We start from the raw sequence: 115343 nt of genomic DNA, 5'->3' as shown, positions 1-115343 counted from the left end.
GCAAGTGCCGCGCAGACGTTCAATCAGCAGGTGGTCGCACAGGCGGTTGACGGTCTCGCCATCGACGCGCCGTTGTCGCAGGCCGTGACCCAGTTGTTCCCGGCGCCGGCGATGGCGGCACTAGACAATCTCAGCGGCGAACAGCACGCCAGCCTGCATTCGATGCTGGTCGACAACAGTCGTCACGTGCGCGACACCGCGTTGGCACGTGCGCGTGCGGGCGTCGGTACCTTTGCGCGCTCGATGGACGGTGAAAGCGAATCGGCGGCCTGGATCGACGTGCAGCGCAACGGTGGCACCCTGCGTTCGGATGGCAATGCGAGCGAGATGACCTACGACGGCAACTCGACGCTGCTCGGCTATGACTACCGCTTCGCCAACGGCTGGCGCGTGGGCGTGCTGGGTGGCGCGGGCAACAACGACCTGAACGTGGTTACGCGTGGCTCGAAGGGCAAGACCCAGGACCATTACCTCGGTGCCTACGTCGGGCAGGACTGGAACAACTTCGGCCTACGTCTCGGTGCGACCCAGGGCTGGCATGACGTCAGCAGCGCACGCAGCATCTCCCTGCCTGGCGTGCAGGATCGTCCGCGCGCCGACTACGACGCGACCAGCACGCAGGCGTTCGTCGAAGGCAGCTACGGCTTCGCAGCTGGTGCCTGGGGCTTCGAGCCCTACGCGCAGCTCGCGCAGGTACGCGTGGAAACCGACGGCTTCGCGGAGCGTGGTGGCGCCGCAGCATTGACCGTTGCTTCTTCGGAGCAGCGGATCAATCTGGCGACCGCGGGAATGCGCTTCAACATCGACCTGAAGGGCGCGCAGCAGAGCGAGAGCTGGTTGAGCCTGCGCGGTGGCGTGGGGCGTCGCCATGCCAGCGGCGATCTGACTTCGGTCTCGTCGGCCTCGTGGGACGGCGGCAGCGTGTTCACGGTGCACGGTACTCCGCTGGCGCAAGACTCGACGCTGGTCGAACTCGGACTGGGTGCGCGTACGAGCACCAATAGCCTGCTGGAGTTTGGTTACAGCGGCCAGCTCGCCGACGAGGTGCGCGACCACTCCGCCAACGTGCGGTTCTCTGTGAAGTTCTGACACGCGCCCCTGTAGCGTGTCATGGCAAGGGGGGCGGGTTTCCGCCCCCTTTTTTGTCTGCCCGCCTTGTAGAGCGGAGCTTGCTCCGCTGCTTTAGGGCAATGCGGAAGCACACGAAGATCGCAGCAGTTAGCGGCGACGCCGGTCTGGTCTGTAGCTGTTGATGTTGCTCGTCATCCCGGCGCGAGCCGGGATCCAGCTTGGCTTTGCAGTTCGTCCTTGGAGCCAGCAACGGCAACAGCAACGGCTGGATCCCGGCTTGCGCCGGAATGACGATCAAAAAAGGAAGACAACAAAAAAGCCGCGGTTTCCCGCGGCTTTCTCGTGACTCGAATGAATCAGGCGATCAGACCTGCATCGCCTTCGCCACTTCAGCGGCGTAGTCTTCGACGACCTTCTCGATACCTTCGCCGACCACCAGGCGCTGGAAGCCGACGACGTCCGCGCCGGCCGCCTTCACGGCCTGCTCGACGGTCTGGTCGGAGTTCAGCACGTACGGCTGGCCGTACAGAGTGACTTCGTTGACGATCTTGGCGATCTTGCCGCTGATGATCTTTTCCAGGATCTCGGCCGGCTTGGCCTTGTCCTTCTCGGACATCTTGGCCAGCTCGATTTCCTTTTCCTTCGCAACGAAGTCGGCCGGAACGTCGGCAGCCTTGTTGTACGGCGGGTTCATCGCAGCGACGTGCATCGCGATGCCACGGGCCAGTTCGGCGTCGCCGCCCTTGACCTCAACCAGCACACCGATCTTGCCGCCGTGCACGTAGGCTGCGACGTTGTTGGCGGTGTCGATCGTGACCATGCGGCGGATCTGGATGTTCTCGCCGAGCTTGGCGATGGCGGCGGCGCGGGTTTCCTCGACGGTTTCGCCGGAGGCCAACTTGACGGCCTTCAGCGCTTCGACATCGGCAGCGCCGGAAGCCAGGGCGGCCTGGGCGACGGCGTCGGTGAAGGCGACGAAGTTGCCGTCCTTAGCCACGAAATCGGTTTCGGAGTTGATTTCGACCAGCACGGCCTTGCCGCCGTTCTGGGCGACGGCGACGCGGCCTTCGGCTGCGACGCGGCTAGCCTTCTTGTCGGCCTTGGCGAGACCCGACTTGCGCAGCCATTCGGCCGATGCGTCGATGTCGCCGTTGTTCTCGGTGAGCGCCTTCTTGCACTCCATCATGCCGGCGCCGGTGCGCTCGCGCAGTTCCTTGACCAGGGAAGCGGTGATTTCTGCCATGGGGTTACCTCTCAATGTTTGAAGACGTCATCCCCGCGAAGGCGGGGACCCAGTGTCTTTGGGGCTGTAGGAGCAAAGCCCCTGGGTTCCCGCCTTCGCGGGAATGACGAGCAAAAGCAAATCGCAGCCGCGCAGCGTGGCGCGGCTGCATGACGCACGCATTACTCGGCCGCTTCGGCCTTCTTGCCAGCGTCCTTCTTGGCCGGAGCGCGGCCACGCGGAGCCTTGTCCTTCGCTTCGCCTTCGGCGGTTTCGACGAACTCTTCTTCGCGGACCGAAGCGGCCTGCGGAGCGGCAGCCTTGCCTTCCAGCACCGAGTCAGCGGCGGCGCGGGCGTACAGCTGCACGGCGCGGATGGCGTCGTCGTTGCCCGGGATGGCGTAGTCGACCAGTTCCGGATCGTAGTTGGTGTCGACGACCGCGATCACCGGGATGCCGAGCTTCTTGGCTTCCTTGATGGCGATGTCTTCGTGGCCGACGTCGATCACGAACAGGGCGTCGGGCAGGCGGTTCATTTCCTTGATGCCGCCGAGCGAGGCTTCCAGCTTCTCGCGCTCGCGGCGCAGGGTCAGGACTTCGTGCTTGACCAGCTTCTGGAAGGTGCCGTCGGTTTCAGCGGCTTCCAGTTCCTTCAGGCGGGCGACCGACTTCTTCACGGTGGCGAAGTTGGTCAGCGTGCCGCCCAGCCAGCGCTGGGTCATGAACGGCTGGCCGCAACGCTCGGCTTCTTCCTTGATCGAGTCGCGTGCCGAACGCTTGGTACCGACGAACAGGATGACGCCGCGCTTCTGCGCAACGCCCGAGATGAAGTTCATCGCGTCGTTGAACAGCGGAACGGTCTTCTCGAGGTTGATGATGTGGATCTTGCCGCGGGCACCGAAGATGTACGGACCCATCTTCGGGTTCCAGTAGCGGGTCTGGTGGCCGAAATGGACGCCGGCTTCCAGCATCTGGCGCATGGTGATCTGGGGCATTGCATGAACTCCGATAGGGAACCGGCCGCTTTGGAATAGGTGCGGCTTGCCACTGAAGGCTGGGTTCCGGGGTTGGGCCTCCCCGCTGCTCCGTGACCAGATCCCTGCGGTCCGAAGACCCCAAGGACACCCCGGCACGGGCTGTGGCAGCGGGTGTGTATTCGCCTGTGTCGCCGGCGTGGCGGCTTGCGGACGGACCGCACAGCCGCGGAATTATGCCGGGTCGGGCGGTTGCGGGCAACTTCGGGGCTGGAGGCGGCCGGAAGCCGGCGAATCACGCCTCGCGGGCGGGTCATGTCGCATCGTTCTGCGGATGACGGGGCCAGACCCGGCCCACTTCAGCGATAATTCCCCGATGCCAATCACCATCAAGACCCCGGACGAGATCGAGAAGATGCGCGTCGCCGGCCGCCTGGCCGCCGAAGTGCTGCAGGTCGTCGCCCCCCATGTGAAGCCCGGCGTGAGCACGGCCGAGCTCGACCGCATCTGCTACGACCATATCGTCAAGGTCCAGAACGCGATCCCGGCCAACGTCGGCTACAAGGGCTTCCCGGCGACCATCTGCACCTCGGTCAACAACGTCATCTGCCACGGCATCCCGGCCGAATCCAAGGTCCTCAAGGACGGCGACATCATCAATATCGATGTCACGGTCATCAAGGACGGCTGGCATGGCGACACCAGCCGCATGTATATCGCCGGCACGGCGTCGGTGATGGCCAAGCGCCTGGTCGACGTGACCCGCGAGGCGATGTTCCGCGGCATCCGCACGGTCAAGCCGGGCGCCACGCTCGGCGACATCGGCCAGGCGATCCAGCAGTACGCCGAAGGCGAGCGCTTCAGCGTGGTGCGCGAGTACTGCGGCCACGGCATCGGCAAGGTCTACCACGAGGATCCGCAGGTCCTGCATTACGGTCGTGCCGGTGAAGGCCTGGTGCTCAAGCCGGGCATGACCTTCACGATCGAGCCGATGATCAACGAGGGCCAGCGCCACACCAAGCTGCTGCCCGACGGCTGGACCGTCGTGACCAAGGACCGCAAGTTGTCCGCGCAGTGGGAGCACACGGTGGCCGTGACCGAAACCGGCGTCGAGATCCTGACCCGACTGCCCGGCGACGACAACGACTTGTGAGCACCCCGGCGACCGCCCACATTGATCCGGTCGCCGATGCGCAATGGGCCGCGGCGACGCGCAATGCGATCGCCGAAAACGACGCTGCGCTGGCTGCACGTTTCGACGACAACGGCGACATCGACCGCCTGGTCGCGGCGCGCGCCCAGCAGGTCGATGCCGTAGTGCGCGAGGCGTGGTCGCATTGCGTGCCTCAGAACGCGGCGCTGTCCCTGTTCGCGGTCGGTGGTTATGGCCGCGGCGAGCTCTTCCCGCAGTCGGACATCGACCTGCTGGTGTTCGGCGAAGTGGATGCGCAGGCCGCGCACGCCGAAGCGCTTGCCCATTTTTTCCGGCTGCTCTGGGATGCGGGCCTGCCCGTCGGCCACGCGGTGCGTTCCGCCGAGGAATGCACGCGCGCGGCGCTGGAAGACATCACCGTGCTCACCGCGTTGCTCGAAGCGCGCATGCTGGCCGCCGATCTCGATGCGGCTTCGCAGCTGGCCAATGCGGTCGCGCCGAACCTGATCTGGCCGCCCGGCGAATATTTCGCCGCGAAACGCGAGGAACAACGCACGCGCCATGCACGCTTTGGCGACACGGCCGACAACCTCGAACCGAACATCAAGGAAGGGCCCGGAGGCCTGCGCGACCTGCATACGTTGCGCTGGGTCGCGTTGCGGATCATCGGCACCTGGGACCCGGATTCGCTGATGGCGATCGGCCAGCTCGGCGCCGACGAATTTGCAACACTGGAGCGCGAACGTCGTGTGCTCGCGCGCCTACGGTTCGGCCTGCACCTGATTGCGGGCAAGCGCGAGGAACGCCTGCGTTTCGATTACCAGAAGCCGCTCGCGGCGCGACTGGGCCATGTCGACAACGCGGACAATCTTGCCGTCGAGCAGATGATGCAGGGCTTCTATCGTGCCGCCGCGCGTGTCCTGCGTATCGGCGACCGCCTGCTGCAGCGTTTCGAGGAACAGCTTGAAGGAGAGGGCGAGCCGCAATCACTCGACGAACTGTTCGAGCTGCGCCGCGGCTATCTCGCAGCGCGCGATGCGCAATGGCCGCGCGACATTGACGAGTTGTTCGCGCTGTTCGCCGCCTGGGCGGCCCATGACGAGATCCGCGGCCTGCACTCGCGCACTGCGCGCGCACTGGCCGAGGCGCTGGACCGCATTCCTGCCTTCTTCGAAGCGACGCCGGAATTGCGCCAGCGCTTCATGCGCCTGCTGCGCGGGCCCAAGCCCGTCGCCGTCGTGTCCCGGATGGCGCGCTTGGGCGTGCTTGGGCGCTGGATTCCTGCCTTCTTCAAGGTGTCAGGGCGCATGCAGTTCGACCTGTTCCATGTGTTCACGGTCGACCAGCACACGCTCGCCGTGCTCAAGAACATCGCCTCGTTCGCTTCCGGCGAACCCGACGAACGATTCGCGCTAGCACACCAGGTGTGGCCGCGACTGCGCAAGCCGGAAATGCTGCTGCTGGCGGGACTCTTCCATGACATCGCCAAGGGACGCGGCGGCGATCATTCCGAACTCGGCGCAGTCGATGCGCGCGAATTCTGCGAAGCCCATGAATTGTCCGAGGGCGACACCGCGCTAGTTGAATGGCTGGTGCGTCAGCACCTGCTGATGTCGGTGACGGCGCAGAAGCAGGACATCGCCGACCCCGAGGTGATCCATCGCTTCGCCACGCTCGTCGCGGACCGCGAACGCCTGGACAACCTGTATCTGCTGACCTGCGCCGACATTTCCGGCACCTCACCGAAGTTGTGGAACGCGTGGAAGGACCGGCTGATGGCGGATCTGTACACCGCCACGCGCCTGGCGCTACGTCGCGGGCTGGAGCATCCGGTCGCCGCGCACGAGCGGGCCGCGGAAACGCAGGCGGACGCACGTGCGACGCTCACCGCTTTCGGCAGCAGCGACGTGGAAGTCGATGCGTTGTTCGCGCGCATGCCGCAGATCGGTTTCGAACGCAGCCGTCCCGACCAGATCGCCTGGCAGGCGGCCTCGCTGCGCGAGGTCGCGATGGGCGAAAGCTGCGTACGTGCCCGGCCGGTAAGCGGTGATGCAGCGGCGTTTGAGGTGTTCGTACATTCGCCCGACCGCGACGGCCTGTTCGCCGCGATCGTGGCCACGCTCGACCGTCTCGGATTCGCCATTCAGCAGGCCCGCATTCTCGACGGCCCGCACAGCATGGTGTTCGACAGTTTCGAAGTCGTACCGACGGATCCGCGTCACAACCCCAGCGCCGAGGAAGTCGAGCAGCGCCTGTCGCAGGCGTTGTCCGGTTCGCTCGACTGCATCAAGCCGACCCGGCGCACGCAGCCGCGACATTTGCGGCACTTCCGCATCGCCGCGCAGATCGGCTTCGACAGTGTCGCCGGCGGCAATGCCGGGCGCACGATGTTGAGCCTGGTCTGTACCGACCGCCCTGGCTTGCTGGCCGACGTCGCGCAGGTGCTGCGCGGGCAGAAGCTGCGCGTGCACGACGCACGCATCGCCACGTTCGGCGAGCGTGCCGAAGACGTATTCCAGATCACCGACCAGCGCGACCAACCGCTGGACGAAACGCAACAGCAGGGACTGCGCGAAGCGCTGCGCGCCTGCCTCGATGGAGAAAAGCAATGACCGAGAAGAAGCCGGCCCGCAAGGTCGCAAAGAAGGCCGCGCCGAAGGGTCCGGGTATCGACGAACTGAAGTTCATGGTCGAAAGCGCGTTCGAGCGCCGCACGATGCTGACGATCGACGAGATCGACGGCTCCACGCGACCGACCGTCGAACGCGTGATCGAAGGCCTGGAGAAGGGCGAGTTCCGCGTCGCCGAGCCCGACGGCAAGGGCGGCTGGAAGGTCAACGAGTGGCTGAAGAAGGCGGTGCTGCTGTACTTCCGCGTCAACGAAATGCAGCTGGTCGAGGCGGAGCCTGCACCGTTCTGGGACAAGGTGCCGGCGCGTTTTGCCGGTTTCAGTGAGAGCGACTTCCGCAAGGTCGGTGCGCGCGTTGTGCCGGGCGCCATCGCACGCCGCGGTGCGCACATCGGCAAGGACGTGGTGCTGATGCCGAGCTTCGTCAACATCGGCGCCTATGTGGGCGAGGGCACTATGGTCGATACCTGGGCGACGGTCGGTTCGTGCGCGCAGGTCGGCAAGCACTGCCACCTCTCTGGTGGTGCAGGCATCGGTGGCGTGCTGGAGCCGCTGCAGGCCTCGCCGACGATCATCGAGGACCACTGCTTTATCGGTGCGCGTTCCGAAGTGGTTGAGGGCTTTGTTGTCGGTCATCACAGCGTGATCGGCATGGGTGTATTTCTCGGCCAGAGCACGCGCGTGTACAACCGCATGACTGGCGAGATTAGCTACGGCTCAGTGCCCCCGTATAGCGTGGTGGTGTCCGGACAGCTGCCGGCGAAGGATGGCTCGCACTCGTTGTACTGCGCCGTGATCGTGAAGCAGGTGGACGCGAAGACGATGTCCAAGACCTCGATCAACGAATTGCTGCGCGGCTTGGCCGAGTAATTTGTGCTCGTCATCCCGGCGAACGCCGGGATCCAGCTGTGATTTGATGGCGGCGGCTGGTGCAACGGCAAAGGCTGGATCCTGGCGTGCGCCGGGATGATGACGATGTAATTGAACGCAACCAGAACTGGAAATGACCACGACTCTCTACGGCCTCAACAACTGCGACACCTGCAAGAAGGCGCGCAAGTGGCTCGACCGCTTCGGCGTCGCACATACCTTCATCGACTACCGCGACAACCGGCAGGCGCCGGAAACGCTGGTGGAATGGAAGGACAAGCTCGGTGGCTGGGAAGCGGTGATCAACAAGTCGTCGACCACTTGGCGCACGCTGCCGGAGAATCGCAGGACCCCGGGTTCGGATGCGGAATGGAAACTGCTGCTGAAGGAATATCCACAACTGATCCGCCGTCCCGTGGTGATCACCGACGACGGTGTGATCACCCAGGGATTCAGCGACAACGGTTTCAAGAAGCGCTTCCCCAAGGCGACCGAATGAGCGCGACGCGCTGGATCGCGCTGCTGCTGGTGTCCGTCGCGAGCTTCTTCGTGGCCGGCATCGCCGTGATTCTCCTGCTACTGGCATTCGGGCAGTCGCTGCTCGGTTGGCACGACAACATCGGGCCGGAAGTCCGGTGGGGAATCATTGCTGGATTCTTTGCGGCCTTGAGCGTCGCCATCCATCTGCACGGTCGCTGGTCGGCGACCACCAGACCTGGGAATCAGTCGTGATGAATGAAGTAATCAATCTGACCAAAGAGCTGATCACCCGGCCGTCCATCACCACCGACGACGCCGGTTGCCAGCAGTTGATCGCCGAACGCCTAAGGCGTGCCGGCTTCCGTTGCGAACACCTGCGCTTCGGCGAAGTCGACAACCTGTGGGCCTGGCATGGCGAAGGCGCGCCGACCCTGGTGCTGCTGGGCCACACCGACGTGGTGCCGTCCGGACCGCGCGAGGCCTGGACCAGCGATCCGTTCGTGCCCGAAGTCCGCGACGGTCTGTTGTACGGCCGTGGCGCCGCCGACATGAAGGGTAGCGTCGCCGCATTCGTGATCGCGCTGGAACGTTTCGTCGCCCGGCACCCGCAGCACCTCGGTCGCGTGGCCGTGCTGCTCACCTCCGATGAGGAAGGCGATGCGATCGACGGCGTGCGCAAGGTTGCCGATCTGTTCCGCGAACGCGGCGAACGCATCGACTGGTGCGTTACCGGCGAGCCGTCGTCGACGGCGAAACTAGGCGACCTGTTGCGCGTGGGACGCCGCGGTACGCTCTCGGCGACGCTGACCGTGCGCGGCATCCAGGGGCATGTCGCGTATCCCGAGAAGGCACGCAATCCGATCCACCAGGCGATGCCGGCACTATCCGAACTTGCGGCGCGCCGTTGGGACAACGGCTTCGAGACGTTCCCGCCGACGAGCCTGCAGATCAGCAACATCAACGCTGGCACTGGCGCGAACAACGTCATTCCGGGTGAGCTGCGCGTGCTGTTCAACCTGCGCTACAACCCGAACTGGCGTGCGGCGCAGCTTGAGCAGGAATGCGAGGCGGTGCTGCGTGCGCATGGACTCGAATACGACGTGCATTGGCATCGTGGCGGCGAGCCGTTCTACACGCCGGAAGGTCCGCTGCGTGCGGCGGCGCGTGACGTGCTTGCGCAGTTCAGTGGTGGGGCACCTGAGGAAAGCACGGGCGGTGGTACTTCAGATGCGCGCTTCATCGCGCCGCTGGGGGCGCAATGCATCGAAATCGGGCCGGTGAATGCGAGCATTCACAAGGTTGACGAGCACGTGTCGGTGGCCGATCTGGAAGTATTGCCGGAGCTGTATCTGCAGCTGATTGAGAAGCTAATGGCGTAGGGCGGGTCTCGACCCGCCCGCTAACGGGCCTGCAGTGATCTGATCACTCAGTGGGCGGCAGCCCACGTATCCAACCGTCGTTATCAGCCGCGCGCGCGGCATTTGTCCTATTGAATGCCGGGCGTTAATGAGGGGCGGGCTGCATCTTCAACGTATAACGCGCCTCACCAGGCAAGAACGGCGTCGCTCGCCCCTGCACCCAGTCGTCATGCCCCGCACCCCAGAACGGCGAAAGCAGATGCCCGCTCTGGCCGCCCGGCATATGGATGATCCCGTCGGCCTCATGCCCCGGCGCAACGACCATCCGCTCTGACGCACCGAAATCCGGCGCCTGCACGCGCGGCATCGCGACGTCGCCGGCCAGTGGCTCGAACGGCATGCACAACGGACGACGCGCGAACTTGGGCAAGGCGCGGGCAAGCGGATGACAGATCCTCGCGGTGTTCTGTTCGCCCCACGTGCGCTCGTTCACCGGTCCTTGTTTCGCCAATTCGTCGCGAACTTCACCCGCGGCATCCTCCAGCAGCGCATCCCAGCTCGCGTAGCGCGGTGACAGAAGGTTGGCGGGGCGCTGCGTCACCAGCGGCCAGACAAAGCCTTCCTGTTGCTGCAATCCTGGCATCACGAAGTCCTTGCCCAGCGCCATCTGCGCTGGTGCGGTCAAACCGTCCAGCACGCGCTCGCTCACCGCGCGACGCCAGGCGCGGACGACGCGATAGCTCACCGAGTCGGTGCTCGCGTGCCCTTGCCAGGTCGCTGCCGCGGTGGCGAGCTCCGATAGGGCTGGGGTCTTCGACTGCGCGGCCCGATCGCGCAGCAGTTGCCACCACGGCTGCAGGAACAACGCGCGATCATCGAGCTGGATCGCCAGCAGGTCACGTTCGGTGAATTGCTTCCTGGCGAACAGGTCATCGCGAATCTGCTTTGCACGCGCCCCCAGCGTGCTGCCGCCATCGCCGGCCAGTTTGAGCACTTCATCGCCGACAACGCGATTGTTCGCCGTCCAGAGGCGGCCGTGCGTGGGAGTCAGCAACGGCGCACTCGATGTCGAAATGGGCCAGGGCGGGCAGGTCGAATCCGCACCGTTGAAAGCAATTGGTTGTGCGGCATCGCAGCCCGCGGCACGCACCGGAATCGGCCCGAGCCAGCGCCAACCGATGGCGCCGCTACTGTCCGCGATCAGCATGTTCTGGGTGGGGATGGCGACGTTGCGCGTGATCGCAACCGCATCCGCCAGCGTGCGCGCGTGTGCCAGCTCGACCAGGTTGAGGTTGAGCGAACCAGGCAGGTGCGCCACCCAGCGCAGCGACAGGGCATGGCCCTGCGCATCGTGAGCCATCACTGGTCCCCACGTGGTCTCCTCGACATCGAATTCGACCGGCTTCGCGCCGGCCACCGCAATGAGTTCGCGATGGTGCGTGGAGGGCACGCAACCTGCGGCGTTTCCGCTGCCGCATAACGTCTGCGTCGCCCAATCCAGTGTGTCCACATAGCTGTTGGTGAAGGCCCACGCCACATGCGTATTGCTGCCCACCACGGTGAAGGGCATGCCCGGGAGGGTGAAGCCGTTGAGATCGACACGGCCATCGGACGCCTGCGGGTCGGGATAGCGCAGGCGGGCGCGGAACCAGATGTTCGGCGCACGCAGGCCCAGGTGCATGTCGTCGGCGACTATGGCGCGGCCATCACGGGTGAGTTCGCCCGACACGGCGAAGTTGTTGCTGCCGATCACACGCGGCATCGGTTCGGAATCGCCTCGCCTGTCCGGATGCGGAAGCTTGCGCAGGTCGACTACCTCGGCGCCAGGCAACACCGCATCTCCGCGCGGCGCGCCGGTGAGCGATGCATCCCAGCGGCTGCCATCGTGCGCAAGCAGCGCGAACAGCGCCGGCGGCAGATGCGGGCGCATCTTCCACATCGCCAGTTCGCGCGCGTTTTCGCCATCCTGCAGGTCGAAATACATCGCATACGCCACGAGCGGCGAATCGCTGAGCTTCCACGACTTGGGCTGGGTGCGCAGCAGCAGGTACGGCCAGGGGCGGACCTTGAGATCGCGCAGACCGGCATTCACACCATCCACGTAGGCCTGCATGCCAGCGCGCTGCTTGCCTACGACCGTGTCGAGGTTGGCCTCGACCCGGGCGCGGAAGCGGTGGACGCGGTGTTCCTTGTCGAGGTCGATCGCAACGGGGCCGAACAGCTCCGCGAGTTCGCCCGCGGCGGTACGCCGCAGCAGATCCATCTCGAAGTAGCGTTCCTGGGCATGCACATAGCCCAGCGCACGCATGGCGTCGGTCTGGTTCGCGGCTTCGATGGTGACCACGCCGAGCCGGTCGCGTTGGACCGTCACGGGTGCCGACAGACCGGTCAGGGACAGATTGCCGTCCAGAGTGGGCAGGCTTCCACGCAGCAGCCACCACACCACCAGCAGCAGGACAACGAACATCAGCAACAGGGCTAGCAGCCCGCGCCGGATCCACTTCGCCATGGGATTCCCTCCTGATCCGAGCTTAGCTGAATCGAGGGCCTGTGCCGTTACATGAGAAACCGCTACTTGCAAGCGGCGCCCGACTCACGCAGGATCGAGCCATGACCTCCGTTTCGACCCCTGCCGACATGAGCGCCGCCCTCCGCGGCCGCATGGCCGTGGCAGCGCCGCAGTCGAACAACGCCTTCAATAACAATCGCAATAACGCCAGCCTCCCGCGGGCCGGCGATTAGTGCGCGTTAGATAGACCGCTCTCAATCGCTCACGAAGCCCGCGCCGCCAAGCGCGGGCTTCGTCGTTTTGGTCCTCTGAAATCCGAAAACCCAACCCAAGGAGTCTTCCCATGTGTTCCATCCTCGGCATCTTCGGCCTGCAGGCCGGTGACGACCTTCATCAACTGCGCCGACGCGCACTCGAACTCTCCCAGCGCCAGCGCCACCGCGGTCCGGACTGGAGCGGCGTGCACCTCGATGACGGCGCGATCCTGGTTCACGAGCGCCTGGCCATCGTCGATCCGGCCGGCGGCTCGCAACCATTGCGCTCGCCCGACGGAGAGCTGGTGCTCGCGGTCAACGGTGAGATCTACAACCACCGCGAGCTGGAGAAGCGCTTGGCGCATCCGTATGCATTCCAGACCGGCTCGGATTGCGAAGTCATCAACGCGCTGTATCGCGATGGCGACGATGTTGCGGGCTGGTTGAGCTCGCTCAACGGGATCTTCGCGTTCGCCTTGTGGGATCGCACGAAGCGGCGCTACCTGATCGCGCGCGACCCGATCGGCGTATGCCCGCTGTACTGGGGCCATGACGTCGACGGTCGCCTGTGCGTGGCTTCGGAGATGAAGGCGTTGGCTGATCTGTGTGCTGACGTCGCACAGTTTCCGCCGGGCCATTATTTCGACAGCGCGAGCGGCGAACTCGTGCGCTACTACGCGAAGCCGTGGCGCGATTACGACACCACGCAGAGCATCGAAGTCGCGAAGCAGGAGCTGCGCGAAGCCTTCGAGCGCGCCGTGCATCGCCAGCTGATGACCGATGTGCCGTACGGCGTGCTGTTGTCGGGTGGGCTGGATTCGTCGCTGGTTGCTGCGGTGGCGGCACGTTATGCGCGGCATCGCGTGGAAGAAGACGACCAGGCCGAAGCCTGGTGGCCGCGCCTGCACTCCTTCGCCATCGGTCTTGAAGGCTCGCCCGATCTGGCCGCTGCCGAGATCGCGGCAGCGGCGCTGGGCACGGTGCATCACGGCTTCACCTATACCTTCGAAGAAGGCCTGGATGCCCTGCCCGAAGTGATTCGACACATCGAGACGTACGACGTCACCACGATCCGCGCTTCCACGCCGATGTTCCTGCTCGCGCGCCGGATCAAGGCGATGGGCGTGAAGATGGTGTTGTCGGGCGAGGGCAGCGACGAGGTGTTCGGCGGTTACCTGTATTTCCACAAGGCGCCGGACGCGCGCGAGTTCCACGAAGAGACCATCCGCAAGCTCGATGCCTTGCACAACTACGACTGCCTGCGCGCCAACAAGTCGATGATGGCCTGGGGCGTCGAGCCGCGCGTGCCGTTCCTCGATGTCGAATTCCTCGACGTGGCGATGCGCATGGACGCCGCGCACAAGATGGCGCGGCCACGCAAGGACGGTGCGCGTTGCATCGAGAAGGCGATCCTGCGCGAGGCGTTCGAAGGCTATCTGCCCGAATCGATCCTATGGCGGCAGAAGGAACAGTTCAGCGATGGCGTCGGCTACGGTTGGATCGACGGCCTGAAGGCGCATGCGCAGGCGCAGGTCAGCGACCGCGTGTTCGCGGCCGCGGCGAGCCGCTTTCCGGTGAACCCGCCGCAGACCAAGGAGGCGTACCTGTACCGCCACATCTTCGAGCAGTTCTTCCCGGGCGCGGCTTGCGCGCAGACGGTGCCAGGAGGCAAGTCGATCGCCTGCTCGTCGCCCGCGGCAATCGCCTGGGATGCCGCATTCGAGCGCATGGCCGACCCCTCGGGAAGGGCAGTGGTGGGGGTGCATGAGGCGGCGTAGGATCGTATATCCCGGCCGGATTACTCCCCGGTCGGGTCAGGCCGGCGGACGGCCGTCCGCCGCTCCCTGACGCGTTGGATATCAATGGCATGGCCAGGTCTTTTCAGAGCACAGACGCGAGCGGAGAGTCCGTGACCTCCAGCGTGCGCGCGCTCGACGCGATCTCGATTCCGGCGCCACCGATACGGCCAGGCGAAATCGACGCGGTTGTGCTGCGCATGGCGGAAACGGTGTTCGGCTGCCGCCATGCGCGCCTGGTGTGGAATTCCGGCTTCACCCGCGAAGGGCTACCGCGACAACATCGTTGGCCGACCACGCCATTGCTTCAGGAAGAGGTCGCGCTCATCGCGGCTGCACTGGATCGGCGTGGCAGCGTTGCGAGCGATGACGTGCGCGATGGTTGGCTGCGGATCGCTATTGCGCTGGAACACTCCCAAGCGGTCTTTCTGGCCGAATGGCCGGAGACCTGCGCACTTCCTGGAGGAGCGCCCGCAGGACTCATCGACTTCCTGACCCTGCTCACCGCGCGCATGCGCGCCGAAACCGAACTGGTGTCCGCGCATAACGCTGCCGGACGCATGGAGAAGGCGGCACAGCTGCATAACGCGTTGTATTCGATCGCCGATCTCGCCAGCAGCGAACTCGATATGGAGGAGATGCTGCGGCGGACCCACGCAGTGGTCGCGGGTTTGATGTACGCGGAGAACTTCTTCATCGCCCTGTATGCGCCGGAGAGCGACGCGGTGCGCTTCGTCTACCTGTCCGACCAGCACGAACCCTATCCGCTGGAAGTCGGTAGCGACATTCCCGTGAAGGAAATGCAGAACAGTCTGACCATGGCGGTAATCCGCAGCGGTCAACCGGCGATGGGGCGTTCAACCCAGCTGCGCCAGCAGTTCGGCCTCGCGGAAGGGGCGTTCGGTCCCGAAAGCGCCGACTGGCTCGGCGTGCCGATGGTTTCCGAAGGCGTGGTTCGCGGCGTCGTAGTGGTGCAAAGCTACGATCGCGCCGACCGCTATCGCGACGACGATCGCGCCCTGCTCGGGTTCGTCGCCCAGCACATCCTCACGGCCTTGCAGCGCAAGCAGGCGCAGGAAGAACTCGAATCAAGAGTGGAGGACCGCACCCGCGAGCTGACCGCGGAAGTGGACGAACGTCAGCGCGGCGAGAAGCTGCAGGCCGCGTTGTACAGCATCGCGGACCTGGCCAGCAGCGAACTCGACATGAGCGAAATGCTGCGCCGCATCCATCTGGTCGTGGCCGAGTTGATGTACGCGCGCAACTTCATCATTGCCTTGTACAACGTCGATCGCGAAACCCTGCGCTTCATCTATCACGCCGATGAGAAGGATCCTGGCATCGTCGATCCGGAAGCGGAAATCCCGGAAAGCGTGATGCGCGATACCCTCACCATGGGCGTGATCCGCAGCGGCCGTACGGTGATGGGACGGCCCGCGCATGTGACGGGGCTGCTCGGCATTCCGGAAGGTGTCTTCTACGGCGCCGTCGCCGAGGACATGCTCGGCGTGCCGATGGTGACTGAGGGCAAGGTGCGCGGTGCCGTGCTGGTCCAGAGTTACGACGCAGCCGAACACTACGGCGAGGAAGATCGCGCTCTGCTGGCCTATGTCGCCCAGCACATCCTGACCGCGCTCGATCGCAAGCAGGCCCAGGCCGAACTCGAGAATCGCGTGGCGGATCGCACGCGTGAACTCGCCATGGTGGTGGGCGAGTTGCGCGACCAGATCAGTGAGCGCGAGCGCGCCGAGCAGCAGCTGGTGCACGAGACCATGCACGATTCGTTGACCGGTCTGCCGAACCGCACCTTCCTGTACAACGCGCTGGAGCGGGCGCTGGCGCGCATGCACCGCGGTCGCAATCACCGTTTCGCTGTGCTGTTCCTCGACCTCGACCGGTTCAAGGTGATCAACGACAGCGTCGGACACCTGGCCGGCGACGAGATGCTGAAACAGGCAGGCGCCCGGCTGGCGGCCTGCGTGCGGCCGTTCGATGTGGTGGCGCGCTTAGGCGGCGACGAATTCGCGGTGCTCCTGGAAGACGTCAACCTGCCGGAAGACGCCTGCCATGTCGCGCAGCGCGCGATCCAGTCGCTCGCCGAACCGATGCACATCGACGGCAAGGAGCTGTTCACCTCGGCCAGCATCGGCATCGCCTTGGGACATGCGCGCTACCAGCGTGCCGAGGAACTGTTGCGCGACGCCGACGTGGCGATGTATCGCGCGAAGGCGCACGGGCGCCAGCGCTTCGAGATTTTCGACGAGCGATTGCATCGCGAGGCGCTGCAGCTCCTGGAGCTGGAAAGCGATCTGCGTCGCGCCATCCAGCGCTACGAATTCGAGCCGCATTTTCAGCCGATCGTGCGCCTGTCCGATCGCCATGTCGTCGGCTACGAAGCGCTGCTGCGTTGGCGGCATCCGCGACGGGGGCTGGTCGCACCAGGTGAATTCTTGGGCGTGGCTGAGGAGAACGGCAGCGTCGAGCAGATTGACTGGCAGCTGTTCGAGCGGACCTGCCGCGAGATCGGCATGCTGGGCGCCGACAGCGGCTACATCACGCTCAACGTGTCGCCGCGCCATTTCCGTTCGCCGACGCTGGCGCGACAGATGCTGGAGCTGTTCGACATGCACCGGCTCGCCCACGACCGGGTCCGGGTGGAAGTTACCGAGGGCGCGCTGCTCGACAATCCGGAGCAGGTGCGAATCACGCTGCAAGCGCTGCGCGACGAAGGGGTGGTTGCGGCGCTGGACGATTTCGGAACCGGCTACTCTTCGTTGAGCTACCTGCATCGGTTCCCGCTGCAGACGATCAAGATCGATCGTTCGTTCGTCAGTGCCTTGCAGCGCGACGATCGCGCCGGAAGCACGCCGGTGGTGCGAGCCGTGCTGGCGATGGCACGCACATTGGGCATGGACGTGGTCGCCGAAGGCGTGGAGACCGACGAACAGCGCGAATGTCTGATGGAAATGGGCTGCGAACTGGGGCAGGGCTTCCTGTTCTCGCGCGCGAGGCCGGCGTCGGAGTGGGCCGCGCAACGGCGTAGTCATTAGGTGTCAAGCATCGAGCGTCGTGGTTGATGGCGCAGTGCCGCGTTCCCATGAGGCTTCCGGCGCCCGATAAGATGCGGCGTCCCAACCATAGCCTCCGCCATGACTGAAACCCGCCTGGGCCTGCGCGAGAACGCTGGACAGTTTTCGCTCCTCGTCCTGGTGAATGCATTCGTAGGCGCGATGGTCGGCCTGGAGCGATCCGTGCTGTCGCCGCTGGCGGAGCAGGAATTCCATCTGGTCGCGAAGACTGCGGTGCTGTCGTTCATCGTGGTCTTCGGCGTCACCAAGGCACTCACCAATTACCTGGCAGGCCGCTGGTCCGACCGCTTCGGACGCAAGCGCGTGCTCGTGGCGGGATGGCTGGTGGCGACACCGGTGCCGTTCCTGCTGATGTGGGCGCCGAGCTGGTCGTGGATCCTGTTTGCCAACGCATTGCTGGGTATTAGCCAGGGGCTGACCTGGTCGACCATGGTAATCATGAAGATCGATCTGGTCGGATCGCGGCGGCGCGGGCTGGCGATGGGGATCAACGAATTCTCCGGCTATGCGGCGGTCGCGGCGAGCGCGCTCCTTACCGGATTTCTCGCCATGCGTTACGGGCTGCGGCCGCAGCCGTTCTATGTGGGCGTCGTGTTCGTCGTCGCGGGATTGTTGCTGTCGCTGCTGTACGTGAAGGAGACGCAACACCATGTTGTCGTGGAAGCACGATTGCATGCAGCCTCCGCGCCAGCCCTGTCGCCATCGCAGGTCTTCTGGCGCACGACACTGCACGACCGCGACCTGTCCAGCGTCAGCCAGGCGGGGCTGGTCAACAACCTCAACGACGGCATGGCCTGGGGTTTGTTTCCGTTGTACTTCGCGGCGGCTGGCATGGATCTCCTGCGCATTGGTGTGTTGGCGGCGCTGTATCCGGCTTGTTGGGGGATCACGCAACTGTTCACGGGCGCGTGGTCGGATCGCGTCGGTCGCAAATGGCTGATCGCCGCCGGCATGTGGGTCCAGGCTGTCGGCATCGCGTGTATCGCGTCGATGGCGACGTTCACTGGCTTCGTGGTTGGTGCGGTGTTGCTCGGGATCGGTACGGCGATGGTCTATCCGACGTTGCTGGCGGCGATCGGCGACGTCGCGCATCCACAGTGGCGTGCTTCGGCGGTCGGCGTGTATCGGCTCTGGCGCGACCTGGGCTACGCCTTGGGCGCGTTGATTGCGGGCCTCGTCGCCGATCTGCTCGGGGTTGACGTTTCGATCTGGCTTATCGCCGCACTGACATTCGCTTCCGGCCTGGTGGTCGCGATGCGGATGCGCGAGACGCTGGCGGCACCGTCGCGATGACGCGACGGTAGTCGCTGCATCGGGTTTGGCAATGCAAATACGCTGCGGACGCTGCTGCGCAAGCGCCTCGGGCGGGGCGTGCGCGAGTTGCGCGGGCAGGGCGCGTAAGAGCGCTTGTTATCGGTGAATGAGCCGATATACGACCGTCTCCAGCGCGGTTACCCCTTCTTCGATGAAAGCCGGCTGCTGGGCGAGGATGTCGCGGCGCTCCAGCACGTCGATGTGCCAGTCGCGGTCGTAGAGTTCGCGCACTTCCGCCTCGGTGACGCTGAAAGGCGGTCCCTGCTTTTGGTGCGGCGGATATTCCAGCGTAATCAGCAGGCCGCGGCAGCCCGGCGGCAATAACGCGTACACCTCATCGACGTAACGTCGACGCAGGTCGGGCGGCAGCGCGACCAGCGCGGCGCGGTCGAAGGCGACGCTGCAGTCGACCAGGGCTTCCGCATCCAGCGCGAACACATCACCGCAGATGATTTCGACACTGCCGGCGTAGTAGTGGGTGCCGTATTTGGTTTCGCGCACCTCGGGTACGACGCCGTGCTCGGTGATGAATTGCTTGATCGCCAGGGGCGACAGCTCCGCCGCCAGCACGCGGTAGCCCTGCGAGGCGAACCAGACCATGTCTAGTGACTTGCCGGCGAGCGGGACGAAGATCGTCGCACCGGTCGGCATGCCGATCGCGGGCCAGTGCTTGAGCAGCAGCGGCGTCGGCTTGTCCTGGTGGAAGCCGATCTCGTTGTCGCGCCAGCGCTGGAGCCAGAAGTCGGGGTGCATGGCGCCTCTGCTGTAAGTCCCCTCCCTTTCGCGCAGCGAAGGGGAGGGTTAGGGAGGGGTGCTCTTGATCTTGCTCTCGACGGCGCGAAGCGGAAGCAAAAGCGCTCGCGCCTGCGGCGCTCGACCCCACCCCGGCCCGGCCGGCCATCGGCACAGCCCGATGGCGTTCGTCGAGGCGCGAGCCATGGCTCGCAAGCGCCTCTCCTCACCCTTCGCTACGCGAAAGGGAGGGAGGTTCATTACTGGACTTCGAGCCGCGCCGCCGCAGTAATCGGCGGTGTGGGTGTCGAACGCGCCGCAGCGCGTCGGAAGAATGAACTACTGGACCTCAAGCCCTTCGACCTTCTGCCAGCCGCGCGGCAACAACCCACCGCGGCTGGCGCGAGCGCCGATATACGCCTCCAGATCCTTGAACGACAGCGACATCGTGCGCGAACCCGACTTCACCACCAGCGTGCCGCCCTGAGGCACCACGGCGACCGCGACGACGCGCTCGGTGCCGAGCTTGGCCTTGGGGATCTCGATGATCTTGTTGCCCTTGCCCTTGTCGAGTTCCGGCAGTTCCGCCACCGGGAAGGCGAGCAGGTGACCGACATTGGTAACGGCGACCACGCGATCGTTGTCGCCCATCGCCACCTGCGCCGGCTGCAGCACCTTGGCGTTGGGCGTCAGCGACAGCATCGCCTTGCCGGCCTTGTTTCGGCCGGTGAGGTTCTCGAAGCGGGTGACGAAGCCGTAGCCGTGCGACGAGGCGAGCACGAACTTCGTATCGTTGTCGCCCGACGCGATGGCCTGGAACGAGGCGCCCGGTGCGGGCGAGAAGCGTCCGGTCAGCGGTTCACCATTGCCTCGTGCCGACGGCAGCGTGTGCGCGACGGTCGAATAGGCGCGGCCGGTGGAATCCAGGAACGCGACTTGCTGCGTGCTACGACCCTTCACCGCGCCAAGCAGGCCGTCGCCGTCGCGGTAGCTGAGCGAGCCGGCATCGACGTCGTGGCCCTTGGCCGCGCGCACCCAACCCTTCTCGCTCAAAACAATCGTCATCGGTTCGCTGGCGACCAGTTCGGTTTCCGACAGCGCCTGCGCGGCGCCGCGTGAGACCAGCGGCGAACGGCGGGCATCGCCGAACTTCTTCGCATCGGCCAGCAGTTCGTCCTTCACCAGCTTCTTCAGCTTGGCCTTGCTGTCCAGCGTGGCGACGATGCGATCGCGCTCGGTCTCGAGCTCGGCCTGCTCGCCGCGGATCTTCATCTCTTCCAGGCGTGCGAGCTGCTTCAGCTTGGTTTCGAGGATGTACTCGGCCTGGTCGTCGCTGAGCTTGAAGCGCGCAATCAGCACGTCCTTGGGCTCGTCCTCGGTGCGGATGATGCGGATCACTTCATCCAGGTTGAGGAACGCAACCAGCAAGCCTTCCAACAGGTGCAGGCGGCGCTCGACCTTGTCGAGGCGGTGCTTAAGGCGGCGCGTCACCGTATCGGTGCGGAAATTCAGCCATTCGCCAAGGAACGCCTTGAGTCCCTTCACCTGTGGGCGGCCGTCGAGGCCGATCACGTTGAAGTTGACGCGGAAGCTCTTCTCCAGGTCGGTGGTCGCGAACAGATGCCCCATCAGCTGTTCGACGTCGACGCGGTTGGAGCGCGGCACCAGCACGATCCGGGTCGGATTGGCGTGGTCGGATTCGTCGCGGATGTCTTCCAGCCACGGCAGCTTCTTGGCCCGCATCTGCGTGGCGATCTGCTCGATCACCTTGCTCGGCGAGGCCTGGTAGGGCAGCGCGGTGATGACGATGTTGCTGCCGTCCTTTTCGAATACGGCACGTGCGCGCACGCTGCCCAGGCCGGTTTCGTACATCGAAATCAGGTCGGCGCGCGGCGTGATGATCTCGGCGGTGGTCGGATAGTCCGGACCGAGGATGTGTTCGCACAGATCGCGCGTGGTCGCGTCGGGGTCGTCGAGCAGGCGCACGCAGGCGCTGACCACTTCGTTGAGGTTGTGCGGCGGAACGTCGGTGGCCATGCCGACGGCGATGCCGGTGGTGCCGTTGAGGAGCAGGTGCGGCAGGCGCGCCGGCATCCACGTGGGCTCTTCCAGCGTGCCGTCGAAGTTCGCATCCCAGTCGACCGTGCCCTGGCCCAGCTCACCCAGTAGCACTTCTGCGATCGGGGTCAGCTTGGACTCGGTGTAGCGCATCGCCGCGAACGACTTCGGATCGTCGCTGGAGCCGAAGTTGCCCTGGCCTTCGATCAACGGATAGCGGTACGAGAACGGCTGCGCCATCAGCACCATCGCCTCGTAACAGGCGCTGTCGCCGTGCGGGTGGTACTTACCGATCACGTCACCGACGGTGCGCGCCGACTTCTTCGGCTTGGCCCCGGCGTTGAGGCCCAATTCGCTCATCGAGTAGATGATGCGGCGCTGCACCGGCTTGAGCCCGTCGCCAAGGAAGGGCAGGGCGCGGTCGAGCACCACATACATCGAGTAATCGAGGTAGGCGCGTTCGGCGTATTCGCGTAGGGGAATTTGTTCGAAGCCGTGGAAGGCGGCGCGTACGGTATCGCTCATCGTGCGGAGTCTGCGTGCGTGGTTCTTGGAATAGCGGGTCAGTTGACCAGATTGCCGGCGGCTTCGCCTGCGGCAGCGGTCGCGGAAAGTTGACGCAGCGAAGGCTGGTCGGTTGGCGCGGTGGCGTGTTCGCCTTCGAGGGCGACACGATCGCGGCCGGCGCGCTTGGCCGCATACAGTGCGGTATCGGCGCGTTGGAACAGGTGTTCGAGATCGTAGCCCGAAGTCGGCGTCGCATGGGCGATGCCGATGCTCACGCGCAGCTTCGTCAGTGCCTGGGTCGCGCCAGCGCGCTGCGCGACGGACTTGCGGATCGATTCGCCCAGGGCGAGCGCCGCCCCAGAATCATGATCGATGGCCGCAACGAGAAATTCATCGCCGCCGAAACGGCCGAGCAGATCGCCGCTGGCGAGGTTCTCGCGGGTGATGCCGACCACCAGCTTCAGGGCGGCGTCGCCGGAGAGGTGCCCGTACTGGTCGTTGATCGATTTGAAGTGATCCAGGTCCATCACCAGCAGCGCTACCGGTCGGCCGTAATGGCTGGCGTGGACGAGCAGGTCTTTGAGCGAAGCCGCGAACGCATGTCGCGTCAGTGCGCCAGTCAGCGTGTCCTGCACGGCCTGGCGACGCAGCTGGTCGGATTCGGCCTGCAGGCGTGCGTTAAGGGACTGGGCATGTTGTTGGCGGCGCTGCAGGTGTGCGGCTTCCTCTTCGAGTTCCGCAGCACGCTGCCGCGAACGCCACCAGGCGAGCAGCAATACGCCGCAACCGAGCGCAATCAACCAGGCCCAGGTGCGTGTCGGTTTGTCGGGTTCGGCAGTAGTACCAGCGGTCTTGGCGGTCGCAGGAGTGTCCGACGCAGTCGCGGTCGCGGGCTGGGGAGCCATTGCTGCGGCGGCATCCGGCGTGTCGCTATTCAGCAGTCGCTGCGCGAAACGCTCTCGATAGGCATCCGCACGGCGGCGCCAGAGGACTGCCTGTTCTGCTTCTCCGAGCCGCCCATGCGCCGCAGCGAGCAAGGTGGCGATCTGCTCAGCGAGCCGTTCGTCCTGCGCGCTATCGGCCAGGCCTACGGCTTCCTGGAGGAGGGGCAGGGATTCGCGGGAGCGGTCGCGCTCATCGAGCAGCGCGGCCATATGCATCAGCGACGAAACCAGCGCATCGGTGTCCGAGTCGTGGCGCGCGGCATCGACGGTGGCGCGGGCGGCATCGAGTTCGTTGTCGGGATGAATGGCCGGTGTCGAGATCGCCGGTGCGGCAACGCTCTCCGTTGACTCGACCGGACGTGGCGGCGGCGGAGGAGGGGGCGGCGGCAGGAAGTCCGGCGGCGGGGGGCGTTCGCCCGGAGGCGGTGGCGGATGGCCGGGAGGCGGCGGTCCAGGTAGCGGTTCCTGTGCGTGCACGCCCGCGACGCCAAGCCACATCATGCCGAGCAACGCCGAGGTGAGCAGCAGGGGCTTCGCGGCGGTTCGGACCATGCGGAAGGAAGTCGCGTAGGGACAGCGCGGAAAGCTAGCACGCCGGCGTTCGTGCCGAAGCCCGGAAAACAAAAAACCCCGCATCGCTGCGAGGTTTTTCATCAAAATCATTGGTGCCCAGGAGAGGACTCGAACCTCCACGGTTTTACCCGCTAGTACCTGAAACTAGTGCGTCTACCAATTCCGCCACCTGGGCTTCGCTTTGCGGTGCCGGTGAAGGCGTGCCGTTGCGAGGCCGCGTATGTTGCGTTGCGGCGGGACGCTTGTCAACGACTTGCCGACGATATTTTTCACGAATCGTCGGGTCGCATCTCCGCGACCCCGTGTTAATGACGATATGCGACCATGCCGCGATGAAAAAGAAGACCAAGGGCGGTCGCAATTCCAGCGGTCCGGGTCCAGACCGGACGTCCCGTACCACCCGCGCCACAGGCCCCGCCGAGGGCGCGCGCAAGTCAGCAAAGAAGAAGGGCCCCGCCAAGGCAAAGGGCGCTCCAGCGCGGCCGGCGTGGATGCCGGAACCAACGCCGCGCGGCTTCCCACCAAAGCGGTCGTCGCGGCCACCGGCTCGGGGCGGGATTCCGGCGGCTGGCGTTCACCCCGGCAACTTCCACGACCCTCACGCGGACCGTGAAGCCACGCGCTATGAGCAGCCCATCGCCAGCCGGGAACTGATCCTGCGCCTGCTCGGCGAAGGCCCGATGGCGGCGGATGCGCTGGCGCAGCGGTTGGAGCTGACTGCGCCGGATCGTTTCGACGCATTGAACAAGCGTCTGGCCGCGATGCTGCGCGATGGCCAGTTGCTGCTCAACCGGCGTGGCGAATTCGCCCCGGCCGAGCGCCTCAATTTGATCGCGGGCACGGTGATCGCCAATCCGGACGGTTTCGGCTTCCTGCGTCCCGACGCGGGCGGTGGCGACGATCTGTTCCTGCCGCCGCTGGAAATGCGCAAGGCCATGCACGGCGATCGCGTTCTCGTCAGTGTCGCCGGTGTGGACCGGCGCGGCCGCCGCGAAGGCGCGATCGTCGAAGTGCTCGAACGCCGCCTCAGCCGCCTGATTGGCCGCTTCGAGACCGAATCCGGCATCAGCTATGTCGTCCCCGACGACCGCCGCATCCAGCGCAACGTGCAGATCCCGCCGGATCAACGCGGCGAAGCGAAGCACGGCCAGCTGGTGGTGGCTGAAATCACCCAGCCGCCGGATTCCTGGCGTCCGCCTATTGGCCGCGTGCTCACCGTGCTGGGCGAGCGCCTGACCGCATCGCTGGCGGTGCAGGCCGCGATCCACGGCCACGAATTGCCGCACGAATTTCCGCAGGCGGTATTGAACGAAGCCGCGGCGGTACCGCTGACGGTCGATGCCGCTACCGCTGCCGAACGTGTCGACCTGCGCGCGATGCCGCTGGTGACCATCGACGGCGAGGACGCGAAGGACTTCGACGACGCGGTGTATTGCGAACCCAATCGCAACGGCTTCCGCCTCGTCGTGGCCATCGCCGATGTCTCGCACTACGTGCGGCCAGGTTCGCCGCTCGATGATGAGGCGCAGAACCGCGCGACGTCGGTCTACTTTCCCGGTTTCGTCGTGCCGATGCTGCCGGAGACGTTGTCCAACGGCATCTGCTCGCTCAATCCAAAGGTCGACCGCCTGTGCTTCGTCTGCGACATGCAGGTGGATCGCGATGGCGAGGTGACCAAGTCGAAGTTCTACGAAGCGGTGATGCACTCGCACGCGCGGTTGACTTATACGCTGGTGTGGAATGCAGTCGGTGAAGTGCCCGATGAGGTCAAGGCCGAGGCGCGCACGCAGATCGGCGCTTCGGTGCTGCCGCAGGTCGAACACCTGCATCAGCTCTACCGCGTTTTGGCCAAGGCACGCGAGCGTCGCGGCGCGATCGAGTTCGGATCCTCGGAGGTGCGCTTCGTGCTCGGCTCCAAGGGCGAAGTCGTGCAGGCCGGGATGCTGCAGCGGAACGACGCGCACAAGCTGATCGAGGAGTGCATGATCGCGGCGAACGTCGAGGCCGCGAAGTTCCTGCTCTCGCACGGGATTCCCGCGCCGTACCGCATCCACGAGCAGCCGCCGGAGGCGAAGTACGCCGACCTGCTGGAATTCCTCAAGGAATTCGCCCTGCGCATGCCGCCGTGGGCCAAGGTGCAGCCGAGGGACTTCACCGCGTTGCTGAAGAAGATTCGTGAGCGACCCGACGCGGCGCTGCTTGAATCGGTGCTGCTGCGCAGCCAGTCGCTGGCGGTGTATTCGCCCGACAACGTCGGCCATTTCGGCTTGGCGCTGGAGGCCTACGCGCATTTCACCTCGCCGATCCGCCGCTATCCCGACCTGCTGGTTCATCGCGCGATCAAGCACGCGCTGCACCATCGCAAGCCGGCCGATTTTTACGAACCACATGAAATGGTCGCGTTGGCGCTGCAGTGCTCAGAGCGCGAGCGCCGTGCCGACGAGGCCGAACGCGAAGTCGACGAGCGCTACCGCGCCGCGTGGATGGAGCAGCATGTGGGCGGCCAGTTTGCCGGCGTGATCAGCGGCGTCACCAGTTTCGGGTTGTTCGTGGAACTGGACGATTCCAAAGTCAACGGCCTGATCCATGTGACCCAGCTGCCCGCCGACTACTACAAGTTCGATCCGATCCGGAAGACGTTGACCGGCGAGCGCACCGGGCGTGAATTCCGCCTCGGCGATCGGGTCGACATCATTGTGCTCAAGGCGAGCGTGGAAGACCGGCGCATCGACTTCCGTCTGGTCGAGGAGCGCGGGGTGAAGCCGCCTCCGCCGCGCGGCAAGCCGGCGAAGCGGGTAAAGCAGAAGTACTGAGATAATGGGCGGACGTGCGTAGGGTGGGCCTTGGCCCGTCTTGCGGCATGCCAGACAAATGCGGGTCGAGACCCGCGACGTGCACGTAACGACAACGGCGGGCCGAGGCCCGCCTAATGGAACAGACATGAGCACCAAACAGTGGATCGCCGGCATCAATGCGGTGTCGGCCGCCGTCGAGCACGACGCGGAAAACGTGCGTGAAATCCTGATCGAGGCCGGCGCCAAGAACCCGCGCCTGACCGAAATCGAGGCGCAGGCGCGCCGCAAGGACATCGACGTGCGCCGCGTCGCCACGCAGGCGCTGGATGGCGTGGTCGGCAACCTGCGCCACCAGGGCGTAGTCGCGCGCTACGCGGCAGCCAAGACCTATAGCGAGAACGACCTGCAAGGGCTGGTCGAAGCTGCCGAAGGCAAGGCTCTCGTGCTGGTGCTCGATGGAGTGCAGGACCCGCACAACCTTGGAGCCTGCCTGCGCAGCGCGGCGGCGGCGGGCGCGACCGCGGTGATCTTCCCGAAGGACAAGGCGGTGCAGGTCAACGCGACCGTGCGCAAGACCTCGGCGGGCGCGGCGGACAGCATCCCGGTGATTCCCGCGACCAATCTTTCGCGCACGCTGCGCGACCTGCAGCAGATGGGCGTGTGGATCTATGGCCTCGCGGGCGAAGCCGATACCTCGTTCTGGTCGCTCGATCTGCGCGGCAACGTCGCGCTGGTGCTGGGCGGCGAGTCCGACGGCATGCGCCGGCTCACGCGCGAGAACTGCGATCAGCTGGTGAAGATCCCGATGCCGGGCGGTGGCGATGTCGAGAGCCTGAACGTGTCGGTTGCGACAGGCGTGACGTTGTTCGAAGCGGTGCGACAGCGCGGCATCGCAACCAAGTAGTCGTTGTTGTCGATTCCGCTTTGCGGAAACGACCGTTCCACCGACAGCGAAGCGGGACGACCCGCCTCTCGATCATCATCCGGGGACGGCCCCTTTGATCGGAGATTGTCATGCCCTGGATATTGCTCGTGCTCGCCGGACTGCTCGAAGTCGGCTGGGCGATCGGTTTGAAGTACACCGAGGGCTTCACACGTCTATGGCCGTCGCTCGGCACGGTTGCGGCGATGGTGATCAGCCTGGGGCTGCTTGGGATTGCGATGAAGTCCTTGCCCGTAGGAACTGCGTATGCGGTGTGGGTCGGCGTGGGCGCCGTCGGTACCGTCATTCTCGGCATCGTGTTGTTCAATGAGCCACTGAACGTGCTGCGTGTCGGAAGTGTCGTGTTGATCGTCGCCGGGTTGGTGGGGCTGAAACTGGCGACGCCTTGAAGCCTTCCTTCTCCCCGCTTGCGGGGAGAAGGTGCCCAACGGGCGGATGAGGGGGCGGCGAAGCCGGCGCGGTGCCGCCACTGCCCCTCTCCTGCATTGCTACGCGATGCGGTCCGTCTCTCCGCAAGCGGGGCGAGGGGGCGGTTGCAGCGTCAAACCGCGTGCGGATCGACCTCGTCAGTCGTTGTCGTTTCGGCAGCACCCGGCACCTTCAACATCGGCCACTGATTCACGATCTTGCAGAAAAGCTGCGCCGTACGTTCGGTGTCGTACACCGCCGAATGCGCGTCCTCATTGCGCCATTCCAGCCCTGCGGCCTGGACCGCTCGCGATAGCACGGTCTGGCCGTAAGCAATGCCGGCGAGCGACACGGTGTCGAACACGCTGAAGGGATGGAACGGGCTGCGCTTGTGCCCTACGCGCGCGATTGCTGCGTTGAGGAAGTTGAGGTCGAAATGCGCGTTGTGCCCGACCAGGATCGCGCGCGTACAACCGTGCTTGCGCAAGGCCTCGCGCACCGGGGCGAAGATGAGGTCGAGCGCGGCGCGCTCCGGCTTTGCATCCCGGAACGGGTGATCGAGGATGATGCCGGTGATTTCCAGCGACTTCGGATCGATGTCGGTTCCCGCGGCCGGAACCACATGGGTGCTGGTGACTTCGCTGACGAACAGTTGGCCATTTTCGTCCACGTCGATCGGCGCCGCCGCGATCTCCAGCAGTGCGTGGCGATTCCAGTCGAAACCGCCGGTCTCCACATCGACCACCACGGGCAGGAAGCCGCGGAAACGCGTGCTTAGCGGAGAGATCGGCTTCTTTGCGGCGTCAGGCATCTGCGCAGTTTAGCCGGAGCGGGGTTGGCCTCGCACGATGCGGCGACATTGGTGGCGCTTTGTAGAGCGGAGCTTGCTCCGCGCCTCTAGCCGTGACCGATAACAAGGGCAGCGGAGCAAGCTCCGCTCTACAAAGCGGGTCACGGCGAAACTGCGGTTCCGAGTAGGGTGCCGTTGCGGCGCATATGTTCCAGTAGCTGCAACCCTTGCGCGATGAAGGCATCGTCGGCCGCAACTCCGGCTTCACGCGCCAGTGCGGCGAGTTGTTCCCGCCCGCTCAGCGACGGTTGCTCCTCCAGCCTGGTGAGCAGGCGGAAGGCCAGCGGGCTCAGTTCCGAAAAACGCACTTTGCCGTCCGCTTCACGCCGTAGCAGCAGGAACGTCGGCAGTGCCGGCGGCGCATCCGGCTGAAAATCCGGCCCCAGGCGATGCACCGGCCATTGGTAGGCCAGGGGCCAGGCGAGCGGCGACACGCACGGGGCGCCTTCGAGCAAGTTGCCGTTGAGGTCGTGCGCGATGTCGTCGGTTTCCGCTTCGGAAATCTGCAGCGCAAGTTCGACCCATTCGTACTGGGCCAGTTCGCCTAGGAACGGCGGATCGAGCTGCGGCAGCGATTCCAGATAGCGCAGGAATTCGCGGGCGATCTCCGGGAACAACGGTGTCTGGCTGCGATGGTCGCGATAGAAGTCGCGCACCAACGCGCGCCAGCGTGCGTCGCCCAGCAGCGTGCGTATCACCGGGAAGTTGCCGCCGAGCAGACTCTCGATGTTGTTGAACAGTAGCTCGCGATAGACGGCCAGTCGGCGATCCTCGATGCCCGCAGGGGCTGCGACATGCTCAGGGTCGCGCAGGTGGCGGGTGAGTTCGAGTTGCTGCTCGCGCAGACGCGCCGGCGTGGTCGAGATATCAGGCGTGGACATGGCGTGCCGGTGCGAAGGCGTCGGCGATCGCGTGTTCGCGCATCACCGAGCGGATGGTGTCGAGTTCGGCTACCAGTTCCGCGTATGGCGGGATATTGAAGTCCCGCTCCAGCAGCGTGGTGCGGGCACCGAAGCGCGCATAGGCCGCGCCAAGCAACCGCCATACCGCGTCCTTCACCGGCGCGCCATGAGTGTCGACCTTGAGGTCCTCGGCTTCGTCGTAGTGGCCGGCGACATGGATGTAGGCCACGCGATCGCCGGGCAGTTGCGAAAGGAATTCGTGGGCGTCGTAGCGATGGTTGACCGCATTGACGTAGATGTTGTTGACGTCCAGCAGCAGGTCGCAATCGGCTTCGCTCAGTACGGCGTTGATGAAGTCGATCTCGCGCATTGCCTGATGTGGTGCCGCGTAATAGGAAACGTTCTCCACCGCGATACGGCGGCCGACGATGTCCTGCGCCTGCCGGATGCGTGCCGCGACGTGGTGGACGGCTTCTTCGGTGAAGGGGATGGGCAGAAGATCGTAGAGCTGGCCGTCGTCGGCGCAGTAACTCAGGTGCTCGCTGTACAACGTAACGTTGTGGTGGTCCAGGAAGCGGCGCACGCGCTCCAGAAAGGCCCGGTCCAGCGGTGCGAATCCGCCCAATGACAGCGACAGGCCGTGGCAGACCAGCGGATGGCGTGCGCTCAGTTCCCGCAGCGCGTCGCCGTAACGACCGCCGACACCGATCCAGTTTTCCGGCGCGCATTCGAGGAAGTCGAAATCCCCAGGTGCGGCAGACCGCAGCGGTTCGAGCAATGAACGCCGCAGGCCGAGACCGGTGCTGTTTGGGGAAAGGGGCATCAGACGAACCGTTGCGGGAATCAGTGCGTCACTCCGAGCGCAGCGAGAGACCTGCCTCTCGCAGAAGCGACGGCTTCTTCGCTGCGCTCAGGATGACATTGGAAGAAGGAGGAAGCGACGCTCGCTTCCTCCTTTCATCACATCAGGCCATGCCGCCGCACTTGCCCTCGCCGCACTTGCCTTCCATCTTGGCCTTGCCGTCGGCCGGCTTCTTGTCGTCGCCGCACTTGCCTTCGTGCATCGACTTCATCATCGCGTCGGCTTCCACCGGCGTGACGTAGCCGTCCTTGTTGGTGTCGGCCTTGGTGAACATGGCGTCGTGATGGGCGGCGCATTCGGCGCGCGAAACCTTGCCGTCCTTGTCAGTGTCCATCATCGCCAGCGCCTTGGCGCCACAGTTGCCTTCGCCGCACTTGCCTTCGGCGGCCATCTTGTCCGCACCGCATTTGGCTTCGCCGGCATTCTTGTCGGCGCCGCACTTGGCTTCGGCGGCCTTCTTGTCGGCACCGCAGCTGGCTTCGGCGGCCGCGTGACTGGCAGCGACCATGTAGCCGCTGGCGAGGTCGGTCATGGCGAAGGCGGACGTCGATAGCGCCATGCCGCTCACGAGGGCAGCACCGACAGCGAGGGCAAGCGGCTTGTTGATCTGCTTGGACATGAATCTCTCCTTTGAGTTGCTGGGGGTTGGGCAGTGCCCGCGGATAAGGCCGGCCGAGTATGTACGGAGCGGCGGTGGAAATGGATGCGCTGTAATGGCGGGAAGAGGTCAGGAATCCAGGAACTCGCGCGCCACCACCCGGGCCCGGTGCAGCCGCGACTTCACGGCTTCGCGGCTCAGGCCCAGTTGGCTGGCGGTTTCCTCGATGGTGAGGCCTTCCAGGTCTCGCAGCAGGATGACCTCGCGGTAGTGGGCCGGCAGCGATTCAAGCGCGGCGGCCACGTCCTGACGCCATTCGATCGGTTCCGGGTATTCGATGGGCAGCAGGCACTCAGGGATCTCCTGGCCGGTGACCAGCTTGCGGCCGCGCTTGAGGCGGTTGCATTCGCGTTTGACGATGCGGAACAGCCACGAGGTGAAGCATTCCAGCTGGCGCAGATCGCCGAGCTTGCGTGAGATCAGGAGCAGGCTCTCCTGCACGGCGTCCTCGACGTCGTTGACGATGCAATGGAACTCGGCATAGCGGCGCAGGTTCTGGCGCGACAGCGTGAGCACGCGGTCGAGCGCGCTACGGTCGCCCATGCGGGCGGCTTCCAGATCGCTGGTGGCGAGCGCCAGTTCCATCTTTTGCGGTCCTCGGGGTCGGGAACAATGCGCGCCGGCAGGGGCGCGTGCATATCCCAAGAGTCTGGGGCCGCAAAAAAAGATTCGGCGTGAAGACGGTCTTCACGCCGATATTCAGGAGACGTTTAGTCTCGGCCGAGATGGCCGAGGCGGGGCGGCCTGCCGCCCTGGGGCCGTCAGGACCGGACCGCCGATGATTCGTCGCGCTTCTCGCGCGGGGGGAGCTGCTCTTCGCCCTTGACCAGGAACCACACGTTCTCGGCGATGTTGGTCGCGTGGTCGCCCACGCGCTCCATGTTCTTGGCCATGAACAGCAGGTGCGTGCAGCCGGTGATGCTGCGCGCGTCTTCCATCATGTAGGTCAGCAGCTCGCGGAACAGCCCGGTGTAGGCGACGTCGATCTCGGTGTCGCGGGCGCGCACGCGCTGGGCCAGTTCGACGTCGCTGTCGCGGTAGGCGAGCATGGCATCGCGCACCTGCTGCACGGCCAGCAGGCCCAGGGCATGCAGGCCGGCGATGTGCGGCAGCGGCGGTGCCAGGTTGAGCGCGCGAGAGCGCTTTGCGACGTTGGCGGCCAGGTCGCCGATGCGCTCGATGTCCGCGGCAATGCGGATCGCGGCCAGGATCTCGCGCAAATCGCGCGCCATCGGACCGCGCAGCGCCAGCTTCATCACGTCGTGGCTGACTTCGTGCTCGAGCGCGTCGATCGCTTCGTCGTTGGCGATGATGCGTTCGGCGGCCTTGTCGTCGCGGCGCTGCACCACGTCCAGCGCGGCTTCCAGCTGCGCCGCGGCCATCTCGCCCATGCGCAGGGTTTCGCTGAGCAGGCGCTTCTGCTCGTCGTCGTAGCTCTTCACGATGTGGTCGTGCATGTTGGTGCCCATGTGTGTACTGGCTCCTTCGATTTTTCCCTTCTCCCTCCGGGAGAAGGTGGCGCGAAGCGCCGGATGAGGGTGCGGCGGAGTGGTTCGCACAACTCTTGTGGGGAAAGCGCGGGCTGATTGATCCCGGCGCAGATTCAGCGAAGCCGCTTCGCCGAACCCTCACCCCAACCCCTCTCCCGACGGGAGAGGGGCTTTAAAGCGCATCAGCCAAAACGTCCGGTGATGTAGTCCTCGGTCTGCTGCTTGGTCGGCTGCGAGAAGATCGTCTCGGTCGGCCCATGCTCGACCAGATCGCCCAGATACATGAAGGCGGTGAAGTCGGAGACGCGTGCCGCCTGCTGCATGTTGTGGGTCACGATCGCGATCGTGTAGTCCTTCTTCAGCTCCTCGACCAGCTGCTCGATGCGGCTGGTGGAAATCGGATCGAGTGCCGAAGTCGGTTCGTCGAGCAGCAGCACGTCCGGCTTCAGTGCGACGGCGCGCGCGATGCACAGACGCTGCTGCTGTCCACCGGACAGACCCAGCGCGCTCTGGCCGAGCTTGTCCTTGACCTCATCCCACAACGCGCCCTGGCGCAGCGCGCTTTCGACGCGATCGTTCATTTCCGACTTCGACAGCTTCTCGTGGTGACGGATGCCGTAAGCCACGTTCTCGAAGATGGTCATCGGAAACGGCACCGGCTTCTGGAACACCATGCCGACCTTGCTGCGCAGGCGATTCATCGGGAACTTCGGGTCGAGGATGTTCTCGCCGTCGAGCAGTACCTCACCCTTGGCCTGCAGCTTCGGGTACAGCGCGTAGATGCGGTTGAAGATGCGCAGCAGCGTCGACTTGCCGCAGCCGGAGGGGCCGATCAGCGCGGTGACGCGCTTTTCCGGGATCTCCAGGTTGATGCTCTTCAACGCGTGGAACTTGTCGTAATAGAAGTCCAGCCCACGTGCGGCGAGCTTTACGGGTGCCGCCGTGGCGCTGGCGCGCTCGGAAGTGGCTACGTTGAGGCGGGCGTCGTTCATGGCCGGGGTCCGGGGATCGAAATGTTGGGGCTTGGCAAGTGCGGCATAGCTGGCGGGGTTTGGAACGGTCGCGTCGTTCATGCGTGGTCGCTCCTCAGTCATGAGAAATCTTGTTACGCAGCAGGAAGGTGCGTGCGAACAGGCTGACCGCAAGCACGAACAGCGTAAGCACCAGCGCGCCGGCCCAGGCGATGGATTCCCAGTTCTCGAAACCGCTGCCGGCGAACTTGAACATCACCAGCGGCACGGCGGCCATTTCCTCGGTGATGTCTGTGCTCCAGAAGCCGTTGCCGAACGCGGTGAACAGCAGCGGCGCGGTTTCGCCGGAGATGCGCGCCAGCGCCAGTAGGATGCCGGTGACGATGCCCGCCGACGCGCTGCGATACAGTACCTGCACGATCATCTTCCACTGCGGCACGCCCAGCGAGAGCGCGGCTTCGCGCATCTGCGCGGGGACGAGGCGCAGCATTTCGTCGGTGGTGCGCACCACCACTGGCAGTACGATGAAGGCCAGGGCCAGCGCGCCGGCAATCGCCGAGAACTGGTTCTGCGGGTTGGTGATCACTGCCGACACCGCGGCGTAGATGAAGAGACCCAGCACGATCGACGGCGCGGACAACAGGATGTCGTTGACGAAGCGGATCACCGTGCCGATCTTGCGGCTGTTGCCGTACTCGGCGAGCCAGGTGCCGGCGGCGATACCCAGCGGCGTACCGATGAGAATGCCCCCGGCGCACATCACCAGACTGCCGAAGAACGCGTTCTTCAGGCCGCCTTCTTCCATCGGTGCCGGCTGGTTCTGAGTGAACAGCGCCCAGTTCACACCGCCCAGGCCCTTGGAGATCAGCGTCCATAAGATCCAGCCCAGGAACATCAGGCCGAACAGCGCCGCGGCAGTGGCCATCACGACGGCCGCGCCGTTCATGAGGCGGCGGCGCAGGTAGAGACGATCGGAGGTGCGCATCGCTTGCGTGGTCGTATTCATCACTTGCCCTCCTTGCGTGCCAGCTGCATCAGCATCAGTCGAGCGACCGCGAGCACGATGAAGGTCACGATGAACAGCACGAAGCCGAGGAGCAGCAGCGCGGAGCGATAGTTTTCCGAGGCCTCGCCGAAGTCGTTGGCGATCAGCGCGGCGATCGTGGTGCTCGGTTCCAGCAGCGACTTGGTGAAGGTCACGCTGTTGCCGATCACAAAGGCCACCGCCATGGTTTCGCCCAGTGCACGGCCCAGACCCAGGAACATGCCGCCGATCACCGCCGAGCGCGTGTACGGCAGCACGATGTCCCAGCTCACTTCCCACTTGGTTGAGCCCAGCGCGTAAGCCGATTCCTTCAACCGGGTCGGCACGGTGAGGAACACCTCACGCATCACCGAGGAGATGAAGGGGATGATCATGATCGAGAGCACGATGCCGGCGGTGAGCATGCCCGCACCGATCGGCGGACCTTGGAACAGCGGGCCGATGACCGGCCAGGTGCCGACGTGATCGTTGAGCCAGGGGAAGATGCTTTCGCGCATCACCGGCATCAGGATGAAGAAGCCCCACATGCCGTAGATGATCGAAGGCACGCCCGCGAGCAGTTCGATACCCGAGCTCACCGGGGCGCGCAGCCAGCGCGGCGCGACTTCGGTCAGGAAGAAGGCGATGCCGAAACTCACCGGCACCGCGATGAGCATGGCAATGACGGCGCTGACGATGGTGCCGTAGATCGGCACCAGCGCGCCGTACTGGTCTTCGACCGGATTCCAGTCAGAGGAGATGAAGAAGTTCAGTCCTTCGGACTGCAGCGCACCGCGGCCGCCCCACAGCATCGAAAGCGCGGCGCCGGCCAGCGCCACCAGCACGAAGAAGGCGGTGCCGGTCAGCAGCCAGCGGAACAACTTGTCGTTGCGGGCATCGGCGACGTCGCGGGAGCTGGCGGCGGGAGCGGGGAGGGTGGGGGCGTTCATGGATCCTGCTGGTTGTGCTTCTGCTTGTTCGTCCCGCGCTGAGAGCGGGTCCATGGACCTGGATTTCGTAGTTCCGCGCGCCTAGGCGCCGGGCTTGGGCTGCGCGGCTATGAAATGATGTTTTTGTTACAGGGGAATGACATCGCGCCGCGACCCACGGGGGGCGCGACTTCGGCCTAAGTACCGTTGCACGTAGAAAAATCAACCAGTTGCGACTTCCGGCAGGTCTTGCAGATGCATCCCTCCTGCAATGACCCTGTCATTTCGCGGGTAATAAAAAAGGCGGGCCCGGAAGGCCCGCCTCTTCGTTTCCACATTCAGCTGGGAAATCAGAACTTCAGGTTCTGCGCCCAGTAGGCCTCGACCTGCTTCACCAGCGCTTCCGGCAGCGGGACGTAATCCAGGGCCTTGGCTTGGGCGTCGCCATTGGCGTAGGCCCAGCTGAAGAAGTCCTTGGCATTCTTGGCGCCAGCGGCGTTCTTCGGCTGCTTGTACATCAGGATGAAGTTGGTGGCGGTGATCGGCCACGACTTCTCGCCTGCGGCGTTGGTCATCACCAGGTAGAAGTCCTTGGCGTTCGCCCAGTCGGCGTTCGCGGCCGCGGCGGCGAAGCTTTCGTCGGACGGCAGCACGAAGTTGCCGGCTGCGTTCTTCATGCGCGAGTAGGCCATCTTGTTCTGCAGCGCGTAGGACAGTTCGACGTAGCCGATGCCGCCCTTGATCTGCTTCACGTAGGCGGCGACGCCTTCGTTGCCCTTGCCGCCGATGCCGACCGGCCACTTAACCGCAGTGCCTTCACCGACGGAGCTCTTCCACTCCGGGCTGACCTTGGACAGATAGTTGGCGAAGTTGAACGTGGTGCCCGAGCCGTCCGAGCGGTGCACGACGGTGATCTTGGTGTCGGGCAGCTGCACGCCGCCGTTGAGGGCGACGATCGCCGGGTCGTTCCACTTGGTGATCTTGCCCAGGAAGATGTTGGCCAGCGTCGCGCCGTCCAGCTTCATCGCGCCCGAAGTTACGCCCGGGACGTTGAGCACCGGCACCACACCGCCGATCACCGACGGGAACTGGGCCAGGCCGAACTTGGCCAGCTCATCCGGCTTCAGCGGGGCATCGGAGGAACCGAAATCGACCGTCGCCGCCTTGATCTGGGCAATGCCGCCGCCCGAGCCGATCGACTGGTAGTTGACCTTCTTGCCGGTGGTCTTGGCGTATTCGGCCGACCACTTCGACATGATGGGATAGACGAACGAAGCGCCGGCGCCGGTGACGTCGGCGGCGAACGCATTGGCCGCGAAGGTCGTGGCGAGGGCCAGGGCGGCGACGCGGAACTTGAGGGTCTTGAACACGAATGGACTCCTGAGAGAGACGACGGGACATCGCCCGTTCGCTGCGCATTCCATAACGGTTCGATGACAACCCTGCGTCTGAAATATTTCAGTTGAGTTACACCGGAGGAGCGGCGGCTCTTTGTTCAGGCGCCGGCAGTGCATCCAGCAAAAAGAAGGGGGCGCGGTTTTCACCGCGCCCCAAATGCATAACAGGAGAGAGTTGCTCGCTTACCAGTAGAACTGGGCGCGGGCTTCGATGATGTTCGGGTTGTCGTCGACTTCGCGGCGGCCGCTGGTCGACCACTTGGTGGAATCGACCTTCACGTAGTTCAGGGCGAACTTGAAGTTGGAGCGCCAGTACCAGTTCACGCCAGCCGTCCAGATGTTCTGCTTGCCGCCCAGCACGCCGGTGACCGCACCGGTGGTGGGGTTGCCGGTGCCATCGTTGAGGTCGAGCGTGTCGTAGCGCAGGCCGAGCTGGAACATGCCCAGGCCCGGTTCTTCCGGCAGCTGGGTGACCGGCACGCCGGCCTTGTAGCCCCAAGTCTCGCCGGTGATGTTCCACACGCCGCTGACGTAGGCGCCGTCGGTCTTGTAGTCGCCGTGGCCGGCGCCGTAGCGCTGCAGATTCGACTGGTAGTACTCGCCCTGCAGCTTGACCGGGCCGTGCACCCACAGGCCTTCGGCGCTGGTGATGCCGACGCGATCGGCATCCTTGATGTCGCCGCTGTCGACCAAGCGCTGCGTGGCCAGATCGGCATCCGGACGCGAGCGCAGGCGGAAGGTGTCGACGTCGGTGTCGTAGTTCACGTAGGCCAGGCCAACGTGAAGGATGTTGCCGGCTTCGTTGATCGGCGCCCAGGTGCCGCGCAGGCCGTAGCCCTGGCCAGCGGCGAGGTTGCGGCTCATTTCACGGCTGAAGTAGCTGCCGGTGACGCTCCAGTTGACGTCGCCGTAGCTGTAGGCGACACCGGTACGACGCGCCACGGCGAAGGTGTTGGTCACCGCGGCCTTGGAGATGAAGTCGTTGAAGCGCGTGCTCGACAGCTCTTCCAGGCTGTTGGGCTGCTTGTACTGGCCGACCTGGAGGTAGTGGTTGGCATTGCCGCCGATCTTGTACTTGACGTTGACGTCGAGCCACTTGCCGTTCGAGGCAACGGTCGAGGTGACGTTGGTGGCGCCGTTGTTGGATTCGTTGACGACCGTGGCCGACTTGGTGGCGCTCGGGTCATAGCCCAGGACCCACTCGATGTTGCCCGGGCCCTTGCCCTTGAGGATCAGTTCCGCGCGGCGGATGGCGAACTCGGCGTCCTTGCCGTTTGCACCGGCGCTGGCGCCGGCCGGGGCGGTGCTGGCGGAGTTCAGGTCGACGAGATCGTTGTCGTACCAGTTGCCTTCGGCCTGAAACAAGCCTTCGAAGCTGACCTCTGAACCGCCGATCACGTCGATGGCGATTTCGGCATGGGCCGCCGGCGCGAACATCGCGGCCAGCAGGGCAACGGAAAGGGTGCTGCGGGACAGTTTCATGGTTTAGCCCTTAGGGCGGTTGGAGAGGACCCGCGCAGGCTAAGTAGTGAAGATTGCGTAAATGTGACAGGGCTGACTTATTTCCCCGGGGTGACTGTTTGGTGACTTCAAGGGGTTGCTGTCGCAGATTTTTCTCGCCCGCCAATCGGGGACCCCTCGCCCCGCTTGCGGGGGTGAGGGCGTGCTGCTTGCGCGCCACTGGCGCGCGCACGCCTGAACGCCCTCGCGCTATGCGCGAGAGCCGGGGCGCGAAGCGCCGACAGCGTCGCGCAGCGACGCAGGGTGAGGGGACGCAGGCTCCCCCGGCTCCCCTCATCCGCCCGTTGGGCACCTTCTCCCCACAAGCGGGGAGAAGGGGGCCGCCTCAGTGAGTCAGGACTTCAGCGCGTCGCCGGCACCGCTTCGCCGGGCGTCTTGTCCGGAAACCGGCACAAGTCGCGAATGGCGCAATGCGGACAATCCGGCTTGCGCGCCTTGCACACATAGCGGCCATGCAGGATCAGCCAATGGTGCGCGTCCTGCCGGAAACGCATCGGCACCACCTTCTCCAGTTCCGCCTCGACCGCGCGCACGTCCTTGCCCGGCGCCAAGCCGGTGCGATTGGAGACACGGAAGATATGCGTGTCGACTGCGATGGTCGGTTCGCCGAACGCAGTGTTGAGCACGACATTCGCGGTCTTGCGACCGACGCCAGGCAGGGCCTCTAGCGCGGCGCGGTCGCGCGGGACTTCGCCGCCATGCTTCTCGAGCAACTGATGGGCCATCGCGACGACGTTGGCCGCCTTGGTATTGAACAGGCCGATGGTGGAGATATACGGCTTCAACCCGTCCACGCCCAACGCGGCGATTTGCGCGGGCGTGCCGGCCACTGGGAACAGCTTGCGCGTCGCCTTGTTGACACCCACGTCGGTGGCCTGTGCCGAGAGCGTCACCGCCACTAGCAATTCATAGGGCGTGGAATACTCGAGTTCGGTCGTCGGCTTGGGATTGAGTTCGGCCAGACGCGAGAACATTTCGTCGATCTGCGCAGGCGTCAATCGCGCCGGCATGCGCTTGGTCGTTTTCGTCGGGGCCGAACGGACCGGCTTTGCCGTCGCCTTGCTGGAAGCCGCTTTGGGGCTCGCCTTCCGGACGGTCTTCTTCGTCGCAGTCTTCTTCGCCTTCACCGCGTCGATCATGGTTTGTGGCGCTCCGCCGCACGTGCCTTGGCACGCGCCAGTGCGGCGGCGGCTGCGGAGGGCAGGGCGGGTTTGGCTGCGGGTGCCGTATCAGTGAGGCTCGCGGAGCCTGCTCGTGCGGCGGCGCGTTCCTGCGTGCGTCGCTGCAGACGTGCCTGTCGTGCGCGATAGCGCTCGCGCGCGGCAAGTGCGCAAGCACGCGCATCGCGTGCTTGCGCGATGCGGTGTCGGCATTCCTCGCTGCACTGGTGGCATGGACCTGCATCGAGCAGGCCCAATGCGAGCGCACGGTCGAGATCGTCTTCCGCCAAGGCCGCGGCGATGGCGTGGACGTTGGCGGATTCCGTTGCCGTGCATCCGCAGGTCGGGCAGGTAGCGATCATTCGCCCTTGAACGCAGGCTTGCGGCGCTCAATGAACGCCGAGGTGCCTTCGCGCATGTCCTGCGTCGAGAACATCAGGCCGAACTGCGCGGATTCGTATTCCAGACCTTCTTCGATCCCGCATTCGCCACCGATGTTGATGCAGTCGATCATGCCGCGTAGTGCGAGCGGGGCGGCGTTCGCAAGTTGCTCGGCCAGCTTCATGGTCTCGGCTTCGAGCTCGGCGGCCGGTACGACGCGATTGACCACGCCCAACTGCAATGCACGCGTGGCGTCGATGGGTGCGCCGACGAGGCACAGTTCGAGAGTGGCGGCGCGGCCGGCCAGACGCAGCAGGCGCTGCGTGCCACCGAAGCCAGGGATCAGGCCGAGATTGATTTCCGGCTGGCCGACTTTCGCCGTGTCCGCGGCGATGCGCAGATGGCAACACATCGCCAGCTCAAGGCCGCCGCCGAGTGCGAAACCATTGACCATCGCGATCACCGGCTTGGGCATGCGCTCCACGCGACGCATCATGCGTGTGCCGCGCAGCGAGAAGTCGCGGCCCTGCACCGGAGTGAGCGAGTTCATTTCAGCGATGTCGGCCCCGGCGACGAAGGCCTTGGGGCCGGCGCCGGTCAGCACGACCACGCGCACGGAGGCATCGTCGGCGGCGGCATCGAAGGCCACATGCAGGGCATCGAGCGTCGCGGCATTGAGCGCGTTCAGCTTGTCTGGGCGGTTGACGGTGATGACGCGGATGGCGCCGTGGTCGGTGATGCTGACAGGGGTGGTGGAGACGTTGGTTTCGGACATGGCGGCGTGGGAAATTTTCGCCTGCACGGAACTCCGGACAGGCATTAGGGTCAGAGGGGAGGCGTCAGTGGCGGTTAAGCCCGGGCGCCGTTATCCTAGCGCGCCCTTCCGGTCAACCGGACTGGTTACCGGTTTCGCGACACGCAAGGGCGCATCAGTTTGCCGGGCGGCGCAGGCCGCCTTTCTTTTCATAATGAGGTTTCAACGAATGAAGTTGCGTCTGATTGCTGCCGCCGTCGCGGCCCTGGTCCTCGCCGGCAACGCTGTCGCGCAGGATACTTCGACCGAGAAGGGCAAGCTGAGCTATGCGATGGGCTACGAACATGGCCTGAAGCTGGCGGACCTGGCCGCCAAGGGCGAACAGCTCGATCCCGCAGCAGTCGCCAAGGGCCTTCAGGATGCGATGGCCAAGAAGCCGGCTGCCGTGACTGACGAGCAGCTGCGCCCGGTGTACGAAGCCTTCCAGAAGCGTCAGGTCGAACGCGCGCAGAAGGCCAAGGCCGAATGGGACAAGCTCGCCGCCGACAACAAGGTCAAGAGCGACAGCTTCATCGCGCAGAACAAGGCCAAGGCGGGCGTGAAGGTCCTCCCCAGCGGCATCCAGTACCGAGTGATCGAAGCCGGCACCGGCGCCAAGCCCACGCAGGCCAGCACCGTGCAGCTGGAAGTGTCCGGCCCGTTCCTGCTGGGCATGCGTCCGCAGCAGCTGCCTGCGCCGGACAAGGTGCCGGGCGTCAAGATCAGCTCGGTGGAAATGCCGGCGATGCGCGAAGTCCTGCAGCAGATGCCGATGGGCTCCAAGTGGGAAGTCACGCTTCCTGCCGAGAAGTACCTCGGCGCCGACCCGCGTACCGGCTTCCCGCCGAACGTGGCGGTGCAGTTCGAAATCAAGCTGGTCAGCGTCAAGTAACGATTCGGCCCGTGCGCGCTCAGCGCGCACGGCTTTGCCGAAACGTTATCCCGGCATGCTCCAAGCCGGGATCCAGTTGTTGATCTAGCTGTTTCGTGTCGACATTGCGCCGGCCCCAAAGCCGGCGCAATGCATTTGAGAACCGTTGAAACCACCGTAAACTCACTGCAATGACGACTCAGTTCCGTGCCGTACTCAGCCCCTGCGTTGGCGTCTGCTTCCTCGGCGAAGATGGGCTGTGCGACGGCTGCCATCGCACCAACGCGGAAATCGCGCGCTGGTCGCAGATGAATGACGACGAGCGCCTGCATCTGATGGAAGCCGTGTTGCCCGAGCGTGAGTCGCGGCGCGGGTGAGCGCGGCGATTCCGGCAGTGCTTCCGCTCGATCGCATCACCGCGGCGCTGCATCCGCTGACTACTCCTCCCGAAGGCGATGGCTGGAACCATGCCGAGATCCTCGATCTTCTCCCGGCAGATCGCGCCCTCGTTGAAGCTGCCGTGCTCGTCGGCCTGGTTCCTCGAGACGAAGGGATCCAGGTCCTGCTGACGCGACGCACCGATGTGCTTCGTCACCATGCAGGGCAGGTCAGTTTTCCGGGTGGCCGGTTCGAGACCGAGGACGCCGATGCCGTGGCGGCCGCGGTGCGCGAAACCTTCGAGGAAGTCGGCATCGTCCCGGCGCAAGTCTCCCCGCTGGGTTACCTTGACGTTTACACCACCATCACTGGCTTCCGCGTACTGCCCGTGGTCGCGACGATCGCCACCGACTACATCGCCCGCCCGGATCCGAGCGAAGTGGCCGATGTGTTCGAAGTCCCGCTCGCATTCCTGCTGGATCCGGCCAATATCGCCAGCCTCGCGCTGGAACACCGCGGTCGCATGCGCCAGGTCTGGGAATTCCGCTATCCGGACCAGCGCATCTGGGGCGTTACTGCTGCCATCCTCTTGAATCTGCGCGAACGCCTGGCCGCCGTCGGCAGCTGACACTGGCTACATTGCACGCGTTCTAGAATTCCGTTCCCCTCAGAGGAGTCATGGACATGGGCTGGACCACCCTGGTGCAGGCGGAGACGCTCGCGATCGCCTTGAATCGTGCGGATCTGGCGATCGTTGATTGCCGCTATTCCAGCGCTAGTCCCGGTGCGGGCGAGCTCGCTTACCAGCATTCGCATATTCCTGGCGCGGTGTACGCGCACATGGACAACGATCTTTCAGACATGCATCGGCGTGGCGAGGGGCGGGGGCGCCACCCCTGGCCGGATGCCACGACTTTCACCGGGCATCTCGGTCGCTGGGGCATCACACCAAAGCATCAGGTAGTCGCCTATGACGATGGGGATGGATCCATGGCGGCGCGCTTCTGGTTCCTGCTGCGTGCACTGGGGCACGAGAAGGTCGCGGTGCTCGACGGCGGCTTCAGGCAATGGGACGCGCTGCATCTGCCGATGGATTCGGGAGTAGCGCGACCAAGGCCGACGACTTACACGGCGCAGTTCGATGAATCGCGACTACTGGATGCCACCCAGGTGCAGGCAGGACTCGACGCCGGCGAGCTGCTGGTGGACGCGCGTCCGGCGGATCGCTTCCGCGGTGAAAACGACACGATGGATCGTGTCGCCGGCCATGTGCCCGGTGCAGCCAATCGCCCGCTCGCGTTGAACCTCATCGGAGGTCGCTTCAAGACACCCGTGCAGCTGGCCGAAGAATTTCGCGCCCTGCTCGCGGGGCGCACGCCGCAGCAGGCGATCATGATGTGCGGCTCCGGCGTTACCGCCTGCCACAACCTGCTCGCGATGGAGCGAGCGGGTTTGGTCGGTGCGAAGCTGTATCCGGGCTCGTGGAGCGGCTGGATCGAGGACGAGTCGCACCCCGTCGCCATTGGTTGAAGGCAGTGCCGGTTGCCCGGCACTCGCGTTCAAATGATGACGTTCAGCGGCCGAGTCGTGCCACAAGCGCCTTGAGACCCGCCTGCGTGTCAGGCTCCGCCCACGCATCGATGAAGCGATCCAGACGCATGTTCTCCACCGACATCGCGGCGACCAGGTCCGCGCGCGCGATGGCCCGCGTCTGCAGCACAGGTTGGCGCGGCAGCTTGAGTAGTGCCTGCAGCCACGCCACCGAACGCGCCACCACCTGATCGGCCGACACGACTTCGTCGACCAGCCCGATCGCCAGTGCGCGCTCGGCATCGACGAGTTCTCCGGTGGCCAGGAGCACGCCGGAACGATGCTTGCCGACGGTGCGATCCATCAGTTGCTGGATGCCGGCCGGCGCGACCAGGCCGACCTGGGTTTCGTTGAGCCCGATACGGAACGGCTTGGCAGGATCATCCGAGCGCGCCATCACGCGGTAGTCGCAGCACAGCGCAAGCACGCATCCGCCCGCCGGGGCATGGCCGGTGAGCGCGGCCACGACCGGCACGGGCGAATTGGCCAGTGCGCGAGCCGCGGCGAAGAATGCGCCCCAGGCGGACATCAGGGCGGCGCGGTCGTCGCCCAGCGACAACAGATGCGGGACATCGAGACCGGCCGAAAATACCTTCGAATTGCCCGAAACCACCAACGCGTGTGCGCCACCCGAAACGGCCTGGGCGATGCCGTCCTGTAGTGCGTGGCACAGCTCGGGATCGAGTGCATTGACCGGCGGACGGGCGAGGTGCAGTTCGACGACGTTGCTGTCGTGGCGGATGGTTTCGATGGCCATGAGAAAGGTCGTCACGGAAGGGGAGCGTTATCATAGGCGCATGAACCTGTTCCGAGCCTGCGCTCTAGCGCTCAGCCTGGCCTTCGCCTTCGTCCTGCCCACGCATGCGCGCGAGTGCGCGCCCTATGTACGCGACGGCTGGATCCGCCTGATGCCAGTAAAGATGCCGATGATGGCCGGCTTCGGCCGCATCGAGAATCGTTGCACGAAGCCAGTGACGATCGTCGGTGCCAGCAGTCCCGCTTTCGGTGACGTGTCGCTGCACGAGACGCGCCTGGTCGATGGCGTGAGCCGCATGCGCGCGCTGCCGGAGTTGCGCATTGCGCCGGACGGCGCCGCCGTGTTGAAGCCGGGCGGCATGCACCTGATGCTGATGGAGCCGCACGTGCCCTTGAAGGAAGGCACCCGCGTGGTGATCGAGTTCAAGCTGAAGGACGGCGGCGTTCTTCGCGGCGAGCTCGAAGTCCGCAAGCCCTGAGCCGGTTTGCCCCGCATCCCCGCCCGCGGTTTGACGCCTGGCGCGGGAATCATCGCTGCTCCGTGTGCGATGCAAGCCGCGATGCCAAAGCCGGGAGCATAGAAGCGGGCAGCGTCCACGGCACCTGACAAGGTTTACAGCTGCGATTGTTGGCGGGCATTTGTAGATTCCCGCCATTGCGGCCGGGCCATGGGGGCTGATGGGGCTGTCTGCAGACTTGGCCAACTGGAGTAAGTGGAAATCCCGATGGCGCGGCGCAAGCGGATCAGCCAGGCTGCCTGCCGGTCGTCACTTCAGCAGGCCCAGCACCACTGCCCGAACCACCGCCGCGGTCTTGTTGGCCGCGTCCAGTTTCATCATGGCGTTGTTGATATGGAAATTGACCGTCCGCTCCGAAATGTTGACGATCTGCGAAATCTCGCTCGCCGTCTTGCCTTCGGCAGTCCAGCGCAGCACTTCCACTTCTCGGGCAGACAGCGCCTGCCCGGTTCGAGGCACCAGTTTCTCGCCCATGCAGCGTGTCATTCCATGATGTGCCAGTTGAGTGAGCCAAAGCATCCTGCCGGTCTTGTCCTTCAACTCGGCCTCGGTGAGCTCGTCGTCGGAGCGCGCGCCAGCGTGAGCATGCCGCGCACGCCATCCTGACTCGCCGACGATTGCGCCCAGCCGAAACGCAGCCCGAACTAGCGCGCGTTTTCCAAAGCTCCCGCGAATCGGAGAACATCTCATCGGACCAGGCCGCCGGAAGCACCGAGCGGGTTGATGCGATGACACTAGGATCTACTTCGAGATAATTCTTCTCTTGATAAAGCTTCTGCCGAGCGACCGGATAGTTATTGAGCACCAACGTCCTGGGACGGGTGAGCGGCCAGGGTGTGCGAATTCCGTAGGCGCAATAGTCGAAGCCCAGTCCACGCGCAGCTGCCGCGATCGCTTCGAACATCTTTTCTTCGGTGCCTGCCGAAAGCAGCGCTTGCAGCTGCTCTTCTTGCATCCATCCATAGGCGCTCACTCCATGAAAGCCTTGTATGACTGTCAGAAATAACACTAACACGATGCAACAAGCCTATGTACCGTGTGTGTCCTCGGATTTTCCGATAGGTGACATGGGCCAAATCAACGCTGCACTGCCAGGAATTGCAATCCAGCCATGATTGCGCTATCGGCAGATGGTCACGTGCGCTTGACGCTCGCCACATTGCTTGATCTGCGTCTTGTCCATTTGATTCCGGTCTAGACGACGAAAACCTGCCTGCTCCCTGCCAGGGCGCGACCCTGCCCGCCATTTCAGGCTATACGGAGTGGGTGAACTAGTGCGCGAGGGCGAACCGCGCAGCAATGTCATGTTGCTTGACAGCCATGGGCGCGATCTTGGCGCGGAGAAGACGTCGCTGCTTCTGGAAGCTGCGGTCGATTCATTCCAATGGTTCCGCATCACCCGCGAGGAGTGGGAAGGCAAGCGCGACGGCATCGTCGTCTTCAACAGCGACGCGCCTTCATCGCCAAGCAATACGTCGAATGGTTCTCCACGCCGCAGGATGCGATCGGCCAGGAGTTCAAGCAAGGCGAAATCGATGCCGTCGCTCGCGTGACTGCAACACCGCTGTGGGGGCTGATCTAAGCAGGTCGAATCTCACCAGGTGCGCGCGTAAGCGGCGGACAGATGGCCGAGCGCGTATATCTCGGCGCCACCTCGCATGGCTACGCCGCGCAGCCGCTGTGTTATCCGACCGAAGTGCCCGCCCGGGCCAATGAACTCAAGGCGCTGGCAGGCCTGAATGCAGCGGCCGAACCGCTGTTCCTGTTCCGTCTGGGTAAGTCCGATCACGTGGCCCGGTCGGCGCGTCGTGACCTCAAGGACGTGATCGTGTGATCCGAGGAGGCGGAAGCCGCATGGGCGCCGGGTGGGGCGCCCATGCGGTGGACTTCTGCCTGGTACGCCTTACTGCATGGCGCTGCGAACGGTGTCCGGTAGCGCAATCGGCCGACCGCTGGCGCGATCGATCCATACGACCACCACGTTGCCATCGCAATACAGCGTGGCGCCGTCTTCCGACATGATGCGGTGCCCGATGGTGATGCTGCTGGTGCCGATGCGATCGGTGAACAGCTCGACCACGACTTCCGACGGATACGGAATCGGCATCCGGTAGTTCAACTGCACGGCCGCGAGCAGCGGCGCCATCTGCTCGTTGACCCATTCGCCATTCCAGCTCGCGAACCAGCGGATGCGCGCCTCTTCAAGATAGGTCAGGAAGTTAGAATTGTTGACGTGATTGAACGCGTCCAGGTCGCGCCAGCGCAGCGCGATGGGCATGCGGAACAACACGGGGCGCTCGGATTCGGGCGTGGTCATGCAGCGGATTTTTTCTTTGCGGGCTTGCGAGGTGTTTCGCCGGGCGTGATGCCCAGCAGCGGGGCGAGGAAGCGGCCGGTGTGCGAGTGCTGCAGCTGCGCGATGTCTTCCGGCGTGCCGGTGGCGAGGATGGTGCCGCCGCGGTGGCCGCCTTCGGGGCCGAGGTCGATCACCCAGTCGGCGGTCTTGATCACGTCGAGGTTGTGTTCGATCACCACGATCGTGTTGCCGTCATCACGCAACTTGTGCAGCACGCTGAGCAGGTGCTCGATGTCGTGGAAGTGCAGGCCGGTGGTGGGCTCGTCGAGGATGTAGAGCGTACGGCCGGTGTCGCGGCGCGAGAGCTCCTTCGACAGCTTCACGCGCTGCGCTTCACCGCCGGACAGCGTGGTCGCGCTCTGGCCGAGCTTGATGTAGCTCAGGCCCACGTCCATCAGCGTCTCGAGCTTGCGCGAAATCGATGGGATAGCCTCGAACAGGTTCAGCGCATCCTCGACGGTCATCTCGAGCACGTCGTTGATGTTGTAGCCCTTGTAGAGGATCTCCAACGTCTCGCGGTTGTAGCGCTTGCCGTGGCAGACGTCGCAGGGCACGTACACGTCCGGCAGGAAGTGCATCTCGACCTTGATCAGGCCGTCGCCCTGGCACGCCTCGCAGCGCCCGCCGCGTACGTTGAAGCTGAAGCGACCCGGCGAATAGCCGCGGGCGCGTGCTTCAGGGACTTGCGCGAACAGTTCGCGCAGCGGCGTGAACAGGCCGGTATAGGTCGCGGGATTCGAACGTGGCGTGCGGCCGATCGGCGACTGATCGATGTCGACGACCTTGTCCCACAGGTCCAGGTTCTCGTGCGACTCGAATGGCGCAGCAGTATGCGAGGCGCCGTTGAGCTCATTCGCCGCGATCGCGAACAGCGTGTCGTTGATCAGCGTCGACTTGCCGGAGCCGGAGACGCCGGTGATGCAGGTGAACAGACTCGACGGAATGGCGAGGTCGACGTTCTTGAGGTTGTTGCCGGTAGCGCCGCGCAGATGGAAGGTCGCCTTCGGGTCGGGCTTGTTGCGCTTGGCCGGAACTTCGATCTTTTTCTTGCCACTCAGGTACTGGCCGGTGATCGAGCGCGGCCCCTTCAATATGTCGCTGAGCTGGCCTTGCGCCACGACTTCACCGCCGTGCACGCCAGCGCCGGGGCCGATGTCGACGACGTGGTCGGCGAGGCGGATCGCATCCTCGTCGTGTTCGACGACGATTACGGTGTTGCCGAGGTCGCGCAGGCGGGTGAGGGTGCCGAGCAGGCGCTCGTTATCGCGCTGGTGCAGGCCGATCGAGGGCTCGTCGAGCACGTACATCACGCCGACCAGGCCGGCGCCGATCTGCGAGGCGAGGCGGATGCGCTGCGCCTCACCGCCGGAGAGCGAGTCGGCCTTGCGTTCCAGGGTCAGATAGTCGAGCCCCACGTCGACCAGGAAGCGCAGGCGATCGGTGATCTCCTTGACGATCTTGATCGCGATCTCGCCGCGCCAGCCGGGCAGGTTGAGGCCCTTGAAGTGCGCCAGCGCCTCGTCGATGGGCAGCACCACGATCGACGGCAGCGGCTTCTCGGCGACGAACACGTTGCGCGCAGCGCGATTGAGGCGCGCACCGGAGCACTCCGTGCAGGAACGCTCGCTGATGTACTTCGCCAACTCTTCGCGCACCGCCGCGGATTCGGTCTCCTTGTAGCGGCGCTCCAGGTTGGGAACGATACCTTCGAAGCGGTGCTTGCGCTGGTGTCGCGTACCGCTCTCGCTGGTGTAGGTGAAGCTGATCAGGTCGTCGCCACTGCCGAACAGCACCGCGTCGCGCGCCTTCTCGTCCAGCGACTGCCACGCCGTGTCGACGCTGAACTTGTAGTGCTTGGCGAGCGACTGGATCAGGGCGAAGTAGTAGGCATTGCGGCGATCCCAGCCGCGCACGGCGCCAGCCGCGAGCGAGAGTTCCGGGTGCACGACCACGCGTGATGGGTCGAAGAACTGCGCTACGCCAAGGCCATCGCAGGTCGGGCAGGCGCCCATCGGCGAGTTGAACGAGAACAGGCGCGGTTCCAGCTCCGGCAGCGAGTAGTCGCAGACCGGGCAGCTGTACTTGGAGGAGAACAGCAGCGGTTCTGCCTCGGGCTTGTCCAGCGAATGCACCGCGGCCATGCCGTCGCCGAGCTTCAGCGAGGTTTCGAAGGACTCGGCCAGGCGCTGCTTGATGTCGTCGCGCGGCTTGAAGCGGTCGATGACGGCTTCGATGGTGTGCTTCTGGCGCAGCGCGAGCGGCGGCACGGCATCGATTTCGTGCAGCACGCCGTCCACGCGCACGCGCACATAGCCCTGGGCGCGCAGCTGTTCGAAGATCTGCGCATGCTCGCCCTTGCGCTCGCGCACGACCGGCGCCAGCAGCATGTAGCGCTGCTCCGGATCGAGCGTGAGCACCTGATCGACCATCTGGCTGACGGTCTGGGCTTCCAGCGGGTAGTGATGATCCGGGCAGCGCGGGGTGCCGACGCGCGCGTACAGCAGGCGCAGGTAGTCGTAGACCTCGGTGATCGTGCCCACGGTCGAGCGCGGGTTGTGCGAAGTGGCCTTCTGCTCGATCGCGATCGCGGGCGAGAGGCCCTCGATATGGTCGACGTCCGGCTTCTCCATCACGCTCAGGAACTGGCGCGCATACGCCGACAGCGACTCGACATAGCGGCGCTGGCCTTCGGCGTAGATGGTGTCGAACGCGAGCGAGGACTTGCCAGAACCGGACAGGCCGGTGATGACGATCAGCTTCTCGCGCGGCAGATCGAGATCGATGTTCTTGAGGTTGTGCGTCCGCGCACCGCGGATGCGGATGAAATCCAGCGCCATTGACTGTGGGGATCCGGGGGCGAACAGGGGAGCGTAGCGAGGGGAGTAAGTTGGGGCAAATGTCGAGAACCCCAGTCTGGGCGATGCGGGTCGCGTCAGCTGCGACGGCGGGCGTGCGATGCCCGTTCAGGCGGCCTGCGAGCGCCTGAAAGTCTGAAACCAGCCAATCGGCTGGTTTTCCTTCTCGTGTCTCGACCCCATCCGGTCAGGTGCGGGGCATTTCCTAGCGCTGGGCGCGCCGCACTCGCGTATCCGGGAGCCGCTTCGAAACTTTCTTGGCCGGGTTCGGTTGCATCTGCGGTTTCGGCGTGCCAGCGCAGCCGGTCCGGTAATAGATGATGTAGGTGCCGGTGACGGTGCCCAGGTCCTTGCAGCCATCGCCGTTGAAGTCGGCGATATGCGATGCGGTCATGCTGGGGGTTCGGCCCCAGCCGTCGTTTTCGGGGAACACCGGGTGGCTACCGTCGAAGGTCCCATCGCCGTTCGCGAAGACCAGATTGACGTAGCTGGGATGGAAGATCACCAGGTCGTCGTCGCCGTCGTCATCGAGATCCGACGCCTGCATGCTGGCCACCATTCCGGCATCGCGGGCGTAATGGTGGACGGTCGTTGGAGCCATGCCCTGCGGGCCGTGCGTGAAAAGTCTGATCAGGTTGTCTTTGTAGCCGGTGTTGCTGTCGATATCGACCCAGTCGCTGTACAGGACGGCGATTTCGCCCGCGGGCCGAGAGCTGGAGAAGTGGCCGAACGCCAGGGCTTCGGGATACCGCGGAGCAGCCGTGATCCGTTCCGGCTCGGTGAAATAGTGATCGGGCGTGCCCAGATTCAGGTCGACGATACCGAAGCCCATCGGCGCCACGCCCAGCATGTCCTGACGACCATCGGCATTGGCGTCCGCGAGCGCAAACCCGCTGCCGACGGCGCCCACGTCAGCAAAACTCAGCACATAGACCGGAGGGGCGAAAGCCAGGGAGCCGTTACCCTTCATTATGGCGACGCCGTCAATTCCACTGTGCGCCAGAAGCTCGACGTGGCCATCGCCGTCGAGATCCGCCACACGGATCATGCCCGCGCCGAGCGGGCACGGGATGCGGGCGGCTTCGCGATATACGCCATCGACGCCGCGCTGGAGCACGGCCAGATCCGTACTTCTGGCGACGCGTACGATGATTTCCGCGCGGTTGTCGTGGTCGAGGTCGGCGAAGGCCAGCGCGACTGGGCTGTAAGCCACGATGTTGTCCGGGGCATACGTTTGCCGCGCCGCCTGCGCCATCGTGCCGTCCGGCTGCTGTTCGTACAGGTAGAACTGATTGTCGAGGCTGACTGTGCTGCTGCGGCCAAAGCCCGTGGTGAAAAAGAGGACATCGGTGCGGCCGTCGCCATTGGCGTCGGCGGCTGCGGCGGACACCGCTTCGCGATTGAAGTTGGAGTTCTGTTCCATCGGCAGCTGCACGCCTGGTGCAAACGCGACCGCGGCCTGCGCCGGTCCGGATGAAAGCAGTGCCGCAGCAACGATAAGCCAGGGCAGACAGCGAATGGGGAGCATGGCGTTCATTCGATCAGTAGGTCACTTGCCCGCGCGGGCCCGGCACTGACGGTTGCAAGTGGACTGCGCGGACCTGCAGCCGGTTGTTGTGGGGATTGGTGTCGGCAGCGTCATCCAGCAGGAAGGCAGTGGTTTGCAGTTCCACCGAACGCCCGGGCGCAACGCTGACCTCGAACATGAAGGTGCGGGTTTGGTTCGGCCCCAGGGCGGGGACGAGACAGTCGAACATGCGCCGTGGCAGGTCCGCCGTGACCGCGATGCAGCCGGTCGGCGGCCGGACCTTCAGCGCCAGCGTGGTGTCCTCGCGCGCCGCGGGAGCAATCGTCACCCGCAGAACCCGTTCAGTCGAACTGGCGGCTCCGGCGACATGCACGACCCGAGCTGTGGCGCGACCACGGCCGAACGTGGCATCCACACGCAAGTCAGGCGCTGGCAGGCAACCGCGGCCGCGGAAATAGAGCAGACTGGCTTCGAGTTCACCCTGACGTCGCTTCAGCGCCAGCAGGTCCCGGCAACCGTCAGCGTTCATGTCGGCGACGAACAACTGGGGGGACTCCGCCTGGAAGGCCACCTGCTTCGAGGTGATCGTGAACTCGCCTGGGCTCGTCTGCAGGAATGTATCCAGCCAGCTTTGCCCGCCGTAGTCCAGGTGCTGCGATAGAAGCACGAAGTCGTTGAGCCCGTTGTTGTCGAGGTCGGCGATCTGCGGTGCGCCGGGCATGAACAGCTCACCCCACTGGCCAATCTGGGAAAACCGGTTTTGTTCGGTCTGCAGTTCGATGCGGATTCCGGCGCCGCTGTTGTCGACCGAGATGCGATCCGGTCTGCCATCGCCATCCAGGTCGCCGTAGCTGTCCAGCGTGAGATTGGTGCGGCCGGTGGCATCGGTCGTGATGGGCTGCATGCTCATCTGCCGATACGGTTGCTGGCGGAACAGGCACTGCGTCGGACAGTTGCCCTCGATGGCGTCGAAGTAGCCATCACCATCCAGGTCCACGCGTTGCCGGACCGGCGGCGTTCCTGAGTACGAGTAGTTGCCGCTGAGCAAAGAATCGGTGACGCCCGAGTAATAGAACGGGTCGCTGTGGTAGCGCTTCAGGTCGTCGCGGCCACGGACGAGGGTGTGGTACCAGATGACGTAGCGGTAATCGATCCCCGCCACGGCGCCGTCGTCCCGTAGATAGGTAAAGAACAGGTCGTCATGCCCGTCCTGATTGATATCCACGAGACTGTAGGCCTCGTCCTCGATACGACTGGTATTCGGGTCGTCGAGCCAGCCCTCCTGATATCGCTGCGTGACCTGCATCGTGCCATCGGCGAGCAGCTTGAGGATCTGGAAACCGCCTCGCTGCACCGTGGGATCGCTGACGCTGCTCTTGTAGATGATTTCCAGCGCTGGGTCGCTGTCGAAATTGATCAGCTTGAGCTGGTCCGGGAAACACTGGCAGGCGTGGAACCGTGGGAACTCGAAGCTGCCACCGCGCCGCTGCAGCGTGATCGCGACTCGGCCGTTGACCGGGTCGTAGGGCGAGGGTTGTGTGCGATGCAGGGTGACGATGTCGTCCAAGCCGTCGCCGTTTACATCGCCCACCGCCATTTGTTCGAGATCGGCGAACAGTTTGTCCTCGGTGAAGATGCGCAAGGGTTCATCGAATTCGTGCGCCGAAGCTGCTCCGATCCACAACCACAGTGCCGCCGCGGCGATGCGGCCCGCCAACCCTTTCCCAATAGCCATTGCCCCTCGATCGCGCGTTGTGCTGCCCATCCCCATGGGCCGCCGCGAGCCTACCATGGGCGCATTGCGAACCAGCGATGCTAGTGCTGCGCGCCGCGGATGAAATCCAGCGCTGTTGAATGCGGGGTGATTCGGCGCTAGCAGGCTTACCAAGCGCGGCTTGGCCGTGTTGCGGGAACTGGTCCCGCGCCGGGACAATTCCGCAAGTCAGCGCGCAAGCCCACCGCGGCGTGCGGCAGAAGTGCGTGCGGTTGTTGCTTGCGACCGCAACTCGATTGGCGGAGTGAGGATGCGGTCCGCACGCGGGCGCGCATCAGCTTGCTGGGGCCTGCTTTCCAGGCACGAACACCCACCTCCCCGGCGGGGGCGGGCGATTTCGGTGTCTGGCCGCCCTGCGGCCTAACCGCCTCGACGGCCAGCGCGTCGGCTCAATGCGGCCGCGGCGGTTCGTCCTGGTCCGAGCGGTCGATATTGGCGCGGTCGAGGTTGACCAGGTCGTGGCGGAGCTCGCTCAGCCAGGCCCGGAGCCGGTCCGAGCCGTGTGCTCCGACCGCAGGGTCCGAAGGCTCTCCGGTCGTCGGCGCGGAGGGGGGCGAGTGGCGGAAGCGGCTTTCGATCCGCTCCCAGAAGTGCAGCTTCATGGGCACCTCCCATTCAGCTTGGGGGTCCGGCGGGTCCTGGATGGAGCCGCCACGGCCAGTATAGGCCCGCCCTGAGGCAGGCGGGCGGCCTGGGCCCAATTCCAGAGACCCCAGGAAGGTTGCTGTAACCCGCTGATGCCCCTACAATTCCGCTTCTGTCCGCCCGCTTCCGGGTGCGGCAGGCGACCAAAATAACTACAGAGGAATCTGGTCATGTCGTATGCAGTTGTACTCACCGGCGGTAAGCAATACCGCGTGATGAAGGGCGAAACCCTTCGCGTTGAGCTGCTCGATGTCGAAGCCGGCAGCGAGATCAAGCTCGACAACGTGCTGATGATCGGCGATGGCGAAACCATCAAGATCGGCGATGCGCTCAAGGGCGCTTCGGTCAGTGCGAAGGTGGTCGGCCACGGCCGCGCCGACAAGGTGCGCATCGTGAAGTTCCGTCGCCGTAAGCACCACCGCAAGCAGATGGGTCACCGTCAGCACTACACCGAAATCGAAATCACCGGCATTGCCGGCTAAGCAGGAGAAGCAGCCATGGCACACAAAAAGGGCGTAGGTTCCTCGCGCAACGGCCGCGACTCCAACCCGAAGTATCTGGGCGTCAAGATCTACGGCGGTCAGGCTATCGAAGCCGGCAACATCATCGTGCGTCAGCGCGGTACCAACTTCCACCCGGGTTCGGGCGTCGGCCTCGGCCGCGACCACACCCTGTTCGCGCTGGTGGACGGCAAGGTCGAGTTCTCGACCAAGGGTCCGAAGAAGCGCCGCACGGTCAGCGTCGTCGCCGCCGAGTAAGGCGCGACCGATGTGACGAAGGGCCCCGCTTCGGCGGGGTTTTTCGTTTCTGTTCGAACAAAAGCAGCGGCGTGCAAAAGCGATAAGCTCGCCGTCGTACTCGATTTCCCTCTTACCGATTCCAAGTTAATCCCATGAAACTCGTCGACGAAGCCGAAATCCAGGTCATCGCAGGTGACGGCGGCAACGGTTGCGTTGGCTTCCGCCGCGAGAAGTTCATTCCGCTCGGCGGTCCCGACGGTGGCGACGGTGGCGATGGCGGCAGCGTCTGGCTGCTCGCTGACGAGAACCTCAACACGCTCGTTGATTTTCGCCACCAGACCAAGTTCAAAGCCAAGCGCGGCGAGAACGGCATGGGCCGGCAGATGTACGGCAAGGCCGGCGACGATCTCACCATCACCGTGCCGGTCGGCACCGTGGTCATGAACGTCGAAACCGACGAAGTGATCGGTGACCTGACGCAGCATGGCGAACGCCTGCTGGTGGCCAAGGGCGGCAAAGGCGGCCTGGGCAACATGCACTTCAAGAGCTCGACCAACCGCACGCCGCGCAAGGCGTTGCCGGGTCTGCCGGGCGAAGAGCGCGCGCTAAAGCTCGAGCTGAAGTTGCTGGCAGACGTCGGTCTGCTCGGCTTCCCCAACGCCGGCAAGAGCACCTTCATCCGCGCGGTATCCGCTGCGACGCCGAAGGTTGCCGACTATCCATTCACCACGCTCTATCCGAATCTCGGCGTGGTCAGCATCGAGCACCATCGCAGCTTCGTCATCGCCGACATTCCCGGCCTGATCGAAGGTGCGGCCGATGGCGCCGGCCTGGGCACGCAGTTCCTCAAGCATCTGCAGCGCACGCGTCTGCTGCTGCACCTGGTCGACATCGCACCGATGGAAGGCGGTGTGGAAGGCATCACGCCGGCAGAGCAGGTGCGCGCGATCGAACGCGAGCTGGAAAAGCACGATCCGGAACTGCTGCAGAAACCGCGCTGGCTGGTGCTCAACAAAGCAGATCTACTGCTCGAAGAAGAGCAGCAGGAAGCCGCGCAGGCCATCATCGACGAGTTGGGCTGGAAGAATCGCTGGTACCTGGTGTCCGCACTGGGACGCGAGAACACCTGGCCGATCATGCTCGACGTGATGACGTTCTTCGACGAGCTGAAGAAGGCTGCGCAAGACGCCGCCGACGAAGCCGCCTGGCGCGCGGAACATTCGTCCGATGAGGCTTGAGATCTCGGCCTTCGCGCACGACAAGAAGGCGCCGCACGCGGCGCCATTCTCGATGGGCAATCAAAAGACCCTGTATTCGGCGGAATCGTTTTTCATCAGCAACAAAAAAGCCCCGCACTTGGCGGGGTCGGTTTCATCCAGCAACAAAAAAGCCCCGCACTCGGCGGGGCTTTTTCAGCAGGCGCCGTGGGCGCCTGCAACGGAATGCCTGGGATCAGGCAGCCGACAGCGCCTTGATGCGCGCGCTCAGACGGCTCTTGTGACGGGCAGCCTTGTTCTTGTGGATCAGGCCGCGCGAGCTGAAGCGGTCGAGGATCGGCTGGGCCACGACGAAGGCAGCCTGGGCGCCAGCGGCGTCGTTGGCGTCGAGTGCCTTGAGGACCTTCTTGACGGCGGTGCGGAGCATCGAACGCTGAGCGGCGTTGCGGGCATTGCGCACGACGGTCTGCTTGGCGCGCTTCTTGGCGGACTTGATATTGGCCACGACAGGGAATCCTGGGAACTGGTGTTGAGGGGTTTTGGGAAAATCAGACAGGAAAGTATGGGCGATTCAGTAGCTTGCGTCAACAACCCGCTATCCGGCGGCCAGATTTTGGGCTCGGTCACCCTCCGGGAGGCGGCATGACCAAGCCCAAAATGCTTCGTGGAGTGCTGTCGTTCGGCGGCATGACCATGATCTCGCGGGTACTCGGGCTGATCCGGGACATCGCGATCACCTCGACCTTCGGCGCCAATGCCGGCACCGACGCCTTCTGGGTTGCCTTCCGCATTCCCAACTTCATGCGCCGGCTGTTCGCGGAGGGCTCGTTCTCGACCGCTTTCGTTCCGGTCTTCACTGAGGTCAAGGAGACCCGACCGCACGCGGACCTGAAGGAACTGATGGCCCGCGTCTCAGGCACGCTCGGCGGCATCCTGCTGGTGGTGACCGCGCTGGGCTTGCTGTTTACCCCGCAGGTGGCCTGGCTGTTCAACCTGGGAAGCGGAGTGGCGACGGAGAAGTTCGGACTGACCGTCGAACTGCTGCGTCTCACTTTCCCCTTCATCCTGTTCGTGTCACTGACCGCACTGGCGGGCGGGGCACTCAACAGCTTCCACAAGTTCGGCATGCCGGCGCTGACGCCGGTGATCCTCAACCTGTGCATGATTGCCGGCGCGCTGTGGCTGTCGCCGCATTTGCAGGTGCCGATCACTGCGTTGGGCTGGGCGATCCTGGTTGGCGGCATTCTGCAGTTGCTGTTCCAGCTGCCTGCGCTGCGAAGCCTGAACCTGCTGACTTTGCCGAAGTGGGGCTGGAACCACCCCGACGTGCGCAAGGTAGTCAAGCTGATGGTGCCGACGCTGTTCGGCTCCTCGATTGCGCAAATCAACCTGCTGTTCGACACCGTGATCGCCGCGCTGCTGTACACCGGCTCGCAGACTTGGCTGTCGCAGGCGGACCGCTTCCTCGAGCTGCCGCTGGGTGTGTTCGGCATCGCGCTGGGCACCGTGATCCTGCCCACGCTGTCGCGCCATCACGTCAACACCGACCACGAAGGGTTTTCAAAGGCCCTCGACTGGGGTCTGCGCACCACGTTGCTGATCGCGTTGCCGGCGATGCTCGGCCTGATGCTGTTGTCGCAGCCGTTGGTGGCGACGCTGTTCCAGCACAATCAGTTCACCGCCTTCGACACCAAGATGGCGGCGATGTCGGTGTTCGGTCTGAGCTTCGGCCTGCCGGCCTTCGCGTTGGTGAAGATCCTGCTGCCGGCGTTCTATGCCCGCCAGGACACGCGCACGCCGGTGCGTGCCGGTGTGGCTTCGCTGGTGGCAAACATGGTGCTGAACGTCGCTTTCCTAGGCGTGCTGTACGTACTCTGGGTGCCTGCGTCGCAACAGGGCGATCTGATGAAGGGTTTGGCGAGCACGCCGGGCCTGCATCTGGCGATCGGCCTGGCCAGCGCGCTGGCGAGCTACATCAACCTGCTGCTGCTGTGGCATTGGCTGCGCAAATCCGGCGTGTACGAACGTCAGCCCGGCTGGGCGCGGCATCTGACCCGCCTGGGCCTGGCCTGCGTGGCCATGGCGGTGGCGATCGTCGCTGCCCTTTACTGGATTCCGGACTTCACCGCGATCGGCAAATGGCAGCGCATCGGTTACCTCGGTCTGCTGGTCGGTGGCGGCGGTGCGGTTTACCTGGCGGCGCTGCTGGCCCTGGGCTTCCGCCCGCGCGATCTGCGCGAGCATTGAGACGGGGGCCACCCGGCTATACTTCAGAACCACGGTTGATTCGCCAATCAATCGACAAAAGTCCGGCCTGGCCGGACTTGGTTTGACCACCCGGCTGTTCGGCCGGGCTCCACCAGAGATTCCATGAGCAGGCTGTTTCGCGACGTCGAAGGCGGGCCCCGGTGCCCGCACGGCAGTGTGGTCTGCATCGGCGCCTTCGACGGCCTGCACCTTGGGCATCAGGCGTTGGTGCGCCGCACCGTCGAGCGTGCGCGCGAATTGGGCCTGCCCGCGGTCGCGTTGAGCTTCGAGCCGCTGCCGCGCGAGTTCTTTGCGCCCGTCCATCCGATGCCGCGGCTGTTGCTGCCGCGGGCCAAGATCGAAGGGCTGCTCAAACTCGGCGTAGACCAAGTTGGCCTGCTGCGCTTCGATAAGAAACTCAGCGGCCTGAGCGCCGAGGAGTTCATGGGTGTCGTGCTGAAGGACCGCCTTGCCGCGCGCGAAGTCTGGGTCGGTCCGGAATTCCGCTTCGGCAAAGGCCGCGTCGGCGACATCGCGTTGCTGCGCGATCTCGGTTCGAGGCTCGGCTTCGCTGCCGATGAAATCGCTCCGGTGCACCTCGACGGCGAACGCGTGTCGAGCACGCGGATCCGCGCCGCACTACAGTCTGGCGACTTCGCGCTTGCATCACGCTTGCTGGGTCGTCCGTACGCGATCGGCGGCCGCGTCGTCCACGGCGGCAAGCTGGGGCGCGAACTGGGCTTCCCGACCGCGAACCTGCGTTTCGGTGGCAAGACGCCACCGCTGTCCGGCATCTACGCCACCTGGGTGCACGGCGTCGGCAGCACGCCGCGGCCTTCGGTGTCGAGCCTGGGCACACGTCCCACCGTGGCAGGCGTCGAGCTGTTGCTCGAAGCGCATCTGTTCGACTTCAACGCCGACCTGTACGCCCGCCGCATCGAAGTCGAGTTCGTCGCCAAACTGCGCGACGAACTGAAATTCCCCGATCTTTCTTCCCTTACCGAACAGATGCATCGCGACGCCGATCAGGCCCGCGCCATCCTGTCCTCCGGCTCCCGTAGAGCCATCGCCTGAGCGCACCGCTGTGACCGATCAAGAAACCAGTCGCTACAAGTCCACCCTGCAACTGCCGGCAACGGAATTCCCGATGCGCGGCGACCTGCCCAAGCGCGAGCCGGAAACCCTGGCCCGTTGGGAGAACGAGGGCTTGTACCAGCGAATTCGCGCCAAGACTTCGACCCGCGACAAGAGCTTTGTGCTGCACGACGGCCCGCCCTACGCCAACGGCGCGATCCACATCGGCCACGCGGTCAACAAGGTCCTGAAGGACGTGATCGTGAAGTCGAAGCTGCTCGCCGGCTTCGATGCGCCGTACGTCCCGGGCTGGGACTGCCACGGCCTGCCGATCGAACACGCGGTGGAGAAGAAGTTCGGCAAGGTCGGCGACAAGCTCGACGCCGCCGCGTTTCGCGCGAAATGCCGCGAATACGCCACCGAGCAGATCGACCTGCAGCGTCGCGACTTCAAGCGCCTGGGTGTGCTGGGCGATTGGGAAAATCCGTACCGCACCATGGACTTCGCCACCGAGGCGGGGATCATGCGTTCGCTGGCGAAGATCGTTGAGCGCGGCCACCTCGTGCGCGGCGCGAAGCCGGTGCACTGGTGCTTCGATTGCGGTTCCGCATTGGCCGAGGCCGAGATCGAATACGCCGACAAGGTGTCGCCGGCGGTGGACGTCGCCTACAGCGCACGCAATCCACAGAAGCTGGCCGCCGCATTCGGTGTAGCGGTGGAAGAGGGCGTCGATGTCGCGATGCCGATCTGGACCACCACGCCGTGGACGCTGCCCGCCAGCCTCGCGGTGAGCCTCGGTCCGGAACTCGAATACGTGCTCGTCGAAGGCCCGCGCAGCAAGGACGGCGGTCGTCGTCTGCTGGTGCTCGCCGAAGCGCTGGCGACCAAGGCGTTGGCGCGTTACGGCGTCAGCGACGTCGTCGTGCTCGGTAACGTCAACGGCAACGAACTGGACGGTCAGGTCCTGCAGCATCCGTTCTACGCCGACCGCGACATCCCGGTGCTCGTCGGCGAACACGTCACCGCCGACGACGGTACCGGCGTCGTCCACACCGCGCCCGGTCACGGCCAGGAAGACTTCGTGGTCGGCCAGCGCTACGGCCTGCTCGAGAAGTACTCCGCCGCGCAGATGAATCCGGTCGACGGTCGCGGCCTATACCTGCCGTCCACGCCGCCCGCCGATGGCGTGACGCTCGCCGGCCTGCACATCTGGAAGGCGAACGACACGATCATCGAAGTGCTGCGCAACAGCGGCCATCTGCTCGCGCAGTTCAAGCTCGAACACAGCTACCCGCACTGCTGGCGCCACAAGACGCCGGTGGCGTTCCGCGCGACGCCGCAGTGGTTCATCTCGATGGAACAGGCCCATCTGCGCGAGGATTCGCTGCGCGAGATCGGCAAGGTGCAGTGGATCCCCGAGTGGGGCGAGGCGCGCATCTACGGCATGATCGAAGGCCGTCCCGACTGGTGCATCAGCCGCCAGCGCACCTGGGGCGTGCCGATCGCGCTGTTCGTCGATCGCGAAACCGGCGAGCCGCATCCGCGTACGCCGGAACTGATGCGCAAGGTCGCCGACATCGTCGCGCGCGAAGGCGTCGACGCCTGGTACTCACTCGATGCCGCGTCGCTGCTGGGCGACGAAGCTGCGAAGTACGACAAGATCAACGACATCCTCGACGTCTGGTTCGATTCCGGCGTCACCCACGAATGCGTGCTGGCGCACCGTCCGCAGGACGGCCTGCGCAAGCCGGCCGATCTGTATCTGGAAGGCTCCGACCAGCACCGTGGCTGGTTTCACAGCTCGCTGCTCACCGCCGTGGCTATGGACGGCGTCGCGCCGTACCGCCAGGTGCTGACGCACGGTTTCACCGTAGACGAGCAGGGCAAGAAGATGTCCAAGTCGCTCGGCAACACCGTCGAGCCGCAGAAGGTCATCAACGCGATGGGCGCCGACGTACTGCGCCTGTGGATCGCCTCGACCGACTACCGCAACGAGATGTCGGTATCGGACAACATCCTCAAGCGCAGCGGCGATGCCTACCGCCGCATCCGCAACACCGCGCGCTTCCTACTGGCCAATCTCAATGGCTTCGATCCGGTGCGCGATCTGGTTGCGCTCGACGACATGGTCGCGCTGGACCGCTGGATCGTGCATCGCGCCTACGAGCTGCAGCAGCAGATCGCCGAAGCCTACGAGGCGTACGACTTCGCCGCGATCGTGCAGATGCTGTCCAACTTCTGTAGCGTCGACCTCGGCTCGCTGTACCTCGACGTCACCAAGGACCGCCTCTACACGATGCGCGAGGATTCGCGTGGCCGCCGTTCGGCGCAGAGCGCGATGTACCGCATCGCCGAAGCGTTCGTGCGCTGGATCGCGCCGATCCTGAGCTTCACCGCCGACGAGATGTGGCGCTATCTGCCGGGTGCGCGCGAAGAAAACGTGCTGTTCGCCACCTGGTACGACGGCCTCGCCTTGCTGCCGGACAACGCAGCGCTGTCGGCAACGGACTTCGACCGCCTGCTGGCGCTTCGCGAAGAAGTCAGCAAGACCCTCGAGCCGATGCGTGCCGCCGGCGAAATCGGCGCGGCGCTGGATGCCGAGATCGGCCTGCGCTGCAGCGTCGCCGACCAGAACTGGCTGGCGCCGATGGCCGACGAACTGCGCTTCCTGTTCATCAGCGGCGACGTCGAAGTGCTGGCCGACGATGCCGCCAAGGACATCGCCGTACTCGCAACGCCGACGACCAAGCAGAAGTGCGTGCGTTGCTGGCACCGCCGCGCCGATGTGGGCGCTAATGCCGAGCATCCGGAACTGTGCGGCCGTTGCGTGAGCAACGTGGACGGATCGGGCGAGGATCGACGCTGGTTCTAACGTCTTTGGTCGTCATCCCGGCGAACGCCGGGATCCAGCCTTTGTAGGTGCCGGCCCTTGCCCGGCACGCTTTTCTCACAAAGCCGATCTGCTTTTGTAGGTGCCGGGCCTTGCCCGGCACGCTCTTCCCACAGCTCCACCAGAATCCAACGTGCCGAACCCATACGGCACCACCGAGCAAACAGATGCAAAACTCGAAACCCAACGCCCTCATCTGGCTGACCCTCTCGATCGCCATCATCGCGCTCGACCAGTGGAGCAAGAACTGGGTCCTGACCTCGCTGCCCGAATTCAAGGCAGTGCCCGTAATCGACGGCTTCTGGAACTGGTACCGCACCTACAACACCGGCGCGGCCTTCAGCTTCCTGAGCGACGCCGGCGGCTGGCAGAAGTACCTGTTCACCGTGCTCGCCTTCGGCATCAGCGCCATGCTGGCCGTATGGCTCTCGCGCACTCCGCGCAACGACTGGCGCGTCGCGCTTCCGTACGCCCTGGTGATCGGCGGCGCGATCGGTAACGTGATTGACCGCCTCATGCACGGCAAGGTGATCGACTTCATCCAGTGGTACTGGCGCGACCACTACTGGCCCTCCTTCAACATCGCCGACTCGGCGATCGTGGCCGGTGCCATCGGCATCGCCCTGTTCGGCCTGCTCAAGAAGCCCGCCAAAGCGTAGGGCGGGTCTTGACCCGCGACCACGGCGTCTGAAGCCTCAATTCGTCATCCCGGCGAACGCCGGGATCCAGCCTTTCCCGTCAGATGACGCGGACTGGCACCTGACTCAACCCCCGCCCAGCCGGGAGTAAAATGACCGTATGGACGTATTGCTAGCCAACCCCCGCGGCTTCTGCGCCGGCGTCGACCGCGCCATCGAGATCGTGAAGCGCGCGCTGGAAACCCTCGGCGCCCCGATCTACGTGCGCCACGAAGTCGTACACAACCGTTTCGTCGTCGATGATTTGAAGCACCGCGGCGCCGTCTTCGTCGAAGAACTCCACGAAGTCCCCGACAACGCCACCGTCATCTTCAGCGCCCACGGCGTCTCACAGGCCGTGCGCACCGAAGCCGAGCGTCGCGGCCTCAAGGTCTTCGACGCAACCTGCCCGCTGGTGACCAAGGTCCACCTCGAAGTCGCGCGCAACTGCCGCGCCGGCCGCGATGTGGTCTTGATCGGCCACGACGGCCACCCGGAAGTCGAAGGCACGATGGGCCAGTGGAAGCGCGAAGCCGGCGCCGGCCAGATCTACCTGGTCGAAGACATCGACGACGTCGCCGCGCTCGAAGTCGGCCAACCCGACAACCTCGCCTACACCACGCAGACCACGCTGTCGGTGGACGACACGCGTACCGTGATCGAAGCGTTGAAGGCCAAGTTCCCGGCGATCCAGGGCCCCAAGAACGACGACATCTGCTACGCCACCCAGAACCGCCAGGACGCCGTGCGCGAACTCGCCGCGAAGTGCGACCTGGTGCTGGTGGTGGGCTCGCCGAACAGCTCCAACTCCAACCGCCTGCGCGAACTCGCCGAGCGTGAGGGTGTCGAGGCGTATCTGATCGACGGCGCTATCGAAATCGATCCGCAGTGGGTGCATGGACGCAAGTGCGTGGGCATCACCGCGGGCGCGTCCGCGCCGGAAGTGCTGGTGCGTGGGGTGATTGAACGCCTGCGCGAGCTGGGGGCTCAGCATGTCGCCGAATTGGATGGGGAGCCGGAAGATATGGTGTTCGCGCTGCCTAAGGAATTGCGGGTGCAGTTGATCGATTGATCGTTTAAGGCGGAGCGGAGGCGGGTGGTTAGACCCCGTCTCGTCTCTGAGCTGCAACATCTCTCAGGTTGTATTTCGATGGACGCTCTGCGCTGGTCGGCATGGAGTGGGTTTTTGCATATTGACGATTCGACTCGCAATGAGTTGAAGGGAAGAGGAAATGAAGAAGTCCGCCACTATTGCAGTGTTGTGTCTGCTGCTGAATGCCGCGCTGATACCGCTTGCAGCAGCGTCCGAAGTTCCGAATGGCATGTCCGATGAATATCGCTACATTGTGTCGGGTCGCGATCCGAGTCCGATGACGATCGAGGGCGCGTTTGGCGATCAGACTGACCGGCGAACCGGGGCGACCGAGTTCGCAGTCGCAGATGTCTCCATTCCCGGAAACAGTTCGCTTGAAGTTTCTTTCCGAAGGAATTTCAAGATCGAGGACAAGAAAGGGCCCGGATACCTTGGGGGAATGGGGGATTGGGGTGTCGACGTCCCCTACCTTTATGGGACATTTTCCGCGGAAAACGGTTGGCAAGTCGCTTCGTCAACTCCAAGCAACAGGTGTTCGGCTGCAATTAACGAGGCTGCCCCGACAGGGGTGAGCGGCTTTCTTGCATCGGCGTTCTGGCACGGTTACTTCGTTCATTTCGCGGGCGGGCAAGAAGAGGAGTTGCTGCACGTCGAGGGAGCAACTCCGCCACGCCCAACGGATGGGCAGGCCTACTATTGGCTAACAAAGAGTCTTGGCTACTATTCCTGCGTGCCTTTGCAGGCAGGCTCGGCAGGGCAGGGTGAAGGATTCCTTGCGCACACGCCGGATGGCCGCAAGTACTACTTCAACAAGATGATCATTAGATCAGCGGGGACGGTGTACCAGGACCCATTGCCTGGATGCATGACGCAGAGGCTCATTCCGATCCCGCCTCCTACGTCCGGCAATAACAATAGCCCGGTCTATCACAGCCCGGACGACGCTCTTTCCGGGCTGATTAATGTCCCTTGCCCGCCCCGGCTATTAGATAGAAATACGGTCTATCTCGTGGCAACGCGGGTAGAAGATCGATTCGGAAACTCGGTCGACTATCAGTACTCGGGAGACCAGCTCATCGGTATTGCAGCGAACGATGGGCGGCAGATTTCGATTGCCTATGCAAATGGGCGCGTCAGCTCCGTTACTGCAAGTGGCAAAACGTGGTTCTACGACTATCAAGACGGTTTTCTTTCGCAGGTTCGCCTGCCTGATGGCTCGGCTTGGAAGTATTTGGGCGGTTCCATTTTCGATGGCGCCGTCGTAACCAAGCCGGAAGCCAGGCTGAAGATCTACAGTTCCTTTGACTTCATATCTCCGACATTTAATGGTTGCCGCAGCGGCGTTCCGGTCGGAGCAAGCTTTATCTACACCGTAACGTCTCCTTCCGGAGCGCAGGCAGCGTTTCAATTCGATCTGGTTACGCACGGGCGCACCCACGTTCCAAAGGATTGTAGACCTACGACTGGAACGCCGGGGTGGCTCTATTACCCGGACATATACACAATTTTCGGGCTCACCAAGAAGACCATAAGCGGCCCTGGACTCGGGACCCTCGCATGGACGTACTCCTACTACGGGCGCAGCAGCTTCAAGAACTTTTGTCTGAGTTTTCCTGCCAGCCAAACATGCATTCCTACCGCTGATGTCGTAGAAGTCGATCCAGCCGGCACAGTCACTACGTTTACGTATGGAAACAAATTCCAAGAGAACGAGGGGCAGCTCCTCCGAGTAAAGGTGGAGAAGGACGGTGTGGTTGCGCGCACGTCTTCGTTCGCTTATGTCCAGGCATCCGATCTCGTCGATACGGTGAACTTCCCGTTCGCAGATAAGGTTGGGGAGAGCCCTCAAGCTCGAGACGACGGATTCCTTTCCGAATTGAACCGTCCGCAGAAGGCTACGTCCATCCAGCAGGATGGAGTCGAATTCAAGAACACCGTCAACTCGTTCGATGAATTTGCCAGACCAAAGAAAGTTACACGATCGAGCGCGCCGGGCGGCTAGGCCAATGAGCGTCTCTCGAATGCCAGTGCGCCGTTAGCTCTGTTAACGGCGCAATCGGCGACGAATCCAGTATGGCTCGCGGCTCTGCCGCCGATGCCTTCGCTAAAAAATTGATTAGAGACATTCAATGTTGCAGTCACGAATCAGCGCGGCACTACTGGCGGGCCTTTCTCTGTTCGCGTCCGCATCCTCGCAGGCCCAGACGTATACCCGTACTGAGGTGGTCACTTACCACGACAATCTCTCGGCTTGGGTGCTAGGGCAGGTAGCCAAAACAACGTGCGTTGCGCCGTCTGAGTGCGTTCCGTCATACGCTCCAAACGGCATCATCATGTCGCAGACGGAGTATGACGCGACTTACGCGTTGCCGATCAGAACCTACAGTTTCGGCAAGTTGCAGCAATCACTGACTTACGACACGACCTCGTCAGTGGCCAGCGGCCAACGAGGCACGCTCAGCACCATTTCCGATGGTCGCGATACGGGCACCTTCGACACCACGGTTATCTTGTCGGATTGGAAGCGTGGCACTCCGCGCGCCGTCAAGTACCCCGTCACAGCTGAATCCCCGTCAGGCGCTACGCAAGCGGCAACTGTCAATGACGACGGTACCATCGAGTCTGTCACTGACGAGAACGGCTATCTAACCGGATACAACTATGACGCGATGGGGCGCTTGGCCAGCATTACCTATCCGACCGGGGATGCGGTGTCTTGGGCGCCGCAGAATCGGGAATTCCGTGCGCTCAAGACGACCGACTGGATGCCTCCAGGCGTCGCCGCAGGACAGTGGCGCGAATACGTCACCCAAGGAAACTACGCAAAGGCTACTTACTTCGACGCAGTGTGGCGACCCGTCTTGACGAACGAGTACGACGTCACCAACGTGCCAGGAACCCTGCGTTCCACGTCGGTTACCTACGATACCTCGGGACGCGTGGCGTTCCAGTCGTACCCGAGCAGCGATTTGATTCCCGCCGCTACGGGTACATGGAGCTTTTACGACGCGCTGGATCGCATCAAGAGCATCAAACAGGATTCGGAATCCGGTCAGCTGACGATCGCTACGGAATATCTGACTGGCTTCAAAACCAAGGTTACCAATCCTCGGGGCTTTCAAACCGTCACCGAGTATCAGTCTTTCGATCGGCCGGACAGCAGCGCTCCTACTGCGGTTACTCGGCTCGCGGGTGCGGATACCCAAGTCGTAGAAATCCAGCGCGACGTTTTTGGTAAGCCCTTGAGACTGACCAAGCGCAATGAAGCGGGATCCGTGCGCGTTGATCGTCACTACGTGTACGGCGTGGATCAGCGGCTATGCAAAACCATCGAGCCGGAGACTGACGCAACAGTCTTTGCCTATGATGAGGCCGACAATCTGTCGTGGTCAGCAGCTGGCCTGAATTCGCCGCTGCTTGGCTACTGTGATCACAGTGCAGCTTACAGCTCCGGTCGCCGTGTCGAGCGCTATTACGATGCTCGCAACCGGTTGCGGACATTGATTTTCCCCGATAGCGCCGGTAATCAGACTTGGAATTACACCCCGGATGGCTTACCGGCCAGCATCGCCACACTCAACAGCGCGCCCTCGATTTACAACGGCTCGCAGGTTATCAACACCTATACCTATAACAAGCGTCGCCTGTTGACGGGAGAGAGCACGACGCAGCCAGGCTGGTACACCTGGAGTGCGGGATACAGCTACAACAGCAATGCCCATCTAATGGGGCAGACGTATCCCACGGGACTTTATGTGGACTACGCCCCTAATGCCTTGGGGCAGGCGACCAAGTCGGGCAGCTACGCCACGGGAGTCACGTACTACCCCAATGGCGCCATTAAGCAGTTCACCTACGGTAACGGCATCGTGCACACGATGGCGCAAAACGCCAGGCAGCTGCCTGCACGCGTAATCAGCAGCGGAGGCACTACGGACCTGGACTATGGCTATGACGCCAACGGGAACGTTACGAGCACGATCGACAATCGTGATGGTGTGAACAGCCGTTGGATGAACTACGACGGCGTCGATCGTTTGACCGGCGCCGGCTCGGTGGCGTTTGGTGGCCAGCATTGGCACTTCTACACCTATGACGCCGTGGACAACATCCGGAATCACACGCTGGTCGGGATCAAGAATCACGACTATTTCTACGACGCTACCAATAGGCTGACCAACATTCAGGACGTGGGCGCGGGCGGTGCGTCGATTGTCGGTCTGGGCTATGACCCGCAGGGCAATCTGAAGAACAAGAACGGCCAGGCCTATGTCTTCGACTATGGGAACCGGCTGCGGGAAATCACTGGCCAGGAGGGTTATCGCTATGACGGTTCTGGCCGACGCGTGTTGGCTTCGCATCTGACCCAAGGCAACATCCTGTCGATGTACGGTCAAGCGGGCCAACTGCTGTTCGATCAAAACCTGCGCGGCAAGGTTGAGAACACCGAGTACATCTATCTGGGCGGAAGCCTGATCGCGAGCCGAACGCAGAACTCTGTCACTGGCACGATAGCTACGAAGTACCAGCATACGGACGCGTTGGGTTCGCCGGTTGCGGTTACCAATGAGGCCGGGCAGGTCATTGATCGCACGCAGTATGAGCCCTTCGGTGCGGCCATCAACAAGCCGGATTACCAGGGGCCGGGTTATACCGGGCATGTGATGGATGCGGCGACCGGGCTGACGTATATGCAGCAGCGCTATTACGACCCGCAGATTGGGCGGTTCTTGAGCATTGATCCAGTGGCTGCCCGCGTCACTGGAGACAACTTCAACCGTTATTCGTACGCGGGAAATAGTCCGTACACATTCACCGACCCTGATGGACGAGAGATAGGCCTTGTCTTCAAACAGGTAAATGAAGCAACAAACGGTGGTCCGATTGTCGTGGGGCCAATTAGTCCCAAAGATACGGTTGCGCGTCCGCTTATGTGGAGCATGACCGCTTTGATTGCGGCGCCACTCGCTGCAGTCGGCGGTGAGTTCATTTTCTATAACCCATACACGGCAACGCAGGTCACGGTAGTTGCCGGAGAAGCTGCAGGTGTAACTGGTGCTGCAGGCGCCATTCGTGGGGTGAATGCGGTTGGGGGAACACGAAACTGCGTAAACTGCGCTATAGCTACCGATGCACTGCTTGCTGGTAGGCCGGCATCGGCAATGCGCGGATCAGATACGCCAATTTCCGTCCTTGAGACGATGTTTGGCGCAAAGTTCGGAGCGCCAAGTCAGATCCATAGCATTACCGCAACAATGGCGAAGGCAGGAAACGGTGCCAGAGGAATCGTCTTCGGAACTTTTAAAGAGGGCGAGACGGGTCACGTCTTCAACGTCGTAAACCAAGGTGGTGTCGTCAGATATCTAGATGGTCAGACAGGAAAAGCGGCAACTCTAACTGGCTACGAGCACTTCAAGTTGTTGAGAACGAATCCATGACGACTATCGATTTCGACACTGCCCAGGCTCTAGCGAAGCGGCGAATTGATGAAATCTCCCAGGAGTCAGGGGTGGAGATGGAGCTTGTGTTTGATCGCACTAGGGAGGTCGAACAAGGATGGGTGTTCTTCTACAATTCAACTCAGTTCCTGCGAACAAAGGACCCGAGTTGGATGTTGGCTGGGAATGGTCCGTTGCTAGTCACCCGCTTTGGGACTCTCCAAGAGCTGCCGAGCCATATTCCATGGGAAGAGGCTATTCGCGGCGCCAAATCGAAGTGATCGTTCTGGTATGGAACGGCCGTATGGCGGGTTAAAAACCGCCCTAAAAACCGACCGAAAACAGGGGTCAGAGTCGACTTTTCTAAGCGGTCTATGGCCTCCACACCCAGGTAATCCCTAAGCACAAGGCCCGCATTGCTGCGGGCCTTGTCGCATTTGGAGAGCCGGAAACGCAGATCGGCTTCCTAGATCGCCTTCGACTTGCGCGGTCTCCCAATCTTCTGCGGGCCAGCAGATCGTCCAAGTTGGGTTTCGATTGCAACGCGGAAGCGGTGGGTGCCGTAAGCATGCTGGCGCTGAAGGTGCTCGCGAATTGCTTGGATTTCCGTGGGATCTACCGTCTCCATGACGAGTGCACGATAGATGCGTTGTCGTTGGTCCGTGTCAGGGGAAAGCCCTAGATAGCTAGGGTGGGGCGATATCAATGGATCATAGTCACCGCGGGCATTTCTTCTGTGACTCGACCACGGGTAATCGCATGGGTCGGCAACCATGGCCGCACGCAGTGGATTCAGTTCAATGTAGCGATGGCACTGCAGTAGGTAATTGCCGTCATCGACCAGGCAGGATTTGTAGCGGCCTTCCCAGAGCGTTCCTGTTCGATGGTAGCTATCGTTGACATAGCGGACGTAGCGTCTGCCGAGCGATTGCATTAGTCGTGCCACGGCACCGGCAGCCATTGGGGTCATTAGCAGATGAACATGGTTGGTCATCAGGGCGTACGCATGGATGGCGCAGCCTTCGCGTAACGCCAGCTCTCGAAGGTCGGTGCGATATCGCAGGTAATCGCCGTCGGTGAAGAAGTGGCTGGCGATCGTTGCCGCGCTGAACGACGTGTTGCGGCACATTTGGCAGATCTAGTCGAATAGGGCGGGGCATTGGGATGGCGGTGCGAAGACTCCTTTCATGCTCGCTTGCGGCCCGGTGGCGATCTTTCGGTCAAGTTCCTGCCCGGTGGTGAGAAAAGTCCACTCTGACCCCGGTTTTGGTAACGAATGCTATCCTCGCCGGCCTCTCCCAAGCCCGACAAAGATGGACCACGCCGACGAGACCGCCGAGTTCTGGTTGCCTTATCCGCACGATGATCTGGCCCTGCGCGTCGCTATCTTGCACAGCCAGCGCCGCGAGCTGCAGGAAGCCAAGGCAGAGGGCGAGATCCAGTCGGTTCGCCGCGCAATCGGGGCGGCCTTCATTGCCGGGCATGGGATCGAAGTCGGTGCCGGCGCGCGTCCGTTCCCCATCCCGGAAGGCGCCAAATGCTTCTACGGCGATGTTCGCGACGAAGGCGAGCTGGCCACTTACTTCGGCAACGACAATGTCAGCTTCATGGGCAAGCTCGATGCCCAGACGCTCGACGGTGTGCCGCTGGCGTCGCTGGATTTCGCCATATCGGCGCACGTGATCGAGCATCTGTTTGATCCGCTCGGGAGCATCCGCGCCACGATCGAACGTCTGAAGCCCAATGGCGTCTTCCTGCTCGTCGTCCCGGAGCTGACCCAGACGTGGGATCGTCGCCGTCCGCCGACTACCGTGGATCACATGATTGCGGACCTGCGTGACGGGGGCGAAAGCACGCGGCTTCAGGCCTACCTGGAGCACTTTCAGTTTGTCGCGCCCGAGCTGGGCGTTGAGATTCCGGAGGAAGAGATCGACCGCCGTGCCCGGGAAACCATGGCCACCGGCCACGACATTCACGTGCATGCCTGGCGCGCCGAAGACTTTCGCGCAATGCTCGACTACGCCGCGCCCCGCTTTGGGTTCGAGGTAGTGGTGCAGATCCCTTCCGGAAATGAAAACCTGTATGTGCTGCGTCGCCAGCAGAAGCCAGGCCTGGTCCGGAGAATTGGAAGGCACGTGCGGTCGCGGTTCTTTGCGTAGCGCTATCCGAATTTGATATCGGCCGCCACGTGACTCTGGCGGGCCAAGATCAATAGGTTGCGCGAGCTATCAGACATGCTTCGACGGGTGTCGCCCCTAGCTGCCTGATCGCAGGCCATTGCGATGTTCGGCGCCCGCATTTTCAGGGTGCAAGGGCAAGTTCGGCGGGTTGTGACGTTGTCCTTGAAAGCCCCAAGAGTCCTCCGTATAACGTGCGGCTTGATTCCGCACCTTGCGGTTGATGATTCAGTTTTGGCCTGCAACGGGCTGAAAGGGACGGGGATAAATGCACTGGAATTTGATGGGTGGAGGCTGTGGCCTCCGTAGCCGCTCCTGCGTGTCCGCGGGCAATTTCGCAAAGAAGCTGAAGCGCTTCGCCAGCCTGTCGGTATTGCTGACCGCAGTTCTCGCTGCTTCGGCAGTGCAGGCGCAGACCAACCGCTCGATCGCGGAGGGCTACGACGACGTGTTGAAAACCGCACAGACGATCGGCACGCTCGGCCCCGACCTGTTCGGCGAGCAGGTCAACCTGCAGGACGGCGCCACGGCATTCCGGGCGACCGATGTCAGCGTGAAGACCAACAGCGGCCTGCCCATGTCAGTGGGGCGCGTGCTCAGCATCAGTGCGCGTGACGCCGACAGCTACGGTGACGCCGCTCACGACGGCGAGCTGTTCGGAATGTGGAAGCTGGATGTGCCCTACATGTCCGGCGTCTTCGACGAGCGCACGGGCTGGGTATCCAGCATGCCCGACCCGCAGCAGCGCTGCAGTGTCACAGATTTGGCGTATATGCTCCCGCCTGGTGTGCGCAGCGTCTATACCAACTGGCCGGATAGCTACTACGCCTACCAGTACTGGAGCGGCAATCGCATCAATATCCCCGGACATGGCGAAGAGCCCTTGCTATATCTGCCCGCCGGGAAGTCGCGTCCGACTGACGGACGTGTCTATTACGGCACGACCAAGTCCAACTGGCGCGTCGCCTGTCTGCCGAGCTTGAAGAATGGCGCCGGCGAAGGCTTCCTCGTGGTGCTGCCGGACGGCACGCGTTACACCTTCGACTGGATGTCATCGCGAAAGGTCGGGTCTCTCAAGGACACGCAATGCGTAGAGACGTACTACAACGAGTATTCGGGGAGCTACACCCCAGTAACTGTTACGTACCATTACAACGAAATTTTGCAGATTTGGGTGAAGCGCTTTGAGGGCGGTGGGGGAGGGGTCTCGGGGGGCACGAGGGTGTCGACCTCTTGCAGCGAACAGGTTGTCGTCAATCGCCGTGAGTACTTCCTGCATGCCACCAAGGTCGAAGACCGGTTTGGCAATTGGGTGGCCTACCAGTTCGATCCCAACAATCCGCGCCAGCTGATGTCGATTACGTCCAATGAGGGCGCATCCATCAATCTGACGTATGTGGCTGGCCGCGTTGACACCATTACGACGAATGGCCGGACCTGGCGTTATCTCTATACCGACGCAGAACGCGGCATTCTTTCCGGTGTTGTTCTGCCGGACGACAGTCCCGCCAGCCCAAGTCGATGGGGATTCAGTTACGGCGACCTCAACAAGCTGACGCGAAACTCCATCAAATGGGTTGATTGTTCGCCGGCGTTGTTCGGTACGTCTCCAGCATCAGTCGTGATTAGCCACCCGTCGGGGGCGGTGGGCACATTCGCCTTTGAGAGGCGGATGCACGGCACGGAGGATACGCCTGGTGGTTGCTACACCCCAGATCCAGAAAAGCCTATGCGCAACGAGCTATCGGACATCATTGCCGTATATCAAGTCGCGTCGCTGATTACCAAGACCATCACTGGCCCCGGTCTGCCTGCGCAGAGCTGGAGTTACACCTATCAGCCGAGTTGGAGCTGGAATGAAAGTGGTACCAATCCGTGCGGCTCGCCGGCCTCCTGCCAGTCGACGTCGCTGACGTCTGTAACCGGTCCGGACAACGTCATTACCCGCTATAGCTTCAGCAACAGCTATTGGACCAATCCTGGCGAGCTCATGCAGACCACCGTCGAGAAGGATGGGGTGATTGCTCAGACCACGAACAATGCTTACTTCGTAAACCCCGCCGGACAGCCGCATCCATTCCGAGTGGGGGAGGACCCCTACTCACGCGCCAACCTCAACGTCACCGAGTACCTACACCCGAAACAGTCTTCGGTCATCAACAGCGATGGCGTGAACTTCAATTGGCTTGTCACCCAGTTCGATTCGTTCGCGCGTCCCCTCACCGTGAACAAATCGAGTTCGTTGGGCTATACGAAAGCAGAAGGGACCGAGTACTACGACGATTCGAACAAGTGGGTGCGGGATCAGATCAAGCGCAGCACGACCAATGGTGTGGAGACGGCGCGTGCGGACTACATAGCGGCCAATGCGTTGCCGGAACGCTATTACAGCTTCGGCAAGCTGGTCCAAACGCTTACTTACAACACCGACGGAACGTTGGCCACCGCGGCTGACGGCAAGAATCAGGTCACGACGCTCTCAAGCTGGAAGCGGGGCATTCCGGGCCTGATTAGCCATCCAGATGGCACCACGGATTCGGCGGTGATCGACAACAACGGGTGGGTTACGTCTGCAACCGACGAAAATACTTACACCACCGGTTACGGCTACGACGCCATGGGCCGCGTGACCAGCATCGTGCCGCCCGAAGGCAATGCCACGGCGCGAACGTACACTGCGGTAGGCACCGCCGAGCAAGGACTCTCCGCCGGGCATTGGCGTGTTGTCGAAACCACTGGTAACGCCAAGAAGATCACCTATCTCGACGGCTTCTGGCGCCCGGTCGCCCAGCAGTCGGAGGACGTTGCCAACAGCAGCGGCACCTTGAGCTGGACGGCCACGCGTTATGACCTCTCAGGCCCGGTGGCATTTGTTTCCTACCCGCGCAATCCATATGTCGAAGGCTGGCTCAATTTCGACGACACCTCGCTAAAAGGGACTCGCAGCACTTACGACATTCTGGGGCGCGTGAAGCGGGTAGAGCAGGACTCTGAGTTCGGTTCTCTGGTTACCACGACGGAGTATCTGACGGGCTTCCAGCGCCGAATCACCAATCCGCGTGGCTTTGCAACCACGCAGAAGTTCGAGGTGTACGACCAGCCGAGCTTCGACATGCCGTCTTCGATCGATGCGCCGTTGGGATCCAAGACGCTGATCACGCGCGATATGTTTGGCAAGCCTACGTCTGTCACGCGCACGGGGCCGGACTACTAAGTCCGCCCCGCTGACCCGCCCGACCAATTCTCAATCGCCTGCCTTATGGCAAACGATAGAAGGATCTTGTGTATGTTCCAACGAATCGTGCTGCTTGGTGTGCTGCTTTGCGCCTGTATTTCGGCGCATGCAGCTACCTTTGAATTCACATCGCCAACGACGACCACCTATACGTCGCCTGCCACGTTTACCGTCACCGCGACGGCGACCCGGGAGCTCGAAAACGGTGATCCTCCCTTTACGTCGCTGACGTTGAACGCCGGATCGCTCGGTACCCTGACCAATTGTTGCTTGAGGGTCACGCAGACCTACAACAACGTCGGGCCGGGCACCTACACGTTCAATGCCACTGCGAACATCCAGGGCGGCGCGTCCATGGGCACGCAGATGATCATTACCGTGGTCAGTCCGCCGCCCAGCGTGAGTATCAACGCTGCGACCGGTGGGCCATTCGTTGCGCCGGCCAGCGTGGGTCTGTCGGCCAATGCGTCCGATAGTGACGGCACCGTGGCCAAGGTGGAGTTCTTTGCCAACGGCGTCCTGGTCGGAACCGATACCAGCTCCCCCTTTGCGCTCACATGGAGCAACGTTGCGCCCGGGACCTATAACGTCACCGCCAAGGCGACCGACAGCTTCGGATCGTCGGCTACTTCTTCGGCGACCGTGGTCTCGGTTCGTGCACCCATCAACAATGCCCAGTTCCTGAGCCAGACGGTTGGAACCGTAATGCAGCCCGGCGCGACTCAGGCCGTCAGTCTGCAGATGAAGAACACGGGCGACCTGACCTGGAGCAGCGCAGCCAACTACAAGCTGGGTTCTCAGAACCCGACTGACAACAGCACCTGGGGCTTCAGTCTCGTCAATGTTCCGGCGACGACCACGGCTGGTCAGACAGCGACATTCAATTTCACGATTACTGCTCCGACGACGCCGGGAACCTACAACTTCCAATGGCGCATGCAGCAGGCCGGCGTGGAGTGGTTTGGCGATACCAGCACCAATGTCGCTATTCGCGTGAATGCGCAACCTAACGTAAATCTGGCCACACCTGCGCCGCCGTTCGTCGCACCGGCGACAGTGAATCTGTCGGCATCCGCGTCTGACAGCGATGGAACGATCAGCAAGGTGGAGTTCTACGCCACCCCGATCAATGGCACTCCGACGCTGGTTGGCACTGCCGTGAGTGCACCTTATGCGCTTGCCTGGAGCAGCGTCGCAGCTGGGACCTACACGGTTACCGCAAGGGCGTACGACAACAATGGGGCCGTCACGACCTCCAACGCGGTCAGCGTCTCGGTCAACAACGCCATGCCGACTGTCAGCTTTGGAACTCCGACGGGATCCCCCTTCATCGCGCCAGCTTCAGTGGGATTGACGGCCATCGCATCCGATGCTGACGGAACGATTGCCAAGGTTGAGTTCTACAGCGGCAGCAACTTGCTGGGCACGGATACCACCGCTCCGTATGCCTATACGTGGAGCAATGCTGCGGCTGGGACCTACGGGCTGAAGGCGCGGGCTTACGACAACACCGGAGCCTTTACCGATTCGCCGGTCACCAACCTCACCATCAATCCCACCACGGTAATCGGCAATGTGGAGTCGGTCCGCTTGGTCGGCACCGCCTACAAGATCTACGGCTGGGCTTGTTCCACCGGGCGCAATCAGTCGATTTCCGTGCATCTGTATGCCGGCGCCGGCTGGCCCGACGGGGCGTATATCGGCGCGTACACCGCCAACCTGGGTAGCGAAGCTGCCGTCACTCAAACGTGCCAGGCACAAGGCACGGCATATCGCTTCGAGATTCCCCTGAGTGCGACAACGCGCGAGCAGCAGGGCGGCAAGAAGATTTATATCTACGGAATTTCCCCGGACGGACTGGCCAATCTGCTGATCGGCAATTCCGGGGCGCTGTCGATTCCGTCTCCGCTGGCGGTGACGCGCCGTTACGTCTATGACCAGTACCAGCAGTTGTGCAAGGTGATCGAGCCGGAAACCGGCAGCACCGTCATGCAGTACGACGGGGCCGGCAATGTGATCTGGTCTGCCAGCGGGTTGAGCCTGCCAGCAACCAATGATTGCAACAGCGATCGCAATACTGCTTGGGCGTCCAATCGCGTTGTGCTGCGCGATTATGACTCGCGCAATCGCCTCAAGACGCTGAGCTTCCCCGACCACAACGGTGATCAGACCTGGAACTACTGGCCGGACGGCCTGCCGCAGAACGTCACCACGCTCAACGACGGCGGCGCAAATTCCGTAGTCAATTCCTACACCTACAACAAACGCAGGCAAGTGACGGGCGAGTCGATGTCGCACCTGTCGGGTGGGTCACTGTGGTACACCTGGGGCATCGGGTACCACTACGACGGCAACGGCGGTCTCGATACTCAGACCTATCCCACCGGTCTGTCCATCGATTACGCGCCCAACGCGCTCGGACAGGCGAGCAAGGCCGGCAGTTTTGCCTCGGGTGTGCAGTACTACCCCAATGGTGCGATCAAGCAGTTCACTTACGGCAATGGCGTCGTGCATACCATGTCGCAGAACGCCCGCCAGCTTCCCGCCCGCAGCACGGACTCGGGTGGGACGCTGGACGATGTCTATAACTACGATGCCAATGGCAATGTCGACAGCATCATCGACAAGTCGGCAGGCGAGGGGTACAGCGTACGTAGTCGCTGGATGACCTATGACGGTTTGGATCGTCTCACCGGTGCAGGTGCAGGTGTCTTCGGTGGGACGGACAACTGGCACCGCTTCACCTACGACGCGCTCGACAACATCAAGTCGTGGAAGTTGGCGGGGGTCAAGGACTACGCCGACTATTACTACGATCCCTCCAACAATCGGCTGACCAATATCCGGAACTCTGCCGGATCGGCAATCGTGGGTTTGGACTATGACGCGCAGGGCAACCTGTGGAACAAGAACGGTCAGAATTACGTCTTCGACTACGGCAACCGACTGCGCAATGTGGCCGGCAAGGAGTACTACCGTTATGACGGTTACGGTCGGCGGATCCTGAGCTGGCGTCCCAACAGCACGTTGACGCTTTCGCTATACAGCCAATCCGGGCAAGTGGTCTATCAGGAAAACAGCAGCACAACCCTGGCCATCGAGAATGTCTATCTGGGCGGCAGCTTGTTGGCGAGCCGTGAGCGAAATTGGGTCAGCGGTGCCATCGCTACCAAGTATCAGCACACGGATGCGCTGGGTTCGCCAGTTGCGGTGACCAATGAAAGCGGGCAGGTGATTGATCGTACGAACTATGAGCCGTATGGCGCGGCGATCAACAAGACGGTTGATGGCATTGGTTATACCGGTCACGTGATGGATGCGGCGACCGGGCTGACTTATATGCAGCAGCGGTATTACGACCCGCAGATTGGGCGGTTTTTGTCCGTCGATCCTGTGACTGCGAATGGCAGCACGGGGGGCAACTTCAATCGCTACAGGTATGCCAACAACAATCCATATTTGTTCACAGATCCTGATGGGCGTCAGTCGACGTTAGCTCAGCGACTTGAGAGCCTCATTGGCCACATTCCTTTGACTAGGAATGAGCAGAACAGCGAAGAGGGGCGGCCGCCTTCTGATGGCGATGGCTCTCGCGACTCAGGTCGCTCAGAACGGCCTACGTCGCGTCCGGAGCGAACGACGCGTGATGGTAAGCCCTTGACCTACAGTACTTTCTCTCCGGCTCCTCCACCGGATGACAATGATGGGGATAGGCCAAAACTTACCCACAATCAGAAGCATCACCCAAACTCAGCTAGCCCTGAGCCAAGGAATGTGCGAGAGCTCTACGCGCGATCAATTCAGGACCGGTCAGGGGTGCGATGGGTGAAAGATCAAAACGGAACCATCCATCGATTCTCAAGGTCAAGTAATGGGGAAACACATTGGAATGGCTCTACGGCTGGATCAGACCCTATTCAGATGCGAAATATTCCCAATGAAATTCTCAAGCAATTGAAATAGGCGAAAATGCAATCGATCATTTCAGTTGGCAACGAAAAAAGCCTGCTCCTAGCCTCACAGATTTCCACTGCGCTCCCTGACAGGAGCCAGTTGGCAGTTGGCTTTTTCCAAATTTGCATATGCGGTGTGTTCTATGGAAAGAGATCGCCAGATGCCACGCTACTCGCTTGTTCTTATGACGAGGTGGCGAGACGGAGTAGGGATCGAGGGCTTCATAGGCCTTTGTTTAGCTTTGCCGAGTCGTCCCTCGACATAGCTTTAGCTTTTTCCGGAGCTGTCTTCACGGATGAAGATGGCGAGAAGGATTTTCTGGGCCTTTCCAAAGATGATTTCTTGGGCAATCTCTACTCCGGCTCGCCGCTTGTATGGGCTCCGGATGGAGATGCGGCCTTTGACGACGGCAGTGTAGTACTTCAGCTTGATGGGGCGACCAGAGTGAGGTTAATCGGCTTCCGACGCGATGCTGCCGGAGGGGTTATTGATCTGACAGATTTTGAAATGAATTCCGATGACTTCTACGAACTCCTGGAGAGCTGGAGCACTGCGTTCATTCGACAATGGGAATTAATGTCCGGATAAAAGGGGGGCGGAGGTAATTAATTTGCCTTAGCCCAAGGATCAAAGGGGACGGAGGTAATTAATTTGCCTCAACCCAAATAGGCTACGGCCGTTAAACACCAGCCTCTTGAAGCGCAAGGCCCGCCATGCGGCGGGCCTTGTCGTTTTTCGGGCGCGCCGCGCTCGAACAGAAGGAGCAATCAATGGCCCTCCGTCACCGTGTTCCGTGGCCGCCCCCGTGCTCGAACGGCGACATGACGATTGAGCGCTTTTTCAACCATATGTTCAAAGCGCTCATCGCCGAGCGCTCGCTCCTGGGCCAAGTGCCGTCGAATGGATGCAACTTCTTCGTCGCTGATGCCGGCGCGTAGCCATAAGCCATATGCGGTGTGGCGCTCGGTGGGTCGGGACCCCAAAGCGAGATATGCCGGATGCAACGTGATCAACGGATCGCGTGCCGTCCCCAGATGCGTATGCACGCTCGACCGCCGGTAGTCTTCGGGAGCGGCGACCATGGCTGCTCGTATCGGGTTGAGTTCGATGTAGCGAATGACGGTCATCAGGTAGCGGTCGGAATCGACCAGGCAGGACTTGAATCGACTCTGCCACAACGTACCGCAACGGCCATGTCGAGCGTTGAAAGCCTGGACATAGTTCTGGCCGACTTCCTGCATGGTGTGGGATAGACCGCCAGATGCTGTCGCAGTGAGTAACAGATGGAATGGTTGTCCATCAGTACGAAGGCATGGAGGGAGACGCCGTGCTTGCGGCAGGCTTCGCGGAGCAGTCGCCGGTACTGATGGCGGTCGTCGTCGTCGATGAAGATGGCGCATCGATTCACTCCCCGCTGAGTGACGTGCATGGGGAGGCCGGGTAGGTCGAGACGAGGTTGGATGTGCCTGGGCGCGGGATCAGCAAGGGCTGCCAGTTTTGACTCGTGGCTGTGGGTCTCGAATCGGTCAATGTGACTTGGCTTTGTAGGGAAAGTCCGCTTAATTCCCTCCGTCCCCTTTTGAGGGGTCAGAAAAATCCTACCCATCGAGGTGGCGTTGTCCGACTGCCAAGGAGAAGTAATCCGCCCACCATGCCCGCGCCCAATCGTGGGCGTCTTTGCAAAGGAGCATGCAATGTCGCAAAACCTTGTTTCCCTAACTCTCACCAGCGACCAGATCGCTGCCGCGATGGCGGCGCTCGAGCAGGTCGAAGCTTCGCTGCCTGGTTTGATCTCGCTGCAGCCGGAAGACCGCAAGGGATTGGTCTTCATGGGGCCGCGTTCGGAGACGTTCTGTCGGCAGACGGTGCGGGTGCTGGATCAGAATCGTCAGATCGTGCCGCCGAGTCTGGATCTGGCTGGTGCGCAGGCGGATCTTGCGGCTATCGATCAGTTGCGGCCGGTGCTTGAGCGGCTGCAGCGGTTGCCGTCGCGTGTGGACGACACGGTCGCTGCGTTGGGTAGTGATGTGATGGTTACTTCGCTGGAGGGCTATGGGCAGCTCAAGCTGTCGGGTGCGGCGCATGGGCTGGATGACCTGCGTAAGGAGGTCAGTGCGCGGTGGGCGCGGCAGCGGCGTAACAAGACGGCGGAAGCTGAGGTGGCCTGAAAGCCGCGTAACGTTCCGATACAGAAGGCCGCCTTTGTGCGGCCTTCTTCTTTGAGTGACCGGGAAATGCTCGCGCGCAACCCGAAGTCGATCGTTCGCAACCAGAAGATGGTTGCGTGCAACGGGAAAACGGTTGATCGAAACCAGAAGTCGGTCGGGCTCAAGCGTAAATCGGTTGGCCGCAACCGAATCATGGTTGCGCGCAACCGGAATCCGGTCTCTCGCAACCGAAAACGGGTTGCGTGCAAGCCAAAATCGCCTGTCGGCAACCGGAAATGGCTTGCGCGTGGCCGATTAAGGGCTGCGGATGGCTTGTCGCGACAGCACGGCGGGGTAAAACCCGCCTTACGGAACGCCGGCGGATTGACCCTGCGTGACCCACCCGCCTACAATTCCGCCCCTCCGCCGGAATAGCTCAGTTGGTAGAGCGGCGCATTCGTAATGCGTAGGTCGTAGGTTCGATTCCTATTTCCGGCACCATTGATTTAGCAGGAAGCCCGCCGGAAGGCGGGCTTTTTGTTTTGGTCCTCCCTCGCCGCGCTTGCGGGGGGAAGGCGTGCTGCTCGCGCGCCACTGGCGCGCGCACGCCTGAACGCCCTTCGCGCTATGGGCGAGGGCCGGGGCGCGAAGCGCCGACTGCGGCGCCGGGTGAGGGGGCGTCGGGCATAGATCACGCTTGAACTATCGATCGCCGCGGCTCCTGCCCCTCATCCGCCCTTTCGGGCACCTTCTCCCCGCTGGGGCGGGGAGAAGGGCGAGTTTCATGCGGCGGGTGACGCCTTGCGTCTCGCCCCAAGAGACCAGCCCCCGGTACAGTGCGGCGCATTGCCCCAACCGATCCCGCGCGACTCCCCATGGCCAAAACCGCCACCCGCAAGACCGCCTACGTCTGTAACGACTGCGGTGCCGAATTCAGCAAGTGGCAGGGCCAATGTGGCGAGTGCGGGGCGTGGAACACGCTGAGCGAAGTCGTCCTGGAATCCGCGCCGGCCATCAAGGGCGTCGCCGCGAGCCGCCGCAGTGGCTGGGCGGGGGCGGCGGATGCGCCCAAGGTCACCGCGCTCAAGGACGTGCGCCATCACGAGGACGCGCGCGCCTCGACCGGGATCGGCGAGCTGGATCGCGTGCTTGGTGGCGGGCTGGTGCACGGCTCGGTGGTGCTGGTGGGCGGCGATCCGGGCATCGGCAAGTCGACGCTGTTGCTGCAGGCGGTCACCAAGCTGGCGGCGACCATGCCCGGGCTCTACGTCACCGGCGAGGAATCGCTCGCCCAGGTCGCCGGCCGCGCGGCGCGGCTGGGGCTGCCGCTCGACGGGGTGCACGCGCTGGCGGAAACCTGCGTCGAGCGGATCCTGGAAAACGCGGCGTCGATGCGCCCGCAGCTGATCGTCGCCGACTCGGTGCAGACGCTGTGGACCGAATCGCTCAGCGCCGCGCCTGGTTCGGTAAGCCAAGTGCGCGAATCCGCCGCACGGCTGGTGCGTTACGCCAAGGAAACCGGAACCGCCGTGTTCCTGGTCGGCCACGTGACCAAGGAAGGCGGCATCGCCGGCCCGCGCGTGCTCGAGCACATGGTCGACGCGGTGCTGTATTTCGAAGGCGAGAGCGGCAGCCGCTTCCGCGTGCTGCGCGCGTTCAAGAACCGCTTCGGTGCGGTCAATGAACTGGGCGTGTTCGCGATGGGCGACAAGGGCCTGCGCGAGGTGCCCAATCCGTCGGCGATCTTCCTTTCCGGCAACAGCGTGCCGCAGCCGGGCAGTTGCGTGATGGTCACGCGTGAGGGCACGCGGCCGCTGCTGGTGGAAGTGCAGGCGCTGGTGGATGCATCGCCGCTGTCGAATCCGCGTCGTGTCGCGGTGGGCATGGAGAGCAACCGCATGGCGATGCTGCTGGCGGTGCTGCATCGGCACGGCGGGATCGCGGTGGGCGATCAGGATGTGTTCGTGAATGTGGTGGGTGGTATTCGCGTGCAGGAGACGGCGGTGGATTTGCCGGTGTTGCTGGCGGTGCTGTCGTCGCTGCGCGATCGGCCGCTTTCGGAGCAGACGATTGCGTTTGGCGAAGTCGGTTTGTCCGGCGAGATTCGGCCGGTGCCCAACGGCGAGGAGCGGTTGAAGGAAGCTGCCACGCATGGATTCAAGCGGGCGATCGTGCCGAAGGCGAATGCGCCGAAGAGTGGGCGTGTCGGCGAGATGCAGGTGATTGGGGTGGAGCGGTTGGCCGAGGCGTTGGAGGCAGGCGTTTAGTCGCGAAAGCGTCGCCAAGTTTGAACGGGTTTTGAGCCCCTCTCCCTGCGGGAGAGGGGTTGGGGTGAGGGTTCGGTGGAGTGGTGCATTCGCCGATTCCCATATCAACCCAGGACGGGCACAACACCACTTCGTCGCACCCTCATCCGGCGCTTCGCGCCACCTTCTCCCGGAGGGAGAAGGAGACGTGCAACGCGTAGCGGGTTAACCCGCCATCCGGTGTCGTCTTGTCTCAAACAAAGAAGCCCGCCAATGGCGGGCTTCTTGTCGTTAGACACTGCAATCGTGTGGGTGAATCAATGCCCGCCCGCCGCCTCCGGCCCCGCCTTCGCCACGAACGGCGGCTTCGCCATCCATACGAACACGATCACGCCCAGGAAGATGATTCCCAGCAAGTGGAAGATCTCGTTGAAGCCGATCTGCGCCGCCTGGTTGGAAATCATCCGCTCCATCACGAACGCACCGCGCTGCAGGTTGCCGCGGCCCAGCTGAGTGAGCTGGTCGATCACGTTCGGATCAGTCGCGGACAGCTTCTCGGTCAGGTGCGCGTGGTGCACGGCGCCGCGTTCTGACCACGCATAGGTCGTGAGCGAAGCCGCGAAGCTGCCGCCAAGCGTACGCATGAACGTGGCCAGGCCCGAGCCCGCCGCGATCTCGTGCGGCTGCAGGTCCGACAGCAGGATCTGCAACACCGGCATGAAGAACAGCGCCACGCCGAAGCCTTGCAGCAGCTGCACGAAGGCGATGTGGTTGAAGTCCACGTCGAGGTTGAAGCCCGAGCGCATGAAGCTGGTCATCGACATCGCGATGAAGGCCAGGGTGGCGAGCATGCGCAAGTCGAACTTGTGCGCGTACTTGCCCACGAACGGCGTCAGCAGCACCGGCAGGATGCCGATCGGGGCCGTGGCGAAACCGGCCCAGATCGCGGTGAACCCGAGGTTGCGTTGCAGCCACAGCGGCACCAGGATGCCGACACTGAAGAACGCCGCGTACGCGACCACCATTGCTGCGGTGCCGGCGCTGAAGTTGCGATGGCGGAATAGGCGCAGGTTAACGATCGGGTCCTTGTCGGTGAGTTCCCAGATCACGAATACCGCGAGCGAGATCACCGAGATGATGGCCAGCCACACGATCAGCTGCGAGCGGAACCAGTCTTCGTCATTGCCCAGGTCGAGCAGGAGCTGCAGCGCGCCTACGCCCAGCACCAGCGTGATCAGGCCGACGTAATCCATCTTCGGCTTCTCGAGCCGCTCCGGACGTCCTTTCAATTGCCGTCCGACCACGAAGCTGGAGAACAGCCCGATCGGGACGTTGATGAAGAAGATCCATTCCCAGCTGTAGTTGTCGGTGATCCAGCCGCCCAGGATCGGGCCGGCGATCGGCGCGACCACGGTCACCATCGCCAATAGCGCGATGGCTTGCCCGCGTTTGTGCGGTGGATAGATCGAGATCAGCAGCGCCTGTGTGATTGGATACATCGGGCCGGCGACGAAGCCCTGCAGTGCGCGCGCCGTGACGAGCAGGCCCATGCTGTTGGCCAGGCCACAAAGAAGGGAGGCGATGACGAACAGGAACGTCGCCCACACGAACAGCTTGCGCTCGCCGAAGTGGCGCGTCAGCCAGCCGGTCAGCGGCAGCGCGATCGCGTTGCTGACGGCGAAGGAGGTGATGACCCACGTCGCCTGGTTGGCGCTGCCGCCGAGGTTGCCGGAGATGGTGGGCAACGAGACGTTGGCGATGGTGAGGTCCAGCACCTGCATGAACGACGCCAGCGCGAGGCCGATCGTCGTCAGCGCGATGTTCGGCGGTCGGAAGCCGTTGGCGGGATTAGGCGATGACATTAATGCGGCTCGTCATGTCCGTGAGATTGCGGATGGCAGGTCGTTTGGTTCGTGACTGAGTGGAAGCTTCGCTTGATCCGTCATCCCCGCGAACGCGGGGACCCAGTGCCTTTGCCTCGAACTCAAGGCGCTGGGTTCCCGCGTTCGCGGGAATGACGAGCAAGCAATCAGCCGCGGCCGCGCGCCAGGTTCTCGCGCACGATCTTCTCGATCAGCGCGTCGGCGTCAGCAAGCTGCTTCGCATAGGCATCGGTGGTCAGCAGCGCCTTGTCCTGCGGCGCGGCAGCGAGCACGGCCCCGCTCTGGTCCTTCAGCAACACATCGGCATGCATGCTCAGGCCGATGCGCAGCGGATGCGCGGCGAGCTGTTGGCGATCCAGTTCGATGCGCACGGGCACGCGCTGCACGATCTTGATCCAGTTGCCGCTCGCGTTCTGCGCGGGCAGCAGGGCGAACGCGCTGCCGGTGCCGAGGCCAAGGCTGGCGAGCTTGCCGTTGAATTCGATGTCATCGCCGTACAGGTCGGAGTGCAGCTGCACCGGTTGGCCGATGCGCATCTTCGCCAGCTGGGTTTCCTTGAAGTTGGCTTCGATCCACACCTGTTCCAGCGGCACGATAGTCATAAGCGCGGTGCCGGGTTGGACGCGCTGGCCCAGCTGCACGGTGCGCTTGGCGACGTAACCGGAGACCGGCGCGACGATGCCCATGCGCTGCAGGTTGAGATAGGCCTGACGCAGCTGCGCGGCGGCGGCCTTGACCTGCGGCTGGTCGATCACGGTGGTGGCATCGACGAGCGCGCGGTTGCGGGCAAGGTTTTCGTTCGACACCGACAGCGCGGCCTGCGCGGCGGCGAGTTCGTCGCGGGCGTGGGCGAGTTCTTCTGCGGAGACGGCACCGGTGGCGACGAGGCCTTCGCGACGCTTCACGTCGGCGCTGGCTTTGTCCACGGCGACGCGACGCGCGTTGATGTCGGCCTGGCCGGCTTCGACCGCGCTGTACAGGCCGCGCACCTGGCGCACGGTTCCGGCGAGGTTGGCGACGGCCTGTTCGTAGGCGACGCGCGCGTCGTTGGGATCGAGTTGGACCAGTGTCTGGCCGGCGTCGACCTTCATGCCGTCGTCGGCGCCGATGCTCACCACGGTGCCGGTGGTCTGCGGCGTGATCGCCACGACATTGCCCTGCACGTAGGCGTCGTCGGTGTCTTCGTGCCAGCGCGAAACCAGCAGGTAGTACATCGCCCAGGCGATGCCGGCGACGACCACCACGAGGGCGAGGATCGTCAGCGCCTTCTTGCGCTTGCCGTTGGTTTGCGGCGCGACGGCCTCATTCGGATTGATCTTGGTGGTCATGGCGTGGCGGCCTTGGCGATATCGGTGTTGTCTTCGGAAGGGGTGGACGGCGCGGCCAGTTCGAGGCCGCCGCCGAGTGCGCGATCGAGGTCGATGGTCGCGCCGAGTCGTTGTGCGCGCAGTGCGGCAATCTGCTGTTCGAGTTGTAGCAGCGGGCGCTGTGCGTTGAGCACATCCAGCTGCGTGCCGAGTCCGGCCTTGTAGCGCGAGGTGGCAAGTTGCCAAGCCGACTGCGCGGCGTCATGCGCGCGATTTGCGGAAATCAGCTGCGCATCGAGCGAGCGCGAGGCCTGCAGCGCATCGGCGACTTCGCGCAGCGCGCCCACCAGGCTCTGGTTGTAGTTGGCTACGGCGAGGTCGTATTCGGCATCGCTCTTAGCCAGGTTGTTGCGCAGGCGGCCGCCGTCCAGGATCGGCAGGCTGATCGCCGGCCCGCCCTGGAACAGGAACGCGTCGCTGCTGAAGAGATCGGAGAGATTGCCCGCAGCCACGCCGACGAGCGCGCTGAGGTTCACCGTCGGATAGAACTCGGCCTTGCTCGCCTTGATGCCGTGACGCGTGGATTCCACGCGCCAGCGCGCGGCGACGACGTCGGGGCGATGGCCCAGCAGTTCGCTCGGCACCACGCTGGGGATGCCCGGTGCGGATGCGGTCAGCAGCGAAGGCTTGGCGATATCGAGGCCGCGATCCGGGCCCTTGCCGAGCAGCGCGGCGATCGCATTGCGCGCCACGTCGATCTGCTGCTGCGCGGCCTGCCGCTGTTGCTGTGCGGTGGCGACGGCGGCTTCGCTATTGCGAATCTGCAGCTGATTGTCGAGGCCTGCCTTAACGCGCTGGTGGCCGAGATCGAGCAGGTGCGTTGCGCGCTGTTCGTCGGCCTGCGCGATGTCGGCGACTTCATGCGCCTGGGCGAGTGCGACGTAAGCGCGGGCGATGTTCGACGACAGCATCAGACGCGCGGCCTGCCCCTCGACTTCGGCGGCACGCGCCTGGCCGAGCGCGGCCTGCGTGCGGGCGCGATGGCCGCCCCAGATGTCCGGGCTGTACTTGAACTGCAGACCGAGCAGGGTCACACCGAGGTAGTCGCCACCGATCGGGGGCGGCGCGACGGTTTCGGGAATTTGCACGCCGGAATATTGCGCGGTGGCGCCGAGTGTCGGTTTGCCCGCGGCTTCCGCGAGACCTGCCTGCGCGATCGCCTGGCGCACGCGTGCGTCGGCGGCATCGAGCGAGGGCGTGCCGGCGAGGGCTTCATCGATCAGCGCATCGAGTTGCGCGTCGCCGAGCGACTTCCACCAGTCGCGCTGCGGGAATCCGGCGTCGGATTGCGCGTTCGCAAACGTGCGGGAAGCGGCGAGCGAATCGGCATTCGACAACCGGCCCTGCGGTTCGAGGCCGTGCGTGCTGGCGCAACCGGCGACGATCAGGGCCAGCGTCGCAGCGAGCGTCAGCCGGGAGGAGATGGGGAAGGGCATGTCAGCTTTCCGAAGGAGAAAGGTTGTCGCGGACCTGCGCGAGCAGGCGGGTGAGCGTCTCGCGGTCGGCTTCGCTCATGCCGCGGGTCGCGCGTTCGCGCACGCGCTGGCCGCAGTGGTTGATGTCCTGCCAGATCGCCGCGCCCGCTTCGGTGAGGTGGATCCGCAGCGCTCGGCGGTCCTTGGGGTCGGCGACGCGGGCGACGATGCCGCGCTGTTCGAGCTTGTCCAGCAGCCGGGTCATCGCGCCCGGATTCAGCTGGGCGACGGCGGCGAGGTCGGTGACGCTGGCGGCGCCCTCGGCGGCCAGGTGTTTCAGGGTGATGTACTGGCTGAAGTTGAGCTCGTGGCCGGCGGCGAGCAGCTCGGCTTCCATCTGGGTCCAGAAGGCCGCTCGGATCTCACGCAGCAGCAGGGCCAGGGTCGAGCCGCCGCAGGGAAGGGGGGTGATGGCGTTCATGGCGGGGAAATATGCCCGCCACTGCAATATTTGTCAATGCAAATATTGTTGCCGCAAAGAGGACGCTGAGGCCCATTCAGGGCCCGCCATGCCGAAAAACGGGGGTCAGGCCCGGCCGAGAAGGACTTCGAGGACGAATTTGCTGCCGAAGAAGGCTAGGACCAGCAGGCCCATGGCGGACAGGGTCCAGCGCACCGCCGTCGCGCCGCGCCAGCCGCGGCGCCAGCGGCCCAGCAGCAGACCACCGAACAGCAGCCAGGACAGCACGCTCAGCACGGTCTTGTGCACCAAGTGTTGGGCGAGCAGGTTTTCGACGAAGAGCACGCCGGTCAGCAAGGTTGCGGTGAGCAATACGAAGCCGACGGCGATCGTGCGGAACAGCAGGCTTTCCAGCTCCACCAGCGGCGGCAAGGCGCGTAGCCAGCTGTGGAATTCGCGCCGGCGCAGGGCGCGTTCCTGTAGCCACGAGGTGATGGCCAGCAAGGCCGCGATGGCAAGAGTCGCGTAGGCCAGCAGTGCACACCACGCGTGCAATTGCAGGCGCCAGTCGAGGCCTTCCGCGCTGACGTGGCCATAGCCGGCGTAGCCAGCCAGCGTCGCGGCAGCGATCGGGAATACCACGACGCCCAGCGCCGCCATCCTGCCGGTCGCGCCGTACAGGGTGGTCATCGCGGCCATGCCAAATCCGACCAGCGACAGCGCCGAAAAGAAGTGCAGATCCGCGCCGCCGGCCTTGCGCCAGGTCATCGCATGCATCGTGAAATGCAGCGCGACGGCCACCACTGCGGGAAGCAGCCAGCGCAGGCCACGCGCCCGTTCCTGACGCAGTTGCGCGACCAGCAGACCAGTGGCGGCCAGATAGAGAACGACGGCGATGAGAACGATTGTCATCGCCGCAGTGTCGCATACGCGGTCGCTACATGAACCGGTACGCCGGTCGCGCATCTCCAGCCCGTATAATTCGCGCCCGTTTTCGTTTTCCCGCGCCCAGGTTCCCGCATGTTCGAGTCTTTGACCCAGCGTCTCTCCGGCACCATCGACCGCCTGCGCGGCCGCGGCCGCCTGACCGAAGAGAACATCCGCGAAGCCACGCGCGAAGTCCGCATTGCCCTGCTCGAAGCCGACGTCGCCCTGCCGGTGGTGCAGGCGCTGGTCGAGCGCATCAAGGTCCGTGCCGTCGGCCAGGAAGTGCTCAAGTCGCTGACTCCGGGCCAGGCGCTGATCAAGGTCGTGCGCGATGAGCTGACCGCGGTGATGGGCTCGACCGCTGCCGACCTCAACCTCAACGTACCGGCGCCGGCAGTGATCCTGATGGCTGGCCTGCAGGGTGCGGGCAAGACCACCACGGTCGCCAAGCTCGCCAAGCACCTGAAGGAAAAGCGCAAGAAGAAGGTGATGGTGGTGTCGGCGGACGTGTACCGTCCTGCCGCGATCGAACAGCTCAAGACGCTGGCGCAGCAGGTCGATGTGCTGTTCTTCCCATCGGATGCGTCGCAGAAGCCCGAAGCCATCGTGAAGGCGGCGATCGAGGACGCGCGCAAGTCGTACGTCGATGTGCTGATCGTCGACACCGCCGGCCGCACCTCGATCGACGAGGCGATGATGGCCGAGATCAAGGCGCTGCATGGCGCGGTGAATCCGGTCGAAACACTGTTCGTCGTCGACTCGATGACCGGCCAGGACGCTGCCGTCACCGCCAAGCATTTCGGCGAAGCGTTGCCGCTCACCGGTGTGGTGCTGACCAAGACCGACGGTGATGCGCGCGGTGGTGCGGCGCTCTCCGTGCGTTACATCACGCAGCGTCCGATCAAGTTCATCGGCGTGGGCGAAAAGCCCGATGGCCTGGACGTCTTCCATCCCGACCGTATCGCCAGCCGCATCCTCGACATGGGCGACGTGCTGTCGCTGGTCGAACAGGTCGAGCAGCAGGTCGACAAGGACAAGGCCGCCAAGCTCGCGGAGAAAGTCGCCAAGGGCAAGCGCTTCAACCTCAACGATCTCAAGGACCAGCTCGAGCAGATGCAGAACATGGGCGGTATCCATGGCCTGATGGACAAGCTGCCGGGCATGGGTCAGATCCCGGACCAGGTGAAGAACCAGGTCACCGGCAAGGAAGTGCCGCGCATGGTCGCGATCATCAATTCGATGACGCCCAAGGAGCGCCGCAATCCGGACCTGCTGAACGGTTCGCGCCGCGCCCGCATCGCCAAGGGCGCCGGTCTGACGCCGGCCGACGTGAACAAGCTGATGAAGCAGTATCAGCAGATGGAAAAGATGATGAGCAAGCTCTCCGGCGGCGGCATGAAGGGCCTGATGCGGGGCATGAAGGGCATGATGGGTGGCCGCGGCGGGATGCCGTTCCGCTGACTCGGTAGCGCCGCTGCTGGCTTTCCCTTCTCCCCGCGAAGCGGGGAGAAGGGGCCAAAGGGCGAATGAGGGGCGCTTTTGGGGTTTCCCGGCCCGATTCAATAACTTATAATCGCCGGCTTACCCTGCCATCCCGGCAGCTGGGCAACACCGAGAAACTGTAATGGTCAAGATTCGCCTCACCCGTGGCGGCGCGAAGAAGCGCCCCTTCTACCACATCATCGTCACTGACAGCCGCAGCGCCCGTGACGGCCGCAACATCGAGCGCGTGGGTTACTACAACCCGGTCGCGCAGGGCGCCGAAAAGCGCGTCGAACTCGACCTCGAGCGCGTCAAGCATTGGGTGTCGAAGGGTGCGCAGCTGACCGACAAGGTCGCCGTGCTCTTCAAGGAAGCGGCCAAGGCCGCGGCCTGATTGCCAGGTCGCGCGAGTTCGCGCGCGACCGATCCTGCAATCTCGCTATGAGTAACGATCAAGGGCGCCGCATCCTGCTTGGCAGGGTCAACGGCGCCTTTGGCGTTAGAGGCGAAGCCAAACTCGAGTCCTGGACCGAGCCACGCAACGCCATCTTCCGCTACCAGCCGTGGATCCTGCGCGACCCGCAGGGCAACGAGCGCGAACTGCGCGGCGTGCGCGGCAAGGAAAGCGGCAAATACCTGGTAGCCACCTTCCCCGATGTCACCGAACGTGATGCCGTGGAAGCCATGCGTGGCACCGAGATCTACGTGCCGCGCTCCGCGCTGCCGCCGCCGCGTCCGGGCGAGTACTACTGGGTCGATCTGGAAGGCCTGCGCGTCGTGAATGCCGACGGGGTGGACTTCGGCACCGTCTCGCACCTGTTCTCCACCGGCGCCAACGACGTGCTGGTCGCGCGCGATGGGGAGCGCGAGCGCATGATTCCGTTCGTCGAACCGCAGTACGTGACTTCCGTGGATTTCGAAGCGGGTGTCGTGACGGTGGATTGGGACGCCGAGTTCTAGTTCGCCGCCTGCGCGCACGCGCTCGCTACACTTTCGATGTACTTCCTTCGACGCGCCGACCGGTGCGCCAGCGAGTCCTGATCCGTGCGCATCGACGTCATTACCCTGTTTCCCGATTTCATCGCCCAGTGCGCCGCGTTCGGTGTCACCGGGCGGGCAGGGGAGCGTGGGCTGATCTCGCTGCACGGCTGGAATCCGCGCGACTACGCCGAAGGCAATTACCGTCGGGTCGACGAACGCCCGTTCGGCGGTGGTCCGGGCATGGTGATGCTGATCGACCCGTTGCGTGCCGCCATCCAGGCTGCGCGCGAGGCCGATCCGACGCCCGCCAAACTCATCTACCTCAGCCCCCAAGGCGCCCCGCTGACCCAGGCCAAGGCGCGCGAACTCGCCACGCGTGAGCGCCTGGTCCTGCTGTGCGGCCGCTATGAGGGTATCGATGAACGCCTGATCGAGGCGGAAGTCGACGAGGAGCTTTCGATCGGCGATTACGTGCTGTCCGGCGGCGAACTGGCCGCGGCCGTGGTCATCGATACCGTCGCGCGCTTGCAGGAAGGAGCGCTCAGCGACGCCGAATCGGCAGCCCAGGACAGCTTCGAGGGCGGGCTGCTGGACTGTCCGCACTACACCCGGCCGGTCGAGCACGAGCTGGGTAAGGTCCCCGACGTGCTGCTCTCCGGGAATCACGCCGAAATCGCCAAATGGCGTCGCCAGGAGGCCTTGGGCCGGACCTGGCAGCGGCGCCCGGACCTGCTGGATGAATCCACGCTTTCCAAGGTCGACCGCCGCCTTTTGGAAGCATATCGCGCCCGGTTGACCGATGTTGGCGACGATTTTGACGGGTAGGGCAGATCAGTAGGGCGCGTATTGACCCGCCATTGGCGGATTCGGGTACGCGGACGACGAGTCAGGACCCACCTATTCAAAACCCCGTAACCATTTGCCGCATAAAGAAAAAAGCCGCTACAATGCGCGGCTTCGTAACACCGCTTCACCGATGCCAGACGCGGGTCCACGTGCACTCGCGCTACAACTAATCCAACAGGCCATAGCCATGAACAAGCCGTCCATCCATACGCTCCTCCAGAATTTCGAAGCCGAACAGATCCAGCGCAAGCTGCCGGACTTCGGCCCCGGTGACACGGTCGTTGTCAACGTGAAGGTCAAGGAAGGCAACCGCGAACGCGTCCAGGCCTACGAAGGCGTGGTCATCGGCACCAAGAATGCCGGGCTGAATTCGTCCTTCACTGTGCGCAAGATTTCGCACGGCTACGGCGTCGAGCGCGTGTTCCAGACCCACAGCGCGATCATCGACTCGGTCGAAGTGAAGCGTCGCGGTAAGGTCCGCGCCGGCAAGCTGTACTACCTGCGTGGCCTTGAAGGCAAGAAGGCCCGCATCAAGGAAGATCTCGCCGCCTACGCCAAGGCCAAGGCCAAGGCCGAGTAATTCCAACGCAATACTGGCGCGCACCGCAGGGTGCCGCGCAGCGACGGCCGCCCTCGGGCGGCCGTTTGCTTTTGTGCGGATGAATCGTGCACGCGCGTTCTCGCGCATCGGCGTAGGCTGGGACGTGACACATCAAGCCGGGCGGGAAATGGCGCGCGTACAGCGCCAGTGCGAGTTTCGTTTCTACGAAGAGCTGGGCGACTTCCTGCCGCCTGAGCGTCGCAAGCGCAGCTTCATCCACGCCTTCGACGGCACCCCGGCGGTAAAGGATCGGATCGAAGCACTCGGCGTCCCGCACACCGAGGTCGATCTGATCCTGGTCGACGGAAGTCCCGTCGGTTTCAACCACAAGCTGCAGGGCGGCGAACGGGTAGCGGTCTATCCCATGTTCGAGTGCTTCGAACTCGACACGTTTCCTCGCTTGCGTCCGCAGCCCTTGCGCGAGCCGCGATTCGTACTCGATGTGCATTTGGGGCGCCTCGCGTCCTACCTGCGTCTGCTGGGTTTCGATTGCCTGTATCGCAACGACTACGGCGACGAGGAACTGCTGGATATCTCGCGAACGCAGCACCGCATCCTGCTTAGCCGCGATACCGGTCTGCTGAAACGTGCGGCCCTGACCCACGGCGCCTTCCTGCACGCGACCGATCCGCGTCGGCAGTTGCGCGAGATATGCGACCGCTTCCAGCTCGATGCGCGGATCGCGCCCTTCACCCGCTGCGCGCGCTGCAACGGCGCCGTGGAAGCGTTGCAGTGCGAGGTTCCCGTGAAGCTGCCGGCGACCGTCGCCGCAGCCAATGGCGGCAAGTTCAGTCGTTGCAGCGCTTGTGGCCAGATCTACTGGCCAGGAAGTCATCTCACTCGCCTGCGGCAACGCCTGGCGGAAGTCGGTGTATCGATCTGAGCCGGGAAGGAGTCGATAAAATCAGCGCAATGAAACCCGATACAAGCGATTTCCTAGCGTCTCCCGCCAGTGTCCGCCTCGATCTGTGGCTGTGGGCGGCGCGCTTCTTCAAGACCCGTTCACTGGCCAAGCAGGCGATCGAAACCGGCAAAATTGAAATTGGCGGCCAGCGCGCCAAGCCCGCGCGCGGCGTGCACGTCGGCGATGCGATGAAGATCGCGCGCGGCGAAGAAGTATTCGAGATCGAAGTTCTCGCACTCAGCGACACGCGCGGCCCGGCCAAGGTCGCGCAGGCGTTGTATTCCGAAGGCGACGCTTCGCGCCTGCGTCGTGAAGCGGAGCGCAGCCGCCGCGCGGCGGCGCGCGCGGGCTATCAACCGCCGGAAACCAAACCCGACAAACGCGCGCGCAGATTGATCCGCGCGCTAGGCGACATCGACGCGAGTTGATTGAGTCCGTCGCATGCGCAGCCAGCAAGGCTGCGCATGCAGGGCGATGAACTTCAGCGGCGCCCGCCAAACACCGATCCGGCCAGACCGATCAGGTCCGAGAAGTCCGCGTCGCCATCGCCATCGCGATCGAGTACCGCACCGAGCAGGCCGCCACCGAGCCCGCCCTGCTGCTGGATCTGCTGATGTTCCTGTCCCAGCACTTGGCCAAGCGCCTGCGGCGAAGCGGAGGAGCCGGAAAGCATCCGCTTGGCGAGATAGGCGAGGACTATGGGCGCGAGGATCTTGAGCAGCGAATTCGCCTGGGCGCCGCCCAACCCGGTTGCGGCGCCGAGACCCTGCGAGGCATTGCCCTGACGATTGCCGAAGATGTGGCCGAGGATCTCCGTTCCCTGGCCGCCTCCGCCCAGGACACCGCCGAGCACGCTTCCGAGGTCGAGACCCGCGTGGTCGCGTTGCAGGGCGCCGAACAACGCCTCAGCGCCCTGCGGCTGACTGGCGTTGCGGCCGAGTGCGCCCAGCAGCAATGGCAGCGCGGCCGACACGGCCTGCGTCGCTTGCGGCTGCGACAGGCCCAATTGCTGGCCGATCTGGGCCAGTTGCGGTCCCTGTAGCTGAGTGAGCAGATCGTCGGCGAGCGAGGTCATGGCGATTCCTTCCTGAAGACGGGAACGCCGATCCTACCCCCAGCCTCGTTTCGCGCGCATGCGCACCGCGAAGGCGCGGCGCCTTCGGCTAACTCAGCGCCTTCAACCGGTACAGCGCCTCGAGCGCCTGCTTCGGCGTCAACTCGTCCGGATCAATGGCCACCAGGGCATCGAGCGCGGCGGAGTTGGCCGCAAACAATCCGAACTGCTGCGGCTGATCCAGGGTGGCGGGCGTCAGTTCAGGTGTCGGGGTGTCCCGGTTCTGCTGCTCAAGCTCGAGCAAGCGACCGCGCGCCTGCTTGACCACCGACTTCGGCAGGCCCGCCAATGCCGCCACCTGAAGGCCGAAGCTGCGATCGGCGGGGCCGTCCTTCACTGCATGCATGAAGACCAGCGCGTCGCCATGTTCGACTGCGTCGAGATGCACGTTCGCAATGCCGGAGCCAGGTTCGGCCAGCGCTGTCAGTTCGAAGTAATGCGTGGCGAACAGGGTGAAGGCGCGATTGTTGTGCGCAAGATGCCGCGCGCAGGCTTCGGCCAGTGCTAGGCCATCGTAGGTCGAAGTGCCGCGACCGATCTCGTCCATCAACACCACTGATTGCGCAGTGGCGTGATGGAGGATGTAACTGGTCTCGCTCATCTCGACCATAAAGGTCGACTGCCCGCGCGCCAGATCGTCACCGGCGCCGATGCGGGTGAGGATGCGATCGATCGGCCCGAGTACGACCCGCGATGCGGGCACGAAACTGCCAATGTGCGCCAGCAACACGATCAACGCGTTCTGGCGCATGTAGGTCGACTTACCGCCCATGTTCGGGCCGGTGATCACCAGCATGCGGCGGTCGTCGTGCAGGATCAGGTCGTTGGGTTCGAACGGCTCGTTGCGGACTGCTTCCACGACAGGATGGCGTCCGCGTTCGATGCGGATGCCGGAATCCTCGGCCAGCTCCGGCTGCGACCAATCCAGCGACTGTGCGCGCTCGGCGAAGCACGCGAGCACGTCGATCTCGGACAGCGCGCCGGCGCAGCGCTTGAGCGGCTCCAGTCGCTCGTTCAACGCGTCCAGCAGCTGTTCGTACAGCAGCCGTTCGCGGGCGAGGGCGCGTTCGCGAGCCGAGAGCACCTTGTCCTCGAACTGCTTGAGCTCCTCGGTGATGTAGCGCTCGGCACCGGTCAGGGTCTGACGGCGCGTGTAATGCGTGGGCGCCTTGTCCGACTGGCCCTTGCTGATTTCGATGTAGTAGCCGTGTACGCGGTTGTAGCCGACTTTCAGGGTCGGAATGCCGGTGGACGCCTTCTCTCGCACTTCCAGGTCGATCAGGAACTGGTCGGCATTGGTCGATAGCGTGCGCAGCTCGTCGAGTTCGGCGTCGTAGCCCGTGGCAAAGATGCCGCCATCGCGCGCGAGCACAGGCGGCTGCGGCACGATCGCGGAGGCGAGCAGGTGCGCATGTGCGTCGTGTTCGCCAAGCTCGCTGGCCAATGCGCTCAAGTGCGGAGAATCCAACGGTTGCAGCTTGGTCCGTGCCGCAGGCAGCAGGCCCAGTCCGTCGCGCAGCGTGGACAGGTCGCGTGGTCGCGCCGAACGCAACGCGATACGCGAGAGGATGCGTTCCAGGTCGCCGAGCGCGCGGAATTCCTCGCGCAGCCGTTCACCGACCCCGGATTCGATCAGTGTCGCCACTGCCTGGTGACGCAGCCGCAAGGTCGGGCGATCGCGCAACGGGCGATGCAGCCAGCGACGCAGGAGACGCCCGCCCATCGGCGTGATCGTCGAGTCGAGTACGCCGAGCAGCGTGGTGCGGGTGTCGCCGTCGACGCGCGTGTCCAGTTCCAGATGGCGACGCGTCGCCGCGTTCATAGCGATGGCGCCGTCGCCGGACTCGACTGCAATGGAGGTGAGGTGCGGCAGGCGCTGCTTCTGGGTTTCTTCGACATAGCCGAGCAGGGCGGCAGCTGCGGCAATGGCCAGCGGCTTGTCGTCAATGCCGAAGCCGGACAGGTCGTGCAGTCCGAAGAAGCGCAGCAGCTGGCGGCGCCCGCTGTCGGCATCGAACAACCAGGGAGCACGACGGCGCACGCCACTGCGGGTTTCGACGTAATCCGGCCAGCCTTCCTCGTCGGCGATCAGCGTTTCGGCGGGCTCCAGGCGGGCGAGCTCCGCTTCCAGTGCGTCCTCGCTCGTGATTTCGTTGACCAGAAAACGGCCCGCGGCCAGATCGGCCCAGGCCACGCCGTAGCCGTGCTTGCCGCGCGCCACGGCGAGCAGCAGGGTGTCGCGTCGCTCGTTGAGAAGCGCCTCGTCGGTGACCGTGCCGGGGGTGACGATGCGGACGACCTTGCGTTCGACCAGCCCCTTGGACTCGGCCGGATTGCCGATCTGCTCGCAGATGGCCACGGACTCGCCCAGGGCGACTAGGCGGGCAAGGTAGCCCTCGTAGGCATGGTGCGGCACGCCCGCCATGGGAATGGGCTGGCCGGCCGAGCTGCCGCGTTGCGTCAGGGTTATATCGAGCAGCCGCGCGGCCTTACGGGCGTCGTCGTAGAACAACTCGTAGAAATCGCCCATACGGAAGAACAGCAGAACGTCCGGATGCTCCGCCTTCGCGGCGAAGAACTGTTTCATCAGCGGGGTGTGTTCGGGCGTCGGGCTGCTGGAATTGCCGTGCATGTGGGGATTGCTGTCCATCGATTCGGCGCCGGCCGGCGCGTGCAACGGCACATGATGACAGAGCGGGGAGTTGGAGGAGGAGGGGCGGTAGAGGATGAATTTCTGTGACCTCCGTCTCTCGGCTTGTGATAGGTTCGGGCCGCACATGTCGGGGTATTCGGCATGTTCAGGGGCCGCATCAGGGGGCGGCGGGCATACCGGGTTGCGTTCGTAGCGCGCGCTCGGGGCTTGTCTTGTGTGGACAACGGTCCATTCGAAAGGGGAATTCGCGATGGTTCGAAGCAACGTGCAGAAGAAGCTGCTGTCGCTGGCGGTAGCCGCGGCGCTGGGATCGACGCTGGCCGCGCCGGCTCGCGCACAGGACGCCCCGCCGGCTGGAACACAACCGGCAGGGGAGCAAAAGGAAGAGAAGGCAACGACCCTCGCGGAACTGGTCGTCACCGCGCAAAAGCGCGAGGAGACCATGCAGGACGTGCCGATCTCGCTTACTGCGCTACCCGAGCAGCTGATGCGCGATACCGGCATTCGCGACATCAAGGACATGCAGATCCTGGTGCCGGGGCTGATTGTCACCAGTACGCAGAATGAAGCGATCACCACTGCCCGCATCCGCGGCATCGGCACGGTCGGCGACAACGCGGGCCTGGAGTCGTCGGTTGGCGTGGTCATCGATGGCGTCTACCGTCCGCGCAACAGCGTTGGCTTCGGCGACCTGGGCGAACTGGAACGCATCGAAGTGCTGAAGGGCCCTCAGGGCACCGTCTTCGGCAAGAACACCTCGTCGGGCGTCATCAACGTGATCACGCGCCGGCCTAGTTACGAGACGTCAGTGGAAGGCGAGCTGACCGTCGGCGACTACGGTGCGCTGGGTGCGGCCGGTGCCTTCAACACCTCACTGGGCGATAGCGCCGCGATGCGCATCTACGCCGTGAAGCGCAAGCGCGATGGCTTCATGGACGTCCACACTGGCGGTGGTCCGCGCGTGGAGCAGGAAGACGGCGACCAGAACTTCCACTCGCTGCGCGGTCAGTTGCTGCTGGAACCCACCGAGAACCTCGACATCGTCCTGATGGCCGACTTCACCAGTCGCGAGGAGAACTGCTGCGCGGCCGTGACCATCGTGCGCGGTGCGACGGCCGCGATCATCGACGCGCTCGCGACGGACGAGGGCGTGGCACCGGTCGGTACCGATCCCTTCGATCGGCAGGTGTGGAGCAACCGCAGCACCGAGCAGGACATCAAGGACAAAGGCGTGCAGGGCGAGGTCAACTGGATCACGCCGTGGTTCGGCGGGGCGACGCTGACGTCGATCACCGCCGCGCGCGATTGGAAGACCATCAACGGCCTGGATTTCGACTTCACCAGTGCGGACATCCTGTATCGCAATCCCGACGAGGACGAATCGCTGACCGCCTTTGAGACGTTCAGTCAGGAATTCCGCCTGACCGGCTCTACCGACCGTTTCGACTGGATGTTGGGCGCGTTCTATTCGGACGAGGACCTGGATCGCAACGATTCCTACCGTGTGGGTGCGGCATACGAACCGTATCTGTCGACGCTGGTGGGGTCGCGGGTGTTCAGTGCGCTGGCAGCGATGGGATTGCCGGTCAATGCGGCCAATCCCGCGATCTTCCTGTCGCAGGTCAGCGGCCAGCCGTTCGGCACCAACTTCGCCGGACTCGGCGCGCTCGACAAGCATCGCCAGAATTCGACCAGCAAGGCGTTGTTTACCAACAACACCTGGCATGCGACCGACGCGCTCGATCTGACCTTGGGCCTGCGCTACACGCAGGAAGACAAGGAGCTCGACTCGACCTTCAGTAATCCGAACGGCAGCATCGGTTGTGGCTCGGTACTCGCCAATCCCGGCGCGCGCGTCGGCGCGGCGCTATCGCAACGCATCACCAACTGGGCGGTGCTGTCGCCGGCGCAACGAGCCGCGATCATCAACGCAGTGGCGCCAACCATCGTCGGCTTCACGTGTTTGCCATGGGCGAATGCCCTGCACAACGGTCGCGTGACGCACCAGGAGCGCACTGAGAAGGAATGGTCGGGCACGCTCAAGGCAGCGTATCGCTGGAATGAGAACCTGATGACCTACGTCTCGGCCGCGCGCGGCTACAAGGCGGGTGGTTTCAATCTCGATCGCGTGCAGTCGCTCGATGGCCAGTCGAGCAGCGGCGCCGGCTTCAGGCCGGTGGACGACACTTCCTTCCCCGGAGAGTTCGTCGACAGCTACGAACTCGGTGCGAAGACCACGTGGGCCGATGGCAACCTGCTGTTCAACGCCACGCTCTTCCACCAGACCTACAGCGACTTCCAGCTCAACAGCTTCCTCGGCACCAGCTTCGTCGTGCGTTCTATTCCGGAAGTGGTGTCGCAGGGCGTCGACACGGAATTCCTGTGGCAGACCGGCATCGATGGCCTCAGTTTCCAGGGCGGCCTGACCTACGCCGACACCAAGTACGGCGATGAGCGACCCACCGCGGAGTTCAGCGATACGCCGCCCACCGCGCCGGGTTCGCTGTACAAGCTGCCCGGCTCGCAGGCGAGTTTTGCGCCGAAATGGTCGGGGTCGGGTTCCGTGACCTACGAATGGGGCTTCGGCAACGACCTGGTGGCCCGCTTCAATCTCGGCGCCAAGTACATGTCCGAATACAACACCGGTTCGGATCTGGACGTGGAAAAGCAGCAAGACTCCTACACCGTGGTGAACGCGCGCGTCGGCATAGGCCGCAAGGACAAGCGCTGGGGCATCGAGCTGTGGGCGCAGAACCTGACCGATGAGGAATACATGCAGGTGGCGTTCGACGCACCGCTGCAAGCACCGGGCACTTCGCTGCCGCATGATCCGCTGAACTCGTACAACGCGTTCCTCGGTGCGCCACGAACCTATGGCGTGACGTTCCGCGTTACCTACTGAGTTGCTTTGCTTGCGCGACGGCCCGTCATCAGGACGGGCCGTCGGCGTTTCAGGCCAGCCGCTATAGTGCCGCGCATGAACCAAGCCACTGACACTGCACTGCAGGACCTGGCGCGCCAGTTGGGCGTTGCTGCACAGGCCGCTCACCACACTCTGGTCACCGCCGAAAGCTGCACGGGCGGTTGGATCGCCAAGGTGCTGACCGATATCGCGGGTTCTTCCGCATGGTTCGAATGCGGGATCGCCGCCTACAGCTATGAGTCCAAGCAGGCGCTACTGGGTGTCCGGCCCGAAACGCTCGAGCACCATGGCGCGGTCAGTCGCGAGACCGTGCTCGAGATGGTGTCGGGCGCACTGGTGCATTCCGGCGCCACCCTGGCGGTCGCGGTAACGGGCATCGCCGGTCCTTCGGGTGGCATGCCGGACAAGCCGGTCGGCACGGTCTGGATCGCCTGGAAGCGCCGCGGGGGCTATCCCACGGCCGAGGTTCTTCATTTCGCTGGCGATCGCGAAGCGGTGCGGCGGCAGACTGTCGAGGTAGCTCTGCGAGGGTTGTTGCGACTGGCAGTCTGAGTCCGGGTCAGGAGGGACTTGATTTTCAAAAAGGGGCGTTAGTAGTATTGCTACTAATGAACCTGACCGACACCCAGCGCGCCATCCTGGCCCTCATTACCGAGCGGATCGAGAGCGAAGGCGTGCCGCCGTCGCAGACCGAGATCGCGGCGGCCTTCGGTTTCAGCAGCGTCCGTGCGGCGCAGTATCACCTGGAGGCGCTCGAGCGGGCAGGCGCCATCCAGCGTGTGCCCGGCCAGGCACGCGGCATCAGGCTGACCCAGATGCCCGGCCGGCCCCCAGCGGCCAATGACGATGCACTGCGCCTTCCGGTACTGGGTCGCGTCGCTGCCGGTGCGCCGATCGGCGCAGGGGCACAGTTGGACGCCGACGATTACGTCCTGCTCGACAAGAACTTCTTTGCGCCAGCGCCGGACTACCTGTTGCGGGTCAAGGGCGATTCGATGCGCGACGAAGGCATCTTCGATGGTGACCTGATTGGCGTGCACCGCACTTCCGATGCGCGTAGCGGCCAAATCGTGGTAGCCCGCATCGATGACGAAATCACGGTCAAGCTGCTCAAGATCGGCAGGGACCGGATCCGGCTCCTGCCACGCAATCCCGATTACGCCCCGATCGAAGTGCTGCCCGACCAGGACTTCGCCATTGAGGGCCTTTATTGCGGTCTGGTGCGACCGAATCGATGAGCGCTGCCGTGGACACGGGCTTTTCCTACTGCGCCGTGGGTCCGCTTCCGATTTTTCTGACCGCATTGCCCACCGAAACTTTTTTGCAACCCGTATCGCAGCGTCTCAGCCTCTGCGATACGTGCCCGCTAACCTGACTTCAACGACCCAAACACGAACCAAGGAACCGCCACGATGGATGAGAACAAGAAGCGCGCCCTCACGGCAGCCCTTAGCCAGATCGAAAAGCAGTACGGCAAGGGCGCGGTCATGCGCATGGGCGACCAGGTGGCTGAACCGGCCGAAGTCATCGGCACCGGCTCGCTGATGCTGGATATTGCGCTGGGCATCGGCGGCTTGCCCAAGGGGCGTGTGGTCGAGATTTATGGTCCGGAATCGTCGGGCAAGACCACGCTGACCCTGCAGACCATCGCCCAGTGCCAGAAGGCCGGCGGCACCTGCGCCTTCGTCGACGCCGAACACGCGCTCGACCCGACTTATGCGGCCAAGCTCGGCGTCAATGTCGATGACCTGCTGGTCAGCCAGCCCGACACCGGCGAGCAGGCGCTGGAAATCGCCGACATGCTGGTGCGTTCCAATGCCGTGGACCTGGTGGTGATCGACTCGGTTGCCGCGCTCACGCCCAAGGCCGAAATCGAAGGCGAAATGGGCGACCAGCTCCCGGGCCTGCAGGCCCGTCTGATGAGCCAGGCGCTGCGCAAGCTGACCGGCAACATCAAGCGCAGCAACTGCATGGTGATCTTCATCAACCAGCTGCGCATGAAGATCGGCGTGATGATGCCGGGCCAAAGCCCGGAAACCACGACCGGTGGCAACGCGCTCAAGTTCTACGCCTCTGTACGCCTGGATATCCGACGCATCGGTTCGGTGAAGAAGGGCGACGAGATCGTCGGCAATCAGACCCGCATCAAGGTGGTCAAGAACAAGCTGGCACCTCCGTTCAAGCAGGTCGTCACCGAGATCCTTTACGGCGAAGGCATTTCCCGCGAAGGCGAGCTGATCGACATGGGCGTGGAAGCCAAGCTGGTCGATAAGTCGGGTGCCTGGTACGGCTACAACGGTGAGCGCATCGGCCAGGGCAAGGAGAACGCCCGCCAGTTCCTCAAGGACAATCCGGCCCTCGCCACGCAGCTGGAAGCCGCGCTGCGCGAGAAGTTCCAGCCCGCCGAAGCGCGCCGCGAAGAAGCGAACGACGATAGCGAAGATTGATTTGAACCAAGGAACGACCGCGAGTGGATGACAGCCCCATCGATGCCGACCGCACCTCTCCACGCCGCAAGGCCCGGGAGCTGAGTGCGACCCAACGGGCATTGGGGTTGCTTACCCGCCGCGAACACTCAAGGAAGGAGTTGACCCGCAAGCTCACCTCGCGCGGCATGGACGCCGGCGAGGTGGATACCGCAGTGGCAAACCTGGCGCGCGATGGCTGGCAGAACGACACTCGCTTCGCCGAAAGCCTGGTGCGCGCTCGCGCTTCGGGCGGTTATGGGCCCATCCGGATCCGGGCTGAGCTCGCCACTCATGGCCTCGATCGCGAGGCTGTTGCCAACGCCTTGGACAATTTCCATGGCGACTGGGCCGAAATCGCCTCCGACCTCGTCCGTCGGCGCTACGGCCCGGTCGCCGCCTTTGATCTCACTCAGCGACGCAAGGCGGCTGACTTCCTGATCCGCCGTGGCTTCGACGCTGCGACGGTCCGTTCCGCGACCCGGGCGGAGTGCGACTCCGACTAGAGTCCCGGCCGCACCTTGGGGTGGACGCAAAAGGGTGAGGCCGGCAGCGCCTCCGCACATTGCAGGCGGCAAGTGCTTTGGAGCGCATCTATCGCGCTTTTTCCCATGGCTAGCCACACACGTCCGAAAGCATCTCTCCGGCTGCCAATCCCTCCGGTCAGGGCGCCAACTGCGCGGTCCGGCCTCGCCTGTTACGCTAGAAAGCTTTCCCGTTGGGTTGCCTGCTCAGCTTCCTGCCGCCATCTTGGGGGCAGGGGCTGGTCGACGTGACCTTGCCCAAGCCCTTTCGACCGTGCCAGGCATGAAAACCACTACCGAAATCCGCCGCGATTTCCTCGAATTCTTCCGCTCCAAGGGCCACGCCGTGGTGCCCTCGAGCTCGCTGGTCCCGGGTAACGACCCGACCCTGCTGTTCACCAACGCCGGCATGGTGCAGTTCAAGGATGTGTTCCTGGGTGCCGAGAAGCGCAGCTACACGCGCGCGACCAGCTCGCAGCGCTGCGTGCGCGCAGGCGGCAAGCACAACGACCTCGATCAGGTCGGATACACCGCGCGCCACCACACCTTCTTCGAAATGCTGGGCAATTTCAGCTTCGGCGACTACTTCAAGAAGGACGCAATCGTCTGGGCATGGGAGCTGCTGACCGAAGTCTGGGAGCTGCCGAAAGAAAAGCTGCTCGTCACGATCTACCACACCGATGACGAAGCCTTCGAGATCTGGAACACGGTGGTCGGCCTGCCGCCGGAGCGGATCATCCGCATCGGCGACAACAAGGGCGCGCCGTTCGCCTCCGACAATTTCTGGCAGATGGCGGACACCGGGCCCTGCGGTCCGTGCACCGAGATCTTCTTCGACCACGGTGCCCACATCGCCGGTGGCCCGCCAGGCTCGCCGGATGAAGACGGCGATCGCTTCATCGAAATCTGGAACAACGTCTTCATGCAGTTCGACCGCCAGCCCGACGGCACGCTGGTGCCGCTGCCGGCGCCTTGCGTCGATACCGGCATGGGTTTGGAGCGCCTCTCGGCCGTGCTGCAACACGTGCACAGCAATTACGAGATCGATCTGTTCCAGCATCTGATCAAGGCCGCGGCGACGATCACTTCGACTACTGATCTCGAGCACAAGTCGCTGCGCGTCATTGCCGACCATATCCGTGCGTGTTCGTTCCTGATCGTCGACGGCGTCCTGCCAAGTAACGAAGGCCGCGGTTATGTGCTGCGCCGCATCGTGCGCCGTGCCGTGCGCCACTTCTGGAAGCTGGGTGCACTAAGCACCGAAGGCAGTTTCTGGCGCATGGTGGCACCGCTGATCGATGTAATGGGCGAGGCCTATCCGGAGCTGGTGCAGAAGCGTGAGCTGGTCGAGCGCGCGCTCAAGGCCGAAGAAGCGGCCTTCGCGCAGACCCTCGATGCCGGCATGCAACGTCTGGATGCCTACCTTGCCCAATCGGGCGGTTCGATCGACGGCGAGCAGCTGTTCCAGCTCCACGACACCTACGGCTGCCCACCGGACCTGATCGCCGACATCCTGCGCGAGAAGGGCAATGAGCTGCCGCCTTCGGCGATGGCCGAGTACGAGCGCCTGATGGAGCAGCAGCGCGAACGTGCCCGTGCTGCCGGTAAGTTCGGGGGTGGCACCGCGCTGCCGGCCGAGCTTATCGCGCAGCTCAAGCCCACCGAGTTCGTAGGCTACGAACACCTCGAAGCCGGTGGTCTCGAAGTGGTCGCTCTGCTCAAGGACGGTAAGCCAGTCGACTCCATCGGCGCAGGTGATGAGGCAATTGTTTTCCTCGAGCGCACTCCGTTCTATGCCGAGAGTGGTGGCCAGGTGGGCGACACCGGTCAGCTGGCGGAACAGGGCGTGATGTTCCAGGTCAGCGATACCCAGAAGTTCGCAGGTCAATTCCACGGCCATGTCGGCGTCCTGACTGCCGGCACGCTCAAGCGCGGTGACCATCTGGTCGGTGCTGTCGATCATGCGCGTCGCGCCGCCACGGTGCTCAACCACAGTGCCACGCACCTGTTGCACGCAGCGCTGCGCGACGTACTGGGTACGCACGTCACCCAGAAGGGGTCGCTGGTCGCGCCGGAGCGCCTGCGTTTCGACTTCTCGCATTTCCAGCCGATGAGCGCGGCCGAAGTCGCCCAGATCGAGCGCCAGGTCAACGCCGAAGTGCGTCGCAACCACGCTGCTGAAATCCATCACATGGGCATGCAGGAAGCGTTGGACTTCGGTGCCATGGCGCTGTTCGGCGAGAAGTACGGCGAACGCGTCCGCGTGCTGCGTATGGGCGATACCTCGACCGAACTCTGCGGCGGCACCCATGTGTCCCGTACCGGCGACATTGGCCTCTTCAAGATCGTGTCCGAAGGCGGCGTCTCCGCCGGTGTGCGTCGTATCGAAGCGCTGACCGGACAGGGCGCCCTGGACTACGTTGCCGAAGAAGAGCGCCGCCTTGATGAGGCGGTTGGTCTGCTTGGTGGCAATGCTGCAGATGTGGCCGACAAGCTGCGGGCGTTGCTGGATCGCCAGAAGAAGCTCGAGCGCGAACTCGAATCGCTGAAGGCCAAGGCCGCCTCGGGCGCCACGGCCGATCTGGCCGGTTCCGCTGTCGACGTGCGTGGAGTGAAGGTAGTGGCGTCCCGACTTGAGGGATTCGACGCCAAGGCACTGCGGGAGGCAGTGGATCGCCTCAAGCAGCAGCTCGGCAATGCCGTGGTCCTGCTCGCCGGGGCCAATGGTGGCAAGGCCGCGCTGATCGCCGGGGTGAGCGATTCCCTGACTGGCAAGGTCAAGGCCGGGGAGCTACTGTCCCACGTCGCCGCCCAGATCAATGGCAAGGGCGGTGGCCGCCCGGACATGGCTCAGGGCGGCGGCGATGACGGTCCTGCGTTGCAGCAGGCACTGTCGACCGTCACGGACTGGGTGGCGCAAAAACTGGCATGATGCCGGGTGTGGTATGTGACAGGGGGCGTCGAACTTCTGCGCCGCGATTGCGGTCAACAGAACGCCGGCGTTGTTTTCAGAAGTAAGGCGCCCTTGAGGGAACGGGCGCCCTGACCGGCGATCTTGGCCGGTACTTGAGGAGATTTACATGCTTATCCTGACGCGTCGCGTCGGCGAAACTTTGATGATCGGTGACTCGGTTACGGTCACCGTGCTCGGTGTTAAGGGCAACCAGGTGCGCATCGGTATCACCGCGCCGAAGGATGTCGCAGTTCATCGTGAGGAGATCTACCAGCGCATCCAGCGCGGGGAAGGCATCTCCGAACACGATCGCAAGGGAGACGGCGGCTAAAGAAATTGTTTGCCGCAAATGCGCAGAGCCGTTATGCTCTGCGCCCCGCGAAGTTGCCGCGGAGACTTGCCCGAGAGGCCGAAGGGGCTCCCCTGCTAAGGGAGTATGGGGTCAAAAGCTCCATCGAGGGTTCGAATCCCTCAGTCTCCGCCAGTTTTTATCGTTAAAAAAAGTTTGACGAAACGATAACAACTGATCATAATTTCGCTTCTAGCTTTTGCGCCCGTAGCTCAGCTGGATAGAGCACCAGGCTACGAACTTGGTGGTCGGGAGTTCGAATCTCTCCGGGCGCGCCACACAGCAAAAGGGTCGACGGTTTCGTCGGCCCTTTTACTTTTGAAATCTCATAATTTCGCTTCTAGCTTTTGCGCCCGTAGCTCAGCTGGATAGAGCACCAGGCTACGAACTTGGTGGTCGGGAGTTCGAATCTCTCCGGGCGCGCCAAACAACAAGAAGGCCGACGGTTTCCGTCGGCCTTCTGCTTTTTGTCACCTATGGTCGTCGCCAGCGTTAGCGAGGTTGCAGCAAGGAAGCGATGACAGCTGCTGGCTGCTTCATCCATTCGAAATGACCGGCTCGCGTTCCCAGTGCCTGCGCATCGATGCTGGCGATGCAGTGCCGCGAGCCCGGCAATTTCGCGAGCAGGTATTCCGCCGAACGTCGTGGTGCGAGCCAGTCCTTCGCAAGCACGACGGCGCGGGCTTCCACTGCCACATTCGCCATGGCCGCTTCCAGGTCGATATCGAGTCGTTGCGCTGCATAGCGACCACTGAGTCCTGTGCGGGCCCAGTCGCGAATCAGCCCACGCGATTCGTTGCCGCCGAAGCCGATGCTATGCCCCGGCAGGAAGCCACGACGTTCGGCAAACCAGGGCAGGAAGCGATAGGCCACCGGCAGCCACCAGCGCTGTCGTGGATGGAAGTTCTGCCAATAGGGCGATCCGCTGGCGACGAGCCATAGTTGCGATGCGGTTTCCGGTGCCATGGCGAGCCGACAGCATGCGAGTTGCCCGCCCAGGCTGTGTCCACCGATCACTCGCGGTACGTTGACCAGACGGTTCGCGATCGCGGCTTCACTGGCCGGAAGATCCTCGACCAGCAGTTCTCGATAGCCCCAGTCGCAGTTGCGGGCAGGACGCAGGTTGCTGGTTCCATTCCCGCGCCAGTCATGGATGAACACCGCAACGCCACGAGCTGCGAGTGCTTGTGCGAATGGCAGGTAGTGCTTGGCCGCAACGCCCATGGCGGGAAGCCAGAACAACTTCAGTTGGGGAGTTTCCGGCAGTACGGCAAGCAGCTGCCACGAGTGCCCATCGCCGGAACGTACGTCGATTTTCTCTTCTGCAGGTTCAGGCATCGCGCAGGGCGCCGAAGTGGTCGAGGATGAGGATGTCGCTGCGTCCCGGGCGATATCCGCTGCTTAGCGCAGCGTGGACATAGTCGCCCGCGCGACGACAGGCTTCCGCGAGCGGCAGCCCAAGGCACAGGTTTGCCGCCACCGCCGATGCGAGCGTGCAACCGGTTCCGTGTGCTTCCAGCTGTAGCCGCGGATGTCGGAATACATGGATGCTTGATTCGTCCGCCAGCAGATCGACGACATCCGTGGTTTCAGGCAGATGGCCTCCTTTTAGCAGCACCGCGTGCGCACCCATGCGCAGGAGCCGGGCGCAGGCGTCGTGCATTCCCTGCTGGTCGGGAATGCTGGTGCCGAGCAGCAGTTCGGCTTCCGGCAGGTTGGGCGTGATCAATGTTGCCAGCGGCAGCAGCCGGTTTCGCAGCGCATCCAGCGCGTCGGGTTCGAGGAGGCGGGCTCCGGAGGTCGCCACCATGACCGGATCGAGCAGGATGTGCGCCGGCTTGTGCCATTCCAGGGCATCGGCAACGGCGTGGATCACGCGCGCTTCCGCCAGCATGCCGAGCTTGACCGCAGCTATCTGGAAGTCGTCGAAGCAGGCGTCGATCTGCGCGCGCAGGAACGCGGTCGAAGGTACTTCGATTGCGGTGACGCCGCGCGTGTGCTGTGCGGTCAGTGCAGCGATCGCGCTGAGTCCGTGTACGCGATGTGCGGCAAAGGTCTTGAGGTCCGCCTGGATGCCCGCTCCGCCGCCGGAGTCCGAGCCCGCAATGGTGAGTGCGCAGGGAGTCATGGAAGATTGTTTCCGGCCAATTGCCATTGGCGGTAAGCGAAGTAGCCGGCGCCCGTTAGTCCAGTCAGCGTAGCCGGTACCAACAGCGCGTTGTAGCCAACGCGCGAGAACAGCAAGGCACCGATTACGCCGCCCGTGAAGAAGGATGCAATGATCAGGCCGCACAGCATCAATCGTCGCTTCTGCAATGGCAGGCCACGCAGGGCGTGGCCGAGGCCGATACCCAGATCCGTGAACATTCCACTCAGATGCGTGGTGCGTATCACCGCGCCGCTGTACGTGGTGGCCATTGCGTTTTGCAAACCACAGGCCATGGCGGCGAGCAGGGCGCCGCTGATCTGGTGGTGTTGGAACAGCGGTACGGCCAGGACGAGCAGAAGAGCTTCAATGGTGAGCGTGACACCATAGCGCCGGCCGAGGCGCAACGTGTTGTCCTGGATGATCATGCCGCTGAGCGCCGCGCCGGCCACGAATGCCGTAGCGACGCCAAGTAGATGCAGCATTGCGCGGACGTCGCCTGCAGCGATGGCCGCGCCGAACAACGTGGTTGTCCCAGTGAGGTGCGTGACCGCCTGGTGTTCGAATCCCAGATAGCCGACCACGTTGACCATGCCGGCGACGCAGGCAAGCGATCCCGCGCCGACCCAGACCCAGCGTGGCAACTGCACCCCCATCGCTGGCCTACAGCACTTCCGACGCGTAATCCGCCAAACGCGAGCGCTCGCCGCGGCGCAAGGTCACGTGCGCGCTGTGCGCCCAGCCCTTGAATCGGTCGACGGCGTAAGTCAGGCCGGACGTGGTCTCGGTCAGATACGGCGTGTCGATCTGCTCGACGTTGCCCAGGCATACGATCTTGGTGCCGGGGCCGGCGCGTGTGATCAGCGTCTTCATCTGCTTGGGCGTGAGGTTCTGCGCTTCGTCCAGGATCAGCCAGCGGCTCAGGAACGTGCGGCCGCGCATGAAGTTGAGCGAACGGATCTTGATGCGCGAGGCCAGCAGGTCATTGGTTGCCGCGCGGCCCCAGCTGCCGCCTTCCGGGTTGTGCGTGAGCACTTCCAGGTTGTCGGTCAGGGCGCCCATCCACGGCGTCATCTTTTCTTCTTCCGTGCCCGGCAGGAAACCGATGTCCTCGCCGACGCTCACCGTCGCGCGGGTCATGATGATCTCGCGGTAGCGCTGCTGATCCATCGTCTGTGCAAGGCCTGCGGCGAGGGCAAGCAGCGTCTTGCCCGTGCCGGCGGTACCGAGCAGGGTGACGAAATCGATTTCCGGGTCCATCAGCGCGTTGAGCGCGAAATTCTGCTCGCGGTTGCGCGCGGTAATGCCCCACACAGCGTGCTGGTTGTGACGGAAATCGTCGACGATCTGCAGGATGATCCGATCGCCTTCGACGTGAGCGACTTTCATTTCCGCCTCCTCGTCGCCGGGGAGGTAGAGGAACTGGTTCGGATACCACTCGTCGTTTTCGCCGCGACGGATCTCGTAGAAGGTGCGGCCCTTCTCCGTCCACGAGCGCAGGTCCTTACCGTAGCGCTGCCAGAAATCCTCCGGCAGCGCGGTGGCACCGGTATACAGCAGGCTGAAGTCGTCGAGCGCGCGGTCGTTCTCGTAGTCCTCCGAATCGATCCCCGCGATCGAGGCCTTGATGCGCAGGTTGATGTCCTTGGAGACGAACACCACCGGTACGCCGGGCTCGGCTTCCTTGAGCGCCAGGATGGCGCCGAGGATGTGGTTGTCGGGAATGACTGCGCCGAAGCGCTTGCCCGAGTCGAAGTCGCGGGTTTGGAAGCGCAGCCGGCCTATGCTCTGCGCGCCGCGCAGCTGCAGTCCCTGCGGGCGGCTGAGGGGGATGCCCTCGCTGATCGACTTCGTGCCGTGGCTTTCGACCAGTTCGTTGAGGAAGCGGCTGACCTGGCGCGCGTTGCGACTGGCTTCACTGGTGCCCTTCTTACCGTTGTCCAGCTCCTCGATCACCTGCATCGGCAGGTAGACATCGTGCTCCTCGAATTTGAACAGCGCGGTCGGATCGTGCATCAGCACGTTGGTGTCGAGGACGTAGATGCGCTTGCTTCGGGTCATCATGCTTTCCCGTCAGGACAGGCAGGGGCAGGCCACCACGATCCCGCGGAGCGGGGTGGTGGATTCGTTGGAACACAGGATCATCACTTCGTTGCGGCAGCCTTGAGTGCGTCGAACACGGCCTGGGCGTGGCCGGGGACTTTTACCGGGCGCCATGACTGGACGATGACGCCCTTGGGATCGATCAGGAAGGTGCTGCGCTCCACGCCGACGTATTCGCGACCGTAGAGCTTCTTGGGCTTGATCACGCCGAAGGCGTTGCACAGCTGCTCTTCGGCATCGCTGATCAGGTCGAACTTGAAGCCTTGCTTGGCGCAGAAGTTCTGGTGCGACTTGATCGAGTCGCGCGAGACGCCAAGCACGGTGGCATCCAGCTTCTTGAACTTGGGCAACAACGCGTTGAAGTCCAGGCCTTCGGTAGTGCAGCCCGGCGTGCTGTCCTTCGGGTAGAAGTAAAGGACCAGCCAGTGGCCTTTATGGTCGGAGAGGCGGGCAGTCGTTCCGCTTGAAAGAGCGATGGGCAGATCGGGAATCTTGTCGCCTGTGTCCAGCATCGGTTTCTCGTTGTCTTGCGCCTGTCTGGCGCGGTGTTGCTCAGCTGCCTCTGCGATCGCGACTCAGAATTTCATCGGATCCATGATCGCGTCGAGATTAAGGTGATCGCAGAATTCGAGGAAGTCATCGCGCAGCGCAGCAATGTGCATGCTCGCGGGTACGCCGATCGTGATCTGCGCCGAGAACATGTCCGCACCGGTCTGCATCGCGCGGTAACGCGAGCAATGCAGGCTCTCGATCGTGATGCCCTGGCGGTCGAAGAAATCGGCCAGCTGGAACAGGATGCCGGGTTTGTCCGCAGCCACGACTTCGACCACGTAGGGCAGAAGATTCGATTGGACCTGCTTGGGACCGGTGCGATACCAGTTGAGCTTGAGGCCTTCTTCGCGCTCCAGGCGGGTAAGCATCGCCTCGAGCTTGGCAACGGCGTCCCACGGGCCGACGGCCAGCGCCGTGACGGACACATCACGACCGACGGTGGACAGGCGCGCGTCGACCAGGTTGCAACCGCTGTCCGTGATCCGGCGCGTGACCGACAGCAGCGGCGACTCCGGATGCGTCGTGTAGGCGTTGATCAGGAGGTGGTTTTCGTTCGGCGACGGCCGGGAAGCGTTATCGGTCAAGGCGGCGCCTGATTCTGGGGGCAAGAGGCCCGGGTCACTCCGCCGCTGCCGGCGGCCTTCGGGTCAGCATACTTGCCCGTGGTTTCGGGCCGCAAGTAACATTCAGGGCGAATTTGCGAGCCTGTCCGCCGCCTCTCCGGAATTGTTCCGGGCGCGATCCTTTGCCTCGCCACCCCACCCACTGCAGTTCAAATCAAGGCTACTGACTTGCGACTTTCCGGCAGCATCACCGCGCTGGCGACACCCTTCACCGCTGCCGGCGAACTCGACCTGGACGCCTGGCGACGCTTGTTGCAGCAGCAACTCGACGGTGGGACTCAGGCGGTCGTCGTTGCCGGCTCGACCGGAGAAGCAGCGGCGCTTTACGACGCCGAGTACGACCTCCTGCTTCGCAGCGCCGTCGAATTCGTCGGCGGACGCATTCCCGTGCTGGCAGGCACGGGCCAATCGAATACCGCCAAGACGATCGAACAGACCCGTCGCGCCGCGACGCTGGGGGCCGATGCGGCACTCGTCGTCACGCCTCCGTACGTGCGCCCGACGCAGGCCGGGCTGATCGCGCACTACCGCGCGATTGCCGACGACAATGCACTGCCGATCGTGCTCTACAACGTTCCCGGCCGCACCGGCGGCGACCTGTTGCCGGAGACCGTGGCCGAACTGTGCGGTCACCCCAGCATCGTCGCGATCAAGGAGGCACGCGCTGAGCCGGAGCGCATGGATGCACTGCTGAAGCTGCAGAGCAGCGATTTCGCAGTGCTCAGTGGCGACGACGCGACCGCGTGCCGGGCGATGCTGGCTGGTGCTGACGGTCTCATCTCGGTGGCGTCGAATGTGTTGCCTGCGACGATGCGCCGTCTTTGCGACCTGGCGCGTGCGAAGGCTGAGGCCGCGCGCGAACTGGATGCCCAGCTGCAGCCGATATTCGATTTCCTCGGTGTCGAGTCCAATCCAATCCCGGTCAAGGCGATCCTCCATTCGGAGGGCATCGGACATGGACTGCGCCTGCCGCTACTTCCGCTTTCCACCCATCACTCGGCGACGGCTTCGGCCATCGCCGCCACTGTGCACGAACTCGAAACGGCCTGCGCCCGCGCGGTCTGATTCCACGAATCCTGGAGAACATTTCATGCGACTGATGCGCCCTGCGACCATTGCCCTGATCACGGCCGCCATCCTTGCGACATCCGGCTGCAGCTGGTTCCGTCGCGAAAACAAGCTGTACGCCGCTGACCCGAGCAGTCGTCCCCTGGAAGTGCCGCCGGACCTCGACCAGCCGCGCACCGAAGGCGCCGTGGCCGTCCCCAACGCGCCGGCCGCAGCATCCGCAACGGCATCGGCCGCTCCGGTGGCTGGCGTCTCGAACGGCTTCACGGTCCCGGGCACCCGCGACGACGCGTTCGCCAAGGTCGGCGAGGCGCTCGGCAAGATGGACGGCCTCACGGTGGCCAGCCGTGCCCAGGCGCTGGGCGTGTTCGACGTCAGCTATGCCGGCAGCAACTTCCTGATCCGCGTCAGCGCGGTGGATGCCGGTGCTTACGTGTCCGCGGTGGATCCGCGTGGCCAGCCGGCTACGGACGAGGCGGCGACGAAAGCCATCGCGGCGCTGAAGGCTGCGATGGGCGGCAACTGAGTGTCGAATGGGTTGCCGGGTAGTCCCGGCAGCCAAATGAAAAACGGGCGCCTGGCGCCCGTTTTTTGTTTCCTGGTCTGCGTGGCGCTCAGCGCTCGAGCAGATCGCGCTTGTCCGGCTTACCTTCCCATTCCTTCGCGTCGGCCAGGGCGTCCTTGCGCGTGGTGATCACGGGCCAGGCCTGCGCCAGTTCGGCATTGAGCTTCACGAACATCTCCTGGCCCGCCGGCACGTCGTCTTCGGGATAGATCGCGTTCACCGGGCACTCCGGTTCGCACAGCGTGCAGTCGATGCACTCGTCCGGATCGATCACCAGGAAGTTCGGGCCTTCGTGGAAGCAGTCCACCGGGCACACCTCGACGCAGTCGGTGTACTTGCACTTGATGCAGTTCTCGGTGACGACGAAGGGCATGAGCGGTGTTCCGTAGTGGCGGTTGATGTGGCGCGACGTAGTGTAGCGAGTCGCGGCGCGGGCGATGCAAGGCGCCGCGATAACAAAAAACCCGGCTTGGGCCGGGTTCGATGTGCAAGGCCCTATCTCAATCGGGCCTGGCGGATATGGCGCTCCCTACGGGATTCGAACCCGTGTTTTAGCCTTGAGAGGGCCACGTCCTAGGCCTCTAGACGAAGGGAGCAAGTTGTCTGCATTCGCGCCCAAAGGTATCAGGCTGAACGCGGCCTGCTAGTATACGCAGCGCGATTGCCACCGGGCAATCGGCGCCAATCGGTTAACCAACCGTCGACAGGGACTGCGGCACGACCCTTGATGTCTGAACTTCACGCCATTAATCCCACGCTGCGGGTCATCCCGCGCGAAGAGCACAACGTCTCGCGCCGGGACATCAGCCCGAACGCCCTGCGCGTGCTGTACCGCCTGCGCGAAGCAGGTTTCGGCGCCTATCTCGTCGGCGGCGCGGTGCGCGACCTGCTGGTCGAGGGCCACCCAAAGGACTTCGACGTGGCCACCGAAGCCACCCCGGAGCAGGTCAAGCAGCTGTTCCGCAACTGCCGCCTCATCGGGCGCCGCTTCCGCCTCGCCCATGTGGTGTTCGGGCGCGAGATCATCGAAGTCGCCACCTTCCGCGCCAACGCCGACGACGGCAGCGGCGACCGCGAGACCCACGAGGGCGGCCGGGTGCTGCGCGACAACGTCTTCGGCAGCATCGAGGACGATGCGGTCCGTCGTGACTTCACCGCCAATGCGCTGTACTACGCGATCGAGGACTTCTCGGTGCGCGATTACGTCGGCGGTTTCGAGGACGTGCGCAACCGCCTTATGCGCCTGATCGGCGATCCGGAGACCCGCTACCGAGAGGACCCGGTACGGATGCTGCGCGCCGTGCGCCTGGCCGCGAAGCTGGATTTCCAGATCGAAACCGGCACCGCCGAACCGATCCCGCGCCTGGCTCCGCTGCTGGCCGAGGCCGCGCCGGCGCGCCTGTTCGAGGAATGCCT

97 protein-coding genes, 6 tRNA genes and 3 pseudogenes (2 of these 106 cut by a window edge) are annotated in these 115343 nt (G+C 63.7%); 59 read left to right on the top strand and 47 right to left on the bottom strand.

Annotated features, from left to right (window positions below; translation table 11 throughout):
- Positions 1-1089: the 3' portion of an autotransporter domain-containing protein gene (locus ACYVGK_RS10325; protein ID WP_460733317.1), read on the top strand. The gene continues 2079 nt to the left of window position 1, outside the view; only the last 1089 of its 3168 coding nucleotides appear in the window; its start codon lies beyond the left edge, outside the window; its stop codon occupies positions 1087-1089.
- Positions 1090-1435: 346 nt separating this feature from the next.
- On the opposite strand, the gene tsf is transcribed toward ACYVGK_RS10325, so the two are convergent.
- Positions 1436-2314, bottom strand: a complete 879-nt coding sequence (gene tsf, locus ACYVGK_RS10320) for a translation elongation factor Ts (RefSeq protein ID WP_460733315.1) — start codon at positions 2312-2314, stop codon at positions 1436-1438.
- Between the two features lie 161 nt (positions 2315-2475).
- The gene (gene rpsB / locus ACYVGK_RS10315) at positions 2476-3288 is read right to left on the bottom strand and encodes a 30S ribosomal protein S2 (protein ID WP_460733313.1); all 813 of its coding nucleotides are present in this window, start codon (positions 3286-3288) and stop codon (positions 2476-2478) included.
- 355 nt (positions 3289-3643) lie between these two features.
- Here rpsB and map point away from each other — a divergent pair, with 355 nt between their 5' ends.
- From map to dapE, 6 genes are all read left to right on the top strand, one after another.
- Entirely contained in the window at positions 3644-4420 is a 777-nt protein-coding gene (map, locus tag ACYVGK_RS10310; RefSeq protein ID WP_460733311.1) for a type I methionyl aminopeptidase, read from the top strand.
- Entirely contained in the window at positions 4417-7032 is a 2616-nt protein-coding gene (gene glnD, locus ACYVGK_RS10305) for a [protein-PII] uridylyltransferase (protein ID WP_460733309.1), read from the top strand. Before map ends, glnD begins: the two co-directional genes overlap by 4 nt.
- Positions 6933-7919 (top strand): 2,3,4,5-tetrahydropyridine-2,6-dicarboxylate N-succinyltransferase, encoded by a 987-nt coding sequence (gene dapD / locus ACYVGK_RS10300; protein ID WP_460733485.1) that lies wholly within the window; start codon positions 6933-6935, stop codon positions 7917-7919. The genes glnD and dapD overlap by 100 nt, the downstream gene beginning before the upstream one ends.
- A 133-nt stretch (positions 7920-8052) precedes the next feature.
- Complete coding sequence (locus ACYVGK_RS10295; RefSeq protein ID WP_460733307.1) at positions 8053-8418, top strand: Spx/MgsR family RNA polymerase-binding regulatory protein; 366 nt, start codon at positions 8053-8055, stop codon at positions 8416-8418.
- Entirely contained in the window at positions 8415-8651 is a 237-nt protein-coding gene (locus tag ACYVGK_RS10290) for a hypothetical protein (RefSeq protein ID WP_460733305.1), read from the top strand. The genes ACYVGK_RS10295 and ACYVGK_RS10290 overlap by 4 nt, the downstream gene beginning before the upstream one ends.
- A complete protein-coding gene (gene dapE / locus ACYVGK_RS10285; RefSeq protein WP_460733303.1) occupies positions 8651-9778 on the top strand; it encodes a succinyl-diaminopimelate desuccinylase in 1128 nt (375 codons plus the stop codon). Before ACYVGK_RS10290 ends, dapE begins: the two co-directional genes overlap by 1 nt.
- Positions 9779-9902: 124 nt before the next feature.
- On the opposite strand, the gene ACYVGK_RS10280 is transcribed toward dapE, so the two are convergent.
- Entirely contained in the window at positions 9903-12266 is a 2364-nt protein-coding gene (locus tag ACYVGK_RS10280; protein WP_460733301.1) for a penicillin acylase family protein, read from the bottom strand.
- 101 nt (positions 12267-12367) lie between these two features.
- Here ACYVGK_RS10280 and ACYVGK_RS10275 point away from each other — a divergent pair, with 101 nt between their 5' ends.
- The 4 genes from ACYVGK_RS10275 (at position 12368) to ACYVGK_RS10260 (ending at position 18698) form a co-directional block, all read left to right on the top strand.
- On the top strand, positions 12368-12499 hold the full coding sequence (locus tag ACYVGK_RS10275; protein WP_460733299.1) for a hypothetical protein: 132 nt from the start codon (positions 12368-12370) through the stop codon (positions 12497-12499).
- 110 nt (positions 12500-12609) lie between these two features.
- Entirely contained in the window at positions 12610-14298 is a 1689-nt protein-coding gene (asnB, locus tag ACYVGK_RS10270; protein ID WP_460733297.1) for an asparagine synthase B, read from the top strand.
- 131 nt (positions 14299-14429) lie between these two features.
- Complete coding sequence (locus tag ACYVGK_RS10265; RefSeq protein WP_460733295.1) at positions 14430-17366, top strand: putative bifunctional diguanylate cyclase/phosphodiesterase; 2937 nt, start codon at positions 14430-14432, stop codon at positions 17364-17366.
- Positions 17367-17465: 99 nt separating this feature from the next.
- Positions 17466-18698, top strand: coding sequence for an MFS transporter (locus tag ACYVGK_RS10260; RefSeq protein ID WP_460733293.1), 1233 nt, complete (start codon positions 17466-17468; stop codon positions 18696-18698).
- A 117-nt stretch (positions 18699-18815) separates the two neighbouring features.
- Here ACYVGK_RS10260 and ACYVGK_RS10255 read toward each other — a convergent pair whose 3' ends face one another.
- From ACYVGK_RS10255 to ACYVGK_RS10240, 4 genes are all read right to left on the bottom strand, one after another.
- Positions 18816-19472 (bottom strand): thiopurine S-methyltransferase, encoded by a 657-nt coding sequence (locus ACYVGK_RS10255; protein ID WP_460733291.1) that lies wholly within the window; start codon positions 19470-19472, stop codon positions 18816-18818.
- 318 nt (positions 19473-19790) lie between these two features.
- Positions 19791-22034, bottom strand: coding sequence for a DNA topoisomerase IV subunit A (parC, locus tag ACYVGK_RS10250; protein WP_460733289.1), 2244 nt, complete (start codon positions 22032-22034; stop codon positions 19791-19793).
- Between the two features lie 38 nt (positions 22035-22072).
- Complete coding sequence (locus ACYVGK_RS10245) at positions 22073-23512, bottom strand: GGDEF domain-containing protein (RefSeq protein ID WP_460733287.1); 1440 nt, start codon at positions 23510-23512, stop codon at positions 22073-22075.
- Positions 23513-23623: 111 nt separating this feature from the next.
- Positions 23624-23708, bottom strand: a tRNA-Leu gene (locus ACYVGK_RS10240).
- 157 nt (positions 23709-23865) lie between these two features.
- Here ACYVGK_RS10240 and rnr point away from each other — a divergent pair.
- The 3 genes from rnr to sugE all read left to right on the top strand — a co-directional run bounded on the left by rnr (position 23866) and on the right by sugE (position 27660).
- Entirely contained in the window at positions 23866-26346 is a 2481-nt protein-coding gene (gene rnr / locus ACYVGK_RS10235) for a ribonuclease R (protein ID WP_460733285.1), read from the top strand.
- A 127-nt stretch (positions 26347-26473) separates the two neighbouring features.
- Entirely contained in the window at positions 26474-27232 is a 759-nt protein-coding gene (gene rlmB, locus ACYVGK_RS10230) for a 23S rRNA (guanosine(2251)-2'-O)-methyltransferase RlmB (RefSeq protein WP_460733283.1), read from the top strand.
- A gap of 110 nt (positions 27233-27342) precedes the next feature.
- Complete coding sequence (gene sugE / locus ACYVGK_RS10225) at positions 27343-27660, top strand: quaternary ammonium compound efflux SMR transporter SugE (protein ID WP_460733281.1); 318 nt, start codon at positions 27343-27345, stop codon at positions 27658-27660.
- 152 nt (positions 27661-27812) lie between these two features.
- Here sugE and rnt read toward each other — a convergent pair whose 3' ends face one another.
- From rnt to ACYVGK_RS10155, 14 genes are all read right to left on the bottom strand, one after another.
- The gene (gene rnt / locus ACYVGK_RS10220) at positions 27813-28490 is read right to left on the bottom strand and encodes a ribonuclease T (protein WP_460733279.1); all 678 of its coding nucleotides are present in this window, start codon (positions 28488-28490) and stop codon (positions 27813-27815) included.
- A 140-nt stretch (positions 28491-28630) separates the two neighbouring features.
- Complete coding sequence (locus ACYVGK_RS10215; RefSeq protein ID WP_460733277.1) at positions 28631-29410, bottom strand: HvfC family RiPP maturation protein; 780 nt, start codon at positions 29408-29410, stop codon at positions 28631-28633.
- Positions 29397-30254 carry an HvfB family MNIO-type RiPP peptide maturase gene (locus ACYVGK_RS10210; RefSeq protein ID WP_460733275.1) on the bottom strand — a complete coding sequence of 286 codons (858 nt, stop codon included), beginning with the start codon at positions 30252-30254 and terminating at the stop codon, positions 29397-29399. Before ACYVGK_RS10210 ends, ACYVGK_RS10215 begins: the two co-directional genes overlap by 14 nt.
- A gap of 142 nt (positions 30255-30396) precedes the next feature.
- Positions 30397-30912 (bottom strand): HvfA family oxazolone/thioamide-modified RiPP metallophore, encoded by a 516-nt coding sequence (locus ACYVGK_RS10205; RefSeq protein ID WP_460733273.1) that lies wholly within the window; start codon positions 30910-30912, stop codon positions 30397-30399.
- Positions 30913-31020: 108 nt separating this feature from the next.
- Entirely contained in the window at positions 31021-31536 is a 516-nt protein-coding gene (locus ACYVGK_RS10200) for an RNA polymerase sigma factor (protein WP_460733271.1), read from the bottom strand.
- Positions 31537-31712: 176 nt separating this feature from the next.
- On the bottom strand, positions 31713-32420 hold the full coding sequence (phoU, locus tag ACYVGK_RS10195) for a phosphate signaling complex protein PhoU (RefSeq protein WP_460733269.1): 708 nt from the start codon (positions 32418-32420) through the stop codon (positions 31713-31715).
- 203 nt (positions 32421-32623) lie between these two features.
- A complete protein-coding gene (gene pstB, locus ACYVGK_RS10190) occupies positions 32624-33433 on the bottom strand; it encodes a phosphate ABC transporter ATP-binding protein PstB (protein WP_460733483.1) in 810 nt (269 codons plus the stop codon).
- Positions 33434-33527: 94 nt separating this feature from the next.
- Complete coding sequence (pstA, locus tag ACYVGK_RS10185; RefSeq protein ID WP_460733267.1) at positions 33528-34418, bottom strand: phosphate ABC transporter permease PstA; 891 nt, start codon at positions 34416-34418, stop codon at positions 33528-33530.
- Complete coding sequence (pstC, locus tag ACYVGK_RS10180) at positions 34418-35386, bottom strand: phosphate ABC transporter permease subunit PstC (RefSeq protein WP_460733265.1); 969 nt, start codon at positions 35384-35386, stop codon at positions 34418-34420. The genes pstA and pstC overlap by 1 nt, the downstream gene beginning before the upstream one ends.
- Positions 35387-35715: 329 nt before the next feature.
- Positions 35716-36789, bottom strand: a complete 1074-nt coding sequence (pstS, locus tag ACYVGK_RS10175; protein ID WP_460733263.1) for a phosphate ABC transporter substrate-binding protein PstS — start codon at positions 36787-36789, stop codon at positions 35716-35718.
- Between the two features lie 156 nt (positions 36790-36945).
- Positions 36946-38244 carry an OprO/OprP family phosphate-selective porin gene (locus tag ACYVGK_RS10170; RefSeq protein WP_460733261.1) on the bottom strand — a complete coding sequence of 433 codons (1299 nt, stop codon included), beginning with the start codon at positions 38242-38244 and terminating at the stop codon, positions 36946-36948.
- 380 nt (positions 38245-38624) lie between these two features.
- A complete protein-coding gene (gene nth / locus ACYVGK_RS10165) occupies positions 38625-39293 on the bottom strand; it encodes an endonuclease III (protein ID WP_460733481.1) in 669 nt (222 codons plus the stop codon).
- Between the two features lie 125 nt (positions 39294-39418).
- Positions 39419-39805, bottom strand: a complete 387-nt coding sequence (locus ACYVGK_RS10160; RefSeq protein ID WP_460733259.1) for a hypothetical protein — start codon at positions 39803-39805, stop codon at positions 39419-39421.
- Positions 39802-40599 carry an enoyl-CoA hydratase/isomerase family protein gene (locus ACYVGK_RS10155; protein ID WP_460733257.1) on the bottom strand — a complete coding sequence of 266 codons (798 nt, stop codon included), beginning with the start codon at positions 40597-40599 and terminating at the stop codon, positions 39802-39804. The genes ACYVGK_RS10160 and ACYVGK_RS10155 overlap by 4 nt, the downstream gene beginning before the upstream one ends.
- Positions 40600-40807: 208 nt before the next feature.
- Between ACYVGK_RS10155 and ACYVGK_RS10150 the strand changes: the two genes are divergently transcribed.
- From ACYVGK_RS10150 to ACYVGK_RS10140, 3 genes and pseudogenes are all read left to right on the top strand, one after another.
- Entirely contained in the window at positions 40808-41509 is a 702-nt protein-coding gene (locus ACYVGK_RS10150; RefSeq protein WP_460733255.1) for an FKBP-type peptidyl-prolyl cis-trans isomerase N-terminal domain-containing protein, read from the top strand.
- A 170-nt stretch (positions 41510-41679) separates the two neighbouring features.
- Positions 41680-42494 (top strand): annotated as a pseudogene (locus ACYVGK_RS10145) (CoA pyrophosphatase).
- 56 nt (positions 42495-42550) lie between these two features.
- Positions 42551-43396, top strand: coding sequence for a sulfurtransferase (locus tag ACYVGK_RS10140; RefSeq protein ID WP_460733253.1), 846 nt, complete (start codon positions 42551-42553; stop codon positions 43394-43396).
- 43 nt (positions 43397-43439) lie between these two features.
- On the opposite strand, the gene ACYVGK_RS10135 is transcribed toward ACYVGK_RS10140, so the two are convergent.
- Positions 43440-44213, bottom strand: coding sequence for an enoyl-CoA hydratase/isomerase family protein (locus ACYVGK_RS10135; RefSeq protein WP_460733479.1), 774 nt, complete (start codon positions 44211-44213; stop codon positions 43440-43442).
- Positions 44214-44253: 40 nt separating this feature from the next.
- On the opposite strand from ACYVGK_RS10135, the gene ACYVGK_RS10130 reads away from it, so the two are divergent.
- Positions 44254-44691 (top strand): copper chaperone PCu(A)C, encoded by a 438-nt coding sequence (locus tag ACYVGK_RS10130; RefSeq protein ID WP_460733251.1) that lies wholly within the window; start codon positions 44254-44256, stop codon positions 44689-44691.
- A 288-nt stretch (positions 44692-44979) separates the two neighbouring features.
- On the opposite strand, the gene ACYVGK_RS10125 is transcribed toward ACYVGK_RS10130, so the two are convergent.
- Together ACYVGK_RS10125 and ACYVGK_RS10120 are read right to left on the bottom strand one after the other, a co-directional pair.
- On the bottom strand, positions 44980-45204 hold the full coding sequence (locus ACYVGK_RS10125; protein ID WP_460733249.1) for a helix-turn-helix domain-containing protein: 225 nt from the start codon (positions 45202-45204) through the stop codon (positions 44980-44982).
- Between the two features lie 172 nt (positions 45205-45376).
- Positions 45377-45634: pseudogene (locus ACYVGK_RS10120) on the bottom strand (autoinducer binding domain-containing protein); the annotation flags it as partial.
- Positions 45635-46004: 370 nt separating this feature from the next.
- On the opposite strand from ACYVGK_RS10120, the gene ACYVGK_RS10115 reads away from it, so the two are divergent.
- Positions 46005-46283, top strand: coding sequence for a DUF4902 domain-containing protein (locus ACYVGK_RS10115; protein WP_460733247.1), 279 nt, complete (start codon positions 46005-46007; stop codon positions 46281-46283).
- A 71-nt stretch (positions 46284-46354) separates the two neighbouring features.
- A complete protein-coding gene (locus ACYVGK_RS10110; RefSeq protein ID WP_460733245.1) occupies positions 46355-46564 on the top strand; it encodes a hypothetical protein in 210 nt (69 codons plus the stop codon).
- 69 nt (positions 46565-46633) lie between these two features.
- On the opposite strand, the gene ACYVGK_RS10105 is transcribed toward ACYVGK_RS10110, so the two are convergent.
- The 5 genes and pseudogenes from ACYVGK_RS10105 to ACYVGK_RS10085 all read right to left on the bottom strand — a co-directional run bounded on the left by ACYVGK_RS10105 (position 46634) and on the right by ACYVGK_RS10085 (position 53845).
- Entirely contained in the window at positions 46634-47047 is a 414-nt protein-coding gene (locus ACYVGK_RS10105; protein ID WP_460733243.1) for an acyl-CoA thioesterase, read from the bottom strand.
- A gap of 17 nt (positions 47048-47064) precedes the next feature.
- A pseudogene (gene uvrA / locus ACYVGK_RS10100) lies at positions 47065-49923 on the bottom strand (excinuclease ABC subunit UvrA); the annotation flags it as partial.
- 223 nt (positions 49924-50146) lie between these two features.
- Positions 50147-51469, bottom strand: coding sequence for an FG-GAP repeat domain-containing protein (locus ACYVGK_RS10095; RefSeq protein WP_460733241.1), 1323 nt, complete (start codon positions 51467-51469; stop codon positions 50147-50149).
- 13 nt (positions 51470-51482) lie between these two features.
- The gene (locus ACYVGK_RS10090; RefSeq protein WP_460733239.1) at positions 51483-53204 is read right to left on the bottom strand and encodes a hypothetical protein; all 1722 of its coding nucleotides are present in this window, start codon (positions 53202-53204) and stop codon (positions 51483-51485) included.
- Between the two features lie 428 nt (positions 53205-53632).
- The gene (locus tag ACYVGK_RS10085; RefSeq protein WP_460733237.1) at positions 53633-53845 is read right to left on the bottom strand and encodes a hypothetical protein; all 213 of its coding nucleotides are present in this window, start codon (positions 53843-53845) and stop codon (positions 53633-53635) included.
- Between the two features lie 213 nt (positions 53846-54058).
- Here ACYVGK_RS10085 and rplU point away from each other — a divergent pair, with 213 nt between their 5' ends.
- The 3 genes from rplU to obgE all read left to right on the top strand — a co-directional run bounded on the left by rplU (position 54059) and on the right by obgE (position 55866).
- On the top strand, positions 54059-54370 hold the full coding sequence (rplU, locus tag ACYVGK_RS10080; protein ID WP_460733235.1) for a 50S ribosomal protein L21: 312 nt from the start codon (positions 54059-54061) through the stop codon (positions 54368-54370).
- A 15-nt stretch (positions 54371-54385) separates the two neighbouring features.
- Positions 54386-54646 carry a 50S ribosomal protein L27 gene (gene rpmA / locus ACYVGK_RS10075; protein ID WP_386748934.1) on the top strand — a complete coding sequence of 87 codons (261 nt, stop codon included), beginning with the start codon at positions 54386-54388 and terminating at the stop codon, positions 54644-54646.
- Between the two features lie 134 nt (positions 54647-54780).
- Positions 54781-55866: a GTPase ObgE gene (gene obgE, locus ACYVGK_RS10070; RefSeq protein WP_460733233.1), complete on the top strand. Its 1086-nt coding sequence runs from the start codon at positions 54781-54783 to the stop codon at positions 55864-55866.
- Between the two features lie 214 nt (positions 55867-56080).
- Here the strand turns inward: obgE and rpsT are convergent, their stop codons facing one another.
- Positions 56081-56350 (bottom strand): 30S ribosomal protein S20, encoded by a 270-nt coding sequence (gene rpsT, locus ACYVGK_RS10065; RefSeq protein ID WP_460733231.1) that lies wholly within the window; start codon positions 56348-56350, stop codon positions 56081-56083.
- 152 nt (positions 56351-56502) lie between these two features.
- On the opposite strand from rpsT, the gene murJ reads away from it, so the two are divergent.
- From murJ to ACYVGK_RS10025, 8 genes are all read left to right on the top strand, one after another.
- Positions 56503-58092 (top strand): murein biosynthesis integral membrane protein MurJ, encoded by a 1590-nt coding sequence (gene murJ / locus ACYVGK_RS10060; RefSeq protein ID WP_460733477.1) that lies wholly within the window; start codon positions 56503-56505, stop codon positions 58090-58092.
- A 123-nt stretch (positions 58093-58215) separates the two neighbouring features.
- Positions 58216-59166 (top strand): bifunctional riboflavin kinase/FAD synthetase, encoded by a 951-nt coding sequence (locus tag ACYVGK_RS10055; protein WP_460733229.1) that lies wholly within the window; start codon positions 58216-58218, stop codon positions 59164-59166.
- Between the two features lie 73 nt (positions 59167-59239).
- Entirely contained in the window at positions 59240-62038 is a 2799-nt protein-coding gene (gene ileS, locus ACYVGK_RS10050) for an isoleucine--tRNA ligase (RefSeq protein ID WP_460733475.1), read from the top strand.
- A gap of 185 nt (positions 62039-62223) precedes the next feature.
- Positions 62224-62715, top strand: coding sequence for a signal peptidase II (lspA, locus tag ACYVGK_RS10045; protein ID WP_460733227.1), 492 nt, complete (start codon positions 62224-62226; stop codon positions 62713-62715).
- Between the two features lie 139 nt (positions 62716-62854).
- On the top strand, positions 62855-63805 hold the full coding sequence (ispH, locus tag ACYVGK_RS10040; protein WP_460733225.1) for a 4-hydroxy-3-methylbut-2-enyl diphosphate reductase: 951 nt from the start codon (positions 62855-62857) through the stop codon (positions 63803-63805).
- Between the two features lie 160 nt (positions 63806-63965).
- On the top strand, positions 63966-65828 hold the full coding sequence (locus ACYVGK_RS10035; protein ID WP_460733223.1) for a hypothetical protein: 1863 nt from the start codon (positions 63966-63968) through the stop codon (positions 65826-65828).
- Positions 65829-66159: 331 nt separating this feature from the next.
- Positions 66160-69264 carry an RHS repeat-associated core domain-containing protein gene (locus ACYVGK_RS10030; RefSeq protein WP_460733221.1) on the top strand — a complete coding sequence of 1035 codons (3105 nt, stop codon included), beginning with the start codon at positions 66160-66162 and terminating at the stop codon, positions 69262-69264.
- Positions 69261-69545, top strand: coding sequence for a YrhB domain-containing protein (locus tag ACYVGK_RS10025; protein WP_460733219.1), 285 nt, complete (start codon positions 69261-69263; stop codon positions 69543-69545). Before ACYVGK_RS10030 ends, ACYVGK_RS10025 begins: the two co-directional genes overlap by 4 nt.
- Before the next feature lie 185 nt (positions 69546-69730).
- On the opposite strand, the gene ACYVGK_RS10020 is transcribed toward ACYVGK_RS10025, so the two are convergent.
- On the bottom strand, positions 69731-70393 hold the full coding sequence (locus ACYVGK_RS10020) for a transposase (RefSeq protein WP_460733217.1): 663 nt from the start codon (positions 70391-70393) through the stop codon (positions 69731-69733).
- Positions 70394-70577: 184 nt separating this feature from the next.
- On the opposite strand from ACYVGK_RS10020, the gene ACYVGK_RS10015 reads away from it, so the two are divergent.
- From ACYVGK_RS10015 to ACYVGK_RS10000, 4 genes are all read left to right on the top strand, one after another.
- Complete coding sequence (locus ACYVGK_RS10015) at positions 70578-71423, top strand: class I SAM-dependent methyltransferase (protein WP_460733215.1); 846 nt, start codon at positions 70578-70580, stop codon at positions 71421-71423.
- 286 nt (positions 71424-71709) lie between these two features.
- Positions 71710-74655: an RHS repeat protein gene (locus tag ACYVGK_RS10010; RefSeq protein WP_460733213.1), complete on the top strand. Its 2946-nt coding sequence runs from the start codon at positions 71710-71712 to the stop codon at positions 74653-74655.
- Between the two features lie 72 nt (positions 74656-74727).
- Positions 74728-78639 carry an RHS repeat domain-containing protein gene (locus tag ACYVGK_RS10005; protein ID WP_460733211.1) on the top strand — a complete coding sequence of 1304 codons (3912 nt, stop codon included), beginning with the start codon at positions 74728-74730 and terminating at the stop codon, positions 78637-78639.
- Between the two features lie 6 nt (positions 78640-78645).
- Positions 78646-79218 (top strand): hypothetical protein, encoded by a 573-nt coding sequence (locus tag ACYVGK_RS10000; RefSeq protein WP_460733209.1) that lies wholly within the window; start codon positions 78646-78648, stop codon positions 79216-79218.
- Positions 79219-79397: 179 nt separating this feature from the next.
- On the opposite strand, the gene ACYVGK_RS09995 is transcribed toward ACYVGK_RS10000, so the two are convergent.
- On the bottom strand, positions 79398-79871 hold the full coding sequence (locus ACYVGK_RS09995; protein ID WP_460733207.1) for a transposase: 474 nt from the start codon (positions 79869-79871) through the stop codon (positions 79398-79400).
- Between the two features lie 47 nt (positions 79872-79918).
- Between ACYVGK_RS09995 and ACYVGK_RS09990 the strand changes: the two genes are divergently transcribed.
- The 4 genes from ACYVGK_RS09990 to radA all read left to right on the top strand — a co-directional run bounded on the left by ACYVGK_RS09990 (position 79919) and on the right by radA (position 83044).
- Positions 79919-80074 (top strand): hypothetical protein, encoded by a 156-nt coding sequence (locus ACYVGK_RS09990; protein ID WP_460733206.1) that lies wholly within the window; start codon positions 79919-79921, stop codon positions 80072-80074.
- A gap of 250 nt (positions 80075-80324) precedes the next feature.
- Positions 80325-80798 (top strand): hypothetical protein, encoded by a 474-nt coding sequence (locus ACYVGK_RS09985; protein WP_460733205.1) that lies wholly within the window; start codon positions 80325-80327, stop codon positions 80796-80798.
- 404 nt (positions 80799-81202) lie between these two features.
- Positions 81203-81278, top strand: a tRNA-Thr gene (locus ACYVGK_RS09980).
- Between the two features lie 374 nt (positions 81279-81652).
- Positions 81653-83044 carry a DNA repair protein RadA gene (gene radA / locus ACYVGK_RS09975; protein ID WP_460733204.1) on the top strand — a complete coding sequence of 464 codons (1392 nt, stop codon included), beginning with the start codon at positions 81653-81655 and terminating at the stop codon, positions 83042-83044.
- 296 nt (positions 83045-83340) lie between these two features.
- On the opposite strand, the gene ACYVGK_RS09970 is transcribed toward radA, so the two are convergent.
- The 5 genes from ACYVGK_RS09970 to ACYVGK_RS09950 form a co-directional block, all read right to left on the bottom strand.
- On the bottom strand, positions 83341-84885 hold the full coding sequence (locus ACYVGK_RS09970) for a DHA2 family efflux MFS transporter permease subunit (RefSeq protein WP_460733203.1): 1545 nt from the start codon (positions 84883-84885) through the stop codon (positions 83341-83343).
- 167 nt (positions 84886-85052) lie between these two features.
- Positions 85053-86234 (bottom strand): efflux RND transporter periplasmic adaptor subunit, encoded by a 1182-nt coding sequence (locus tag ACYVGK_RS09965; RefSeq protein ID WP_460733202.1) that lies wholly within the window; start codon positions 86232-86234, stop codon positions 85053-85055.
- Complete coding sequence (locus ACYVGK_RS09960; RefSeq protein ID WP_460733201.1) at positions 86231-87709, bottom strand: efflux transporter outer membrane subunit; 1479 nt, start codon at positions 87707-87709, stop codon at positions 86231-86233. Before ACYVGK_RS09960 ends, ACYVGK_RS09965 begins: the two co-directional genes overlap by 4 nt.
- Position 87710: 1 nt before the next feature.
- Positions 87711-88169: a MarR family winged helix-turn-helix transcriptional regulator gene (locus tag ACYVGK_RS09955; RefSeq protein WP_460733200.1), complete on the bottom strand. Its 459-nt coding sequence runs from the start codon at positions 88167-88169 to the stop codon at positions 87711-87713.
- Between the two features lie 105 nt (positions 88170-88274).
- On the bottom strand, positions 88275-89060 hold the full coding sequence (locus ACYVGK_RS09950; RefSeq protein WP_460733199.1) for a cytochrome C assembly family protein: 786 nt from the start codon (positions 89058-89060) through the stop codon (positions 88275-88277).
- 108 nt (positions 89061-89168) lie between these two features.
- Between ACYVGK_RS09950 and ffh the strand changes: the two genes are divergently transcribed.
- The 7 genes from ffh (at position 89169) to ACYVGK_RS09915 (ending at position 94317) form a co-directional block, all read left to right on the top strand.
- A complete protein-coding gene (gene ffh / locus ACYVGK_RS09945) occupies positions 89169-90536 on the top strand; it encodes a signal recognition particle protein (protein ID WP_460733198.1) in 1368 nt (455 codons plus the stop codon).
- 163 nt (positions 90537-90699) lie between these two features.
- Positions 90700-90951: a 30S ribosomal protein S16 gene (gene rpsP / locus ACYVGK_RS09940; protein ID WP_460733197.1), complete on the top strand. Its 252-nt coding sequence runs from the start codon at positions 90700-90702 to the stop codon at positions 90949-90951.
- Positions 90952-90998: 47 nt separating this feature from the next.
- Positions 90999-91517 carry a ribosome maturation factor RimM gene (gene rimM / locus ACYVGK_RS09935; protein WP_460733196.1) on the top strand — a complete coding sequence of 173 codons (519 nt, stop codon included), beginning with the start codon at positions 90999-91001 and terminating at the stop codon, positions 91515-91517.
- An 84-nt stretch (positions 91518-91601) separates the two neighbouring features.
- Positions 91602-92363, top strand: a complete 762-nt coding sequence (gene trmD, locus ACYVGK_RS09930) for a tRNA (guanosine(37)-N1)-methyltransferase TrmD (protein WP_460733195.1) — start codon at positions 91602-91604, stop codon at positions 92361-92363.
- Between the two features lie 208 nt (positions 92364-92571).
- Positions 92572-92964 carry a 50S ribosomal protein L19 gene (gene rplS / locus ACYVGK_RS09925; RefSeq protein WP_460733194.1) on the top strand — a complete coding sequence of 131 codons (393 nt, stop codon included), beginning with the start codon at positions 92572-92574 and terminating at the stop codon, positions 92962-92964.
- Positions 92965-93043: 79 nt separating this feature from the next.
- The gene (locus ACYVGK_RS09920; protein WP_460733193.1) at positions 93044-93868 is read left to right on the top strand and encodes a Mut7-C RNAse domain-containing protein; all 825 of its coding nucleotides are present in this window, start codon (positions 93044-93046) and stop codon (positions 93866-93868) included.
- Between the two features lie 29 nt (positions 93869-93897).
- On the top strand, positions 93898-94317 hold the full coding sequence (locus tag ACYVGK_RS09915; RefSeq protein WP_460733192.1) for an RNA-binding S4 domain-containing protein: 420 nt from the start codon (positions 93898-93900) through the stop codon (positions 94315-94317).
- Between the two features lie 53 nt (positions 94318-94370).
- Here ACYVGK_RS09915 and ACYVGK_RS09910 read toward each other — a convergent pair whose 3' ends face one another.
- Entirely contained in the window at positions 94371-94964 is a 594-nt protein-coding gene (locus ACYVGK_RS09910; protein WP_460733191.1) for a DUF937 domain-containing protein, read from the bottom strand.
- Between the two features lie 88 nt (positions 94965-95052).
- Complete coding sequence (mutS, locus tag ACYVGK_RS09905) at positions 95053-97635, bottom strand: DNA mismatch repair protein MutS (RefSeq protein ID WP_460733190.1); 2583 nt, start codon at positions 97633-97635, stop codon at positions 95053-95055.
- Positions 97636-97906: 271 nt separating this feature from the next.
- Here mutS and ACYVGK_RS09900 point away from each other — a divergent pair, with 271 nt between their 5' ends.
- The 10 genes from ACYVGK_RS09900 (at position 97907) to ACYVGK_RS09855 (ending at position 107296) form a co-directional block, all read left to right on the top strand.
- On the top strand, positions 97907-100558 hold the full coding sequence (locus tag ACYVGK_RS09900; protein ID WP_460733189.1) for a TonB-dependent receptor: 2652 nt from the start codon (positions 97907-97909) through the stop codon (positions 100556-100558).
- A gap of 75 nt (positions 100559-100633) precedes the next feature.
- The gene (locus ACYVGK_RS09895; RefSeq protein WP_460733188.1) at positions 100634-101131 is read left to right on the top strand and encodes a CinA family protein; all 498 of its coding nucleotides are present in this window, start codon (positions 100634-100636) and stop codon (positions 101129-101131) included.
- 56 nt (positions 101132-101187) lie between these two features.
- On the top strand, positions 101188-101817 hold the full coding sequence (gene lexA / locus ACYVGK_RS09890) for a transcriptional repressor LexA (protein WP_460733187.1): 630 nt from the start codon (positions 101188-101190) through the stop codon (positions 101815-101817).
- A 174-nt stretch (positions 101818-101991) separates the two neighbouring features.
- Positions 101992-103026 (top strand): recombinase RecA, encoded by a 1035-nt coding sequence (gene recA, locus ACYVGK_RS09885; protein WP_460733186.1) that lies wholly within the window; start codon positions 101992-101994, stop codon positions 103024-103026.
- Between the two features lie 38 nt (positions 103027-103064).
- Positions 103065-103550, top strand: coding sequence for a regulatory protein RecX (locus ACYVGK_RS09880; RefSeq protein WP_460733473.1), 486 nt, complete (start codon positions 103065-103067; stop codon positions 103548-103550).
- Between the two features lie 301 nt (positions 103551-103851).
- Positions 103852-106500, top strand: a complete 2649-nt coding sequence (alaS, locus tag ACYVGK_RS09875) for an alanine--tRNA ligase (RefSeq protein ID WP_460733185.1) — start codon at positions 103852-103854, stop codon at positions 106498-106500.
- 148 nt (positions 106501-106648) lie between these two features.
- Complete coding sequence (csrA, locus tag ACYVGK_RS09870) at positions 106649-106852, top strand: carbon storage regulator CsrA (RefSeq protein WP_460733184.1); 204 nt, start codon at positions 106649-106651, stop codon at positions 106850-106852.
- A 60-nt stretch (positions 106853-106912) separates the two neighbouring features.
- A tRNA-Ser gene (locus tag ACYVGK_RS09865) sits at positions 106913-107005 on the top strand.
- A 66-nt stretch (positions 107006-107071) separates the two neighbouring features.
- Positions 107072-107148: transfer RNA gene (locus ACYVGK_RS09860), tRNA-Arg, on the top strand.
- Positions 107149-107219: 71 nt separating this feature from the next.
- Positions 107220-107296, top strand: a tRNA-Arg gene (locus ACYVGK_RS09855).
- A gap of 66 nt (positions 107297-107362) precedes the next feature.
- Here the strand turns inward: ACYVGK_RS09855 and ACYVGK_RS09850 are convergent.
- The 6 genes from ACYVGK_RS09850 to ACYVGK_RS09825 all read right to left on the bottom strand — a co-directional run bounded on the left by ACYVGK_RS09850 (position 107363) and on the right by ACYVGK_RS09825 (position 112255).
- Complete coding sequence (locus tag ACYVGK_RS09850; protein ID WP_460733183.1) at positions 107363-108208, bottom strand: alpha/beta hydrolase family protein; 846 nt, start codon at positions 108206-108208, stop codon at positions 107363-107365.
- A complete protein-coding gene (gene thiD / locus ACYVGK_RS09845; RefSeq protein WP_460733182.1) occupies positions 108201-108998 on the bottom strand; it encodes a bifunctional hydroxymethylpyrimidine kinase/phosphomethylpyrimidine kinase in 798 nt (265 codons plus the stop codon). Before thiD ends, ACYVGK_RS09850 begins: the two co-directional genes overlap by 8 nt.
- Complete coding sequence (locus ACYVGK_RS09840) at positions 108995-109672, bottom strand: YoaK family protein (RefSeq protein WP_460733181.1); 678 nt, start codon at positions 109670-109672, stop codon at positions 108995-108997. Before ACYVGK_RS09840 ends, thiD begins: the two co-directional genes overlap by 4 nt.
- A 7-nt stretch (positions 109673-109679) precedes the next feature.
- On the bottom strand, positions 109680-111077 hold the full coding sequence (locus ACYVGK_RS09835; protein WP_460733180.1) for a PhoH family protein: 1398 nt from the start codon (positions 111075-111077) through the stop codon (positions 109680-109682).
- A gap of 83 nt (positions 111078-111160) precedes the next feature.
- Positions 111161-111631: a peroxiredoxin gene (locus ACYVGK_RS09830; RefSeq protein WP_460733179.1), complete on the bottom strand. Its 471-nt coding sequence runs from the start codon at positions 111629-111631 to the stop codon at positions 111161-111163.
- Between the two features lie 63 nt (positions 111632-111694).
- Positions 111695-112255, bottom strand: a complete 561-nt coding sequence (locus ACYVGK_RS09825) for a glycine cleavage system transcriptional repressor (protein ID WP_460733178.1) — start codon at positions 112253-112255, stop codon at positions 111695-111697.
- 207 nt (positions 112256-112462) lie between these two features.
- Between ACYVGK_RS09825 and dapA the strand changes: the two genes are divergently transcribed.
- Both dapA and ACYVGK_RS09815 read left to right on the top strand, forming a co-directional pair.
- Positions 112463-113359: a 4-hydroxy-tetrahydrodipicolinate synthase gene (gene dapA / locus ACYVGK_RS09820; RefSeq protein ID WP_460733177.1), complete on the top strand. Its 897-nt coding sequence runs from the start codon at positions 112463-112465 to the stop codon at positions 113357-113359.
- A gap of 25 nt (positions 113360-113384) precedes the next feature.
- Complete coding sequence (locus ACYVGK_RS09815; RefSeq protein WP_460733176.1) at positions 113385-113888, top strand: hypothetical protein; 504 nt, start codon at positions 113385-113387, stop codon at positions 113886-113888.
- 88 nt (positions 113889-113976) lie between these two features.
- Here the strand turns inward: ACYVGK_RS09815 and fdxA are convergent, their stop codons facing one another.
- Together fdxA and ACYVGK_RS09805 are read right to left on the bottom strand one after the other, a co-directional pair.
- Entirely contained in the window at positions 113977-114300 is a 324-nt protein-coding gene (gene fdxA / locus ACYVGK_RS09810) for a ferredoxin FdxA (RefSeq protein WP_460733175.1), read from the bottom strand.
- 147 nt (positions 114301-114447) lie between these two features.
- Positions 114448-114523 (bottom strand) — tRNA-Glu (locus ACYVGK_RS09805).
- A 131-nt stretch (positions 114524-114654) separates the two neighbouring features.
- Here ACYVGK_RS09805 and pcnB point away from each other — a divergent pair.
- Positions 114655-115343, top strand: the 5' portion of a protein-coding gene (gene pcnB / locus ACYVGK_RS09800) for a polynucleotide adenylyltransferase PcnB (protein ID WP_460733174.1). Its footprint extends 643 nt past the window's final position; only the first 689 of its 1332 coding nucleotides appear in the window; the start codon lies at positions 114655-114657; its stop codon lies off the right edge, out of view.

It is taken from the genome of Lysobacter tyrosinilyticus (genome assembly GCF_054779815.1).
This window is presented reverse-complemented; position numbering and strand designations above follow the sequence as displayed.

Coding starts and splice junctions, on each gene's coding strand:
- obgE (WP_460733233.1), top strand. CDS start 54,781: ATGAAACTCGTCGACGAAGCCGAAATCCAGGTCATCGCAGGTGACGGC.
- ACYVGK_RS10035 (WP_460733223.1), top strand. CDS start 63,966: ATGAAGAAGTCCGCCACTATTGCAGTGTTGTGTCTGCTGCTGAATGCC.
- asnB (WP_460733297.1), top strand. CDS start 12,610: ATGTGTTCCATCCTCGGCATCTTCGGCCTGCAGGCCGGTGACGACCTT.
- pstS (WP_460733263.1), bottom strand. CDS start 36,789: ATGGAATGCGCAGCGAACGGGCGATGTCCCGTCGTCTCTCTCAGGAGT.
- ACYVGK_RS10160 (WP_460733259.1), bottom strand. CDS start 39,805: ATGATCGCTACCTGCCCGACCTGCGGATGCACGGCAACGGAATCCGCC.
- rnr (WP_460733285.1), top strand. CDS start 23,866: ATGAAAAAGAAGACCAAGGGCGGTCGCAATTCCAGCGGTCCGGGTCCA.
- ACYVGK_RS09895 (WP_460733188.1), top strand. CDS start 100,634: ATGAACCAAGCCACTGACACTGCACTGCAGGACCTGGCGCGCCAGTTG.
- ileS (WP_460733475.1), top strand. CDS start 59,240: ATGCGCGGCGACCTGCCCAAGCGCGAGCCGGAAACCCTGGCCCGTTGG.
- ACYVGK_RS09915 (WP_460733192.1), top strand. CDS start 93,898: ATGAAACCCGATACAAGCGATTTCCTAGCGTCTCCCGCCAGTGTCCGC.
- ACYVGK_RS09815 (WP_460733176.1), top strand. CDS start 113,385: ATGCGACTGATGCGCCCTGCGACCATTGCCCTGATCACGGCCGCCATC.
- phoU (WP_460733269.1), bottom strand. CDS start 32,420: ATGGGCACCAACATGCACGACCACATCGTGAAGAGCTACGACGACGAG.
- ACYVGK_RS09990 (WP_460733206.1), top strand. CDS start 79,919: ATGGTTGTCCATCAGTACGAAGGCATGGAGGGAGACGCCGTGCTTGCG.
- ACYVGK_RS10245 (WP_460733287.1), bottom strand. CDS start 23,512: ATGGTCCGAACCGCCGCGAAGCCCCTGCTGCTCACCTCGGCGTTGCTC.
- ACYVGK_RS10170 (WP_460733261.1), bottom strand. CDS start 38,244: ATGAAACTGTCCCGCAGCACCCTTTCCGTTGCCCTGCTGGCCGCGATG.
- ACYVGK_RS09920 (WP_460733193.1), top strand. CDS start 93,044: ATGAATCGTGCACGCGCGTTCTCGCGCATCGGCGTAGGCTGGGACGTG.
- tsf (WP_460733315.1), bottom strand. CDS start 2,314: ATGGCAGAAATCACCGCTTCCCTGGTCAAGGAACTGCGCGAGCGCACC.
- ACYVGK_RS10140 (WP_460733253.1), top strand. CDS start 42,551: ATGGGCTGGACCACCCTGGTGCAGGCGGAGACGCTCGCGATCGCCTTG.
- ACYVGK_RS10290 (WP_460733305.1), top strand. CDS start 8,415: ATGAGCGCGACGCGCTGGATCGCGCTGCTGCTGGTGTCCGTCGCGAGC.
- ACYVGK_RS10295 (WP_460733307.1), top strand. CDS start 8,053: ATGACCACGACTCTCTACGGCCTCAACAACTGCGACACCTGCAAGAAG.
- mutS (WP_460733190.1), bottom strand. CDS start 97,635: ATGCACGGCAATTCCAGCAGCCCGACGCCCGAACACACCCCGCTGATG.
- fdxA (WP_460733175.1), bottom strand. CDS start 114,300: ATGCCCTTCGTCGTCACCGAGAACTGCATCAAGTGCAAGTACACCGAC.
- ACYVGK_RS09955 (WP_460733200.1), bottom strand. CDS start 88,169: ATGAACGCCATCACCCCCCTTCCCTGCGGCGGCTCGACCCTGGCCCTG.
- pstC (WP_460733265.1), bottom strand. CDS start 35,386: ATGAACGCCCCCACCCTCCCCGCTCCCGCCGCCAGCTCCCGCGACGTC.
- rplU (WP_460733235.1), top strand. CDS start 54,059: ATGTCGTATGCAGTTGTACTCACCGGCGGTAAGCAATACCGCGTGATG.
- ACYVGK_RS10015 (WP_460733215.1), top strand. CDS start 70,578: ATGGACCACGCCGACGAGACCGCCGAGTTCTGGTTGCCTTATCCGCAC.
- dapE (WP_460733303.1), top strand. CDS start 8,651: ATGAATGAAGTAATCAATCTGACCAAAGAGCTGATCACCCGGCCGTCC.
- lexA (WP_460733187.1), top strand. CDS start 101,188: ATGAACCTGACCGACACCCAGCGCGCCATCCTGGCCCTCATTACCGAG.
- pstB (WP_460733483.1), bottom strand. CDS start 33,433: ATGAACGACGCCCGCCTCAACGTAGCCACTTCCGAGCGCGCCAGCGCC.
- ACYVGK_RS10260 (WP_460733293.1), top strand. CDS start 17,466: ATGACTGAAACCCGCCTGGGCCTGCGCGAGAACGCTGGACAGTTTTCG.
- ACYVGK_RS09910 (WP_460733191.1), bottom strand. CDS start 94,964: ATGACCTCGCTCGCCGACGATCTGCTCACTCAGCTACAGGGACCGCAA.
- ACYVGK_RS10280 (WP_460733301.1), bottom strand. CDS start 12,266: ATGGCGAAGTGGATCCGGCGCGGGCTGCTAGCCCTGTTGCTGATGTTC.
- ACYVGK_RS09835 (WP_460733180.1), bottom strand. CDS start 111,077: ATGACCCGAAGCAAGCGCATCTACGTCCTCGACACCAACGTGCTGATG.
- radA (WP_460733204.1), top strand. CDS start 81,653: ATGGCCAAAACCGCCACCCGCAAGACCGCCTACGTCTGTAACGACTGC.
- rlmB (WP_460733283.1), top strand. CDS start 26,474: ATGAGCACCAAACAGTGGATCGCCGGCATCAATGCGGTGTCGGCCGCC.
- ACYVGK_RS10085 (WP_460733237.1), bottom strand. CDS start 53,845: ATGAAGCTGCACTTCTGGGAGCGGATCGAAAGCCGCTTCCGCCACTCG.
- rpsB (WP_460733313.1), bottom strand. CDS start 3,288: ATGCCCCAGATCACCATGCGCCAGATGCTGGAAGCCGGCGTCCATTTC.
- ACYVGK_RS10200 (WP_460733271.1), bottom strand. CDS start 31,536: ATGGAACTGGCGCTCGCCACCAGCGATCTGGAAGCCGCCCGCATGGGC.
- ACYVGK_RS09960 (WP_460733201.1), bottom strand. CDS start 87,709: ATGCCCTTCCCCATCTCCTCCCGGCTGACGCTCGCTGCGACGCTGGCC.
- ACYVGK_RS10010 (WP_460733213.1), top strand. CDS start 71,710: ATGCACTGGAATTTGATGGGTGGAGGCTGTGGCCTCCGTAGCCGCTCC.
- parC (WP_460733289.1), bottom strand. CDS start 22,034: ATGAGCGATACCGTACGCGCCGCCTTCCACGGCTTCGAACAAATTCCC.
- ACYVGK_RS09900 (WP_460733189.1), top strand. CDS start 97,907: ATGGTTCGAAGCAACGTGCAGAAGAAGCTGCTGTCGCTGGCGGTAGCC.
- ACYVGK_RS10210 (WP_460733275.1), bottom strand. CDS start 30,254: ATGCCCCTTTCCCCAAACAGCACCGGTCTCGGCCTGCGGCGTTCATTG.
- ACYVGK_RS09950 (WP_460733199.1), bottom strand. CDS start 89,060: ATGACAATCGTTCTCATCGCCGTCGTTCTCTATCTGGCCGCCACTGGT.
- ACYVGK_RS10055 (WP_460733229.1), top strand. CDS start 58,216: ATGAGCAGGCTGTTTCGCGACGTCGAAGGCGGGCCCCGGTGCCCGCAC.
- murJ (WP_460733477.1), top strand. CDS start 56,503: ATGCTTCGTGGAGTGCTGTCGTTCGGCGGCATGACCATGATCTCGCGG.
- thiD (WP_460733182.1), bottom strand. CDS start 108,998: ATGACTCCCTGCGCACTCACCATTGCGGGCTCGGACTCCGGCGGCGGA.
- ACYVGK_RS09830 (WP_460733179.1), bottom strand. CDS start 111,631: ATGCTGGACACAGGCGACAAGATTCCCGATCTGCCCATCGCTCTTTCA.
- map (WP_460733311.1), top strand. CDS start 3,644: ATGCCAATCACCATCAAGACCCCGGACGAGATCGAGAAGATGCGCGTC.
- ACYVGK_RS10095 (WP_460733241.1), bottom strand. CDS start 51,469: ATGCTCCCCATTCGCTGTCTGCCCTGGCTTATCGTTGCTGCGGCACTG.
- ACYVGK_RS10005 (WP_460733211.1), top strand. CDS start 74,728: ATGTTCCAACGAATCGTGCTGCTTGGTGTGCTGCTTTGCGCCTGTATT.
- ACYVGK_RS09850 (WP_460733183.1), bottom strand. CDS start 108,208: ATGCCTGAACCTGCAGAAGAGAAAATCGACGTACGTTCCGGCGATGGG.
- recA (WP_460733186.1), top strand. CDS start 101,992: ATGGATGAGAACAAGAAGCGCGCCCTCACGGCAGCCCTTAGCCAGATC.
- ACYVGK_RS10105 (WP_460733243.1), bottom strand. CDS start 47,047: ATGACCACGCCCGAATCCGAGCGCCCCGTGTTGTTCCGCATGCCCATC.
- ACYVGK_RS10155 (WP_460733257.1), bottom strand. CDS start 40,599: ATGTCCGAAACCAACGTCTCCACCACCCCTGTCAGCATCACCGACCAC.
- rplS (WP_460733194.1), top strand. CDS start 92,572: ATGAACAAGCCGTCCATCCATACGCTCCTCCAGAATTTCGAAGCCGAA.
- ispH (WP_460733225.1), top strand. CDS start 62,855: ATGGACGTATTGCTAGCCAACCCCCGCGGCTTCTGCGCCGGCGTCGAC.
- nth (WP_460733481.1), bottom strand. CDS start 39,293: ATGCCGGCGCGATTGACGCCTGCGCAGATCGACGAAATGTTCTCGCGT.
- ACYVGK_RS10215 (WP_460733277.1), bottom strand. CDS start 29,410: ATGTCCACGCCTGATATCTCGACCACGCCGGCGCGTCTGCGCGAGCAG.
- ACYVGK_RS10020 (WP_460733217.1), bottom strand. CDS start 70,393: ATGTGCCGCAACACGTCGTTCAGCGCGGCAACGATCGCCAGCCACTTC.
- ACYVGK_RS10130 (WP_460733251.1), top strand. CDS start 44,254: ATGAACCTGTTCCGAGCCTGCGCTCTAGCGCTCAGCCTGGCCTTCGCC.
- pstA (WP_460733267.1), bottom strand. CDS start 34,418: ATGAATACGACCACGCAAGCGATGCGCACCTCCGATCGTCTCTACCTG.
- ACYVGK_RS10025 (WP_460733219.1), top strand. CDS start 69,261: ATGACGACTATCGATTTCGACACTGCCCAGGCTCTAGCGAAGCGGCGA.
- alaS (WP_460733185.1), top strand. CDS start 103,852: ATGAAAACCACTACCGAAATCCGCCGCGATTTCCTCGAATTCTTCCGC.
- ACYVGK_RS10275 (WP_460733299.1), top strand. CDS start 12,368: ATGACCTCCGTTTCGACCCCTGCCGACATGAGCGCCGCCCTCCGCGGC.
- ACYVGK_RS10135 (WP_460733479.1), bottom strand. CDS start 44,213: ATGGCCATCGAAACCATCCGCCACGACAGCAACGTCGTCGAACTGCAC.
- ACYVGK_RS10000 (WP_460733209.1), top strand. CDS start 78,646: ATGCAATCGATCATTTCAGTTGGCAACGAAAAAAGCCTGCTCCTAGCC.
- rpmA (WP_386748934.1), top strand. CDS start 54,386: ATGGCACACAAAAAGGGCGTAGGTTCCTCGCGCAACGGCCGCGACTCC.
- ACYVGK_RS09985 (WP_460733205.1), top strand. CDS start 80,325: ATGTCGCAAAACCTTGTTTCCCTAACTCTCACCAGCGACCAGATCGCT.
- ACYVGK_RS10090 (WP_460733239.1), bottom strand. CDS start 53,204: ATGGCTATTGGGAAAGGGTTGGCGGGCCGCATCGCCGCGGCGGCACTG.
- sugE (WP_460733281.1), top strand. CDS start 27,343: ATGCCCTGGATATTGCTCGTGCTCGCCGGACTGCTCGAAGTCGGCTGG.
- ACYVGK_RS10030 (WP_460733221.1), top strand. CDS start 66,160: ATGTCGCAGACGGAGTATGACGCGACTTACGCGTTGCCGATCAGAACC.
- ACYVGK_RS09995 (WP_460733207.1), bottom strand. CDS start 79,871: ATGCAGGAAGTCGGCCAGAACTATGTCCAGGCTTTCAACGCTCGACAT.
- ACYVGK_RS09840 (WP_460733181.1), bottom strand. CDS start 109,672: ATGGGGGTGCAGTTGCCACGCTGGGTCTGGGTCGGCGCGGGATCGCTT.
- rnt (WP_460733279.1), bottom strand. CDS start 28,490: ATGCCTGACGCCGCAAAGAAGCCGATCTCTCCGCTAAGCACGCGTTTC.
- rimM (WP_460733196.1), top strand. CDS start 90,999: ATGAGTAACGATCAAGGGCGCCGCATCCTGCTTGGCAGGGTCAACGGC.
- ACYVGK_RS10110 (WP_460733245.1), top strand. CDS start 46,355: ATGGCCGAGCGCGTATATCTCGGCGCCACCTCGCATGGCTACGCCGCG.
- lspA (WP_460733227.1), top strand. CDS start 62,224: ATGCAAAACTCGAAACCCAACGCCCTCATCTGGCTGACCCTCTCGATC.
- ACYVGK_RS09965 (WP_460733202.1), bottom strand. CDS start 86,234: ATGACCACCAAGATCAATCCGAATGAGGCCGTCGCGCCGCAAACCAAC.
- ACYVGK_RS10150 (WP_460733255.1), top strand. CDS start 40,808: ATGAAGTTGCGTCTGATTGCTGCCGCCGTCGCGGCCCTGGTCCTCGCC.
- ACYVGK_RS09970 (WP_460733203.1), bottom strand. CDS start 84,885: ATGTCATCGCCTAATCCCGCCAACGGCTTCCGACCGCCGAACATCGCG.
- rpsP (WP_460733197.1), top strand. CDS start 90,700: ATGGTCAAGATTCGCCTCACCCGTGGCGGCGCGAAGAAGCGCCCCTTC.
- csrA (WP_460733184.1), top strand. CDS start 106,649: ATGCTTATCCTGACGCGTCGCGTCGGCGAAACTTTGATGATCGGTGAC.
- ffh (WP_460733198.1), top strand. CDS start 89,169: ATGTTCGAGTCTTTGACCCAGCGTCTCTCCGGCACCATCGACCGCCTG.
- ACYVGK_RS10255 (WP_460733291.1), bottom strand. CDS start 19,472: ATGCACCCCGACTTCTGGCTCCAGCGCTGGCGCGACAACGAGATCGGC.
- ACYVGK_RS10125 (WP_460733249.1), bottom strand. CDS start 45,204: ATGGGCGAGAAACTGGTGCCTCGAACCGGGCAGGCGCTGTCTGCCCGA.
- ACYVGK_RS10205 (WP_460733273.1), bottom strand. CDS start 30,912: ATGTCCAAGCAGATCAACAAGCCGCTTGCCCTCGCTGTCGGTGCTGCC.